This window comes from Acinetobacter populi (assembly GCF_002174125.1).
In the GTDB taxonomy this organism is placed as follows: Bacteria; Pseudomonadota; Gammaproteobacteria; order Pseudomonadales; family Moraxellaceae; genus Acinetobacter; species Acinetobacter populi.
Genome location: NZ_NEXX01000005.1, coordinates 115,343 through 230,685 on the forward strand (window position 1 = coordinate 115,343; position 115,343 = coordinate 230,685).

A 115,343-nucleotide genomic window follows, 5' to 3' on the forward strand; every position below is an offset into this window, starting at 1 on the left:
GCCCAATTCCAGTTGAAATGCCGAAAGATTTCGATTGGGGCTTTAATATTACAGCGATGTATGGTGCGGATAACTTTTTTTTTCGAACGTATGGTTTAGATGATGATTGGTCGATTAATAAATTAGGTAATTTTGACCGTACGGATTATTACACAACCTTAACACAAGCCTACTTAGACTTTTATCTGCCTTATTTCAATGGAAGTAATTTGACAATTGGTTTATTTCATTCACCGCTTGGTCATGAAATAGGTTTTGCACTACCTAGTCCTGCACCAGCTAACTTTTATACACATACCTATAGTTTTGTACATGGACCAGCAAAACATACAGGTGTGCTATGGAGTAGCCATCTCCTAAATAATCCCACTACGTCAAAACTTTCCTATGAACTGGGCTTGGTTCGTGGATATAACAATTGGCAGGACATCCATAACAATTGGAGTTTAATTGCCAACTTACGTTGGCGCAGTGCAGATTTTAAAACATGGGTAGATTTTGAGAATATTTATGGAAATAGTACAGATGATTCTGTTACCAGTTGTCTATGTGGATCACCAATCCCAACCAGTTCTGCACTTGCCAGTGATAGTTCCTTAAAACGTTTTCAATCTTATTTAACTATTTCACACGATATTGATGAGAAAAATAGTTTAGCCATGGAAGCGTCTTATGGCTACCAAGAGAAGTCGTTATTTGCAGATATACTCAATCAAATACCAAGTACTTCTCTCTCAAATGGAGGTGTAGATGCCTCATGGTCAGGCGTAAATTTAAGTTATAAGCATAAATTCAACACCCAACTTAGTACCTCTTTACGAGGAGAATATTTTGACACCGATGGCGTAAACGTAATGTTGCCTTATGCCGGCAAATACAAAGCCTTAACCAGCAATATTGCTTGGTCACCTGTTCCATATTTACGTTTACGTCCAGAAATTCGTTATGACTGGTATACAGGAAAAGCCAAACCATTTGGTGCGGATAAAGATACCCCACCTCCTTTAACTCAAGGCCAATATGACAATCAATTTAGTTATTCAGTTGATTTGACCTTCTTTTTTTAATCATGGATGAATCGGAAGAAATTAATATGAAACCACAGCAATGGGATACAAAATATGAATGGAAAGCGGTACTCCTCCTTTCATTAGGATTTGGTTTAGTCGGATTGGATCGATGGATTATTGCACCATTACTGCCATCAATTATGAGAGATCTTGACTTAAATTATACCGATATAGGTTTGATTTTTGGTGCATTAGGAATAACGTGGGGAATTTTTGCAATCCTAGCGGGAAATCTATCTGACCGTATTGGCCATCGAAAAATACTCATTCCATCTCTCATTATTTTTTCAATTGCATCTGGATTTTCCGGTACTGCGACTGGACTGATCAGCTTAATTTTTATAAGAGCCATTATGGGAGTATCTGAAGGTGCATTTTGTCCTACCAGTTTCGCCGCTACTGCAATAGCAGCAAAACCTTCACGTCGTGGGAGTCTGCAAGGCCTTCAGCAAAGTGGATTTGCCTTGTTGGGATTAGGCTTAGGTCCTATTATTGCGACACAATTACTTCTGGTTGTTCCATCATGGCGCGAAGTGTTTTGGGTGGTTGCCATTCCAGGATTAATTTTAGCAGCCTTTATGTACTTCATTATTAAAGAACCACAAGATACTCAAGGTGGGCAAGTTCTCTCAAATCATAATGAGATCAGTCATCAGAAAGAAAAGATACATTGGGGACAATTGCTTAGAACCAGAAACATATTGCTTAGCATGCTGGGTTTATTTTGTACCATGTCATGTGTTTTTGTAATTAGTGCCATGGTGCCACTTTATTTAGAAAACTATTTGAAATTAAATTCTCAAAGTATGGGAATCGTTGTATCAGCAATTGGTTTTGGTGGTTTTCTAGGTCAATTTTTACTCCCCACAATTTCTGATTGGATTGGTCGAAAAAAAGCTTCTTTTCTTGGCTTTCTAGGATCAACGATCTTTATTTATTTTTTCGCAAATTCAACTGCTGAAGTATCCACATTATTCATCTATTTATTCATTCTTTCATTCTTTAGCTTAGGATTAATAGCCTTACTGAGTGGTCCTATTGCCGCAGAATCCGCTCCGATTGGTCTAGTCGCCTCTTCTATTGGACTCGTTGTTGGAGCTGGAGAAATTTTTGGTGGAGGCGTAGCACCTTTCATATCAGGTTTAATTGCCGAAAATTACGGTATTCAAAATATTTTTTATTTAAGTCTGATTGGGACAATGACAGGGATGGTTATTAGTTTATTTATTAAAGAAACGGCGCCTCGACTAATACAAAAACATTTTTTAAACAATTCGGTACATAAAGTTAAAACTTCAGGAAGCAGCAAATGAACAGTCCAGTAACTATTCTCAAGCAAGGTCATTTTTGGACAGGTATTCAACGCCATAATACACCGCTTGGCACAATTGCATATGGTGCAATGTCTGTTCAATATCAAATACCTCAAGAATTAAAATTCCCGTATCCAATTGTCTTTATTCACGGAGGAGGCGGACAAGGCTGTGAATTTCTTTCTACGCCTGATGGACGCCCAGGATGGGCTCAATACTTTTTAAGACAAGGTTTTTCAACTTACATCATTGATCGGGCAGGTCATGGCAGATCACCATTTTCAGAAGCTCTGGGTGAACCTGTTTCTCTATTAACGTATGAATTGGTTCAAGATTTATTTACTCAACCCAAATCACATATTGGAGGTGAATGGGCAAAGCTTGCAAAAAATTGGCCTGATAATAAAGAAGCTATTGATCAATTTATGGCTGGGGCCGGTCCAGTCATTGGAGCCTTGGCCGAAACTGAAAAATTTGCTCGTTTAGGTGGTGCAGAATTGCTTGATCAAATTGGTCCTTGTATCTTAGTCACCCATTCCATGGGAGGACCATGTGGATGGGTAATTGCGGATGAACGCCCTGACTTGGTTAAAGCGATCATTAGTATCGAACCTTTAGGCCCACCATTTTCAGAACCCTTTCCTGGCTTAGGGGCACTTGAGTGGGGAATTACGGCAAGTCCTCTTCAATTTACCACATCAGCACCATCAGCTGACCAGATTTTAGACTCATTTCAAACAATTAATGCACTAGCAGAAATACCTATCGCAATTTTAACTGGGGAAGCATCTTTTATGAATGCCGCTGACCCACTTACGGTTGAATTCTTAAAACAACATGGTGCCTTAGTCGAACATGTCAAATTAGCTGAACATGGCATGTACGGAAATGGCCACTTTATGATCGGAGAAACAAACAGTGATGAAATAGCTCAATTTGTAATTGATTTAATCAAAAGCAAATTACCGAATGAATCGGAAAACTGATTTAGTTAATTTTAAAAAGGAATTTATTATGAATTATGATACAGACGTACTCGTTGTTGGTTGTGGCCCTGTTGGGATCTTATGTGCGCTTGCTCTTGCACAAGAAAATCTGAAAGTCACGATTATTGAAATGTCACCAGAAATCATACCTGCACCTCGAGCCCCAGTTTATTTTCCTTCTACTATTTATGCACTCGATAAATTAGGATTATTAACAGACTTAGAAAATATTGCATCAGTCGGCAAACAAATCTCTCAACACTTCCCGATTCTGAATAAAAAGGTAACAATAAACCTGAATATTTTAGAGGGGTTATCTTATCCTTATACCCTACATATTGGTCAAGATAAACTGGCTGAATTAGGTATCAAACATGCAAAAAAACTAGGCGTTGAAATTCAATTTGGTCAAAAATTTATTAATTTCGAGGATGTTGAAGATGGTGTAATTTCAACCGTCGAGAATGCAGAAGGTCGCTTTGATATCAGGTCTAAATGGCTTATCGGAACAGATGGTGCAAGTTCATCCGTGCGGGAAAAAATGAATATTCATTTTGATGGAATGACTTGGCCAATTCGATTTGTCGCAGCAAATATTCACGCAAAACTTTACGATCATGGTTATAGTGCAACAAATTTTATAGCACGCCCAGAACATAATGGTGTCGTCGTTATTATTGATGAAAAAACTGATTTGTGGCGTATAGCCTATTCAGAAAATGCAGATTTAGATCCAGAAAAAGTTGCAGAGCGCTTTGAAGAGAATTGTGCGCGTCCATTTATCCCCGAAGGTGCACAATATAAAATTTCTACCTTAAGACAATATAGATTACACCAACGAGCAGCTTCTACGTTTAGACAAGGTCATGTACTTTTAGCCGGTGATGCGGCGCATATTACCAGTCCAATTGGCGGCTTGGGCTTATCAGGGGGCATTTGGGATGCGATGATATTAGCAGATTTATTGGGTGCTATCTCTAGAAATGAGGAAAGTATTGATATATTAGATAAATATTCCGAAGAACGGCAACGTGTTTTTTGGGAAGTGGTTACCCCAGGAGCAAAGGAAAATTTGCGTGTAATTGGGGAAAAAAATATAGATCAACATCAACTGGATTGTGAGGCTGCTCAAGTTGCCGGAAATAATCCTGAAATAGGGGTTCGCGTATTACTTTTCTCTCATAAACTCATTGGGGATACTTTACGTAAAAATTCACGCTGGAAAGATGCTAGTAAAATCAAGGGTGTTGATATGAATAAAATTGATGCTCAAATGGGCGATATTAAAAATCGATTTGAGGAGGCAACATCTCAAATAAAATTAAAAGAAACGACCTCATAACTCCAGATATCTTTAAAAATCACTGCAATATGTCGATTGTTTAGACATATTGCGGTCCTATTAAAAATTAGATTAGGTGATGCTATCGAGTTTTTCATTCAATTTTTTCATGGCTTTTTCTGATGTAACAACCGTAAAATCGGTAAGTTTTTCTTTTAATGCAACATGATTTCCTTGTTTTAAAATATCATCGGCCTCGATATAGGTTGGACAATTGGCACCTTAAATGATTAATTTTGCCTTGATGTTTTGCGCTCTTTCAACAGTGACCCTCCCGTGCCGCAGGAATAAAAATATCCATGTCCGTGGGTCCAGAAATCATCATTACTGATGACCTGTACGCATTCAAGTCCTGCTACACCCGCAACTTGCTGTAAATAGTCCAGTAGTTTTGGAATATCAATACCTCAGGATAATCGATTTGTACCAGTATGGTCCTGAATACTCGTGATGATGGCACCGGCTTCCTGAAACAGTCGGGCAGCTTCACCGTCAACATTGCCCAAACCCTATACTGCTACTTTGGCGCCTAGAATGACAAATTGATTTGATTAAATAAATTACAGATAATGACATCTATATTTTGATATCTACCTGAATATCTCAAAATAGCCTAAATCCTGCTCAAGTTGATAATATTTTTAAAATCATCTACTTAAATGTAGTTTAGATTATAACCTAAGTTTAATTTTCAAATCCAATTCTATCTTTTTAAAGATACTGAAATATTTGCCAAACAGATTGAGCTAACCATTTTCTTGCGACAATATCATCACTGCGGTTAAACCAGTTTAGACTAACCTTAAAGGAATCCATCGTAAATGGAAGCTCAAACATTTGGACATTATTGCTATGCTTCAAATAATGCTGAGCCGCGCGTGATGGTAGTGTCACCAACATATCGGAACACTGTAAAACACCTTGCAATACACTAAAATGTGGCACCTCCAAACGGATATGACGTTTTAAGTTCATGGTTTTGAGTGTCTGCTCAACCTGTATATGACCAGTCGAAGATTTAATCGCAATATGATCTTCCTGTAGATATTGCTCTAGGCTTAGTTCTTTTTTTAATCTCGGATGATTGGCTCTGGAAATACAAACATATCGCTCCTCAAATACAGTTCGCGTTTCTATTTTTGACATCATGGTTTTACTGCTATTAAAAACCGCCAAATCCAGAAAGCCATCAATTAACCATTGTTCGACTTTAGCAGATTCAATCTCTTCAATTTCAATTTTGATATTTGGAGCTGCCTGCTGTAAAAAGGCAATTAAACTTGGTAAAAGACAAATTTCACCTACATCAGATAAACCAATTCGAAATGTTTTATGAGAAGTCTCTGGATGAAATGCCTGAACTTCAGCAATTGCCGACTCAATATTAAAAATAGCTTGATGAAATATAGGATAAAGCTCATGAGCCATTTTGGTTGGCTCAACACCACTACGTCTTCGAATAAACAGTACATCATTGAGCTGATCACGTAAACGATTCAAATTATAAGTGACCGATGGCTGGCTTAGATTTAACTTATCAGCTGCTTTACCAATATTACGAGACTCATAAATACAAACAAAAACCTTAATCAAACCTAAATCCATGGCACTGATCCTTTATATTCTCTAAACAAAGACTTCATTTTCTTTATTTAAAGTCTAGTCTGTTTTATATGAATAACAAAGGGTTATTCTATTATGTCACCTTTGAATCCAGTGCAATTCGCATAGATCGAATACAGATACTTATCGCTATCACACTCAACGTTGCAAGCAAACAAGGAATTGCAAGTGCAATAAAATTATATTCAATGGGTAGGTTCAGACTTAAAATCCAGCCACATAAAATCGGACCAAGTATTGCACCAATCCGCCCAACACCCAACGCCATACCAATGCCAGTGCTGCGGATCGGCGATGGATAAAACTGCGCCATATGCGCAAGTAATAAAATTTGTCCACCAATAGAAGCAGCCCCTGCAACGGCAACACAGAGATATAGAATTATCATCGGCAATGCATAGCTCAATAAGTAAAGTGATATTGCACCGGCCAGAAACAATACACAAATCACCTTACCCAACTGAAAGCGATCAGCGAAATAACCGCCTCCAATTGCACCAGCCATACCACCCAAATTCAGTGCCAGTAGAAATACCAAACTCGTGGATAAATCATAGCCTGCTTCAACCATAAGTTTAGGAATCCAGTTGCCTAATGCATATACCAGCAGTAATGCCATAAATACACTTAGCCAAAAAAAGATCGTCACTAACGCACGGTTTTCACTAAATAAAGCGAGCAAAGGACGAGAGGCAGCCTGTTGGTTCTCATGATTCAAGACAATTTCGGTATGGCGATCTATCGTTTGTGCAGGTGCCAGTTGTTGCAACACACGGTGAACATCTTCCCATTTCTGTTGACGCACCAGATAATCAATCGACTCAGGCAAGTATTTCCAAATAAATGGTAATGAAATAAGCGGAATACCTGCCAAAATAAACATGATTTGCCAGCCAAATTGAGGAACCAACCACATACCCAAAAGTGCTGATCCCATACCACCAATTGCATAACCGCTAAACATCAATGAAACCAAGGTGGATCTTAGTTTTTTCGGTGCATATTCTGTCATTAAGGCAATCACATTGGGCATCACACCGCCCAAGCCCAGCCCTGCAACAAAGCGATAGATCGCAAACTCTTTTGGACTATTAGCAAAACCACATAATACGGTAAAAGCACTAAAAATTAGAACGCATAACATAATCAGGCGTTTACGACTAAACCCATAAGGCTCTAATTTATCTACGAGATTGCCAAACAGCATAGCACCAAACATCATGCCAAATAATGCAACACTGCCGAGTAGGCCCGCAGTCATACTATCCAGCTGCCAATGCTGCATCAGTTGTGGTAAGGCAACACCGTAAATTACCAAGTCATATCCATCGAAAATAATAATCAGCGCACTCAACAAAATCACTCGCCAATGTAATGGCGTTAATCTTGCGTCATCAATCAGTTGATTCGCATTTAATTTTTCCATCATTGCTTTCCTTAGCAAATTGTGAATAAAACAAAAATCCTGTTAACTGTTAAATAGTCACTATCCCAAGTTGTTGTAATTGTTGTTGAGCATTGGCTAGATCTTGTTGCAGATCATGCTGCCATAACCAGTCAAAACGATGTTCAAGATGCTCACCGATTTGTGCAAAAGATGTATATTGTGATGAATAGCACTCGTAGATTTCACCAGACTCACGTGATGTTTTTTGTACAAGACAAGCCCGTTTTAAACGTGAATTTTGGTAAATTTCAGATACATCACCCAATTGGTCCACCTTTAAGTTTTTTTTAGCCAATAATCCTGCAAGAATTACTGCATCTTCCAAACCCTGCCCGGCTCCAGCCCCTTGATGAGGTAACATGGCATGTGCCGCATCTCCCATGAGAATGACACGTCCTGATACACTTTGATAAGTCGAAAGCTCTTCAATCTCATGTAAAGCCCAAATGGTTGGATGTTCAATCAAATCCAGTAACTTTTGGCAACTTTCGCTCCAATCAGAGAAATCAGCCAACATTTGTGCTTTATCAACAGGCCGTGTCCATGGGGTATCTGGCGGTAGTACGGTATCTTCTCGATTTGAGCAAAAAGCAACAATATTAATCTGTTCGCCTTTTCTGATCGGAAAAGTCAAAATATGTTTGTCTTTCCCAAGCAGCATCTGCGGAATATCAGCCAAATCAGTATCACCCTGCATTTTCTGCAAGGCATCTTTAAATGAATGATACGAAATGATTCCACGATATGCCCATGTACCTGAGAAAACTGGTTTTACTTCAGGCAAACCATGAGTCTTTAATACATATTGGCGAACAACTGAACGAATACCATCGGCACCAATCAGATAATCACATTCATGATTACTTCCATCACTAAAATGCAAAATGATATGATTGTCCCGCTCTTCAATAGATTCCAACCTTTTTGAAAAATGTACATTTTGTGCTGGCATGTGAGGAATAATCGCATCCAAGAAATCCGCACGGTGTACCGAAGACTGACCTATACCCTCAGCAATCGAGGCAGATAAATATTCGTCAGTATAGCCATTACGCCATTGAAACCAGACATCCTGAAAAGGCGCAGCAACCGTATCTGCAATGGTATGATATTCTTTTGCTAAACCCAACAACTCAATCGCTTTAACTGCATTTGCACCAAAAGAAATACCTGCTCCAATTTCCGAAAACTGAGCAGCAGCTTCAAACATTTGTATATCTAAATGGGCATGCTTACTTAAATTACTCGCAAAAGCAAGACCAGCAATACCACCACCAACCACGGCAATCCGAATACGTGTATTCATGTGTTTTATCCTTAAACATCACTGTTATTTTCACATATTCATTTTTTAGAAATTATTTATTAAAGTCCAATTAATATTTTTTCCATTAAGTTATTCAAAAATTAAATAACCCGAATTCCAATTAAAATAAAGCTTACAACAAGAGAAATTAAATAACATTCTCATTATTTAATATTCAAGACAAATTTTCTACAAAGATATCACTTATTTAAAAAAATAGTTGTCTTTTTTTATCTTTACCATACCTTTAAAATATAAAAATATACCCGTCAAGTCTTTGACTCCACCCGATAAAGAAAATAATTTAATAAAACAGTCCTTCACAAATTGGAAGTAAAGGATAAATAAGACGATGGAAGATTATTTTATGCCACATTTTAAAGTACAATATTTCGCTTTTCCCATATTATTCGTGCTGAGTAGCGCCACCAGTACCACACTCTTTGCCGCAAATGCTATAGCACCCATCGAAGATGAATGGAAATTCACCTTAAAAAATGCCTATATCAATCGTGATTATGATTATTCCAACCTCAAAGATACAGGAAGTTGGTCACAAGCTGCATCTTTATTTCATACCTCAAAAATGCATGATACTCCGCTACAAATTTTCGATAAACCAATGACCATCGGAGTGGATGCTTCGGTACAATATGCGATACGTTTAAGCTCGGATAAACATATTGCCGATACCGTTTTACCATTTGATTCTCAAACACAATCTCAAGCCTCTGACTTTTTAAAATACGGTGCAACAATAAAACTTGGCTATGATAAAACCTTGTTCAGTATCGGGGAACTGTGGCTAGATTTACCCGTCACCGCAGTTGATGCTAGTCGTCAGTTACTCACATCATATTGGGGAACCAATTTAAAGTCACAGCTTACAGATCAACTCTATGCTGAAATTGGTCGAATAGAAAAAGTTTCTCCACGAAACCAAGAAGATTTTTATAAATTTTCTTTTACCTCCAATGGAGTAACCCAATACTCCGATGGCTTAAATTATATTGATTTACGCTACCAACTTAGCCCATCACTTAAAGGTGAATATTACTTTGGCAACTTAGAAAATTTATACAACAAACATTATGTCGGGCTGGAACATGCATGGAAACAGCCCAAGTTTGTACTTAGCTCTAAATTTAAATATTTCAATGCCAAAGATGACGGCAATACCTTTGATATTAATGCTCAAAATATTGGTTTGCTGGAAACCCTAAAAATAAAAAATCACACTTTCGGTTTAGGTTACCAACAAATTATTGGAGAGTCAGCTTATCCTTTACCCGATGGTTTTTTGCCAGAGACTTATTTTATTAACTGGAATACGACCGGCTTCTTTAAAGAAGATGAAAAGTCCTACCATTTTATTTATGGGTATGATTTTAAAAACTATATATCTGGTTTAAATGCAATAGTGAAATATGTTTATGGCAATAGTTTTAAAACAGCTAGTGGAGAAAAAAACAAAGAAAGCGAGTCTAACCTAATCATTAACTATGCATTTCAACAACCCTATTTAAAAGGGCTTGCTTTGCAATATATTCGTATTGATTACAAAATAAAGCATGGCAATGATTTTGGTGAAGACCGTTTGTTTGTAAATTATACAAAGAAATTTTAATTCCTTTCTACCAATGAAATAAAGTACTATCACGAAAATATTATTCAACATGATATTCAAGTTCTTCTCTTGCTCGTGATAGTACGGTCAATATAAGAAAATGATTTTCCTAATGATAATTAAGAAAGTTATCTAAATCCATTTTTCTATAGTAAAACTGCTATAAATGGCATACTGTGACCAAATGATTTATTAAGAACATTTTAGAAAGAAAATATTGGCAAAGCTTGAGAAAGGATATTCCTTTCGGGCTGTCCCGACACAATTTAAAATTGACAAAAAATACGATTATTAAATGGGAAAAACGTATTTTTGTCAATCCCTTGACTCAAAGTTATCAAAAGCAGATCAACTATTTAAATGCGTGTTGATCAGATAAATCCATTAGCCTTTTGATGACATGACGTAGGCCCGGCAATAAAACAGAAGTGCGTGGCCATATAAGGCTCAATCGGGTTGGTTCGGGATTCAGTGCTGTTAAAATTAATTGTAGTTTTTTATTCGCAATATGTTCTTTTACCAGTGAATATGGAAATTGCATAATTCCAGCACCAAGTAAACAAGCATCGACCATGGCATCACCATCACTGATCTGATGAAATGGTTTTGGATAAAATCGAACATCATCTAAAGTTTCATTTTTGAGTAGCCATCCTAATGGTTTTGCACCACGCCAAACGACCAAACATTGATGCTGATGCAAATCTTCCAGTGTTTCAGGAATGCCATTTTTTTCTAAATATTCGGTTGATGCACATAATACCAGTTGCTGATCATTTAAATATTTTGCAACGATGTCTAAACTGTCTTTGACTTCACCAAATCTGATCGCCAAATCAAAACCAAAATCCTGGGGATCAATAACTTTATCGTTGAAGGTAATAATAAAATTTAGTTGAGGATATTCATCAGACATTTCCATTAGTATGGGAACCATCACCTTTCGTCCAAATGCAGAAGGCATATCAATCCTTACAATACCAGATGGATCTTTTAGATTGGCACGTAAAGTATTTTGTGCAGACTCCAAGGTATGTAATGCATCAAGACAACTTTTTAAATATTGCTCCCCTTCAGTGGTTAATGACATTTTTCGTGTGCTTCGATAAAAAAGTTGTACACCCAAATGCTGTTCCAATCGACTGATACTTTTTCCAACAGCTGATTTGGATATCCCAAGGTCTTCTGCGGCTTTCGTAAAACTATTGACTTCAGCAACCGTAACAAAATAAATCAAGCTTTGGAAAGAATCTAATGAAATAGTAGAAGACACCATTTTTGATTTGCGCCTCAATAAAAATTTAGCATATTAAAAATTTCCGTATGGAGCAGATTGCTAGCCTAAACTAAATCTTTATTTTAACTAACAATATTTTCTCAATTTTAATTTTCTTTTGCTTCGATAAAGTTACCAAGGTCTTTAGAAAATTTTATTGGATCTTTAAATGCGAGGAAATGATCCGCATGCTCATCATCATATATAAATAATTTTGAATGCTTAATCATGGAATTCATCCATTTTTGACTCTGCACATTGTTACTATATATACCAGTAAAAATAGCCGTTGGTACATTTATTTTATATTTAATCACATCTTCCCAGTTATTAGTTGCATGATCAAATAATACTGCCGACATTTTCTCTGGTGAATTCTGAATGACTGTTTGTGCAAATTCTTCAGAATTCTGGAAATAGAGAGAATCATTGACTTGGTATCGAACAAATACATTCATATCCACGACGAGTTGATTGGTTGGTTCATTTTTGGTAAACGCAGCAATCATGCGCTCTGGCGATGTTGTCATTGCACCGAGATTTAAACGTCGCTCCTCAGTCCAATCTGCATGAGCATATATAGACACCGGTTCATCAATAAATGCTAATTTATTGATCTTGTCCGTGCCGAAAAGATCAATATACCCCCAAATGATTGATGCGCCCATAGACCAGCCAATCAGATTTGCTTTTTCCAGTTTGTTATGATCCAGAAATTCTTTCAAATCCATACTCAATCTAGAGATTCTTGAGCCATAATCAACTTGGTCAGATAATCCCTGATTTCTAGGATCTATCACATACACATGATAATGTTTACTCAATAAATAGATAATATTAATAAATTCTGCGCCATTTGCAGACCATCCCGGTATAAAAACAAGTGGCGTACCTTTTCCTGCTTCCCAATAGGCTATATTCACCTGATCACTGGTCTTGAATTTTTTAATTTCTAATCCTTTAAAATCGGATAATTTCTCTGGAAAACCATTTATCTTATTTGGAAATGCATAATCCTGTGCCAATACATCAACAGCATTTCTGGCAAAAATAGCCGAGCTAGTGCTTGCCAAAAACATACTCAATAAAAGTATATGCACTTTATTCATCATTCCACCACTATCCAATCATTCACAGGGTAATATCATGAGTAAAAAAGTAGATGAGCTTTGCACCTACTCTTCGCAATGTTAACCTTGTTTCTTCAGGGTATCAGAGAATAATTCTCCGGATATTGCCCAATTATCTACCGAAACATCATTAAAAATCACATAAATATACTTTGGATCTATATTGGCATGTTTGGCAATCGAATCAGTCACTTCCTTGGCAATCGCAGATTTTGCTTCATCGCGACCATCAAACATTTGGATATTTACAACTGGCATAATCTTTCACCTTCTAAGTAAGTTGAAACTCAGTGTAATGAATTGTGCAGCATCAATAAATGCAGTCAAAGGCGTCAAATTGTAGAAAAAAAATCCACAATCCCAAAAATGAGGTCTGAAGGTAACCATTAAAAAAGATTTATGCAGGATTTAAACATGCTATACTCGTCCAAATCTAAAAAAGTCCTGCATTTTTTCAATAATTTGATTAACATCAAAGATTGAAGTAAATTCTCAGGCAAGTTAGTTTCAATGGTGGAATCATTTGTAAAATAAAAAACTGTTATCTGACCTATTTCATTTCATGAAAATAAAATTAAAGACTGACCATCGTTCGATCAATAGTTTTTGATTTTTTATCTTTTAGATTAATCAGAAATAGCCAATAACATAAGCCAGGAAATAAAGCCATAAGAATAGTCCATGTATTGGTATACATCTTCCACCATTCTCTCGAAATTTCGCCTGTATGGCTCCATCCAAAAAGCACAAAAAATGGTGTAGCAATAACTAGTGAGCTGATACAGATGCTTAGCAAGTTAAGAACACTATAACGATTTAAAAGAATTGAGAATATAAAACTGAAAGGTACAGTCAAAATACAATAAGCCAAGTAAACAAGACCATGCCCTACAAAAACCACGAAAATCGAATATAGGCTGTATTCACGATTTACAACGATAAAGAGTAATGCTATAAGAAACAGTAATGGTAAAGGCGCAAGTAGTAGGGCTTTTATTATATTTACTTTTGAGTATCTCATTAATTTAACTCTTTTCTTTACTCAATAAATATTAACACTGTTACGGATCCTCAGAAGATCTTTACTCCACTTGAGCCATACTATTTATTCTCCCCTACCCTTAACTCACCCGACAGCAAAAAATTTTAGTAAAAAATATTGACAATTAAAACGATACCGTTTAGTTTTGTTTTAACACAAATCAATCCAAAAAATAAACCTGAATGCAGATAGATTATTATCGATAAAAAAGCATTAGTGTTTTGATATTTATGGATTATATTTAATATTGGTAAGTATGATGGCTCGACAAAAAAGTGATGTTAAACGTGACCTTTTCCTTAAGGTGGCAAAGGAGGTTTTTCAGGAATTAAGTTTTGGTGGTGCATCAATGGATGAAATTGCCGCAAAAGCCGGTAGCTCAAAAGCAACCTTATATCGCTATTTTGAATCCAAAGATGCCCTGTATTCTGAGCTCATTTCAAAAATAGCAGCTGAACGTGAAAATCAGGTGATGACTTTCCTTTATAAAAGTATCGGTGTAAGCGTCACCAACGATTTACCCAAAGAAGTCATTGATGCAACGTTTATATTAGATCCAGATCAGGATGTTGAAATCACGCTGAGAAAATTTGGGAAATATGTTCTTAAATTTTTTCATACACCGAATCGTTTTGCTGCAACAAGAATGGTGATTGCTGCATCGGCAAATCCTGAAATCGGAAAAATGTTTTACGAACAGGGTCCTGTAAAGGCGTTAAAACTTGTAGAGCAATATTATGCCAGTGCAATTGAGGCAGGTCATTTTCGCAGGGCGAATCCCTCAATTATGGCTTTACATTTTCGAGGTTTGTTGGAATCGGAAGTACTGGAACTAGGTTTATTGAATATTAAACCTGATTTAAATGATGAGGAAATAGAGGGCATTGTTGATCGGGCAGTAGATGTGTTTTTAAGAGCATATAAAGCTCAATAGTTTTAATTATCGTAAATCATTTTACCGAGGTAATATATGAATCAAGTAAATCAAGATACCATGATTGCAAATCTCCCAATACGGGCAATCATGATCTGTAGCCTTTTCATTTTTGGCACGTCCAATGCGTACTCTGCCAGTGAAAGCTCAAATCCTGATAAAAAATCCACATTAGCTTTAGGTGTGGGTGGCGTTGTTGTACAAAAAGTATATCAGGATATGGATACCGATAATGTGTTTTTTCCAGTAGTAAATTATGACAACAAATGGATCAATGTCTCTGTACCAAAACTGGATGTCAAACTCTATACAAACGAGTCTCTTTCTCTTCGAGCACGGGCGCGCTACTCAGGAGATGGCTATGAGAGCAAGGATTCTCCATATTTGATGGGTATGGACGAACGTAAATCGAGTATATGGTTGGGTGGTGCACTTGAATGGAAAACTGATATTGCCAATGTATCAGCGGAATTATTATCAGACGCATCGGGTAATAGTAAAGGGTCTCGTGCTAAAGTTTTGGTGGATCGTCGTTTTGCCATGGGTCAGTTTGGTTTGACACCTCGATTAGGCGTTGAATTCTTTGACAAAAAATATGTTGATTATTACTACGGTGTAAAATCAACGGAAGTAACTGCAAATCGTGCAGCCTACAAAGGCGATAGTGGAAGTAGTGTAGAAGTTGGGATGCGGATGGATTATGTTATTTCGCCACATCACAGTGTTTTTCTCGATGCAGGCGCAACGCTATTTGACAAGTCAATCACAGATAGCCCCATTGTAGATGATGGGACTAGCCAATATGTCATTGGTCTGGGATATTTATATCGTTTCTAATTTTTTTAATATAAAGGACTTACGCACTATCATTTAGAAACTCTTTGAGGCAGAAGATGATCTTTATTGAAAATAAAATGATCAATAAAATTCTTAATGATAGGTCGAAATAAGTCTGAACCGTACTGGGTTTATCGGCGACAGTTTATTTAGAATGATGACAACATATAGTTTCGATCACATTTCTTGGTCAATCTGCCGATAAACCCAATTCTCGATGGATATAAGCTTAGTTATTCTTTTTCTAGGCAAGTAACCAACTAAAAAATCTAAGAAAATTTTATGTCTTGGTAAAAATAAGATTCATCAAATGCTAGATATAAATTTAAAGAAAATATCACTGTATTTGTTTAAACATTCTACTAATTTTCCTTGTTATAAATCCTCTTCAACGTCCCAACTCAGTTTAGACGCAATACAACTGTTTTATCTTCAGCCTAAACTGTTGTAATTATAATTTCCATAAAACCCATGGTCAGCAATAACCAATGCTAGATAATAGTTTTAATCTGGGGATGGGAGTTGAATAACTGCAAGTTGTATAGGTGTTGACCCTGCATTCCAGCTATTGTGTCCATTCCCATTTGTATCTGTTGTTAAAATGCAAGAACCTGCATCTAAGAAAAATTCTGTTCCATCTTCAGCTTGATAACCCATTTTACCAGAAAGACAGATAACCCATTGATTGTTAGGGCTCGGGTGCCAACCACCTTGCCAACCGACAGGCAGTTCAATAATAATAAAAGATTGAGTGTCTATTGTTTCTGACACTAGCATAGGTGGTGCTGGAGGAGCAAAATGTGTTGCATTCAATTCGTGAGTTGCGTGATGATTAACATGAGATATTCCCATTTCATCAACAAATAGGTGTAAGAATGTCCAATTTTTCATCATTTTCCTCAAATGATTAAACTATATTAGGTGAATTTATAAAATTAACCGTACTGACTTTAACTGAGACAGTTTATTTAAGTTAGGCTACCTGACCTAACGGATTTATCTTAATATAATACATCGATTCATACTGAAATGGCGACACATATCCAATCGCACTATGCAGTCGTTTTTTGTTAAACCAGTCTATATGATGGATTTCGTCATCGGAACCTTCTATCAAGAAAAGCAGAGTTAAACCGCCCAAAATATCGAATCCATTTTGCAGATGAAGAAATTAGTTGCTATAAACCAGTCCATAATGTGAATAAGTAGCCAGTTAAAGCCATTGTCATTATTAAAACTTAATGTTTTACCTAAGGTCTTTTATAACTGTAATACCTAAACACCTTAAAGCTTAGAAAATAGTCATTGCTACTTTTCGATCATTAAAATCCATCGTATATCGAGTAAATTAAAGTGATTGACATGATAAGCTTATTTGCATACCACTATAGACGACCGGTCTACTTTATTAATTATAAGGTGATAAAAGATGACAACGTTACAGGCAAAAAAAATCAGAAGAAAAAAGGCTGCATATACTCGATAGCAGTTTTGAATTGGTACTACACAAAGGTTTTGCCGGCGTGGGGTTACAGGAAATTTTGAAAAATTGTGGCGTCCCGAAAGGCTCTTTTTATCATTATTTTGAATCCAAAGAGGCTTTCGGCTGTGTATTGTTACAACATTATATTGCCAATTATCAACAGCGTTTAAATTTGCTTTGGGACAATACTGATTCAGCCCAACACAAAATTTTACGCTATTTCAACATGTGGATTGAAGATGAGGCGATTAAAGGCGGTTGGGCAGAACATTGCCTGATTGTCAAATTGGCCGCAGAAGTCGCTGATCTGTCTGAAGATATGCGCCTCATTATGGATGCGGGTGTAAAGCATTTAATTGAACAGATTGCGCTACTGATTCAGCATGGTGAACAAGATGGTTCGATTCATGTTGAGGCAGATGCCGCCGCTGTGGCACAAGTCTTATATCAAATGTGGCTTGGTGCTGCGCTGCTTTATAAATTACAAAAAGATAAAACGCCTTTGTATCAAGCGCTTCAAGCAACCGAATTTATGTTAAATCGCAAAACTGAAAACTGATTTTAAAACGCTAGGATATTGATGATGAAAATATTAATTGTACTAACCTCTCACGCTCAACTTGGTAATACAGGTTTAAAAACTGGATTTTGGCTCGAAGAATTTGCTGCGCCTTATTATGTGTTTAAAGATGCAGGCGCTGAAATTACGCTGGCTTCACCCAAAGGCGGTCAACCACCTTTAGACCCTAAAAGCAATGAACCCGACTTCCAGACTGACTCAACGCGTCGTTTTAGTCAAGATTCCGAAGCACAATATCTTTTAGCCAATACCAAACTTTTAACCCAAGTTCAAACAGATGATTTTGATGCAGTATTTTATCCTGGTGGTCACGGTCCACTATGGGATTTGGTAAATAATGAACAGTCCATTGAACTGATTCAACAATTTGACCACGAGCATAAACCGATTGCCTTGGTTTGCCATGCCCCCGCTGTACTCAAAAATGTCAAATCAGTTACTGGCGAAGCATTCGTGAAAGGTAAAAAGGTAACTGGCTTTGCTAACAGTGAAGAAGAAGCTGTACAACTCACACAGGTAGTACATTTTTTGATTGAAGATACGTTTAAAGCACAAGGTGCGGATTATGAAAAAGGCACAGACTGGCATTCTTTTGTGCTGGTTGATGGTCACCTGATTACTAATCAAAACCCTGCCAGCTCAGAGGAAGCCGCAAAACAATTATTAAAGTTACTTGAAGCTTAAGGAAACATGAACATGAATAAAACCGAATTAAACCATATTCTGCAAAGATTACGTCAGGCACAGATTGAGCAAGGTTCACCAAGCTTGACTACGTGCCACACCTAAAGACACGGTCGGATTAGGACGATTGGCAACTTTTAAATATTGCGCTTGGGCCTCTTGACGCTGTTGCTGCAATGCCAGACTTTGTTAATAAATGTTATTGGCTTGGGCATTTTGTACAAATTGTCCAGTATCCGATGGCCAACTTTTTTGTACAAAATCCAGATCAAAATTGCTTTGCGTTTCACCCCATAAATTTGCCAATTGTTTTTTAGCGATATTTAATGCCCGTTGATTTTCAATATGTATCACGAGGACACGGTCTTGGTCTAATTTTGAGATACTGCCTGCCTGATAACGTAATTTTGCCGCATCAAGTGTGGTTTGACTGGTTGTCAATTGGCTTTGACTCAGCTTCAACTCTTCTTGCTGCAATGCGACTTGTGACCATAGATATTCAACGGCAAGGGCAATTTCTGCTGCATATAAGGTCTTGGCAATCTCAATCTGAGACATTTCAACCTGTGCAAGTTGTTTTAACGCACGGCGTTGTCCAAACACATCGAGTTGCTGACTCACACGCATCTCAAGTTCACGATCCTGATTACCACCAAAACCTTGTTGTGTAACTGATACACTAGGATTTGCCCACAATTGACTTTGCTTAAGCCGAGCACTGGCAATCTCTTGTTGTGTCGCAAAACTATCAACTTGCTGTTGGTAGGCAATCACCTTTTCCAGCGTTTGTTGATAATTTAAAGATGTATTTGCCCATAACCCTGAAGAAAAGCCCAGCCCTGACATTGCAAGTATAATATTCGCTTGCAGCATGAGCGATAAACTGCGCGAACGATGCACAAAGGCATTCTTTTTAAACATTATATTCCCACCTTTTTAAAAATTAGAAAGTGGTGGGATTTTTTTGGCTACCCCACCAATAGCGGGGACAATAAAGGAGGTGGGTTTTGCCCTGTTAAATCAGGCGATTGATAAAAATTTTGCCAAAACATATTCGTTCGGCTCTGCTCTTCAAAAAAGTGCTGTATAACCAATGTTTGATCGGTTTGCATCAATAAAATATGCGTGTACGAGGGTAAATGATCGCGATGATCATTTGCGAAAAATGACTTCACATTTCCAGACATCGTATCATTGCTATTCACAGACGTTTTTTCCTGTGAACAATGTGTCATGACCTGATGGTGTCCAAAATGTTGCGTAGAGGCGATTTGAGCAGTATTTTCATGCACACAGAATGCCGCTGCAATATTCCATACACTTTGGAATAGCAGTAAGACTGTTAAAATTGTGATAAAGATAGGTTTTTTTTTCAAAAATACATCGTCAAACGTGATTCTATACTTCCATTTATAATATCATCAATATCTATTGTAAAGCCACATCATCAAAATCATTTTCATCTTTCTTATAAACTCATACGATGGCTATGATTCCTATTGCTAAGCGAAAGTGGTGGGAGTATATCAAATCTACCATTATTTCTTTTATCCAAGTTATCGAAGACAAAATTTTGACTACAATTTAATCTAAAAAATAGATTTAATTAATATGAATACGTTAATAATAGTAATTATCGTTTAATATTTAGAATTACATTTATACGCTGGGGCATTAAATTGAATCGATCTTATCATTGTCTGACTTTAGCAATTGCTGCAATTTCAATGCAAAATATATTTGCAGAAGAAACAAGCGTAAATATAACCAAAAATAATTCAACACATACTGTGGTTTTACCAACTATTGTTATTGAAGCAATGGATGATGGTGATCCAATCAAAACCTACGTAGATTATAAACAAGCAAATGTTACACGTAACGGTTTAGATAAAAAGGATATTCCTCAAACCATTGATACGATTGATGTATCAAAATATAAGATTTATGGTGCAAATGATTTAAGCGTAATGCTACAAGGTACACCCGGAATTGATACATCTTATGATACACGTGGTGATGGTATTTCAATCCGAGGGTTTAGTGCAGATACAGGTGATATTTACCGAGATGGTAACCGAGAAAGTGGACAAGTTCGCCGTAGTACTGCAAATGTTGAACGTATAGAGATTTTAAAAGGTCCAGCATCTGTATTGTATGGTCGCGGTGGAGGTGGAGGTGTAATTAATATGGTCACAAAATTTGCAAATTTTGATTCTAAAAGTTCTATTGGTGCTTATATAGGATCATATAATAACATTGGTGAAGTATTTGATTTCAATAATACAATTAATGATAATTGGGCAGTTCGCTTGACTGGAGAATATGGGGATACGAATAGTTTCCGTAAAGGAATTGGCACAAAAACTGAAATGATTTCCCCAAGTATTACGTATCGTAATGATGATCAAACCTTGACTTGGACAACACAATATACTTACGACAAAATTAATCGTGTACCCGATCGTGGCCCTTCTTTTGAAAATATGCCTGATGGTACTTCAATTAAAATGGGCTATGCACAAAAAGATGATTATATTTATGATCAATTACAAGTTTTTCGTACTGATTTAAAATATGATTTCAATGATAATTGGAAAATTCATTTTGCTGCAAGCGATCGTTCAGCATATCAAAATTTTGATCATTTTTATGGTGGAAGTTTATGTACGTCTACGGTTGAACCTAATCCTAATGGCACAACAACTGCAGCAAAGCAAGGTTGTTATGAAGGTTATATACGACAAACTTATTATTGGCAGCAAACAGAAAATAGTACTCGTGCAGGATCTTTAGAATTAGAAGGTAATTTCAATACTGGCTTTTTAAAACATCAGCTCATCACAGGTATAGATTATTCTTATGAGCAACGTGAGCCGTTATTATCGAATGTGAATGCTGATGGTTCAACTATTTATGGTTTTGTAAACCCATTAACTGGTGATCGTTTTAGTAATCGTGGTCAAGGACATGTCATCACAACACATAACTATAATGAAGCAACTTCTTATGGCATTTTTATGCAGGATTTGATCTCTATCGTGCCCGAAGTCAAAGTTATGCTCGGTGTGCGTTATGATGATATGGAGTATTCAACGACCAATAAATTATTAGATGCTTCAAATGCCAATTATAAGCGGACTGTCAAAGATGATCGTGTCAATCCGAACGCAGGTATTGTCTGGCAACCTGTTGAGGATCATAGTTTTTATGCCTCATTTAGCCGTAGTTTTGCACCATTTGGTGGAAACTCTGGTGTTAGTGTAGTCAGTGCAAGCCAAAATTTAGATATCATGAATACTGATCCGCAATATAATGATCAATATGAAATTGGGATGAAAAGTGACTGGTTTAATCAGCAATTTACTACATATTTATCATTATTTGATATTAGCAAACATAATATTCGCTATCGTCCTGATGCTGAAAATGATCCTTACAACTGGACAGTTGCAGGAAAACATCAATCTAAAGGTATAGAATTAAGCTTTACAGGTAAGGTCTTTGATGATTTTTACATTCGTGGTGGATACGGCTATAAAGATGCCAAAATTAAAGAAGATAAAGCTACGCCTGCAAATGAAGGTAAACAATTTAGTGGATCATCTAAGCATACAGGTAATCTATTCCTTCGTTATCTAGCCACAGATAAAATTTATGGTGAAATTGGTGCGACCTATGTTGGTTCTTATTATACAGATACTGCAAATACTACAAAGAGAGATGGTTGGACACGTTTAGATACCGCATTTGGTTATAAAGATGATAAGTGGGGAGCAACTTTTGCTATAAATAATTTAACGAATAAAGAATACTGGCGTTCGAGTTCTATGCCTGGCACACCTCGTAACTATTTATTCCGTGTGAATTATTATTTTTAAGTTGCCATTAAGTAAAGATTGAGATTATCTCAAAAGGTAGCCTTTTTATATAATTAAGGCTACTTTGAAAAATGAAAAAATTTGTGAAAACCCAAAAATTTATATAACATTGTAGAATCTTAATACGCACCATTGCATAAAATTCTAAATTAAAAAATAATGATTATTATTTATTTTTTAATAAGTATGACACATGTCAGAGTTGTTAACTTCATAAACAGATGATTTCTTATATTATTATGATGAACTTGTCGATCATATTTCTTCAAAACTGAAGAATCGACGTATCGCGATGGAAGTTGTACATAAAACTTATTTTCGAGTTTTACAAAAACCTGAACAATTCGGTCATTTGGTTTCACCGATTTCTTTTCTGCGTACAGTAAGTTTAAATATTGCATTAGATTAAATCAGAAAAAATGATATCTATCAAAAAATATTTTAAAGAAATTAAATTGGGATTTTGTGCTAATTCAACCATATTGGAAAGGTACTCTGAGCAAGAATTTAGAGTATTAAAAAACAATATGCTCAACTGATTCTTATCTTGGTTTGATGCTGTTCAGTCAAAAACATTTTCAGGTATTGTTGATCTAGTTGCAGAAGTTGTAGTGGATATGATCATTAATAATAAAAAATTACCTACTGCACTTTTTTCAGATAAAAAATGTATAGTGGTCGTTTTGCTGTTCGTGTTCCATCAATAATTCATCAAAAACTAGCATAGGAAGCCGCCGAACGTGGTGTAAGTATGAATCGTTTGGTATCGACGAAATTAGCTATGTGACTATTTTTGATGGTCTAAGGAATATGAATGTCTGGTTTGATACGAACAGTAATGGATAGTCATTTTACCCATTATTTTGCAATTATTGACCTTGGCAGATATTTTTTATATACCTTAAAGAAAAACTAAATTGACTAAAATCTTGAATAAAATTAATATTACCAAGCTGGCCTACATTGCCAGTCGGTTTTGACAGACCGTCGCGTATAGCGTACCAAATTCATACTTCCTCAGTGTGTATTGTGTGCGAAACCTTCTCGTCCCCCTTTGCGGTAGAACGGGAGGGGGACGCTTCGTGCGTGCTGGTTCCTATATGCCCAGTCTGTCAACCCCCTTTCGTTCTGCCACCATCATTTGACAGTGATTTGGTAGAACTTCTATTCGCATATAGGAGTTATGTTATGCACGCTATATTACGCCCAATAATTTTTCATCTCCGTTTCTTCAATATTAAATTTCTCAGCATTTTATAGATTCATAAGATTAGGAACTAATTTAGTTAATCTTTTTATATTAATTGTTGATATACCAAGTATTTGTTAGAACATACAAATAATCACTAAATCTATAAATTCAAACTACGGATAAATAGATATGTGATATATAAGGGTGAAAAATATGTCTGTAAAACTGATTGAATTAGAAATACCTAAAATAAAGACTTTTAAGTCGATGTATAAAAAAGCATTTATTGGGGTGGTGATTATTGCATTTATACTTGGAATACTTGATTCAGGGGGTAGCGGTTCGTTTTTTAAAAGTTTTTTCGCAACCCTATTTTTATTGGGAATTCCTGTTTTAGGCGCAGTCGCATTTTATCAAAAAATCTGTATCAAATTTGGGATCGGTTTTATCAAAAGTAACATGCAGCAATATGAGCAAGCACTCAAAAAACTAGGTTTTAACAATAATTATTCTGGGATTGGAATTGTAATCGATACTGAGCAAAAGAAAATTGCTTTTTTAGGTTCTACCAATTCTAAAGCACTGATTTGTGACTTTTCAGACGTTCGTTCTTGGCATCAATCTACCATGCAAGAAACTACGCAGTATAGAAATCAAGATAATAGCTATGCAGGTTCGAAAATACAAACTCTTTTTATTCATATCGTGGTTCATCTCGCTAGTCCTGAATACCCTGAAGCACGTTTTATTGTACGTGGAGATCGGGAAGCAAGTATATGGAGTGCACGATTAAATGCATTAATTAACGAATAATTAATTTGCATCACTTAGCTTTTTGAAAATTAAATTCTTTTTAAATCTAGAATTCATTCTATGGGGTAACGAATAAATGATGAATAAAATCCTTTTGCCTACAGTATTAAGTATGGTGATAAGTTCTTTAATGATAGGTTGTGGTGGTGGAGGTAGTTCTTCTACAAAAAACTCTGTTGAAACCACTCCTCTCCCAACCAATCCTACGACTCCAACCGAACCAACAACTCCAACTGAGCCAACGACTCCAACTGAAAAAGAACCTGCGGTGGTAGATAAAAATACCACTGTAAGTAAAGTTAAAATTGGTGTGATTGACAGTGGCGTTGCATCTGGTGCGGAAAACTTAACTGGAAAAGTGAGTGATGTAACAAAATTCACCTATGATGAGAAAACAGGTAAAGTGTCTGTTACCAGCCTAAATGGTCAGCCTGATAGCGTTCAAGATATTTCATCTGGCAAACATGGTACTTTTGTTGCCACAATTTTGGCAGGAAACACAACAAATGGGTCAACTGCTGGTGTAGCTAGTGATGTAGCTGACATCTATGCAGCTCAAACGACATATACTGCTGCTGGGGATAGTTATACAACCACTACTTTTGAAGCAATCAAATATTTTAACCAAAATTATGGCGTAAACTTATTTAACATTTCACAAGGTGGATACTGGGAACTTGGCAATTATGACGAAGTTTATACTTTAGCCAAAGATGTTGTGGCAAATGGCGGATTAATGGTGTTTTCGACTGGTAATTTGGTAAAATCACAACCATCTTCTGAATCGTTGATGCCTGCTATTGAAACAAGCCTAGAAAAAGGCTGGTTAGCTGTTGCGGGTTTAAATGAAGCACATACTGGTCTGTATAAAGATGCGTCTGACAGTAATGTTGGTTCTAATGCTTGTGGTAATGCTGCTCGTTGGTGCTTATCTGCCGATTATGTGAATTCTCCTTATGCCAATTCTGCTTATGATACAGGGCTATACTCATTCTATGGAACTTCTGGGGCTGCACCACAGGTAACTGGAACTGCTGCTTTAGTATGGGCCAACTATTCATGGATGACTGCTGATCAAGTTCGCCAAGCCATTTTAACCACTGCTGACTATATGGACGATGGCAGTCAAAATAATGGGCTTTACAATGAAACCTATGGTTGGGGCTATCTGAATACTGATAAGGCAGTAAATGGCGTAGGCAAATTTAGTACCGAATTTGGAAATACTTTTGATGCCAATGTTACAAGTGGTCTAGTTGGTGTGTTCTCTAATGATATTTCTGGGGATGCTGGACTGACTAAAAATGGTGATGGTCGTTTGGTTCTAACAGGTACAAATACTTATACAGGTGATACAAGTGTTAATGGTGGGGTCTTAAAAATCTCTGGCAGTACATCACAATCCAACTTTACAGTAAACAATGGTGGGACATTGCTAGGTGGTAATGGCACAGTTGGTTCTGTAACCAATAAGGGTAATGTCTCTACAGATGAAGGGACGTTGACTATTAAAGGGGATTATACGCAGTCAAGTGATGCCACTTTAACTTATAAGGTCGGCAATGGTGTTTCTGTTACAGGCAAGGCCAATATTGATGGTTCCCTAAATGTCACTGCAACTGCTGCCAAATATGTGGCAACAGGTGAGCATACGGTTTTAAATGCAGTACAAGGCTTAACAGGTACATTTGCCAATGTTTATACCAATAGTGCTTTTCTCAAAGTAAATGGTGTGAGTTATGATAGTGCCAATGTATATGCGAATGTTGACTTGGTTTCCTCTGCTACGGCTGGAACAATCCAGGGTGGTGTATCGGCTGCCTCCAGTTCCCTAACAGATCAATTGTTGGCAAAAGCAAATGAGCAATATTTATCTGGAAATACAGATTCCAGTTTGATCAACTATGCCGCATCTTTGCAAAGTATTAGTGCTGCGGATGATGTTCAAGCAGTATTGAATAGTAACTCAGGTTCAATTTTTGCGGAAACACCGTCTGTATTGTTGAAAAACCAAAGTATTTCAACAGGTGTGGTTGCTCGCCATGTTAATAATGTTTCAAGCACAGGTTCTGGTGTATGGGCCGAATATACCGCATTGAGTACAAAAAATGGGGCTGCTGGCTGGGATTCAGTTGATTCCGATGTGTATTCCGCAAGTGTTGGTGCTGACTTTGCCTTAACACCGAATACTGTAATGGGTGGGTATGTTTCCACACTTTCCGATGAGTCTAAGTACAGTTTAAACAGCAATAAAGCCACTACCGATCTTACTGGACTAGGCGTATATGCGAAATATAATCTCGGCGATTCATATTTGACGGGTCTTGCTTATTATGGTTTGGGTGATGTTGAGTTTGAGCGTAATATTTCAAATGGAGCATCTTTAACTCGCACGAATACTAAAGCGGATGCATCTGTATTTAGTTCTTATGCTGAATTCGGACATAATTTTTTAAGTGGCCGATTTGATTTAACTCCCTATGCTGCATTGTCTTATAACAAGGTAGATTTGGATTCCCTGAAAGAAAATACTGAAACTGGATTATCCGTCAGTGATTCTGATGCGGCAGAATTTAGTGCCCACGCTGGTCTACATGTATCTGGCCAAGTCTCTGACGGTCTAAACTTAGGTGGCTTCGTTGAATATTCCAAAGTCTTTGATCGTCATTTATCAAATGTAACCATTGCATCAAATCTTGATTCAACTGTTTCAGTTGCGTATGCACCGCCAAGTTTTGATAAAGATTACGTTACGTATGGTATCTCTGCCAACTATATCACTCCATCAAAAAAATGGACATTCTTTGGTAATGCTGCTGCTATTTCTGATCATGACAGCGGTTATCACGGTCAAGTAGGCGTTAAGTTTTCTTTTGATTAATGATGATTCCTCACATTTACTATATCGAATGTGAGGAATTTTATGGAGAAAATACAAGTCTATCCTAGTGCATGCATGGTTTTACAATAAACTATTCAACCAATAGGGCCTCCCTATTAATGCTATATGTAAACAAAATTTAAAAGCACCTAATGCCCGCTTATTGTTGTCTGAATAAAGTTCCAATCTAAAATTTTTCTCCATACCTTTCTCAATCGGTAGAACCTTAATAGTTTTTAAATATTTAAACTTTTCAAATTGTGCTGTCATATTTATCGCCCGAAGTCGCCAATATTTTTGTGGAAAAAAATGCATACATTGAGATAAAAATAATTCAGCTAAGGGTAGCTGTTTTTCCGAAAATATCAGACCAGTATGACTTGTATTGACACGCTCAATAAAAATTGAAAGCCATTTAAAGTCCGACAGAGGTTCATAATTTTCCGGGTTGACCTCATTTAACTTTTTAAAGAAATACTTTGCAATTTCAATATCCTCATCAGTATTAATTGGAAATGGTGCAAATAAATTCTTGGAATTATTTTGTATTAGCCGAGATCGACCTTTATTATTACAAATTGCAGCAATACTCATTGCATTTTTAATCCAGTACTTGAGTTGATCTTTCGGAATACAAAATTGCTTTGCCATTTCTTCCAATTGATCCGATTGTTCATAACAACACTCAGATTTTTTAAGTAATTTATGAAAACTTAAAAAAGGAATACCGGACGACGATGTCCCTGCAAAGAATCTCGAAGGATCAAGAGGTGGAGTATCAGACTGATTTTGTGTTTTCTCAATAAATACTGTTAAAGGATCTATATCTTCAACTGTAGCTTGAGGTGAAATTACACTGGTGAAAAATTGGCTCAGTTGCGAAAGTGAAATATGAGTTCTTTTTGTATAGTGGTTTAATGTTAAAATTCTACATTCACTTTCAGAATAACCAAGAATTTTAGCAATAACTTTTACTTCAAATTCAGGATCATATTGTAATAGTTGGTATCCTCCTAAAATATACCCAAAATGAAAATATGATTTAAATGTTTCATATGAATCTATATGTCCCATCAGATGCGAAATATATAACCAGATATCCTGACGTAAACCTGGAGGCAGCAACTGAGTACGTATTCGTTGTATGTGTTTTAAGTCATAATGTGTAAGTTTTAATACATCTGAATCTTCTGTACAATTTAAAATCAAACTTAAATTATTTACAGTACTATGCCGTAATGAATGAAACGAATAATTATGATGCGGTACAAGCATCGAAAGTACATCGAGAAATGGTCTGGTAACTTGATGATGTTTTAACTTTTTATGGGTATCTTGATCTTTAAATAAATAATTCTTTTCATCATATATTTCACGTTGTAACAGTACATATTTCTGGAAATTTTCTAGCTCATTATCATCCAACAAAATATGACATGGAATACAGCGTTCAGAACTATCTGTTTTAAGTTGATGATCTTCTTTCTTTTTAGATGAGTATGGTCTAATCCAAATTGAGCTAGCAGGATTTCCTTCAATATCTTTAATTCTTAATCCTAAAATTTCGTTGATTCGCATACCTGTACGATATGCAATCGTATATATCTGAAATAAAATATTAATTTCAACGCTTGCATAAGCATTTTCTTGTAAATAAATTTTCAAATAACGTAAAGTCAAGGCAAACAATTGGGCCGATAAATATTGTGGTCGTGGTCGAGCTGCACCTTTAATCGTTTCAACCCTAAATGGTGGCGCTTTAAAAAAAACTCGCTGAAACCAATGGAAACGCTTAAGAATTTTATATTTTTGATCTTCCGATTTTTTTGTATGATCAAGAAAAAGTTGATATACACTAAAAAGCCGGTCATTAAAATCCTGTTCTTCCTGATCTAATTCATCCGATTGAAAACTATCATATGCATGTACTAAAAATGGTTCAGCTACTTTACTATAATATGTATAAATAGAACTATGACGCAAAGTGTTTTGAGGACGAATAAATTCATCCCAACTTGATGGTTCAATATCAAATCTATTTAATAATTCCAACATTTCTCTTGCAGGTTTTTTATACAATGCAATCAACCACATCATCAGACGTATAATTGCAGTATGATATTCATTATGATTCTCTAAAAGATCAGCTATTAGCTTGTCTGGAACATCTTTTGTTTTTGTACGAATTAAATTTAATAAAAATTTATGTATATCCTTAAATTGATTATGAGATGATGAAATTACAGATGGATTACTGAATTTTTTTTCAGTAGATATATCTACCTTCTTCAGAAGTTTTTGTTCGATATCCGGATCAATTTGTGGTCGATAAAAATCATCAAAAGACTGCAATGACAAACCACAGCTGAGTATTTCTTCCTGTAATATCTGTACCATAGCAGCTGAAATTTTCACACCTTTTAATTGCTGCCAGTGGTAACTCGCTGCCCTTAATAACTGTGTATAGGTTAGAATTCCACTGTGCCTGCCATTTAACTTTATTAAGAATTTTTCAATATATTGCCAGGCTGTTTCATCCTCGTTAATATAACAAGTCATTTCCTGATTCTCTTGTTGATATAAATAAAATCTAACTAACCATAATTGTGTAATATAATCAGGCACAAAATTTCTAGATTTTTTTATATAAATTTCTTCCTTATTTTTTGTATCTATTTCTTTTTTTATATAAATATCACCATAGTGTGGAGAAACAACTTCTAAAAAAATAATATTTGTACCATCGAAAATACTTTTTGTAGGGCTTGGTTGCCTTAAATGATGGAGTAGAGCATCCAGACTATAACGTTGATTTAACCCAGAATATAAAACAGCACTGAGTAAAATGTTTGCTATGATGTCATCAAAAGTGAAAGAAGTTTCTGTTTTCCAATACTCTATTTGTAAATTGGCTAAATCACAAACTTTTTTCCCAAACTCAAACCAATCTGAATTATAAACTAAAGATGAACGTTTAATTTCAGATACGGAGCGACTCGGTAAAGGTAATTTTTTGTTATATTTTACATTAAATTGCTGAATCCTTTTAATAAAAGCTTTATACGCAATACGTAAAATTTTATTTGAGGTTGCAAGTTGATCTATTTTTTCATAAATATCTATATAAATTTGCTCCAGATCTTTATTAGACGCAATAGATTGAGCAAGAAATTCATCGCTTAAAATGTCATAAAGATATTCACGAATTAAACTGACATTTTTTTCAGTTTTTTTCTTTTGGATGTCTTGACGACGATGATAACCAAGCAATATAGATTTCTTTTTTGTATTAGGCATAAATTTTAATTCCTATAATTTCAAAATATTCCTTCATTTTTTCAAGGCTTGTCATTACGTCAGTTTTATAATCACACAGTGATAAACTAGAATACGGATGTGCGAATTCTTGCTGCGATAACTCATGTCCAAATAAAGCAAGTATCAATGTTTCATCTAATTTATTCGTCAGATAAGCACGTGTCGTATGTCTTAACCAGTTATCACCCAATTTTTTAAGAACTGGAACAAATTGATAGATATGTTTCGGACTTAGTGCTACAAATTCTTTTTCCGACCAGACTGTTAATAGTGTCATTTCATTATTCAATATTTTTTGTATATGTCGATGTAATTCGTGATTTCTCATGCCATATATTTTTTGAAAGTTTTTTAAAAAGACTAAATAATATTGAATCTGTTCTACAATAAATGGGCATAAAGGAATGATACGGCCATCACCTTGCCGACCAGCAATTTCTTTATCCGATATCCATAATAAATTATGATCTAAATCAAAATGTTTAAGAAAGCCTGGAAACTCACCGACTGGGCGTGCAGCAGTAAAAAGTAATAAAATATGCCATAGCCAAATACTATACAAATTAAAAATCTCAAGATAATCTTTATTTTCTTCACACGCTCGCATAACATCCTGTCGTAATATTGCAAAGACTTTAATAACCTGTTGTTGCACAGGTGCTTTTCTGCTTCCAAAATTCATATCCACTTCAGCTATATGTAAAATCTTGACTAATTTTGATGAAAGTGCTGATAAAGTTTCTAAGTATCGTTGATGAAGTAATGGCTTTGTATGGTGACAATAAGATAATGAAGAGGAATGATTGCTATCAATTCCCATTAAAATATCCGCAATTTGTTTATTACCTGTCTGTTGATACAACTGAAAATGTAAAAGTGATTTCAGACGTTGGAGTGATAAACGAGGGATTTTTAATTTTTTTCGATACTCAGATAATTTAGCGTATAAATCTGATTTATCAATCTGGGGTTCTTGCTCAAAAACGATGATGAAATCTTTTACCAGCGGCAAAAGAAAACGGTTTGTTTGATTGAGTAAACCCTGAGGATATTCAAAACTATCATTTTGAAAAATTTGAAATTCAGTACTTAACCAAAATCGATCCTGCTCATAAATTATTTTTTGGCGTTTATTTTTTAGTTGAATCGCACGCTTCATTCCAATTTTTGGGGTTTTACGTGCATATTGTAAATTTAACCATTCTTCTGGATCAACTTGAGTTAGCATACTCAATAATAATATCGCTACAGTTTTGCGCTGCTTTGAATCTGGTGCTGATGTACTGAAATCATTGTAGCATTCGTCAAATAAAGCTTTTAAACTGTGCTGATCGGGATATAAACGACTGCATTGATGTATATGCTGCAAACGTTGTATATGTTGAACTGCAACATTAGAAACATAATTTTGTACAGTAACAGATCCGGTTGAAAGAGCAGAAATTTTTTGACTATCAAAAGTAAAACTTTGATTTTTATTTTCATCATGAATCCGTTCGAGTTCTAGTTTTGGCTTTGCATTAGATTCATATTCTAGAACACACTGTACATCAGTTGCATAATCCAAATTATATTTTTCAAGACGATAAAGTTTTTGAGCAGTAGATCCCTTTAAAATTTTAGGCTTTAAATCTGTAAAATATTGATAACTAATGCGAATATCATCTAATAATTTTTTCTTACTAATCTCCAAATCTTCATTGTTTTGAACCTCTTTTAGCTGTTCTAAAAAAAATTCTAATGTAATATTTTCTTTGGATGTTATACTTTTGAGAGTGTTCCAAAACCATTTATAATCTTCATGGTTAGACATTTCTGGTGATTTTATCAGTTTTTGTGCAATCCTGAATCGGTTAAACAATGATTTAATTGTATTGCGATGTTCAATCAAATTTTTATCTGTTGTTTTACTTTCTTTTTTTCTAATTGAGATAAGCACTATTGCAATTTTAATATTAATAATTGCAAATATTAAAGCTAACTTAGAAATTTGATTATTATATTCTTTTTGATGAATCTGTACTACAGAATCTAAATAAGCTGTAACTGTTAGATCTGAAATTTTACAATTACTATGATTAAAATTTATGACTGGAACTTTTTGATAATTTTCTTTAATTTCATCAATATCATAGTCAATATTATTTAACTCTTGAAGATCAATATTAAAAATATCTGTCTGACTTATAAGATAATAAATGTAGTCAATATATTCTTGTCTATGTATTTCGTCTTCATTTAGAAAAAGATTTTTAACAAAATGACTTAATTTTACTTGATTATCGCTCATCATTTAACTCCAGAATTCTGTTTCAGTAATTTGAGAAAAATATTTTTCGAATAAAATATCTGATTGATTGTATTTTTTGTTAACTTGCTCTTTATTGTATTGTTTAATAAAATAATTCATCTGATTTCGTGTCAATCCGAAATCTTTAGAGAGTTGAGTAATTGTAAAAAAAGAGCTCCGGCTTCCATAATTTGAAATATTATTTTGACTTTCATTTAACAAATATAAAAGTCTTTTAAAATTAAGTTTATTAAAGTCGTACTTCCTGTAACAAATTAAATCATGTATTTCCTTTTGGCATTTTTTTATAAATTTACATTCATTATTTACATTATATTCAAATATTCTAATCTTTAACTCTCTCTTATTATGCAATACACTATTAATTATAAAAAAATCACCGCAAATATATACTGTATTTTTAAAATCTATTGATAAATCTAAATACAAACTAATTGTTTCAAAATTATTACACGTTATGTCAAATGGATTATAAACCATAGCATGTAATAATTCTTCAAAACATAAATAAAATAAATAATATGTTGGATGAACGTATATACTATACCCTTTAGGTGGATATGTACTTAAAAAGTTTTCAACTGGATGATAGTTACGCTTAGCTCGCATATTTACAATCATAGACTTATTTAATATTTATTAATATATAACAGAGCTTTTTAATATTTTCAAACTGCATTATAATTTACTCATAAAAAAAGTATAGTATATAATATATGTCTCTAAACCATATATCACATAGGCTTTTTGGGTTTTATTAAAATCTTTAAAAATTTATGATTAAAATTAAATTTACAAAAAAATACAAATAATCTATTAAATGGTTAAATTTTAATCTTTTTAAGAGGATTCCATTTCCACTTTTTGACTAGAATCATACGTCCTGTGTGGCTTACGTATAAATCAAGTGAAAAATTTCAATTAACGAAGAAAGGTGAGATTTTTAAGGGAATGGAAACATCTCAAGCAAGTCTCGGGCGTTTTATTGCTGATATTGTAGAGAACTCACTACTTCATATCTGGGAAAATCTGGGAATTAGTCAACCAGTAGCCTATCGGTTGATCAAACACCTGAATGGTTTTGGTCAATTAATGAATTCTGCTTATAACACTGTGTTGAGTTTGGGACTTTATAAGTAGAATATTCACCGCCTGTACCACTTTACATCGTCCACAATTTGGTAAGTTGCCAGAACAGGTACGCTTGGAACGAATCAAGAAATCTCCTCATTACGTTCATGAATAATTTACTTACCATGTCGCAACACCGATGCTATGTACTGGAGAAAGTACTCAAAAAATCTTTTGGGATAATTTCTGGGCAGAGAAAAAACAGGCTGTAACCACACAGGCTATTCCAACTATTAAGACAAATTTATTAGCTTTAAATCCAAAACAAGATGTGGTGACACGGGAGCTGTTTTTGGGGGGATCTTTAACTATAAAAGAACTCTAGAAATATAAAATATTTCATAAAAATATCTATATATAGTATTAAAACATTACTTTTATATTTGGAAGATAACAACATATAGATTACATTTTAAAATTAGTTATATTTTCACGAAAAAATGACAGCTAACGTTTGACATTCATCACATTTTCTTCTATCTTCTTCCTGAATCAGAAGATTTTTTGATTCATGGAGGATATATGAGTACTTTTAACCCTGACATGTTAAAAATCGCTCGTGACCTAAGAGGCATGAGTCAGACCGAACTCGTCCAAAATATGAAAAATATTACTCAAGCAGCTTTATCAAAGATTGAGAAAGGTGACTTAAAACCCTCCGAAGAAACTAAACAGCAACTTGCTAAAGCACTAAATTTTCCAGAACGTTTTTTTACTCTGCTTGATCACTTTAAAGTTTCTCCAATTAGCCTTCACGCATACAGAAAAAAAGCTACGACAACAGCTAAAGTTCTAAGCCAAATTAATGCTGAAATGACAATAAAAGCAGCTAACTTAGAAACACTAAATATTTTTTCTCAATTAGATGAAAAATTACCATTACCTAGTTATCAAATTCATATAAATGTTAGCACTGCGAGCGAAGCTGCTCAAAACTTACGTAAGAAATGGGGTCTGGGATTAAATCCTATAGAGAATTTAACAGAAATAATTGAGCAGTCTGGTGTTTATATCTTTTATTGTGACTTTGCAGAAGATCATATTGATGGTGTATCTCTACAAACTCAGAATTGCCCTCCATGTATTTTCTTAAATAAAAATCAGCCTAATGACCGAATTCGCTTCACATTAGCCCATGAATTGGGGCATCTAGTACTTCATAAATTTGCACCATCTATAGATATGGAAGATGAAGCAAATGAATTTGCAGCCGAATTCTTAGTTCCTACCGAAGCAATCAAGGGACAACTACGCACAACAAACTTAAAAACCTATGCGACAAATAAATTAGCTTGGAAAGTCTCTATGGCAGCTTTAATTGTTAAGGCTAAACATATAGGGGATATTAGTGATCGTCAGTCAGCAACACTTTGGCGTCAAATGAGTATGTATGGGTATAGAAAAGTGGAACCATATCCACTTGAACGAGAATGCCCAAATCGATTTGCTCAATTAATGTTTGAATTTTGCCAAAAAAACAAAGAACAAATTCTTAATGACTTACCATTAATGTTCAATCTATACCCTGAAGATTTTTGTCAGCTTTATAAAGCAGATATGGAAGCCTTGGAGAAAATAACGATGGTTTCTTAAATAATTTAGCCGACCCTAAGGTCGGCTACGAAAACGTGAGAAAGGCAGATTTGGGCATATGCCCCTGCAATTCTGGACCAAAGACTATAGCAAAGCTAAAGGTCTTTCACGTTAGAGTCTCAAGATGTGGTGTCTTGATTCTAACGCAAAAGCCCTCCAAATAGCAATGTTCTCTCTAGTCTACTCCTTTATTGCACTCACTTTACCGTGCCCAATAAAGGAGTAGATCTATGTCTACAAATACTTATGGTATTGAATACGCCTATACATGATTCATTATTCGAAATGGAAAACGTATTTATCATCCTAAAGGTGGTCTTTATAAATTTCCAAAACGTTTAGAAAAGACTGGTTCTTAGAATTCATGGGATTTCTCTAAAGCTCCCCTCCATTCAAGAGTCTTTTATAACGTATAAGTAATTGTTCTCTACCTAGTTTTTCAAGAAAGGCCAGGTATTTTATTGACATATTTTTTAGAGAACACATATGAGTCTTCAAAGCAAATTTAATACGTTTAATCAAAAAATCCAACTTACACGTCAAGACGATGCGTATAAGGAGGCACGAGAGAAAGATGACAGTATTACTAGTGTAATCAAAACAAAATTTAAGGAAAAAGGCTATCCTGTTATTGATGATTTTGTTCAAGGTTCATTAGCTACTTTCACCGCTATAAAGGAAAAATATAAAGATTTTGATATTGATCGTGCAATTGTCATTGATCATAATCAGGCACCCACAGATCCTGTAGAAGCAAAAAAGGTAGTTCTTGATATTCTAGAGAACCGAGGCTTCCGCAATGCAAAAATCAAAAAACCTTGTGTTACTGCGGATTACCAATCTCAAGATTTACATATCGACATCCCTATTTACAGAAAAACTTCTTGGGGAAGTTATCAATTAGCAGTGGGGAAAAAAGATTCAAATGCTGAAAATAAGGTGTGGTCTGACTCAGCTCCGAGAGAGTTAATCAATTGGGTAAATGATTCATCAGCTTTTGGAGAATATGCAACCCAAAAGCTATATCAATTCCGTAGATTGGTTAGATATCTAAAACGATGGAGAAATCTTAAGTTTAGCCACGATGTAAACCGAAAGATTTACTCAATCGGCTTGACCATCATGATTAAACAGCACTTTACACCTAGTATTGATTCAGAAGGTTGTCCAAATGACTTAATTGCCTTGAAAAATACTGTAAATTCCATTTTAAATTGGTCTGGATATTTTATTACTTATCCAGATGACCAATGGAAAGTTCAAGTTAGTCTTCCAGTTTCGCCATATCGGGACATCTTTCATGGGAGTAGTTTGAATACTGGTACAAGATTTAGAAATAGACTCTCTAATCTAAACTCATCACTTCAAACAGTTATTGATGAAACTGATGAATCTAAACAATGTTCGCTCCTTATTGGTCTATTCGGTGATGATTTCCCAGAGGGCACAAATAATGCTTCTGCTACACGTAAGGCAGTATTTGCAACTTCTGGAGCTGTAGGGACATCTCAAGGCGCATGAACTATCAACCTATTATTCAACACTTAACTACTTGCGGATACGCTGTATCCGCAATAGAGTTTTGTTTATTGCCAGCCATTAAAGTTGAATGTGAAATTTCAGGTTATGAAGTCTCCCTCATTCACATTAAAGTTGATGAACTCAAAGAAATACCGTCTTTTGTTCTCGAAAAGCCCGAAGCATTTCCACGATTGGCACATACCCTCTCATTCGATAAATGGGGGGTTGCTTCTATTTGTGTAAATGTTCCTGATTCTGTTTCTATCAATTACGAAGTACCTGAACTCGCATTTGAGGAATCATTAAACCGACATATAACACTATTAAATCAATGCCTATCTGATCAAGAGTGGAATGAAAAAGAATTATTACGTGAGTTTTTAGCAGGATGGTATCAAATTCGAGAGCAGGAATACGCCAATTTTCTTTGCCTATCCGATGCTGGTAATTTTGAGCTGATAGATGTCTTTCCACCTAAAAAGAAAAATGATAAATATGGCCTAGACTCTTATCATTTTGGAGTCCCAAAAGATTATAACCAGAATTCAAATTACTCTTTAATCAATAATCAAATCAAAGGGCGAGGTATTCCAACAGGTATAGGTTGTATAGTTCCTCTTCAAAGTTTGATTCCTGCCCCATGGAGAAAGAGTGATTTAAGTGATTGGTATATAAAAATATTAGATTTCATTGACCCATCAATACGTGACAAACTCACTCATACTTTTGGCCAATCTAGAGATCATTCTTTCTGGATTATTTTTAATGCTGTAACCGATTCAGGAAAAACATGGTTTGGTCTGCACTTCGTACTCAAAAAAGACATTAAAGGTAAAAAGAATTTTCCGCTAAATACCAAAAATTTAGAGTTTTGGGATATTAAAGCGATGGATATTCGCCTGTTTAATAAAGAACGAATTATTCCTCGTAGCGGTGCAGATATATCACTACAAAATAAGAAAGTTTTACTTGTAGGATGTGGTAGCGTTGGGAGCCAGATTGCAAATCAACTCGCTTCAACGGGTATTGGCCATTTAACGCTTGTTGATCCTGATTCACTCTCACTTGATAATTTATATCGACATAGTTTACCAACAAGCTATGTAAATTGGCCGAAAATCTTTGGCTTAATAATAGAATTACAAAATAAATATCCATGGCTTGATACAGATCAAAAATTCTGTGGATTATTAAATTTAAGAGATGAGAGTCTCCTCAATAGTTTTGATCTCGTCATTATTGCAGTTGGCTCACCTAGCCAAGAACGTATTTTTCATGATTTCTGCATCAAAAATGAAATTGAAACAGCAGTAATTAATACATGGGTTGAAGGATATGGTATCGGTGGACATGCAACCCTAGATATTCCTGACAGTTTAGGGTGTTTGAGATGTGCATATGTAAATTCTTTAGACTTTTCCAGAGGTCTGGTATCTAACCTTAACTTCTTAAAATCAGATCAAAGCTTAACAAAAAATATGGCTGGCTGTGGTAATGCTTTTCTACCCTATAGTAATCTAACAGCAATCCAAACTGCTCTAATTGCATCTGGCTTAGCCTCTAAGTTCTTATTAGGCGAAATCACCCAATCATCTAAAGTGAGTTGGAAAGGAAGCCCTACAGATGTTATCAACAATGGCTTCGAACTCACTGATCGTTATCAAGCATTCACAAAACCACTTGAAGTATTACCTCTTTTAAATTCAGGATGTGATATTTGTAATGGATGATGAATATTTTCACTTTTCTTTCAATGATTTAGATTTATCTATTTCGAAATCAGTCTATGATCTATGGCTCAAATTTCGTCAAATGAATCATAATGATAAGGAAGCTTGTGGAATACTAATTGGTACTAAAGATTTTGCTAGTAATCATTACTGCATTGAGAGTGTAACTGTACCAATGTCTAAGGACATTAGAACAAAATATAGCTTCACAATGAAAGATCCGAGACATCAACAAATAGTTGATAAAGCATATTTGGACTCCAATGGAACCTCAATTTATTTAGGAACTTGGCATAGCCATCCTCAAGCTATTCCAATTCCATCACATATAGATTATGAAGATTGGCAAAGATGTTTGAAACGTAATCCTGATAGAAATTTATTTTTTATCATCATTGGATTAGAGCAAATAAAAATTGCCATACACATGAATGATAAATTTATTGATCGTTCTCTGCTTATTGAAAATTAGGATATTTAATATGACCTCTGTAGATACAAAAATTTTTAATCAGGCAATGGATATACCATTTGAGGAATTAGAAAAAGTCCTATCATATATTTCTGATATTAAAAAGTTTATTACATGGAATAAAATTGGATTACTTAGCGATGAGAGCAGAAAAAATCTCATTATTCTCCTATTTAAAGATACTTTTCTTTGCGGAACGCTTCGCCTAAATCTAGATATAAAAGAATATGGGAAATGTATAGATACTATAAACGAAACTAATCAACCAATTGATTTACGTTTTTGGCAAGGTAATACTTTAAGCAAAGAAGATATCGAAAATATAGAAAGTTTAAAAACTATTTGGGATGCGTGTGATGCAATATCAACACATCTCAATAATAGTCAACAAGTGCTTGATTTCCTTACATCCTATTTTAGCCATACGAATAAGCTTGGTCGAGGGAAAGACTTTAACAAAGCTACGAAAGATAAAGTATGGAGTGATAGTCATGGTCGATGCATGTTTCTCGGTTGTGGTGAACCATTACAGTATGATTTCTTAACGGGAAACGGAGGAAATTTCTCTTATTTAGCACATAACGTTGCATCTGCTGAAGGTGGTGAACGAGGCATACCATATCTATCCGAAGCACTCTCCAATGAACCAAACAATGTTTTACTACTCTGCGATAAACACCATCGCCTGATTGACAAAGTTGCAGCAGCAGATTACCCAGCTACAACTCTGGCACTAATGAGAAAGGAATTCTGTGATCTAACAGAAAGCCTTCTGAATGGACTTTCTTTTGAAGCAGTTCCTGTATATACAATACTATGGCCTGTAAATGGACAGTTTGTTTCTAATCCACAATTAAAAGATATCGCATCCAGTCTATCGTTACTCAAAGCAAGAATTAAAGGTCAAGAGCGTTGTTTAACCGATAGCAACACACCCTATAGAAAAAAACCTGAAAAATTTAATGAAGATTTAATTGAACTCATCCAAGAGGAAGCTGATCAAATCCTTCAAGGAACTAAACGAGAAGGTCATAAAGCTGCACTCTTTGCATTCGGACCTATGCCAGCTCTAATAGGCTTAGGAAGTCTATTAGGCAATAAAAATGAGTTTACCCCTATGCTACGCTATCGAGATAGCAGTAGTTGGTTATGGCCACATGAAAATGTAATTGATTCATTTTATAAAATTGAAGGTCTTGGTTCTCTTACCCAAGGTGAAGATATAGTAATTTGTATCAACTTCACAGCAATAGCTGAACCAATCAAGAAACAGGCTGAGCAACTTAATAAAACTATAGGAGCTAGTATTATAGAAATAACAGCATTACCAGAATATTTAGGTAATGGAGCTATTCCTAATCCTGAAAGTGGAAAAAAATTCTGTGCCCGTTTACAACAATTATTACATGATTTAAAAGATAAGTACGGTGCTAAAAGAGTTCACTTATTAGTATGTGCTTCAAATGCAGCCTGTGTTTTCATAGGACAAGCTATAGATTTACATCATCCAGAAATCATTGCTTATGATTTTGCTAAAGAGACTATGGTGGCACGCTTGGTCATTAAGAATAATGGGAAAACCAACGTACTTGGACTCCCGTCTTAGCTTTCCTACAAATATTTTTACTCAATGAAATTAACTAATGCTCTACTAAGGTTATAAATTATGGGAATCACGGTACAATAAATTTTTGAGATGATTCAACGTAAGCATCCGCTGAATCCCACTTAAACTCAAGTAGGGTTCAGCAGATGCTTACTTTGCTGTAGGCGAACTCGGTGGTACTTTGAGATGATGTTCCTTCAGCCACTCATACAGTTGCTGCATGATCGGCTCACTGTCCTGTTGCCTTCGCTGTCGTCGTTGTTCTGCTGTACAGTCTGGAATTCCTCTTAATGGCGTTGTTTTTGAACTGTGCCTTATAACCACTGTAATCATCACAGACCAATTGACCTTGCCAGCCTTTAAGGAAATCTTGAGGATGTTGTCCTGTCTTGCGCTGCTTTAGTCGCAGCTCAGGTTGAAAGTCATACACAACTGCCTGAACCGAATTGTACTGTGTGGTGGCATATGCCCAGACATAACCTTTCTTGGGTTTCTTCTCACCAATTTGCATCACCGTCACTGGCGTTTCATCTGCATGAATGACATGTTGCTGTAATACAATCTGTTTCAGTGCTTGGGCTAAAGGTTCTAATTGCACACCACACTGACCAATCTGAGAAGCATCGCTTCGTAAGGGAGAGAGTTGAGCGAGCAAGATCAACCCCGACACGCTGATAGATTAGACGCTGACGGTATAATGGCAAATGATCCGCTATTTAGAAACCATTACATGACTTAGTAGCTCAGGGCTCGCAATGCCTTTATCAATGACATAAGCAGGCATCGGTTCCTGCTTGATGGTGTCACACTGATTACACACCCATTTGCCTCTCACATGTTGCTCTTTCATAAACTGTGCGGGTTTAAAGGTCAGTTTCTCACTGACATCTTCACCGATACGACGTAGTTGGCAACCACAAGTGCATACTATTGAGGTGGGTTCATGCTCTATACGAATGGTAGGTAGATGATCTGGCAGCGGTCGACGTTTTGGTTTATTGACTGTAGGCTTGTGTGTTGATGCATCGGATTTATCTGCATTTCGTTGCTCCAGTTCCAGATCAACTGCTGCAATATCTTCCTCAACCGCTTCATCTAATAAACTAATTTGTTTGGCAGTTAAATGCTCATTCTTCTGGGCGAATTTATGTCGCTTAAATAAATCAATCTCATGTTTATATTGTTGGTTTAAAGCATCGAGGTATTTATTTTCTTGTTCAAGTATCTGATTAGATGATTCAAGATGCCGTTTATCTTCTGTGAGTTGCTAATGCTGCATTGCCAATTGTCTGGTGAATTCCAGCAATTGTTCATGGGTCAGTTGGCTTAAATTAGGCAGTGTATTCATGACCACAGTATGCCTGAGATCAGGTTATAGATGGTATAGGCAGTTTGGAGGATGGTGGAATTCAGTTGCTTCGTTTAGAGGGTGTCGACCACCTGCTGTCGTCCGATCCGCTGCCAAGGTAAACCCTGAATCAGTGCTTGTAATTCTCCGAGCTGATGCCTATCGTATCACCCTGATGGATGTGCGCCCAGTGAAGTTTACCCTGTTCCAGCCGCCGGGCACATAGCCAGATACCCAATCTATCATGTACCAGTACTTTCATACGATGGCCACGTTTATTACAGAACAGATAAGCACAATGCGGTTTGATGTAACCAAAGGCTCTCAGCACCTGAGCCATGGTCGTATCCATACCTGCACGCATATCCATCGGCTGGGTAGCGAGCCAAATTTCATCGATACGGATCATATGGCAAGTGCCTTGAGTAATTTTGCAAGCGCAGACAATTCAGATGCTTACCATTATAGGCTGATTTCTGTATTCGAATGACCTAAACTAATTCCAATAGTGAGTTTGTCTGTAGACACAGGATCTAATGTTTCAGGATAAGGTAAGGCAATAAATGCAGGTTTGGACAATTTTAATGGCTGAACCGCTTGTTCAACCTCCATAAGGCGGATCCATTTAGATACGAGATTTGCGTTCAGGCCATACTGTAAAGCGACCGAAGCAATAGAGGTATCAGGTTATTGGCAGGCTTGAACGACACGATGTTTAAATTCAGCACTGTATATTCTTCTTTTTCTGGTGGCAGATATAGTGGATATCTGGTTATGAGTCGTCATAAATTTAGTCCCCACTTAAAAATAAGTGGGGACTAAATTAAGGCTTATAGGAGCGCTTGATAAGGTGTGTTTAGCGGATACTTACCGCTGTCTATAATTGTCTGTAAATCCATAAATAGGTGTCCACTTAGTTGTTAGTGGATACTATCGGGGCATTGAATCTTTAGCAATAGGGTAGTTCACTGGATGCTTACCGAAAAAGTATATCAAACTACAAATCTTAGAAAGCTACCATTGAAAAATAAATTTAATCCTATATTTGGTATTCTTTTGATTATAAAAATAACATTTTAGTTGATGAATAATATTAAATTCATATTTAATATTATTCACTTATCTATTTTATTAAACAAGGCTAAAATTTCATCTTGATGCATACTGTCGAAGTCTTGTGGAATATTGATTGGCATAAACCCAATACGTTGCGATGTTTTTTGGGAATAGGGTAAAACCTGTGCAACAGGCTTACCTTCTTTTATAATGATAAAAGGCTGGTTTTGATCAAGCAATTCAGACAAATGCACCGTTGCCTCATAAATATCTATTATTTTCATTTTATGCCTCAAAAACTAAAAAATAACATTTCAAATGGGGCTTGTCTGTAAAAATAAAAACTAACCATGGCTAAAATTCACATTTTAGCCATGTTATTTTTCAAATCAAATTAACTAAGTTCATAAATTGATAGCGAATAAATGCTTTCAAATCATCAATTACATATTCATGTTTATAGATATCAATCATCCTTTGACTCCATACTCTTAATACTTGATGATCATTCATAAAAGATGTGCTATCCAATAGAAATGCAAGATTATTTAAAGGGGCAATATAAAATTCAGATATAAGCTCTCTCGCCATCTGGTCAGCCAAACGACTCACAACGACATCACAATAAAAAGATTTTGCTAGAATAGAACTACTCATCACATCTCCTCCATTGTTTTTAATTTATCTAGCATTGCTTCAAAAGCACTGCCATCACGTCGAGTCATATTTGGTACATAACGACTATAAACACGAAATAACATTTCAGTTGTAGAATGACCTAATTGTCTCGCAATCCATTCAGGATTCTCTCCTGCTGATAACCATAAAGTGGCTGCTGTGTGGCGACTTTGATACGCTCTTCTAGATTCAAGTCCTAAATGTCGTAATAACGGATGCCAGACTCTACGATTAACCAGCCTATAATCTAATGCCTCACCAGTACGATTGCAGAAAACAAAATCTGAACGTTTATAAGTAAGTTGTTTCTGTGTAAGGAGAGCCTCGTAGACTTTTGGACTCATCTGAATTGTACGATTAGAACCATCGGTTTTTGTTGGTCCTAGAATCCCATTCACAAGAGCTTCTTTTATATAAATTTCACGACGTTCAAAATTCACATTTTTCCATTTTAGACCGTCTATTTCACTGGTACGCAATCCTGTAAAAAAGCGGACAGTGTAATAAGGTTTAAAATCCTCTCGAACTGTCATAAGAATTTTATGTACCTCCACTAAAGTAAATGGCATCACTTCTGCTTTAGGTTCTTTAAGGTTCTTAATATTTTTAAAGGGCGATTCAAAACTGTATCTTTCAGCAGCTTCATTGAGTATCATACGTAGTACTGTCATGATTTGATTGATCCTTGATGGTAATAGGCATTTTTGTTTTTTTCCGTGCTCAACTTTGGCGAGGGAAGCACGAAAAGCAAGAATGCTTTCTTTATTAATCTTCATTAATACAACATGACCAAATACTGGTTTCAGATATTTTGTCATAACAATATTTATTTTTTCCTTATAACTTGGACGCCATTCAACCTCTTTTTCAAGTAACCAAATTTGATAAAAGGTTTCAAAAGTAGGTGTTTTCGTTTCAACTACCAACTGCTGATTTTTTATCGACTGTATTTCTTTAAGCTGTTTACTCTTTGGAAAGTATTTTGCGTAATCAAATATGCCCAATAAAATTTCAGCTTCTATACGCTCCAAAATTTTTCCTAACTTTTTACGATTAGTTTGATTATCTTTTAAAGATGTCACCTCTCGACAACGTTTATTTAGATATCGAAAATCCACATAGAGATTGCCATATCTTGTAGTAATATTTCCCATAGCATTGCTCTCCTATTGCAAACATAAAGAACTAAGATTTGCTAACAGAGGCTTCGTCATATCTTCTTCAATACGCTCCCAAATATATAAAATTTTCCGCCCGCCAAAAGGGCGAATGTAATGCACACCTTCGATAAGAACGGAATCTTTTAACTGATTTCGAATAGTTCGCTCGTTATAATGGATTCGATCCGATAGTTCTTTGGTTGTAAGATATGTTAGACTCATAAAACTGCTTCCTTATAAAATTTATCACAATAAAGGTAAAAACTACCCTTAAGGTGATATTAGCATAATTTTATCTCAAAGCAAGTTATTTTTACCATAAAGGAGGTAATTTTGTGATTGTTTGTAATTTGCCGGTTCTTTTAGCAGAACGAAGAATGAAAGTATCGGATTTAGTCCGTGCCACGGGAATGAGTAAAACGACCTTACATAAACTTTATAATGGTCAATCAACAAGGATTGATTTTGAAACACTCGAAAAAATTTGTGCTTTATTAAAAGTCGATGTAGGTGATATTTTGATTTATAAAACAGAAACCGATTCTAATACAAAAGAATCAACAGAAAGTCCTAAATAGAATTCCTAAATAAAAAGTGCCTTGGCACTTTTAGTCTTTTTTTGGTCACTTTTGGTCACTTTTTTCCCATCAACTGGAAAGGGCTTGACTTTTCTGAAGTCTTTAAATGATTAAAACGGTTTATTTTTAACTCTTTAAGCAATTGAAAATATAATAAAAAAAGCCCCAATCATTTGATTGAGGCTTTTAAGAATTTGGAGCGGGAAACGAGACTCGAACTCGCGACCCCAACCTTGGCAAGGTTGTGCTCTACCAACTGAGCTATTCCCGCATGCCGCACATAATAACGTATTCCAAAATTAGGTCAAGAAATTTTTCTCAATTACTTGATTAATTGCCGAAATTATCAGCATATTTCAATTTTAAGCAAGATGGATATGCAATTTTTATACGGAAATTTATCTCCTAAACCCGTAGAATACATGACATCAACAATATTAAAATTTTTTAAAATGGAGTGACAATGAAATTTTTTACTGCCACGATTTTAGCTGCTGCTTTGGCATTTACAGCAGGGTGTTCCAGCACGACATTAACCAGTACAACAGGTGTGGATCGCAAACAGTTTTTGATTGTTTCAGATGCCGAAGTAAACAGCCTTTCGGCACAAAGTTATGCCCAACTTCTGACGCAAGCCAAATCGCAAGGTGCATTAAATACCAATAGCGCCCAATATGCACGGTTACAAACAATTGCCAACCGCCTGATTCCACAGGCCAAAGTTCTTCGTCCGGAAGCAGCCACATGGAAATGGGAAGTTAATTTAATTAAAAGTAATGAATTAAATGCCTTTTGTGCGCCTGGGGGCAAGATCATGTTCTATACGGGGATTATTGATCGTTTAAATTTAAGTGATGATGAAATCGCTGCAATCATGGGACATGAGATGGCACATGCATTACGTGAACATGGTCGTGAAAATGTTTCTCGTGCTTACGCTCAACAAGCAGGTTTAGGTATTCTGGCTGCGGCTACAGGAATGACGGAAGGACAGACGCAATTGGCAGGGCTGGTAAGTCAGGTTGGGGTAAGTCTACCCAACAGCAGAACTCAGGAAACCGAAGCCGATGTTTTGGGGCTAGAGCTGATGGCCCGTGCCGGCTATAACCCACAGGCAGCAGTGACTTTATGGCAAAAAATGATGGCAGCGAATCAATCCGGTTCCCCACAATTTTTAAGTACGCATCCTAATCCAGCCAATCGTATTCAGAACCTGCAATCACTGATTCCCAAAGTGATGCCGCTTTATCAGCAGGCCAAACGCTAGAAGGTTTACGAATATAAATAGTCATGTGTAGTTTGTATATCCGCAAAGTTTGACAATGCACTTAAATATGCAAGCTGCACCTGATGTGCTGCAACAGTTTGTCCATCAAACTGCAAAGTTCTGGTCGCTGTTGCATCGCTAATTAAAATAGGTTGATAACCCAATTCTTTCGCTGCCCGTGTGGTTGAATCAATACACATATGTGTCATCATGCCGACAATCACCAGTTGCTCAATCCCTTGTTCCAGAAGAATCTGTTGCAAGCGGGTTTGATAAAAACTATTTGGATATTTTTTTGCAACCAAAATGGCATCTGTTGTATATCTTAAATCCTGATGCAATTGTACACCGTTACTGTTTTCCCTAAAAAATGGCGCATCACTTGCTGCAATATGCTGGACATAAATAATCGGTAGACTTTGTTTTAAAAAATGATCTTCCAACTGGTTAATCTGCATTAAAGCCTGTTCCGGTTCTACCAATTCCATATCGCCTGCTTTAAAATAATCATTTTGTACATCAATAATTAATAATGCCTGTTTCATTGACTTATCCTACGGTTAAAATCTCGTCTATAAGGTAGACTTAAATTTCACCGCAACATACAATTTCATGAAAGCCTTGTTAAGAAATTTCTTTCACTGTGAAAATAAATGATCGTATTGACGATATTGATTTAAAAATTATCGAATTACTCCAACAGGATTGCCGACAATCCCATAAGGAAATTGGTGAAAAAGTTCATCGCACGGGTCAGGCAGTTGGCGTAAGGATCAATCATCTGATCGATCAAAATATTATTCAGAGCTACACTGTCAAAATTCAGTATCAACACAAACAATTTATACAATTATTTTTAAATGACCATTATTTTGCTGAAATAGAATCCATTGTTCAAAAATTTGATCAGATTGATGAGTTTTATAAGATTATGGGAGATGCATGCTATATGGTTGTCGCACATTTTGATCCCATGCAATTAGTAAAATTTATAGAAGGTATTTCGATATATTGTCGTTATTCAGTTAGTACTGTGCTTCGTGAGGTGAAAGCATAACTCTACTTTGCACTAGACCATAGGCTTTTGTCACTTTTTATTCCGCTATGCTACACTGCAATGAAAGCTATTTTTTAAGCAGGCCAGATGATGTCTTTACAAGCTCAACTCGAACAATTACTCCAGCCTTTATCTGCCGAATATCTGGAAATTTTAAATGAATCTTCCGGACATGGCGGATATTTCCCCGGTAAGGAAAGTCATTTTAAAGTGACTGTGGTCAGCCCAGTATTTGAAGGTTTAGGTTTGGTCAAACGCCATCAAAAAGTATATGCGCTGGTGGGCGATTTATTGGCCCCGGCAAAAATCCATGCGCTGGCAATTCATGCCTATACCCCACAAGAATGGACAGGTGAACGTCCAGACAGTCCGGCATGTGCCCATGCACCAAAAACTGAAAACTCTTAAATCTGGGATCAATGATGGATACAGACATTTTTAAATTTGTTCACATCATCGTAGCATATATGGCATTTACTCTTTTGCTGTTACGCACATTCCCGATTTTAATTCAAAGCCGCTGGCAAGAAAAACGTACTACGTCTAACAAGATTTTCGTCGCTTTACAACACTTGAGTTATAGTATTCTGGTGTTATCGGGTTTATGGTTATTATGGAAGATTAATTTTCAGGTTGAAGCATGGTTTTATGCCAAAATCATTTTGTTTATAGTGGTGTTATCCGCTTCAGCAAAAGCCTTTAAACGTCGTCCTGATATTTTATTGATACAAAGACAAGCTGGCCTAGTCATTGCCATTACTGCTTATTTTGCCATCTTTGGGCTCATTTTACTCAAGCCACAGTTTGGATAAACCCGATCATTATCACCCTATAGTCATTAAAACAAGGAGAAATCAATGATTACACGTGTGGTCTTTAATCAGAAAGGTGGTGTTGGTAAATCCAGCATCACTGTCAATCTTGCTGCCATCAGTGCAGTACAGGGTTATCGCACGCTGGTCATTGATCTGGATCCACAATCGAATTCCAGCCAGTATATTCTGGGTGGTTCAAATGAAAGTAGCCAAACCCTACCGACTTTTAATCCCAATATTTATAATTTTTTTGAAGAAGTCGTCGGTAATACACAGGCAAAAGGCCTGATTGGTTCGGCAATTGGTTCATTGCTTAGCAGTAAACCCAAAGGACTGGAAGCGGTCATTCATCAAAGTCCTTTTGCAAATCTTTCAGTCATTCCTGCCCATGCCGAATTGGGCGCATTAGAACATGTGCTGGAATCCAAACATAAAATTTATAAATTAAGAGATGCCATTAAAAAACTCGATGCTCATTTTGACCGGATTTATATTGATACCCCACCGGCATTTAACTTCTTTACATTGTCTGCGTTAATCGCTGCCGATCGGGTGTTAATTCCTTTTGACTGTGATGTATTTTCTCATCGTGCTTTACTCACTTTATTAGAAAATGTGGTAGAAACTCGTCAGGATCATAACGATCAGTTAAGTGTGGAAGGCGTTATCGTCAATCAATTTCAGTCTCAGGCAAAACTGCCACGCGAAATTGTTACGCAATTGCGTCAAGATCAACTGCCAGTTTTTGCGACCATGCTACCGCCATCGGTGATTATGAAAGAATCACATATTAAAAATTTACCCTTGATTCATTTGGCAGCAGATCACAAACTCAGCCAAACCTATCGTCAATTATTTAATGAAATTGAAGGCATCCAATGAAAACTTCTCTGATGTGTTTAATGCTTGCTACAGCAGTTGTAGCGACAGGCTGTGCAACCGGAAATATTAAACCTACTTATGTATCACCTACACAATATCAAGGCTTGGACTGCGCTCAATTACATGCTGAATATGCCAGAATCAATCAATATTTACAGCAAGGTGTAGAACCGGCAAAACGCACTGGTGTGGGCTTGGGTATTGGTTTAGGCGGTGGCTGGGGTCGTGGCGGATGGGGTTTTGGTCCAAGTGTATCGGTCAATATGGGACAATCCAGTGACAGCAAACGGACGGAAATCGGCAGATTATTCGGGCAACAGGATGCAATTGAACAAGCGGCAAACTTTAAGAATTGCCCGATTCAGCATCCTCGTCAGAAAACGTCGTAATGCAATTCAAATTAGAAAAGTTTAATTAACCTCAGTTCTGGATAAAAATCTTTGTTTTGTATACATAAAATTAATTTTAATGAAAGAATCACGACGGAGTCTTACAAAATTAGGCATATTTCAGGATCAACTCACTTCGTCTTGCACTGCGATTGAAATATATTTCAATCTTGTTCAGGTTCGACCTGAGAGGCATTGCCTCGCAAGGCTTTCGGGAAAAGTAGGCAAAACCATTTGTCCGCTGCAAACTCGGTCAAATACCACCAAAAAATAAATTAATTGGAAAAACATTATTTTGCAGATAATTTGCTGACCTCGAACAAGCAGCGGACGCTGTTACGAAACTAATTACTTCTACTCATCTTATTCCTAATTCACGTTAATTAAACAGCAATATTCATAGCAGTTCAATATTTGAGTCTAGGCTTTTTTCTTGAATAATCGTTCACGTACAAATGCAATCAAAGCCGGCAGCACACTAATCAAAATAATGGCAAAAATCACATAGGTAAAATTATCTTTAATGGCTGGAATATTGCCAAATAAATAACCAAGTAAAATAAAAGAACATACCCAGCATAGCGCGCCAATAATGTTATAGCTTAAAAAATAGCGATAATGCATATGGCTAACACCGGCAACAAAGGGTGCGAAAGTACGGGCAAAGGGAATAAAACGGGCAAAAATAATGGTCTTGCCGCCATGCTTTGCAAAGAAGGCTTGGGTTTTATACAAATATTCCTTATTGATCCAGCGTGACTCTATTTCAAATACGCGCGGTCCAACATATTTACCGATATGATAATTCAGCGTATCACCCAGTACAGCAGCCACAAACAGCAATAGAATCAATATCCAGGGATTCATTGCTCCCGTTGCTGCCAATGCACCTGCGGCAAACAAAAGGCTGTCCCCCGGTAAAAATGGCATCACCACCAGACCAGTTTCGACAAAGATCACCAGAAATAGAATGACATAAATCCAGGTGCCATAATTGGTCACAAATTCAACCAGATGTTGATCCACATGCAAAATGAAATCAATAAGATACATGATATTTATTAAATTAAAGAAAATATTGTCTCATGCTATCAGTAGTTGCCCTGAGATGCATTAAGCTTAATGCTTTTTATACAAATAATTTTCAAGCCTTCAATCCAGCAAGGTGAATTAAACTAGATTTAATGCAAAACTTCCGGAATGTCCTTCGTCGTATAATTACTTTGTTTTACTTGCTGCTTCATTCTTTGCAGCATTTGATAAGGCTGTTGCTGGACAAAATTATTGACAAAAGATAAAGGGATAGCACCAGCCGGATCAGCAAAACCCGAAGTCGTTACTTTGACCTGCTGTGCGCCTAGTTTTTGAAACACCCAATCCCCTTCATATTGTTGAATACGCACAATATTGGTGTGTATTGGCACACGCGAATCTGTAATGGATTTATTCTTAAAGACAATTTTTCCACCACTGAGTTTACTTAATTTACCCTCCACCACAAGATCACGATCACTCAATGGAAAAGGGAAATCCAGACGCATATAGACAATAAATTTTCCGGTTGTATCATTGCGTTCAATGACACTGAGATCACTGACATAAGGAATCCATTTTTTGCCCTTTTCGGTATCTAAGATTAAGCCCACTGCATTTTCCAGTGTGGTATTCACAATGGTTTCCGCCCGATATCGCATCACTGGATTATTCTCAACCTGATAGGTCCAGACCTTGATGCCGTTTTTATTGATTGATAATTTTTCCTGTGTTGCAGCATGTGCAACATTTCCCATCAACATTGTTGATGCCAACACTATCCATGTGATCTGTTTTAATCGTTTTAACATCAACATTTCCATTTGAATTGGGCAATAATACCCTGAGCGCTATCTATTACTATTTTTTCTTCAACTATAACGCACCAACGTTATAACCTGCTCTATTCTATACAATGTATTTCACAGGGTCTGTTGACAATTTATAAATACATAATGCAAATTCAACTGTCTTCAAACCCTTGTCGGCTAACACCGGATTATTTTAAATTCAACACATCCAGCATATCGTAACGACCTGATGCCTTGTCAGAAACCCATGCCGCTGCACGTACCGCACCACCAGCGAAATTCATACGACTGGTTGCAGTATGTTTAACTTCCAGACGTTCGCCTTCACCAATAAACATCACTGTATGTTCACCGACAATATCACCACCACGAATGGTTTCAAAACCAATGGTTTGACGATCACGCGGCCCTGTGATGCCTTCACGGCCATACACTGCAACTTCTTTTAAATCACGTCCCAAAGTATGTGCAACCGCCTCACCCATCATTAGCGCCGTGCCCGAAGGTGCATCGACTTTATGGCGATGATGCGCTTCTACAATTTCGATATCAACACTATCACCAAAAGCTTTTGCAGCAAGTTCGAGTAGCTTAATTGAAACATTTACGCCCACAGAATAATTGGCAGCGTAGACCACTGGAATTTCCGCGGCAGTATCTTGCAGTAATGCTTTTTGTGCATCGTTTAATCCGGTTGTGCCAATGACCATAGCAACTTTAGCCGCACAACATGCTTTTAAATGTGCTTCTGTGGCAATAGGGGCAGTAAAGTCAATCACCACATCACAGTGTGGCAAGGCTTCTTCAAGGGTGGCTACAACAGTTACCCCAAGCGTACCAATGCCTGCAAGTTCACCCGCATCTGCACCGACCAGACTACTTTCCGGACGTTCTACCGCCGCGGCCAAAGTGTATCCAGCTTGTTGAACAGCCTGAATTAAAGTGCGACCCATACGTCCGCCCGCACCCAAAATACCTATACGTGGTGAAGTTGTCATAATGACCTCAAAATAAGGTTAAATAAAATTTGCCATCTACTATAGCAAAACTCAGCGAATTCAGAAGATTTTATATAAAAAATGCCTGCATCAGGCAGGCATTCATTCAGATATAGGCTTAATCAAATAAGTCAGAGACTTTATCAAAAAAACCTTTTTTCTTTTTGGAATCACTATGTTGATTGCTTTCACCCAAAGTGGCTTGCAATTCTTTCAGCAATTCACGCTGACGCTCGGTCAGGTTGGTTGGGGTTTCCACCACAATACGACATAGTAAATCGCCCACCATGGTACTGCGCACCGGTTTTACTCCCTTACCACGTAAACGGAATAACTTACCAGTTTGAGTCCCTTCCGGAATTTTTAAACTAACTCGGCTGTCCAGTGTCGGAATTTCAATTTCCTTGCCCAGTGCAACATCGGCAATACTCACTGGCACATCCATATACAGATCAGCACCATCACGCTGGAAAATCGGATGTTCACGCACTACAACTTCGACATATAAATCGCCAGCCTGTCCGCCTGTAACAGCTTCACCTTTACCAGACAAGCGCACCCGATCGCCATTGTCCACACCTGCAGGAATAGTGACTTCCAGTGTTTGCTGACGATCTTTAATGCCGCTACCATGACAGCTATTACATGGATTCTTAATGGTTTTTCCTGTACCACGACAGGTACTACAGGTTTGCTGTACTGCAAAAAAGCCCTGTTGCATACGGATTTGACCCGTACCATGACAGGTTCTACAAGTTTCTACATCACTGGCATTTTTTGCGCCTTTACCGTCACAGACATCACAGGGTGCAGGTGCCGAAAAGGTAATGGTTTTTTTCACCCCTTTAATCGCTTCTTCCAGATCCAGTGTCATCACATAACGTAGGTCTGAACCACGACGCTGGCGTTGTCCGCCCCGACTTCCGCCACCAAAGGCACCGCCAAAAATATCGCCAAACTGACTGAAAATATCCTCTGCATTAAAGCCACCGCCACCAAAGCCGCCACCGCCGAAACCACCTTCAAAGGCGTTATGCCCCATACGGTCATACATGCTGCGTTTTTCGCTATCAGACAGGACTTCATAAGCTTCTGAAGCTTCTTTGAATTTTTCTTCTGCTTCGGCATTATCAGGGTTACGGTCTGGATGATATTTCATCGCCAATTTACGATAGGCTTTCTTAATCTCATCATCACTGGCAGTTTTAGAAACACCTAAAACCTCATAATAGTCACGCTTTGCCATGAGCAGCGGTACTCCTAACGCATATTGAATAGTAAAAAAATTTAGACTGCGGCTAATGTTGGGATGATTTTACAGATTACAAGCATAGATAACATTTATTTTAATCATTGCACAGGAATCTCCAACCATCATCGATAGCAGATATTTTTTAATACAATTAAATTGATGAAACAAATTCCTGCCAAATATCAGCTTAAAAAATATGTTTTAAATTTTTTCTAATATAATCTTGATGTTTTTATAAATGTATCCAATTAAATCCTATGTGCCTCAACTACAGCAACTCAAAGCTGAATAAAGCAGAATATTTAACCAGAACAGAAATATATTAATAAACAGGTTTATGTTTTAAATAACGGGAAATCCCTTTTAACCAAGCATTCAATAAATACAGCCAGGCAATGATGGCAAATACCACTCCTACAATCGTACATGCAGTTACCCAGATATATTGATCCCACATCAGAAAAGCCAATGGAATAAACCAAAGCGCAGCAAAAACGGCAATACAGATAAAGATAATCAGGCTACGTACAATCCAGAACGCATGTGAACTTAACCAGACTTCAAGATCGGGGATATGCGTGACACGGGCTGCAATCCAGTACGCAATAATGATCGGTATAATTGAAAAAACGGTTAACAGCATAAACAAGTAAGCCATCAAAATGCGCTTTTCCTGTTTTTTTTGTTGCTCTGACCCCATTTTAAACCCCAACCTTCATTTAATGATCGACCCGCAACTCATCAGTCACGGGTGTTCTTTATTCCACTCAGTCAAAATACTGCAATGAAACCATACAAAAATGTTGTTCTATTGTATACCGAATTTTGATAATTAGTTTACTTTTTTCACTTTGAACCAAGTTGCATAGATTGCTGGCAAGAAAAATAATGTCAGTAAGGTTGCAGCAATCAACCCTCCCATAATTGCCACTGCCATCGGGCCAAAGAAAATACTTCTCGACAAAGGAATCATCGCCAGAACTGCGGCCAAAGCAGTCAGGATAATTGGACGGAACCGCCTAATCGTTGCCTCAATCACAGCATTCCACGGATCAATGCCCGCCCGAATATCCTGTTCGATCTGATCAATCAAAATCAATGAATTACGCATAATCATGCCGGACAATGCAATGGTACCAAGCATGGCAACAAAACCAAATGGCTTACCAAATAATAATAAAAACCAAGTCACACCAATGATTCCCAGTGGCGCAGTCAGAAAGACAATGACTGCGCGTGAAAAACTTTTCAATTGCAGCATCAACAAGGTAAAGACTACGGCCAGAAATAACGGCATACCCGCATTGACAGAATCTTGTCCCTTGGCTGACTCCTCAACAGTACCGCCTACTTCCAGTAAATAACCGCTTGGCATTTGCTCTCGTAATTGCTGCATTTTCGCACTTAAATTATTTACAATCGTTGCCGGCAACTTATCACTATGTAAATCGGCACGAATAGTAATGGTTGGCAAGCGATTACGATGCCAGATCAATCCTTCTTCAAAACCGGATTCAATTTTTGCAATCTGTGATAAAGGTACACTGCTGCCAGAACTGGTGGGAACAGCCAGACTCGATAATGCACCGACATTGATACGTTCGATGGCATCGCCACGTAAACGAATTTCGATTAATTCACGTTTCTCGCGATATTGATTGATTACACTGCCTGAAATCGAACTGTTTAAAAAATTTGCCAATCCTTGACTGCTGATCCCCAGTTGACGGGCACGATCCTGATCAATATCCAGATAAATCATTTTACTGGGCTCACCCCAATCAAGATGAACGTTTGTTGCATCCGGACTTTCACTGACCACCGCTGCAACTTTTTGTGCCCATTCACGTACCAAGTTCAAATCTTCACCGGATACCCGATATTGTAATGGATAGCCAACTGGTGGCCCATTTTCCAGTAATGATACCCGTGTCCGTACCTGTGGTAACAATTGCTTTAATTGCTGATCCAGATTTTTTCGGATTTCATTACGTTCATCTAGCGAACTGGCCAATACCACAAATTGGGCAAAACTGGTTTGCGGCAATTGCTGGTCCAGTGGCAGATAAAACCGTGGTGACCCTGTCCCAACATAGGCGACATAATTATCAATGCCATGTTGGGTTTTCAAAAACTGTTCAACTTTTTTGACAGCCTGCTCAGTTGCTGTGAGGGAAGCACCTTCTTCAAGTTTAAGATCAATTAAAATTTCTGCCCGATTGGACGGTGGAAAGAATTGTTGTGGTACCAGCTTGAACATCAGCACCGACCCAACAAAAATTGCCACCGTTACCGCAATCACCGTTTTACGATAGCTTATACAGACATTCAGCAGCCTGCGAAAGGCCTGATAAAACCGGGTCTGATAAGGATCATGTTGTGTATCATGCGGCTTAGCTGTAGGCTGTGGCTGTTTACGCCATTTTGCCCAGAGTTTTTGATACCAAGGCACATGCTGTTTGAGCTTTTGATAATCGGGTAATAATTTTTCCCCCAAATAAGGCACAAACAAGACCGCAGCGACCCAGGACACCAAAAGTGCAATGGTTACCACCTGAAAAATCGAGCGAGTATATTCGCCTGTACCTGATTGTGCTGTAGCAATCGGCAAAAAACCTGCGGCCGTAATTAAGGTACCGGTCAACATGGGAAAAGCTGTACTGGTCCAAGCAAAACCTGCGGCTTTTAGCCGGCTATAGCCCTGCTCCATTTTTATTGCCATCATTTCTACTGCAATAATGGCATCATCGACCAGTAAACCCAGTGCCAGAATGAGTGCGCCAAGTGAAATTTTATGCAATCCAACATCAAAATAATGCATACCGGCAAAGGTCATGGCCAAGACCAGCGGAATAGAAAAAGCCACCACCAAACCAGTACGGAAACCCAAGGAGAAAAAACTCACCAGCAATACGATAATGACTGCTTCGGCAAGTACTTTCATAAACTCATTCACACTGCGTTTGACTGCAACAGGTTGATCCGATACTTTGTCCAGTTTCATACCCACAGGCAATGTTTTCTGTAAACGGGCAAATTCCGTTTCCAGATTTTTACCCAGTGCCAGAATATCGCCACCATTACGCATGGATACTGCAATCCCAATACCATTTTCGCCCATGAAACGCATGCGAGGTTGTGCAGGCTCACTAAAGCCACGATAAACCTCGGCAACATCTCCCAGCAAAATGGTACGATCACCAATCAGCAAAGGCATTTTTTTCAAATCTTCAACCGACTTTAAAGCCCCACTGACCCGTAATTGGATACGATCACTGGCGGTTTCAAAATAACCTGCTGGCGTAATACTATTTTGTTCTTGTAATGCCTGCTGTATGGCTGTCATCGGAATACCAAGATTAGCCACCTTGGTATTGGAAATTTCTATCCATATTTTTTCGTTTTGTAGTCCGATCAAATCGACCTTACCCACATCCTTGACCCGCTGTAACTGTAATTGCAGACGATCTGCATATTCTTTTAATACTGCATAATCAAAATCCTCACTGGTGAGCACATAGATATTGCCAAAGGTATCTCCAAATTCATCATTAAAAAAAGGCCCCTGTACGCCACTAGGCAATTCATGCTGGATATCAGCAACCTTTTTCCGTACCTGATACCAAACATCGGGGATCTCAGTAGACTGGATGGAATCCTTGGCCACAAAAGTTACCATCGACTCCCCGGGACGGGAATATGCCAGAATTTTTTCGTATTTCCCGGTTTCCATCAGTTCTTTTTCGATTTTATCGGTGACTTGTAAAGATACTTCTTTTGCCGTCGCTCCCGGCCAGTAGGTTTGTACTACCATGACTTTAAAGGTAAAAGGCGGATCTTCACTTTGCGATAGCTTGGAATAGGAAAAACAACCAATAATGGCAAGGAACACCATAAAATACAGCAATAAACCTTTATTTTTCAGTGCCCATTCAGAGAGATTAAACTGCATGATATTCTCCCTGAATCAAGACTGTGTTGCTGAATGCGTGGAATTGATCTTAATCAGCACAGGACGATTCTCTCGATCGACAGGCTTCACCTTTTGTCCTTCACGCAATAAATGCACACCACCCACTACAATCCATTGATCTGCCGTTAATCCAGACAGAATTGGTACGCCATCATGTTGATATTCACCCATTGTCACCGATACTTTGTGCAAGGTGTTATCTGGTTTCAGCACCCAGACATAAGGAGACTGATTAACTGCGGAAATACTGGCTAGCGGCAACTTCAGCAAATCTGGTTGTTCGCGATTAAAGAATACTCGTGCACTTTGCCCCAGTTGAATCGTTACATCGCTATTTTTGAATGCAACCTTGACCGCAAAGGTTCTGGTTTGGTCGGCAGCAGGCGAAATTTCCCGAATAAATCCGGCATGACGTTGATCCGGTGCAGACCAAAGGCTAATCCAGGCTGTCTGACCGACTTTCATCTGATGAATCACTTGTTCCGGTATGCCAATCACCACTTCTCGTTCGCCATCCATCGCGATTTGATAAGCGGTCTGACCTGCTGCCACGACTTGTCCGACTTCAATATTACGCGCAGTAATTACTCCATTTTTATTGGCCAGCAATTGATTGTAACGGGTCTGATTTTGTGCCACGGCATAATTTGCCTGTGCCTGTTTTAAGCTCGACAAAGCAGCTTTATATTGATTTTCAATGGCATCAAACTGTGAACGACTGACTGCATGATCCGGTAACAGCTGTTGAAAACGCTGATATTCGACCTGTGCATTTTTTTCCGCAGCCTGTGCCTGTTCCAGCTGTGCCCGAGCAGCGTTCAGTTGTAAGTCCGCATCCTTGACATCAAGTTTTGCCAAAACCTGACCAATTTTCACGCGATCACCCACATCTGCATCACGTTCGGTCACCTGCCCTCCGACCCGAAATGCCAGTGTCGTTTGCTGACGGGCAACCACTTCACCAGCATAGCTTTGTAGTTGTGTTTGCTGATTTATCGGTTGCGTCACCATAACAATTTTTTCTTGTTCTACTTCAGCTTGCGGCTTACTACATGCCTGTAAACATAGTGCCACCATACCCAGTATCAATATTTTTGCAAAATCAGACATACCCATCGCCATCTTCATCATTTCGTTGCTATCATGTCGCAGTACTGTATTGACCTTAATTATTATACCAATTAGTACAGTAATTAAGGTCAATGTATCATCAATCGATTTCATTTTCTATACTAGTAAGTATAATAAATGATTAAAATGTGAGCACAGCAAGTTTCTTCTGTCATTGAGGTCAATACACATGCAACCACGTGGTCTTGGTCGTCCCAAAGATTTAAAAAAACGTCAGGCAATTTTGGAAGCCGCAAAAAACCTTTTTTTAACATTGGGTTATGAAGGATCAAGCATGGATGCCATTGCCCAAAATGCAGGTGTATCCAAACTAACGGTCTATAATCATTTTCATGATAAAACCCAATTATTTAGCGCAGCCATTGAAATGGTTTGTGAACAAAGATTGCCTAAAAAGTATTATGAAATCGGACCGGACAGCGATATTGAAGATGTATTACATCGTTTAGGTTTTGCTTTTTTAAATATGCTGTATAGCAAAGAAGCCATGGAATTGATGCGACTGATGTCGAGTCTGGTCACCACCAATGTCGAACTGGTACATTTATTTTATCAATCCGGACCTGCCCGTACCCAACAAAATATGCAGAACTTTTTTGAACAGGTACGCATTCTACAACTACTGGAGATTGAAAATAGTCAGCAATGTGCCGAGTTATTTCTGACCTTATTAACTGATTGCAATTATGACCGCGCCATCTGGCAAATCATTGATCTACCTACCGCTGAACAACTTGAAATCACGCTACGACAACGTCTCCAGATCTTTTTAAAACTTTATCCCAAAATATAAACGTCCCTGAATGTGTTAAAAAGTCATTATTCTTTTGACTAATCTTTTGTTTTTCTCGTTTTTTTCGGTATAAACTGAATTGGTATCAACTGAAAACACCATAAACCAGGGAGAAAAAAGTAGAATGGCACTCATTGAAATTGACGCAGCCTTGCGTGAAGATGTTCGATTATTGGGTAACTTCCTTGGTGATACCTTAAAACAACAGGTCGGGCAGGAACTTTTCGACCAAGTTGAACAAATTCGTAAATATGCCAAAGGCGCACGTGATGGCGATGCACAGGCAGAACAACACCTTGCCGATATTTTACAAAAACTTCAGGATCAGGATACGTTACCACTGACCCGTGCATTTACCCATTTTCTCAATTTTGCCAATATTGCCGAGCAATATCATGGGGTAAGAATGCGGCGCCACAATCAGTTTCATCCGCAAAAGAAACTGAATCCGAGCAATTCACTCCAGCACTTATTCCAGCTATTTCAGGACAAACAGGTCGACGGTCAAACCCTCTATGATGCCGTGCGTGAACTGCATATTGAACTGGTATTAACTGCACATCCCACCGAAGTCAGCCGCCGTACTCTAATTCAAAAATATGATGACATCAGCCGCTGTCTGGCTGATCTGGATCAACGTAAACTCACACCCATTGAACATGCCAGCTTGATCGCACAATTAAAACAGGAAATCACTGCGGCATGGCAAACCGATGAAATCCGACAAAAACGCCCCACACCGATTGATGAAGCCAAATGGGGTTTTACTACCATTGAGCAAACCTTGTGGCAGGCTGTGCCACGGTTTTTACGGGAACTTGATGATCTAGTACAACAACAGTGTGGGCAGCGCTTGCCACTAAATTGTGCACCAATACGCTTTGCATCGTGGATGGGTGGCGACCGTGATGGTAACCCCAATGTCACCCATGACATTACGCAGGAAGTATTATTACTCTCGCGCTGGAAAGCCGCCGATTTATTTTTAAAAGACATTGCCAGCCTGCGTTGGGAATTGTCCATGCAACAATGTACCCCCGAACTTGCCGAGGCGGTAAATCATCATGCCGAACCCTATCGTGAACGGCTGCGTGACTTAAGAGATCGTTTACAATTGACCTTACGCTGGCTGGATAGCAAAATTCGTGGACAAAACAATCTTGATGCGACAGGTGTTATTCATTCGACACAGGAATTACTGGAACCGTTACTGGATTGTTATCACTCGCTTTCTGCCTGTAAATTACAGGACATTGCCGATGGTCACCTACTTGATGTGATTCGTCGTGCCACCTGTTTTGGCATCGAATTGGTAAAACTGGATATTCGTCAGGAATCGACCCGTCATCGTCAAGCGATCAGTGCCATTACTGCCTATCTGGGACTGGGTGAATTTTCAACCTGGAGTGAACAAAGTAAGCAAACCTGGTTGATTCAGGAACTAGCCAATAAACGTCCGTTATTGCCTTATCAGCCAGAGCTCACAGCACAAGATGCCTTATCCAATCCGGATGTGCAAGAAGTACTGGCGACCATGCGTATGATTGCAGCACAACCCAGTGACTCGCTCGGTGCTTATATCATTTCCATGGCCGAGTTTCCAAGTGATGTATTAGCTGTGATGTTATTGCAAAAAGAAGCTGGCGTTGCCAATCCGTTACGTGTAGTTCCCCTGTTTGAAACACTCGATGATCTGGATCGTGCTGCCGAAACCATTGATCAGTTACTCAATATGCCGTGGTATAAACAACACATCAATGGCAAGCATGAAGTGATGATCGGCTATTCGGATTCTGCCAAGGATGCCGGCTTTATGTCTGCCAACTGGGCACAATATCGGGCACAGGAACAACTCACTGAAGTCGCACAAAAACACCAGATCAAATTAACCCTGTTCCATGGTCGTGGCGGTTCAATCAGTCGTGGTGGTGCGCCAACTCATCAGGCTTTGTATGCTCAGCCACCCGGTTCGATTCAGGGCTCGATTCGTGTCACCGAACAGGGGGAAATGATTCGTTTTAAATTTGGCCTAGAAGATATTGCGATTCAAAATCTGGAAATTTATTGTGCTGCAACCTTACAGGCTACCCTGCTACCACCACCAAAGCCACAACAAACCTGGCGTGAGTTGATGGACAAAATGACAGCAGAATCAGTGCAGATTTATCGCCAGACGGTACGTGAGCATCCGGAATTTGTACGTTACTTACGTACTGTCACGCCGGAACTGGAATTACAGATGTTGCCCCTCGGTTCACGTCCAGCGAAACGTAAAGTCAGTGGCGGCATCGAATCTTTACGTGCCATTCCATGGGTCTTTGCCTGGACCCAAATTCGCTTGATGTTACCCGCATGGTTAGGTACCGGTGCCGCCTTGCAAAGTGCGCTTAATCATCAGCAAAAAGATACATTGATGCAAATGCTAGAGGAATGGCCTTATTTCCAAACCTTGATTGATATGTTGGAAATGGTGTTATCCAAAGCTGACCGCGGTATTGCACAATACTATGAAAGCCATTTAACCCAAGACCCTGCCCTGATTGAACTGGGAGAAAACCTACGACAACGGCTCAACAACGCCATCGAAACGCTGTTGCAACTGAAAACCCAATCGGAATTACTCAGTGAAAATGAAGTACTGGATCAATCCATGCGGGTACGTAAAACCTATCTACTGCCCTTACATCTGTTACAGGCAGAACTGATGCGTCGTCGTCGTCAATACATCGAACAGGGACAAACACAAACCCCAGTGGATCATGCCCTGATGGTAACCATTGCTGGGATTGCCGCAGGTTTGCGTAATACCGGTTAATCGCTATTCATCAATACTTGTTATCGGATTAAACGCCATTTCTTGATGAAGTGGCGTTTTTCTTGCTTGGTTGTCTGACAAATACTGCCATTGCGATGCAACAATCGCTATCATAGCCACCATCAACCGAAAGAGAAAATTTTATGTCTGCATGGTTCCCCAAATGGCGACCGTATCAGGGCAATATCGACGCACGCCCCGTTGCCACCAATGAATATTTACCCGCAGGACAAAGTATTGTGCTTGGGATTCAACATGCTTTTGCCATGTTTGGTGCCACTGTGCTCGCCCCGTTACTGATGGGATTTGATCCAAATCTGGCGATTTTACTCTCAGGGATTTGTACCATTTTATTCTTTTTGATGACGGGTGGACATGTGCCCAGTTATCTGGGTTCAAGTTTTGCCTTTATTGGTGTGGTGGCTGCGGCAACAGGTCATGTCACAGGTTCAGGTGCCAATCCGAATTTATCACTTGCCCTTGGCGGGATTGTCGCCTGTGGGGTACTGTATGCCATTATTGGCATCATTGTGATGCTGGTCGGGACACGCTGGATCGAGAAATTAATGCCGCCAGTGGTCACCGGTGCAGTGGTGATGATCATTGGCTTAAACCTTGCACCTGTGACGGTAAAAAGTGTTGCCGGCAATCCGTTTGATATGTGGATGGCCTTGCTCACGGTGTTGTGTATGGGCAGTATTGCCGTCTTTACCAAAGGTCTAATACAACGCCTGTTATTACTGGTCGGGTTAATCCTGTCCTATGTGCTGTACATCATCGTTGCCAATGGACTAGGCTTAGGCAAACCGATCGATTTTTCCGTAATTGCTCAAGCCAGTTGGTTTGGTTTACCCACCTTTCATGCGCCAACATTTGATTATAATGCCATGTTAATCATCGCCCCTGTGGCATTGATTCTGGTGGCGGAAAATCTCGGTCATATTAAAGCGGTAGGCGCCATGACTGGTGAAAACCTGACACCACAAATGGGCAAGGCTTTTTTTGCTGATGGTGTAGCAACCTCTCTATCAGGTGCAGTGGGTGGTCCGGGTATGACGACGTATGGTGAAAATATCGGGGTGATGGCGATCACCCGTGTTTATTCCACCATTATTTTTATTGTCGCTGGTGTATTTGCTATTTTTCTGGGCTTATCACCTAAATTCGGTGCCATTATCAGTACCATTCCGAGTGCCATTTTAACAGGCGCCTCAATTATTGTATTTGGTTTAATTACCATTGCCGGTGCGAAAATCTGGATTGAAAATCGGGTTGATTTTTCCAAAAATAAAAATCTGGTGGTTGCGGCAGTGACTATTATTCTTGGTGCAGGTAATTTCGAATTACTCATCGGAAGTTTTAATCTGGGCGGTATCGGTACAGCGACTTTTGCAGCAATTCTGCTGAACTGGTTGTTTAGCCTAAAAGATCCAAGCGAATCCTAAGCTCACACTACACCAACTTCGTCTTGTATTGGGTTTAAAGTGACATTCAAAACAATGCCTTGACCCGATTCAAGACGATTTTTTTATTTAGGAAACCTTATGTCTCCACGACAGCTTTATCTGGTCTTACTCGGTGGAAAGCATCCACAGGCAAATATCGAAGTGCATGACATTGTGCCTGTCATTACCGACCAACTCTGCAATGCATATACAACGCTCAAATCCAGATGGTTTGGACAACAAAAAGGTCTGCATATTGATGCATGGATGCAGATCCATGGTGTGATGTATCAGGGATTGCCTTATCAGGTCGTGATTCAGGATACCCCGCCAACACATCCAGCACTAAAACTTTATCTGATTAATCTGGGTGGCTACATTGCCACACAATTTGGTGAAGCCCATGACTATTTTGTTGTGGCAGGTAAAGATGCCGCTGATGCCAAACAACAAGGTAAATTACAACTCAACCGACATTGGCAAAAGCCGCATACCGATGCTGTAGTTGATATTGATGATTGCATCGAACTGCACCTGATTGATCAGCACTATATTCATTTGCAACAGGCAGATTATCCAGCCAATCACTTTAAAAATGATTATCTCATCATTGCCTAAAGGGCTTACATGCTATTTTAAATCGTTAATACATATAGGTGCCAAATTATAATGAATCTTGAAAATATTCTAGGTTTTTCATTTGTAGCACTCATGATGGTTTTAACGCCAAGTCCTAATATGATCTATTTAATTTCCAGATCTATATGTCAGGGTAAAAAAGCCGGTTTTATTTCGTTAATTGGTGTTGGGCTTGGGTTCTTATTCTATATGTTGCTTGCAGCACTCGGTATTACTGCAATATTATTTAATACACCTCATGTTTATGACTTGATTAGAATTCTCGGTGTATATATTTGCTTTGGTTAGCTTGGGGGGCTGTGAAACCTAGTGGTAACTCTCCATTTGAAGTCAAAAATTTACCTCATGATTCAAATTTAAAACTTTTCAGTATGGGTTTTCTAACAAATTTATTAAATCCTAAAATAGCCATAATGTACTTATCATTATTGCCGCAATTTATTGATACAACAGGCAGTATTTTTTATCAATCCATTATGTTGGGAAGTCTTCAAATTCTGATCAGTGTAATGATTAATGCGCTTATTGTTTTCTTTGCTGGCACCATTTCTATATTTTTAGCTAAAAATCAATTTTTCTCTAAAATGTAACGATATTTAATGGGAACAGTATTATTCTTATTAGCGCTTAAAATTATTCTCAATATATAAAGACAATAATTCGCCCTAAAAAAATTAATTACTAAAATCCTTGAGCTATTATTCTCTATCGAACAAAGATATTAGATCATCATTCAAAATCTTATGACTTGTACCCTAGCACTAAACTTGCTCTTTTTCGTTGACTTCAGGCTGAACAGTATTGGCGACAATATAGCGTGAACCACCATTATGCTTGGCCAGATACATGGCGGTATCGGCAAGGGCCAGTAATTCCTCAGGTGTTTCCACCCAATATTCCTGTCCTGTAGTGGCGATACCGATACTCATGGAAATATCATAATGCTGCTTTTTATCCCATGCCAAAATCCGCTTTGCCACATCTGTTGCCTGCTGACAATCCAACCCCGGCAATAGAATCACAAACTCATCACCGCCCATGCGGGCAACAGTATCATAACTGCGACACAACCCTGTCAATTCCTGCCCAAAATTACACAGCGCATCGTCTCCAGCCAAATGCCCCTGTGAATCATTGAGTTGTTTAAAACCATCAAGATCAATATATAATACACTTAAATGTAAAGATTGACGTTTGGAGCGGACAATTTCACAAAACAGTTCTTCAATAAAATGCCGACGATTCCAGAGTCCGGTCAATGCATCCTTACGTGCCAGTTCTTCGAGTTTCTGGGTACGATCAGCCACAATCGTTTCCAATTCTGCTTCATTTTTTTCGGCACGATCCCGAGCAACTTCAACTTCCAGCAACATACTCCGAAAATAGGCATCAAACACCAGTTGGGAGTCCAGCATTAATAATTTATCTAAAGATTTTTTAATACTTTCACATATTATTGTGTCCTTTACATTTTGTTCCAGCACACTAAAAATATTTTGTTTTAATGACAATAAAGCGGAAAGATAATATTTGGGTGATACGCCAATGCGCTTATGAATCAACCCAATCCGCAAGCGGCTATTGGTATATTCAAATTCATATTTACCACAAAATAATTCCCGTACATAACCCTGCATGGTATTTTTTAATCGCCCTAGCGTATCAGCATCGCCAATAATCAAGGCAACTTCATCAATTTCTATTTGTTTGTCATAAAATCTTTCGATAATTGTCTCAATATCTTCATCAATCCATGCCAATGACTTGGCCAATAAGCTTTCATCATCCGCATCAAAACCCAGCAATGCTTTACGCTGCCGTATTTCCAGATCATTAATATGTAATTGCTCACCTAATGTTTTGTACACAGAATTGATTTTCATGCTGGCTAATAACGTCGCTATTCAATTGGGAGAGAGAAGTTTGAAAATTGTAATTTCTTCATACGATGGATTACAACCCGAATTGTTGATAATTTCTGACATCATTGTAACAGCGGACCACTCTATATTTTTATTACCATGTTCAGCACAATCAACGCTGCATTGAACAAGCTCATATCGTTTTAGTGGTCATTTTCTAGGTATAGAACATAAGCACAGCATTGAGCAGCATGAGCATTTCGATCAGTTCAACACTGGCACCGATGGTATCTCCTGTCATGCCGCCAAGGCGCTGGCACATTTTATGTCGCAAATAGCATAAGGCCAGTAGAAATATCAGGATCAGCAAACCAGCGAGCGTTTGTCCAATCCAGATAAAAAACAGTAAGGAAACAATAAAAACCAGCAAACACAATTTCTTAGGCAAATATTGCATCATCTGTGTGCCTAGACCGTTATTGCGAACATAAGGCGTGGTCAAAAACAAAAATAGCGGACTTAATCGCCCTAGCATGGGTACAAAAATCAAGAACCAATACTGTTGCTGTTGTAATAGTACATACAGACTTGACCATTTCAGCATACAGAGCACAACAATACTGATCACCCCAATTGGACCACAAGCAGGGTCTTTCATGATCGCCAGTGTTCGCTCCCGATCACCAAAGCCACCTACCCAGGCATCGGCACTATCCGCCAGACCATCAAGATGTAAGCCACCAGTTAACCAGATCCATACCACCAGTATCAGACTACTCAGTAATACCAAAGGCAAATCTGAGAGATAAAACGCCATCGCATACAGAATCCCCCCGATCATGGTGCCAATCACAGGATAAAATAATATCGACCACGCATTTTGCTGTGCCGATGGTATAGTCGGTAATCGCACTGGAATCGTGGTTAAAAATTGCAGTGCGATTAGAAATGGCATAATGAGCATAGAATTTAATGACATGTCAGAACGAACTGTTGTGCTTGAAAATCTAGCCGAAAATGATGCAACGTACCTAATGATGCAGGAAGCGTTAAAATATCATCTAAACTGCGTTGTTGTGCAAGGCAATAACACAACTTAATCACCCCAGCATGGGTAATCACACACACCTTTTTATAATGATCCTGCTGGGCAAGACGATAAATATCTTGTAATGCCATCTGTATTCGCACGGCAAAATCTTGAATTTTTTCTGCATTCGGCGGGCTAAATTGGGTCGGTGTTTGCCAGAATCGGGCTAAATCATCAGGATAATACTGATATAAATCCGCAGTAGATTGCCCTTCCCAATCACCAAAATTCATCTCTTTTAAACCATCTAGTAGCAACACAGGCAAATCATGCTGCTCCGCCTGTGCCTCGGCAAATCGGGCGCAGCGTTGTAACGGAGATGAAACCAAAATTTGCCATTCTATGTTTAAAAACGCCTGATAAAAGGTCTGCTGCATATGCTGCCAGCCAGCATCAGTCAGTGCATCATCAAGCTGTCCACGTAATATCGAGGTCTGCCCTTTGCTGAGCTCAGTTTCACCATGACGCAGCAAATCCAGTTCAATCATGATTTATTGGCAACCGCAGCTTCAGCAAACGTTGCCATATTTTGATGTAATGCACATGCCAGTTGGATAATTCCAATCGCAGCACCAGCACCACTGCCCTCGCCTAAACGTAAATTCAGTTGTAACAAAGGTTTCGCCTGTAATTCCTGTAAGATGCGTTGATGCCCATATTCGGCTGACTGATGACTAAACAACATCCAGTCCTGTGCCTGTGGCAAAATCCGCACAGCACATAATGCCGCCACCGAAGAAATAAAACCATCAATTAGCATGGGTAAGCCAAGCTGTGCACAGCGAATATATGCACCGACCATCGCTGCAATTTCAAAGCCACCCACACAGCACAAAGCATGGACAGGTTGATGCTGTACTTGTGTCTGATATAAGCCTAGGGCCTCTTGAATGACCTGTTTTTTACGCTGCAAATTCGCATCATCAATGCCTGTACCGACACCTGTCAATTTTTCTGCACCTTCCTGTAACAATAAACAGGCCAGTGCTGAGGCAGAACAGGTATTGCCAATCCCCATTTCTCCTGCAATATAAAGATCTGACTGTTGGGCACGTGCTTGTTCTACGCTGTCCTTACCCAAATCCATCGCCAATTGACACTGTTCTAATGACATAGCCGGCTGTTTGAGAAAGTTTGCTGTGCCCTGAGCAATACCACGCTGTTCAACACCATTGACCTGATAGGCTGCACCCACAGTACCACAATCGATCACCTGTAAATGTGCCTGATACTGCCCGGCAATCACACTAATACATGCACCACCTGTAGCAAAATTATGCAGCATCTGCCGTGTAACCACTTGTGGATAGGCAGAAATACTCTCCTGCATAATGCCATGATCACCGGCAAAAATTGTGATCCATGGCCGATCAATCAGCGGACAAACCTTGCCTTGCATCGCAGCCAGATCAATCGCCACCTGCTCCAGTTGGCCTAAAGCTCCGGTTGGTTTAGTTAACTGTAACTGGCGTTGCTGTGCCTGATCTTTACTAGTTAGATCAAGTGTTTGTGCAGGGTCTAAATACCAAGCAGACGTCATTGTTTATCCTTTTAATGTCATGGGCAAACCTGCCACACAAAATGTCACCCGATCTGCCAGTTGTGCTAGCTTCTGATGTAATCGACCTGATTCATCAACAAATTTTCGGCTCAGTTCACCCATCGGCACCACACCCAGACCAGTTTCATTACTCACCAAAATCAGCTGTGCATCAAGTTTCGCCACCACATTTAAAAAATCATCGATTTGCTGCCGAAACAATGCCTCATTTTGTATCAATACATTACTCAACCATAGCGTCAAACAATCGACCAAAATCAGCCTTTGCGGCTGATCATGCTGTAACAAAACATCAGCCAGATCAATCGGTTCTTCAACCAGTTGCCATGTCGCAGGACGTGTCTGTTGATGGTGTCGGATACGCAACTGCATTTCAGCATCAAGTCCCTGCGCCGTTGCAACATAGAGCACAGGTAATGTACTATCTATGGCACGCTGCTCGGCAAGTTTACTTTTACCCGAACGTGCCCCGCCTAAAATCAATTCCATGCCCATCTTATTTCACCAAATCAAGCTGATACAGCGTGGATAACCGACCTTGTAATACCTGTGCATCATAAACACCAAAGCGCAATTGCTCAACACGTACAGTCTGCTGTTGCCAATCACATTGTTGCAGACGAGCCAAAACAGCTTGCCCCGAAAACGCCTGCCGATAAAATCCCAGTGTAATATGCGGACAATACGCCAGTGCCGCAATTTCTTGCTGTGTGGTCGCCAGCAATTTTCTAATCCGTGTAAGGCTATCATTTTTATCTTCGATCGCTAAAAACACACTACTGGAAAAACTGTTTATTGCACCAATGTCCAGTTCAAACGGCTGTAGATTTAATCGTTGTAATTGTTCAATCTGACTAAGCATCTGATTCAGGCTAAAATCGTCATCATCGTGTTTGAAAGGTGTTAAAAAACCATTGATAAACAGACTAATATGAAATTGACGCTGACTATCTGGCAACACAAAATCCAGCAATTGCGCCCGCATATCCTGACAATAGTCTATTAATTGTGGTACTTCAATTTCGATATACCATAAGGCAAAATACTGCCGTCCCCGATGCCATTCCGGATAATCTCTATTTTCCAGCGCCACTACGGGACGATTTGCCTGAATAAACACATGCGTACTCTTAAGGTTTTAACTAATCATGTTTTAACTAAAAATGCCAAGCAAAAATTTATGATGATATACCCATATAGACGATTTTTTACCAAAATGGCTCTGAAAACCGTGGAAATTGATGCTATGGTAAATCATAAATGATATTTAAAACTTTAGGGAAATCTATGCGTTATTCTACATTGTTGATCGCACTACCCATCTGCATTTCACAAGCACATGCGGAATTGGTCATTAATGGTCAACCCGCCAGCACTAGTACTGCTGTGACCACCTCCAATACCAGCAATCCTAGCAGCTATTCACCAAGCAATAATTTTAATCAATGTATTGCCAATCTGCGCTCAAATGCGATTGCAGCAGGGGTGTCCGCCAGCACCTATGATCGTTATACGCAAAATCTAACGCCAGATTATTCAGTTATCGAGAAACTGAACTATCAGCCTGAATTTAAAACTGATCTATGGGATTATCTATCTGGTCTGGTCGATGATGAACGGGTTCAGGAAGGACAACAAAAAATTACCCAATATCGTGATGTGCTGAACCGAGCATCAGCACAATATGGTGTTCCGGTAGAAACCATTGTTGCCGTATGGGGTGTAGAAAGTAATTTTGGTAATATTTCCGGTAAATATCCCTTATTACAGGCTTTGGGCACTTTAAGTTGTGAAGGGCGTCGTCAGTCGTATTTCCGTGGTGAATTTTTTGCCACCATGCGGATCTTGCAGCGCGGCGACCTCACAGAAGATCAATTGAAAGGTTCATGGGCAGGCGCCTTTGGTCATACCCAGTTTATGCCATCAACCTATGAGCGACTTGCGGTTGATTTTGATGGCGATGGACGTCGTGATCTGGTGTCCAGTGTATCCGATGCACTGGCTTCCACTGCCAACTTCCTAAAACGAGGAGGGTGGCAAACCGGTATGCCGTGGGGCTTTGAGGTACAAGCACCAAGTAATGTCATGGCTTCTGGTCGTACCAATAAAATTGCTTTGGGGACATGGGCGAGTCGTGGCGTTACCCGTATGGATGGATCGGCTGTGATTCAAGGTAATTTAAGCAGCAGCACACCGGCTGCATTACTTGCACCGGCGGGTGCCAATGGACCAAAATTCCTCGTATTTAAAAACTTTGATGCCATCTATGGCTACAACGCTGCCGAAAGCTATGCCTTGGCGATTGCCTTATTGTCTGATCGTTTACAAGGTAAGCCGGGGATTATTGCCAGTTGGCCAACCGATGATCCCGGAACGTCCCGTGCAGAACGCCGTGAATTACAAACGTTATTACTGCAACGTGGTCATGATATTGGCGATGTCGATGGTTTAATTGGTGATAAAAGCCGTGAAGCAATTCGGGTTGAACAGCAACGTCTCGGTTTTGCTCAAACAGGACGGGCAGGGCAACAAATTCTCAGGGCATTACGTGCCGAACAATTGATGAAATAAACTTTTTTGAACGAAAGACTTGTTCACAATTGGGCAAGTCTTTGTAATCACAGTAAAAACATTTTGTTTTTCCAAAAATGCAATTTCATAGCAGAAAAGCTGCTAGGTCTTTTTAATAAGTATTACAAATTTACTTATTTCCCATCTGCAATATCCAGCACTATAGTAGAAATACAGGAGATTGACAGGTGAGATATAAACATGACCTTCAAAAGTATTCGATATAACCGTGGTGATCTGGCATGTATGACCAGATCTACATTTGGCGGCGCATATAATAATAATTCGATGTAGTGCAATATTTATCGTGAATTAGTTTTTGATCTTCTCTGATTCACGATATTTTTTAAATATAAAAATGACTTATAACCAGAACAATACATCGCCACTTTAAAGAAAAAGACTATAACAGCTTAAAAAAATAAAACCAAAAATAACCACTGATAAGAACAACAATGCCCTGAATATTCAGGGCATTTTATTTTCTGGCATACATTACACCGAGAATGAAGAACCGCAACCACAAGTTGTTGTCGCATTTGGATTTTGTACCACAAAGCGGGAACCTTCCAGTCCTTCGAGATAATCAACGGTTGAACCCACTAGATATTGATAACTTAATGAATCTACAACCATTTTAACATCGCCATTTTCAAATTCAGCATCATCTTCATTGACACTTTCGGCAAAGTTAAAACCATAGGAAAATCCCGAACAACCGCCGCCAGTAACATAGACACGCAACATTAAATTTGGATTGCCTTCGCTGTCTCTGAGCTGACGTACTTTTTTTGCAGCATTGTCGGTCAAATTTAAGGCTTGGGCAGTCATAACGATTTCCACCAGTAAAGAATTAGACGAATAAGTGTAGCATACTCCATATGAGGTCGATATTCTAAATTACAAGTTGGCAATTACTTTTTTGAATATTGCTCATCAGGCAAAGTACATTCAAAATTCTGACGGTTTTCTGCACAGCGTGCCCGCCATAATAATTCCATCATTTTTTGATTATAAATACCTTCTTTGGTTAAATAAATGCGTGCTTCCCGCATCATTTTTTGATAGCCGACCTTATCGCCTTCGGGTACGTTCATCCAGTATTTGGCAGGGATATCCTGCTTCATTTTATCCAAAATCCCAAAGGCACGTGGCAATTGTCCCTTAATCCATGTTCTGGATTTTTGACCAAAGCCAGCAGGAAATTTGGCACTATGAATAATTAAGTTACCAGATACTTGCAAAATCGGATAATTTACAATTGCCCCCTTGCTACCCAGCCCCTTATATAATTCCAGCGGGCGAAATACCGCAGCAGGCGCACCAATAATATCGACCTGTCCATTATTAAATTTTGAGCCAAAATTGGTCACATCGGCAGATACTGCTTGCGCGCCAATCTGTTGAACCAGCTTTTTTTGCGCTGTATCATAATCCAAAATGGCAATTTTCTTTCCTGCCGCTTTCGCTACAGTATTAATATTACGATCGTTAACAAAGAGATAAGCATCACCAACTGGAACAATGCCCACAATTTCATAAGCGCCATTTTTCATGTCGCTCGCAAATCGTGGATCTGCCAATGTTTGCATCACTTTCACAGCCAGCTTTAAATCAGGCAAAGCACCAATCGCATCAATTGAACCGACAAACGAATTAAATTGTCGCCCCCGCATACCTGTGATACTGGCACCCTCACATTTTCCCGCTTTAAAATCTTCTGTTAAAACCCGTTCATCGGTATAGGCTTTCAGCTCAAGATCTGTTCCCCATTGTTTGGCGGCAAGTTGATAATCTTTCATCAGGGCATAGACATCACCCTGCGTCCCAACCAGATCAAATACACAAAATGTCTGCTTTGCCTGTACTGTGCTGCTCAATGCAGTTAATGCAAACACGGTACTGATTAACGTGTTAATTTTTTTCATTGTACTGCCTCATTATGATTATTGAAGGGCACTTATCCTTTGTGCCCAAACACCATGTATCGTGACAGTATAGAAAGAGGGAGCTCAATATAAATTGGTCATAATGACTAGTGTTATCAAAATATGACCAATCTATCTATGGCATCATTTTTTAAAATTTATTTTAATTTTTGCGCAAGCTCTACCAGTTGTGCAGCAATCGATACTAAAAGTTTTTGTTCAAACTCATTACCCACAAATTTTTGTGCTTTGGTACGGGCAAAAATATCACGAATTTCTAGGCTAAGATTGCTGTCAATTAAACCCAATTGCACCGTCACTGCACGTAAATGCTCAATCGAACGTGCACCATTGCTCGATCCATAACTTGCAAAAGCAACAGCTTTGTTTTTCCATTCTGTACCCAGATAATCCAGTGCATTTTTAAGGGCAGGTGAGTAACCATGATTATATTCCGGACTAATCAGAATATAGGCATCTGCTTCCAGAATTTTTTCTGACCATTTTTGCTGTAGGGGATCGGAATAATTTCTGTTTAACGCCAATGGCGATGCTCCGGTATAGATCGGCAAGTTCCATTGTTTTAAATCTACCAGTTCTATCTCTGCCTGATTAAAATCAGCCAAAGCCTGTTGCATCCATTCTGCCACCTGAATGGCAACCCGACCTTCACGCACGCTACCCACAATAATTTGTATTTTCATCATTGTTCCTAATTTACTATTTTAACCGTCTTTTACTATAAAGATTTACACTGCGTTATTAAGCAATTTCTTTGTAGCAAATATGTTTTTACCGCTAACTTTGATAATATTGTTCAAAGAATTACATCGAATACTGTGCATTACTTTAAAATATCTACACGATAAAATTTTAAGGTCCCATTGATATAAAATCGCCCTAACGACTAGGGAAACCATATTGATTAGAACTCAACGTAATACATCCAGCCAATATAATCAGACCAAATATTACCCATGGAAAAATATTGGCGCCTGATGTCAGCAACAATATCCCACCAATAATACCACCACCTGCAATTGCACTATTCCAAACAGTCACCAGTACCGACTGAGCAATATCGGCATGAGAATCCGCAGCATTCGCCAATGCAGTTTGTAATAAAGTTGCTGCTCCCCCAAAAGTTAAGCCCCACACTGCGATTGCAAGATATACAATGATCGGTTGCAACATTGCAACACCCAGAATAACAGCTGCCAAAGCAAAACCCATCAGACTCAGCAATACCAAATGACGGAGTCTTTGATCTATCCATACTCCCGTTATCAATATCCCTGCAAACGATGCAACACCAAAAATCAGGAGAATTAAATCGACCTGATCCACCAATCCAAGTGGCACCAAAAAAGGCATGATGTAAGTATATAAAATATTATGTGCAAGTACCCATAATCCAACCACCAGCAAGACTGGCATAATCCCCGGAATAGACATTACTCGTAGTATAGATATACGATTCTCAATCTTTTGTCCGGAAAAATCAGGAACTTTTATCCAGATCCAGATCAGCACCAACAATGCCATCAGTGAAATGATGACAAAGGTAACACGCCAGCCTAATACACCACTCAATAATGTACCTAATGGGACGCCTAATGATAATGCCAAGGGGGCTCCTATCCCAGCTATCGCTAGAGCACGACCTTTGAGTGAATCAACCACCAGACGTCTAGCATAACCGGCCAACATTCCCCAAATCAGACCTACAGCCATTCCTGCGAGAAAACGTGTAATCAAGGCGATGCTATAACTGGTGGTCAACGCCGTAATCATGTTAAAAACCAGCATCGCAGATAAAGCTGTCATTAACAATGGACGACGTCTCCAACCTTGTGTGGCAGCGGTCAATGGAATCGCTGCGACCAAAGAACCAATGGCATACAATGTCACAAACTGTCCAGCCAGAGTTTCTGATATGCCCATATCATCACTGATGTGTAACAACATACCTGCGGGTATAGTTTCAACCAGTAATGCCAAAAACCCTGTCATTGCTAAAGCAAGCAAAGCTGCGATTGGCAGCCGTTCAGCCGCTTGATCAGGACAAATCTGTGTTACAGCCATATTTTTTTCTCCTCTCATCGTATACAACACTGTCGCAAAATTAGCGGGTCGCTATAGTGTGATGAATAGAGAATCATTGAAAAATAGGCTATAGTTCTTAACATTCATGACTTTTTTGTCATCAATCAGGGCAAATATATGGATAATTTAGGCGCCTTACATGTATTTGTGAGTGCAGCAGAAAATCGTAGTTTTACTCTAGCAGGACAGCAACTTGGTATTTCATCATCTGCGGTGAGTAAGGCCATTGTACGGTTGGAAACCAGACTAAAAGTGCGACTCTTTCATCGTTCTACTCGCAGTATCAATCTAACGCCTGAAGGTTCAATTTTTTTAGCACGTTGTCGCCGTATTTTTTGTGAAATTGAAGCAGCGGAAATAGAGCTTTTACATATGCAAAGCTTACCTCAAGGAAAATTACGCATCAGTTTGCCTTCAATCGGTACATTATTTATGCCAAAGCTCGGAAATTTTAAGCGCTGTTATCCAGATATTGAATTAGATATTGATTATTCTGATCGCTTAGTTGATGTCATTGAAGAAGGATTCGATGTCGTGATTCGTACAGGTAAACCGCACGATTCACGATTGACGATGCGCCATCTTGGATCCTGCCGTAAGCTACTTGTCGGCGCTCCTGCGTATTTTGAACGAGTAGGCAAGCCCATTACACCACAAGACCTTAGGCAACATGCTTGTTTACTCTATCGTTTTCCTAGTACCGGCAAATTGGATGTTTGGTCATTTTTAAATATGCCAGATACAGCGCCTCTCGAACTTTCTGTAAGCATGGTCACCAATACCTTAGACCCTCAAGTTTGCTTTGCAGAACAGGGATTAGGTATTGCCTATGTACCAGAAATTGCTGTACAGCGACAATTACAAGAAGCTAAGCTTATCAGCATCCTTGATGACTACAACGATCAGTGTATTGATTTTCATGTGCTTTGGCCATCAAGTCGTCATTTATCACCAAAAATTCGCATATTTGTGGACTTTGTCAGTAAGCACTTATTGTCATGAGTCATCACGACCACCGCATTTTTCCACAAAGCAATACACTATGCATGATAAGGGACATACGGGTTATAACAATTTAATCCCTTGCTGACCTTTAGGCGTTACCTTAAAGATTTCCACCGCAAAGGTAATATTTTTGCCTGCCAAGGGATGATTAAAATCGATCTCGGTAATATCATCACCCACAGTTTTTACAACACCAAATAAGCTGGATTTGGCCTTGTCTTCAAACTCAATCATCTGCCCAAGCTGGGGACGTTGCTCAAATTTTACTGTATCAAACTTTTGTACATTTTCCGGATTCCACGGACCAAACGCATCTTCCGGTGGCAAATGTACAGTACGACGGTCACCTGCGCGTAAACCCATCAGAGCTTTTTCAAACCCTGGCAACAAATTACCATCACCAATCACCAGACTTACAGGTTGTTCACGACTCCGAGTATTATCAATTTCGACGCCATCTTCAATCGCAACAGAAAAATGCAGCTCAACTTTTGCGCCTTCTTCAATGCGGGTTTCGTCATTGGGATTAATGATGTCTAAGATATGTGTTTCAGTCATGCTTTGGCTCGGCTGTGATTTGGTGACGTTTCTTCTCAAGGAAAAACGTATCGATAAGCAGCAAAATCGTACCCAGCGTAATGGCACAATCCGCTAGATTAAATACAGGAAAATTCCAGGTCTGGTAATGTACATGCAGGAAATCAATGACCACACCATGTACAGGCTCACCACGATAGTTGACCAATTGTGTGGTTAAACGATCAATCAGATTGCCAACTGCACCGCCTAAAATCAACGCAATGGCCGCAGGCAACACTCTTAAACTTTTCGGCATACGCAATAGCCAAAAAATAAAAAGTAAGGACACCACACCGGCAAGTGAGGTAAAGAAATAGCGTTGCCAGCCACCCGCATCGGATAAGAAGCTAAACGCTGCACCCGGATTATAGGCCAGCGTCCAACTAAATACTGGCAATACATTGATGCTATTACCTTCAAATACCAGTTTTGCCAGTGCAATCTGTTTGGTAATTTGATCCAGCACAATGGTCAGGATTGCCAGTCCCAACCAGATAAAATTATGCGGATAAATGCGTAACCAGCCTGATGTTTGCTTAGGCATATTTTCTCACTTCACCTGTGCCAGATGGTAAGTTAATGATACAGCGTGAGCATAAACCGGGATGATCAGCATGTGTGTTGACATCTGGTAAGACATGCCAGCAACGGGCACATTTCTCACCAATCGATGCTGATACTTTGACATTTAGGCCAGCCAGATCTGTGGCTTCACCCTGTGCAGCATCAAATGCATAAACCTGAACCTGAGAAGTAATCAAAACAAAACGTAATTCATCTTCCAGACGATCCAGCAGTTGTTTCAATGCATCATCTGCCCAGATTTCAACTTTAGCCGACAAATTACTTCCCACCAGTTTGGCATTACGTGCTACTTCGATCTGCTTATTCACTGCCGATTTCACCGCAATCAGCGTTTGCCAGTCTGTTTCACTCAAGGCATTTGCTGTGGTTGCAGTCGGAATATCATACCATTCTGTGGTAAAAACATATTGCTCGCTTTGTTCCGGAATCAATGCCCATGCTTCTTGCGCAGTAAAACTTAAGATCGGACTCATCCAGCGGACAAAAGCTTGTACCAGATGATACAGTGCCGTTTGTGCCGAACGACGAGCCTGTGAATCTGCCTTGGTGGTGTATTGACGATCCTTAATAATATCCAGATAGAAACCGCCCAGATCATTAATACAGAACTGAGTGAGGGCATTCACGACCACGTGAAAACTCATGTCACTATAGGCTTGAGTAATGGTTTTTTGTACTTCTGCGGTACGCTGTAAAATATATTGATCCAGTGCAATCAATTCATTTACAGGCAGGCAATCGTGGCTCGGTTGAAAGCCATTCAGGTTTGCCAGCAGGAAGCGCAGGGTATTACGAATACGGCGATAGCTATCCGATACACGATTAAAGATTTCTTTAGATGCAGCAATTTCATAGCGATAATCGCTAGACGCGACATATAAACGCAAACCATCCGCACCCAGTTGTTTGATGATGTCATCCAGCGGAATATAGTTGCCTAAAGATTTGGATAACTTACGGCCATTTTCATCGACAGTAAAACCATGTGTCAATAAGGCTTTATATGGCGCAGCATCATTAATGGCAACACTTGCCAGTAATGAAGTCTGGAACCAGCCACGATGCTGGTCTGAACCCTCTAAATAAAGATCGGCAGGACGTTGCAATTCTTCACGCTGGTCCAGCACTGCATAATGTGTTGTTCCAGAGTCAAACCAAACATCGAGCGTATCACGGACACAATTATATTGTGCCGCTTCATCGGCTGGCAGAAAGTCTTTAGGCTCACGATTAAACCAGGCATCTATACCTTCCTGCTCAATCAGTTTGGCAACCTCTTCAATCAGTTCCTGTGTCCGTGGATGCAATTCATTGCTATCTTTATGCACAAAGAAAGTGATTGGCACGCCCCAGGTACGTTGACGGGAAATACACCAGTCCGGACGACCTTCGACCATAGATTGCATACGGTTTTTACCCCAGTCCGGGATAAATTCGATGTTGTTTTCAATTTCTTTAAGTGCAGTTTCACGTAGGCCTTTTTGTTCCATGCTGATAAACCATTGTGGCGTCGCACGGAAGATAATCGGGGTTTTATGACGCCAGCAATGCGGATAGCTATGCGTAATCTTTTTATGGGCCCATAAACGACCTGTATCACCCAATGTTGCAATGATTTTTGGATTGGCTTTATAAATATGCTCACCGGCAAATACTGGAGAAGTTGGCAGATAAACACCATTTCCGCCCACTGGATTATCGACTTTTAAACCATATTGCAAGCCGACTTTATAATCGTCCACACCATGGCCGGGTGCGGTATGCACTGCACCTGTACCACTGGTGGCAATCACATGCTCACCCAAAATAATAGGCACTTGACGCTCGGCAATTAACGGGTGTTGCAAACTTAATTTTTCGAGTTTATCACCAGTGAAATCTGCTAAAACCTGTGGATTTTCCAATTGATAACGTTCACAAGCCGAAGCCACCAGATCTTTGGCTAAAATCAGGTTTTGTAGGCCATGATCGGTATTGACCTGCACCAATTGATAGTCCAGTTCGGCATTCAACGCAACTGCCTGATTGGCAGGTAATGTCCATGGTGTCGTAGTCCAGATCACAATGTCCGTCGGCTGTGTAACTTCGACACCCAGACGTGCTGATAAATCCTTTAAATCCACCACTGCAAAACCGACATCAATCGCGTCCGATTGTTTATCTTCATATTCCACTTCGGCTTCAGCCAGCGCAGAACCACAATCCAGACACCAGTTCACAGGTTTTAATCCCGGCTGAATATGTCCATTTTTCTGGATTAAACCCAACGCACGGACAATATCGGCTTCCTGTTTAAAGTTCATGGTGAGATAAGGATTGTCCCAGTCACCAAACACGCCAAGACGTTTAAAATCTTTTTTCTGTAATTCAATCTGGGTTAATGCGTATTCACGACACGCTTTACGAAAGGTTGAAGCATCAACTTTTACCCCGACTTTGCCGACTTTTTCTTCAACTTTTAATTCAATCGGTAAACCATGACAATCCCAGCCCGGAACATAGGGTGCATCAAAACCGTCCAGTGTACGACTTTTGACAATAATGTCTTTGAGCACTTTATTCACTGCATGTCCCAAGTGAATTGAACCATTGGCATAGGGAGGGCCATCGTGCAGAATATATTTTTTCTTGCCAATTCGCGATGCACGAATCTGCTGATAAATGTTGTCGGCATACCAGTCGTCTAACCATTTTGCTTCACGTACAGCCAAATTTGCCTTCATGGCAAAGTCTGTATGGGGAAGGTTAAGCGTGGCTTTGTAATCCACTGCATTTTCAGAAGTTTGCTTATCGCTCATGCACGTTGTCTTCCAGTTAAATCAGCCTGTGCTGACGGTTGCTTTATCACTCAATGTAATCCCCGAATTCGGGGCGTTTCAAACATATCTTTAACATATGCTTGCCCAATCCATTTTTGAATCAGGCATCAATCTGGTTACAGACTTAAATTTCCAAAAGGAAATTCTACGGTATCCTGCCGATACTGGCGTAACTGTATCACATCATCCGCGATGCCTTGCTTTAAGGCTTGCAGAGAAGGGTAGTTTTTCTCGCCATGTACATACTGCAAAAAAGTCACCCGCATTAATAGGCCATACAGATTAGCAGAAACATCAGGAAAGTGTACTTCTAATCGCCATTCAGGATCATCCTGTTGAATAGCTGGTCGGGTACCGACATTGGCTGCACCAAACAAACTATAAGGTGTATAACCTGCAATGCCGGTTTGCTGCGGATTCTCTTCAGCCACTTTTCGGGATAATGGTAATTCCATACAGCGCACATCTACCGCATAAATGCCCCGTAAACAGGGTTTATGCCGATGCAGGGCCACATTAATGGTCGGAAAATCTAGTGTCCGACCAATTTTGTTCCCATGTAACACACGTCCAGTAATACTATAGGGCCTGCCCAGTAGTTTTGCAGCCAGTGTCAAATCGCCTTGCTGCAAGACTTCACGAATACGGGTTGAACTGACTCGTTGTTCATGTACGTGTATGGTATCCAAATTAAAAACATCAAAACCCTGTTGTCGCAAAAAGTCACTGTCACCACTGCGATTTTTGCCAAAATGAAAATCATCACCTAACACCAGACTTTTGGCATTGAGCTGTTTTTTTAATAATTCGGCAAAATCCAGCGCACTCATGCTGCGAAAGGCATCATCAAATTTGGCAATTGCCACATAGTCCACACCCATCTCGGCCAGAATTTCTATTTTCTCGCGCATAGAGGTAATGCGGGGCGGGGCATCATAACCCTTAAAAAACTCTAAAGGCTGTGGTTCAAAAATCATCACCAGACTTTTTAAATTTTCTGCCTGAGCAACATTTTTTAATTGTGCAATCATCGCCTGATGGCCAACATGAATACCATCAAAATTACCAATCGTCACCGCTGTCGGCGGGATCTGATGGTGTGGAGTGCGTGCGTGCAGACGTAGCAGCTTCATAGCCTAAAATAAAATCGTAAATCTAAAGTGGGATATTGTGCCATAAAATCACAAATTGTTCTTGTTGTTGTGTTTTTAAACAGCAATTAAAATTTGCTTCCTGCAACAATTTTATTTCTAATAGATTTTATTTCACCCTATTTTTCATATGAATCATTCTCTCGCCATTGTTATGGCCATTTCCGACGAATCCCATGGTCTATTTGAACATGCTGGTATTGAGGTGCATTACAGCGGTATTGGCAAAGTCAATGCTGCCTTTAAAACCTTTGAAGTGATTCAAAAAACAGGCTGTCATACTGTATTAAATCTGGGTTCCGCAGGAAGCAGCGTATTCGATGCCCATACTCTGGTAGAAGTCAATCAATTTGTACAACGTGATATGGATGTCTCACCTTTGGGCTTTGCCGTCGGCGTGACACCATTAGATAAAGAGATTCCTGCCGAGATTCAACTTGAGCCTTATTTTAAGCATTTACCGCAAGGCATTTGTGGCACGGGTGATAGTTTTGAAACAGGTCAACCTAAGGTTGCCTGTGATCTGGTCGATATGGAAGGCTATGCCATAGCAAAGGTCTGTAAAAAATTGGGGGTACGCTTGATTTCGGTAAAATACATTACCGATGGTGCCAATGACACAGCGCATCTGGATTGGCAGGATAATTTATTATTGGGCGCACAAAAATTATTGGCACTTTATCAAAGCATGTCTCATCAATAAAAAAGAGGCTGTATCATTACATAATGACACAGCTTCTTGGTTAATCAATTTCAATGATTTTACCGGTTTCATCATAATGAACCACAGTAATTTTTTGCTGACGACAGTGCTGTAAATGTTGTGTATCTAACGCAAAGTGCTGAGCATAATCCTGTGTATTTTTAGCAGCAACACGTTTAAAGGGTTTAAACGGTACAAAGTTATTCCAGAGCAGCAATAACAGGGCACAGACCACCAGCATGATCACACCTTTTTCCATTGCGGTCAAAAACAACATCAACAGATGGTGCACGATATGATGATTCTGTACCCCAATAATCCCCAGTAAAATCATCATGGGACGCCATAATAATAACCAGCTTGCCCATAAGAGTGCAGTGGTAGTATTCGACATATAACGCCGATGCCAGGGCAACTGGCGCCTGATATCGATGATTAAAGAATGATTTTTCATTGTATGATCTCTTTTTTTTGGGTAGATGGTCAATTTTCAGGATGAATACGCACACCACGATCCGGGCTAACCCAGCGTGCACGTTGACCATTGCCTCGGAGGAGAACCTTAGGAAAAGCAATGATACTGGCGGATACAGTAATGAGCCAGAAGATAAATGGATACCAGATCATCCAGTAATAGTTCCGGCCTAATGCAGGTTCATAACGACTATCCATCCATTTACTGATCACGAACTGGAATAAACAGGTCAGACCTAGAAAAATACCCGTTCCATATGGCAAAAATGGTGAATTTACAGAAGGTAGTCCCAAAGCCGGTAAAATCAGATGGATTATCCAAATAATCGCCAGAGTAAGCATCAAATATGACCAGATCAGTGTCAAAATCAGTTCCAGCATTAAAGGCCACAAATAATTCAGTCGGGGTTTAATCAAGACATCAATATTTTTGATGAGTACTTGTGCACCGCCCATGGCCCAGCGTAAACGCTGTTTCCATAGTCCGCTTAAACTTTCCGGCATTAAAATCCAGACCAGTGCATTCGGCTCAAAATCAATATCCCAGCCAGCACGTTGTAATTTCCATGTAATATCAATATCTTCAGTCAACATATTCGGAGACCAATAGCCGACCTCATGCACAGCAGACTTACGAAATGCGGTAATGACACCGGATACGGTAAATATACGTCCAAATGACTTTTGAGCACGTTTAATCATGCCGACAATAGAAGAAAACTCTCCAACCTGTACCCGCCCCAATAAAGTTGAACGGTTACGAATACGTGGATTACCTGTCACCGCTGCCACTGAAGGATTCGCAATAAAATGCCGAATCATCCACATCGCCGCATTTGGATCCAGCAGAGCATCACCATCAATACCGATCAGATACTCAGCATCGGTCAGTAAACTGCCTGCTTGCAGTGCCATGGCTTTACCCTGATTCTGGGCTAAATGTACAACACGCAGTTTTTCATACTGTTGTGACAAACGGTTTAAAACTTCGGCAGTATTGTCAGAACTCCCATCATTAATCGCAATCACTTCAAAATTGGGATAATTTAAAGCCAAAGCATGACTGATGGTTTCTTCTGCATTGTCCCCTTCATTAAAACATGGGACCAATACCGCAACTTTGGGGTAATCCGGCAAGGGTGCTGGATGTTGATAAGGTGGTTCCTGACGTTCTTTCCAGTAAAAGATCATTGCGCCCATCATCCATAAATAGGACATGAACAGGGGATAATAGAACAAAAAGTTCAGCGCAGATTGCCAAAAATGATGTAGGGTCGTCATAGTTAATTCCTTTAAGGAACAAGACGGTTAGGCTTAACTGCAAATGCGTCACGCATAATATCCGTATCTGGGTGATCCTTAATCGGATCATCCGGATAATATGCAATATGCATTGCACCTTGCTGGTACAATGATTTAATCGTATTGGAAATTTCTTCCGAAGGGACAGGCTGTTGAGTACGCCAGTTTTGTGCCTGCAACTCAAATACAGTTTTCATGATGCCGTTGGGATAAGACTTTACCCGTTTCAGAATATTATTATAAAACTGATTCGGATCTTTTGCCTGTTCCATATAAGGCATTGCCATAATGGCTGTAAAATCATAACGATTTAAAGATTGTTCCAGTGATTGTGAATACCAGTTTTCTGCATAGGGAGATAAAGCCACCTGTGCATAAAGATTACGCGCAGTCAGTAAAAAAGGCTGATAGTAACGTACCTGTTGTGCCAGCTGCATGGCAAAATCATCAATAGTCCGGGTTTTTAACGCTGTCCATTTTGATAATAATGCATCATTCTGCCGAATTTGCTCCAGATCTGTAGGCAAGCCCGCTTTGGCATATGCATTTAAAGCATCCGGACTGGCATCTTCATAATCGGAAAGCGTCGTATCATCGTGGAATAAAATCCCATCAAATGACGCTGATTTCGCCAGATCATTATAGATGCCTTCTATGGTTTTACGCGCCAAAGGAGAGTATGGACTTAGTCTTTTATAACCCATATTTAAATGGTCACTTGCCTTGGGTTGCTGAGTCACCACGAGTGCTTTGGCGGCCGGATTCTTAGCCGGCAAATCCCATGCCAATAACGGCATCCAGGCATAGACACGCTGCACCGTAGTACGGGTCTGAATTTGCCACGATACACGGTTAAATAGATCTGCCCGCATCGGCAAATAATGATTTGGGAAGTACACCATGTCCGCCGAACCATCTGCATCAGGATCAGCAAAAGCCTGTAAATAGACAGTCTTTACCCCCATCGCATTAATACGATCAAGTAAATGGCTTAAATTGCGTTCCTGCTGGGCGGGATCTTTGTCATAGATATAATCCAGATCGACATGCATGACTTTTTGAGGACGATTATTATCCGTCAAATTCATCAAACGATTTTGAATATCCTGAGCCAATGCATCAGTGGACTCATTTCGTTCCACCAAAATACGGTTTAAATGCCCCAGAGATTTACCGACATGATCAGGACCATCATCCAAGGTAATGGTAATCGGCATACCTAGCTGCTTGGCAATTTTTACCGTTTCAAGATTATAACGCCCATAAGGCCAGACCATTACACGTGGAGATTTGAGCCCATGTGCCTTTAAGACTTCATTATTCTTTTTTAAATCCTGATAAATACGGGCTGCATATTCCTGATCTGTTTCATATTTTTTGGTTTTAGCATTATAAATCCGAGTAATTGCCGCAGGTTCAGAGTTACCTTGCGGATTACCCATCACGCCATGATGTAAATTATAACTATGACTACCGATTTCAACATAGCCACTATTTTGCATTTCCTTAAGTTCTGCCCAAGACAACAATTTACTGCGATCCAGTTGATCATCACCAAACTGCACCATTCCGGACTTTGGCTCCAGCCATGAACCCACGACTGAAAGCACGACTGGAATTTTGCGGGCTTTAAAAATCGGATAAGCATATTGATAAAAAGACTGATAGCCATCATCGACTGTCAGTAAAACAGGCTTGGCAGGAAGTTTGATTTTTCCTTCGTTGGCTTTAATAAGCTGATCTACGCTAATAAAATGATAGCCATTGTGCTCCAGCCAATCCAAATGCAGCGTTAAATCCTGAGGCGTAATGGCATAACCAGGAATAATTGCATTTTTATTGGGTATAATTTCGTGATAACCAATAATTGTTAAAGCTGACACATCTATTTTGGGTTGTTCCTCTACATTCTGGACCGAACTTATATCCGGTGTAGAAGTAGCATTATTGACCGTAATCTCTTCAGCAAATCCCTTGTGGGCAGTACTGCTTAAGATTATAGATAAACATACAGATAATACATGTAGCGAACGGGCTGTGTTCATGAATGTTCAATCTCATTCATCCTTACTATCGTCCAATAAAAAAAACACATCATTTCCTCAAAAAGAAATGACATGTTTTCTACTGATAACAACAATAAATCAATATTGTGAATAGGTAATGTGTTTAAAATATCTGCCGCATCACTAATCGCAGAAATTTTGTGAATATTAACCGATTCGTCATCAAAAAATTGCTATTAATTTGCTTAATTTATTTGCTGAAAATGAAGTTTTGATTACAAAAGCCTAATTTTGGATACATTTGACTACAATTCCTGATTTTCAGCCCGATTCTCTCATGATAATGATTAAAAATTTCACGATATTTTAAACTACCCTGTCGTCTGGCATGCACTATTTTGCCTAGCTTGCCAATTGACACACTTACAGCCATGTCCTGATTATCTGGTTTCAAACACCTATAAAACAGCACTCAAAAACGCCGTAAAATTAACCATGCCATCATTTCAACACTACAATGTAACAATAACACCCAGTTTTACCTAATAAACAGCGATCAGCTTTATATATTTAACAGTGAATTTAAGCGACTGAAGATTTTACTGTTTTACTATGCAAACGTGATTCGGCAGCATCCAAACTCGGTACAGCAGCAGAAGGTAATACATCATCCTGCTCAATCTGTTTATTAATCCCCAGTTGCTGATTGGCTTGCTGGGTTTTTTCCTTCACCAATTGTGCCCGACGACCTTTGGCTGGCGCCCATTCCAGAATCGGTAGTGCACGTGCAACTGCCAGTGTAATTCGATCTTTTAATTGTTCACTCTTGATGGTATATTCCGGCGTAAAGTCTTTGTCTGTGGCATACACGCCAATCGGCAAAGTTTGCGCCTGAAAAAAGCTAAATAATGGACGTAATTGATGCTCCAGCACTAAAGCATGGCGATCACTACCACCAGAAGCAGCCAATAACACTGGTACGTCAACCAATGCCGTTTGTTCTACAAAATCAAATAAATGCTTAAACAAACCAGTAAATGATGCGCGATAAACAGGTGTGCCAACAATTAGCGCATCCGCAGCTTCAATGGCAGCCAGATCATCCTGAACTCGTTGTGGTAACTGATTGCGATAAATAGCACCACCTAGTAATGGACCTATTTCACTAAGCTTAATAAAGTGCACATTGATTGTCGTAGCCGCCGCTAATTCATCTAAAATATTTTGTACCAGACTTTCTGTTTTTGATGGGGTATTTAATCCGCCTGAAACTGCAACAATATTCAGTGGAGGAGTTTGTGTATGAGACATTGTATCAGCCTAAAAATATCAACAATACTCAACATACTAGTTTATACAAAAAAAATGTAAAATCATAAATTAAAGATTACTTATACGTTTTGAATATAATCAATGACCGCTAATATTGCATGCTTAAACTGACAGATTAATCATCTATTTTTTTATACTGAAGATCAATATGACGATCTATCCAGCAATTACCACCCTGTTTCTTTGCCTGCTGCATTAAATTCTGTAATCTCACCAGAAAAAAATCAATATCAAAATGTGCTCCAGATTGATATTTTTCAATAGCCAGCGATACTGTTAAGCGATTATCTACTCCTGAACTAAAATAGATATTTAAATTATGAATTTCAACTTTTAACTGTTCTGCAAAGGTATATAAATTCCAGTCTTGCATATTAAGTAAAATAAAAATAAATTCATCACGGCCTAAATGAAAAAGTAACTGTTCAACCGAATCACTAAACCGATCCAGACATGTGCTAATTTTTTTAATCGCAATATCCCCACAATCAAAACCAGTTTCCTGATTAAACTGTTTAAAACCATCAATATCTACCAATATCATCCCTATACTTTGTGGAAGTTGATGCTGTTGAATTTCCTGAATTTTATGTTCAAATGCCGTAAAATTATTTAATCCAGTCATGCGATCCAACAAGCGGATTTGTTGGAGTTGTTGGTTATTTTTTTCAAGAACCAGTTCAATCCGTTTATAAGATGTGATATCTACTAGTGTAACAACAAGAATCTGTTGATGATTTTTATATTTTTCCTGAATTTTATACAAATAATATGAACCATGTGCATACATTTCCTGTGTGGCAACATGCTGCTCACGCTCAAGTTGTGTTAAAAATGTATTAAAATGATGGGCTGTATAATGACAAATGTCATGGATTCTTTTTTCATATATGTTTTGTGCAGACACCTGATAAATTGATGCAAATTTTTCATTGGCATAAATTATTTTACCATTAGCAAAAAATAAACAAACTCCGATATGAGGATTATCCAATATCGCAACTGGATTTTCATCATAATATGATTTTAATGACATTACATTTTTATCAACCGCTATATTTTTCATATCATTACTCTTGCTTTTTTTCAATTATGTATAGATTCCGGGTTTTCAAAATATATTGTGCAATGATTACGACCATGTTTTTTATTTAACCGCAACTGGTCACTTAATCTATTAATAAATTGATTGATGGTCGGTAATTGTGAAATCGGCAAACTATATATAATAATGGAGATGGTTAAATGATGATGAATACCTGCTTCATGTCTTAAATCAAGTTGATAAATACTGTTTCTGAATCTTTCTGCAATGGTTAAAGCGGTAAAATGACTCACCGCAGGAAATAATGCAATAAATCGATCACTATTTAATTTTGCCAAAAAATCTTTTTCATCTCTTAATTCCTGTTTTAAAGTCTGTGCAATATTATGCAAAGTTGCATTCGATTTAATAAAACCATGTTCTTTATTAAATTCAGAAAATCGATCAATATCAATTAGTAATATTGCAACTTCCGAATATATCACTTGTTTTTTAAGCGTTGAAAAATATTCCTGCAAGGCATAATCATTTGCAAGTCCTGTCAATTGATCAAGTTGTAATTGTGCTTTATAGCGTTTGTTATTTTGATTAAACATTTGCTGTAATCGTTTGGTTCTGGAAATATTCCACTGTAAGAAAAATAGTGCTTCCAGTTGATTGTTTTTATTATAAATCGGGAAAATTAAAATCTGAAAGTAAATACCATAGACATATACTTCCTGTGAAGTCAATTGTTCGCCATTTTGGTATGCAGCAAAATACGCCTTTACAGCTTGTCCCGCACTTTCGGAAAAACTTGACAAATGCCGTCCCTGCATCTGTTCTATGGTACTGCCATGTAAATCGGCAAAGCGTTTATTGGCATATAAAATAGTATGACAATGATGAATCATCACAGCAGGAATCGGAAACAGATCTATCATGTCTTGTGGGGTTTGATAGAATGTCTCTATACGCTGTTTTGGCATAACTTTTCCCCTTTTAGCAGCATGTATATCGCTGTTTTTATTTTTATTTGAGAAAAGTTTAGCCTAATTCCTATACACTTGAAATGTTTTTTTTAAAATTTCCCTTATATCACAAGATATTAAAACTCAGGTTGCTAAAACTGCATTCAATACCTGCTGTTCCAGTTCGGCAAATTTCACCCCTTTTTGTCGTGGCCGTGGTAAATCGACATTAAAACTTTGTGCAATATGGCCACGATCCAGCAAAATAATACGGTCAGCCAACTGTACAGCTTCCGATACATCATGCGTCACCAAAATTGTGGTAAAGCCATGTTCCAACCATAGTTTCTCAATCAGGTTCTGCATATCCAGACGGGTAAGCGCATCCAGCGCACCAAGCGGTTCATCCAGCAATAAAATTCTAGGCTGATGAGAAAGTGCCCGTGCCAATGCTACCCGTTGTCGTTGACCACCGGAAAGTTGGGTCGGCCACTGTTTGGATTTTTCCGATAAACCCACTTTTTCAAGCAATTCTGTTGCTTTTGATTTTTGCGTCTCCGGTAAACCTAATTGTGCATTTTGCAATACACTGCGCCATGGCAGAAGGCGAGGGTCCTGAAACATCACTCGGACATCATCGGTTGTAACACCTTCACGTACACCACGTTTAGACTGAAACTGAATTACACCCTGACTGGCTTGTTCAAGCCCGGCAATCAAACGCAATAATGTCGATTTACCGCAACCACTACGTCCGACAATCGCCAGAAATTCACCAGAATGGATATGTAGATTAAGATTATCCAATACGGTGACATCACCATATAATTTGGACAATGCTTCAATCAGGATTTCTGCACCTTGTTGTTTACGCTCGGTTTCTTGCAAGGTATCCAGATTTTCCTTAAAGGTATTTTCGGCATACACATTCGCATTTAAATTACTCATTTAATGTCTCCTTATGCCTGATAACCAGCGTGCCAACGTAATAGATATCGCTCCAGTGCTTGTGCCAGCACATCTGCCAGCTTACCTAACAGGGCATAGAGCAAGATTCCCACCAGAACAATATCAGTTTGTAAAAACTCACGTGCATTCATGGTCATATAACCGATACCAGACTGTGCCGATATGGTTTCTGCAACGATCAATAATACCCAGACCAGACCCAGCGCAAAACGCAATCCAACCAGAATAGAGGGCATAGCACCCGGTAAAATGATTTCCTTGTATAGTTGCCAACGGGTTAAACCATAACTTTTACCCATTTCAATCAACTGTGGATCAACCGAACGAATACCATGATAGGTATTAATATAAATCGGGAAAAATACACCTATAGCTACCAGAAACAATTTTGCCGACTCATCGATACCGAACCATAAAATCACCAGTGGAATCAGGGCAAGGGCAGGGATGTTACGAATCATCTGTAAGGTGGTATCCAGTAACGTTGATGCTGTTCTGGAAGAACCATTTAATAAACCCAATATCAGTCCTAATCCACCACCAATCAACAAACCTGATAGCGCACGACCTGCACTGACTTTAACATGTTGCCAAAGTTCACCACTGATCAACAAATGCCAGAAAGCCACTACTACAGCAGAGGGTGCAGGTAAAATTCTGCTCTCTAGCCAACCGGTTTGTGAAGCAATTTGCCAAAACGCAATCAGTGCAATTGGCACCAACCACGGCAACAGGCTTTTACCCACTTGCCGTGTTCCACGTGAAACATAATTATTTGCCATTATGTATTCTCCACAGTTTTCGCTTTGTGATCGCCTTGCTGCTGTACCTTACTTTGTTCTGGAACATAGTGATTGGCAATGATTTCACCAAACGGACCTGTTAAATTTGGCTGTACCAATTTATTACGTGTTTCCAACGGTAATAATGGGAAAACCAGTTCTGCAAAACGAATGGATTCTTCCAAATGCGGATAGCCCGAGAAAATAAAGGTATCGATACCAAGATCAGCATATTCCTGAATCCGCGCAGCAACAGTTTCTGCATCGCCCACCAGTGCTGTTCCTGCACCGCCACGAACCAAACCAATCCCGGCCCATAAATTTGGTGAAACTTCCAGCTTGTCACGATTGCCACCATGCAGCGCTGCCATACGTTTTTGACCAATAGAATCCATTTGTGCAAACTTTTTCTGTGCTGCGGCAATGGTTGCTTCATCAAGATATTGAATCAGCTCATTGGCTGCTGCCCATGCTTCTTCATTGGTTTCACGCACGATGACATGCAGTCGAATACCATAATTTAATGTTCTACCTTTTGCCGCTGCTTTGGCTTTCATATTGTCAATTTTTTCTTTTACTGCTGCTGGCGGTTCACCCCAGGTCAAATAGGTATCCACTTGTTCTGCGGCTAGTTCTTGTGCTGCATCAGAAGATCCACCAAACCATAACGGCGGATAAGGCTGTTGAATCGGTGGATAAAGCAATTTTGCATCATCGACACTTAAATGTTGACCATGAAAAGTGAAGGCCTCGCCGCTATGAGAACGACTTAAGATTTCACGCCAGATGGTAGTATATTCAGTCGCAGTCTGATAACGGGTTGCATGATCTTCATATAATCCATCACCTCTTAATTCTTCTTCATCACCACCTGTCACCAAATTTAAAAGCACACGTCCATTGGATAAACGGTCAAACGTAGCCGCCATACGTGCTGCAAGAGAAGGGGTGGTCACACCAGGACGTAATGCCACCAAAAACTTCAAATTGCGCGTCGCATCAATCAAACTTGCTGCTGTAATCCATGGATCTTCACAAGAGCGACCTGTCGGAATCAATACACCTTCATACCCCAGATTATCCGCTGCAACTGCAATTTGCTTCATATAGGCATGATCGACTTGTCGGGCACCTTTGCTTGTACCTAAATAGCGACTATCACCATGAGTAGGAATAAACCAGAAAATTTTCATATCAATAACCTATATCATCAAATCATTAATTTTTATTCCAAACCGCCTCGGCAATGCTGATGCGTTTTGGAATAATATTCAGTTGAGAGAAGCGATCTGCAAGCAATTGCTGTTCTTTAATCACTTTTGCATTAAGCGGTGAAGCACCGGATGGTTTTGGACGTCGATCCACAAAAACCCGACTTACCTCAGGTCTTAAGCCAGTATTTTTGGCAATTAAATCTGCGGTTTGCTGTGGATTTTTTTGTACCCATTTATCTGCCTGATTAATTTGTCCAATTAAACCGGTCACTGCTTTTGGATGGGACTGCACAAATTTTGGGGCTGCCAGATAAAATGTATAATTTGGACTTAAGCCCTTACCTGTGGTGAGAACTTTTGCCCCATCTTCTAATTGTGCTGAAGCATAATAAGGATCCCAGATTGCCCAGGCATCTACTGCACCTTTCTGGAAAGCAGCGCGGGCATCAGCAGGTGTCAACCAGATCGGTTGAACATCAGACCATGTCAGACCCGCTTTTTGTACGGCCTGTACCAGTAAAAAATGTGAACTTGAACCTTTCTGTAATGCGATCCGTTTACCTTTTAAATCTTTCAATTGCTTTATGGAAGAATTTTTAGGTATCAAAATTGCCGAAGCCAACGGTTTTGCCGCTTCATAAGCCACATAATATAAAGGCTTGCCTGCGGCTTGTGCATAAACAGGAGGCGTATCACCTGTCACACCCACATCGATTGATCCTACTGCCAAGGCTTCCAGAATTTGAGGACCAGCCGGAAACTCATTCCATGAAATTTTGGCATTGGGAAATTCCTGTTCCAGATATTTATTTTGTTTGGCAACCGCAAAGTTAATCGCACTTTTTTGATAGCCAATGCGTAACTCCTTCACACTTGTATCCACTGCCCATACCGAAAATGACATCGCACAACCAGCAGACATGAGCAGTACAGATGCTAAGGTTGTTTTCAACCACGTTTGTGAATTTTTTTTGTCTATCTCTATAATAGTAGTATCGTGCATCGTATTTTCCTTATACATATCAACCAATATGTGTCAGGCAAAAAACTTAAAAAAAGTCATGCCTGATGATATTAATGTGTATTGTCTAAAATCGCGTCTTGAACCTTGATCGGATGAGGAATGAGCTTTTGCTGATAAAATGCATCTGCAACCTGTTGCTGTTCGATAATCACTTTTTGGCTAATTGGCGTTACGCCCAATCCCATGCGTTTAATGGAAGTTTCCAAAATCGGAATACTTAAGCCCGTAGGTTTTTCCAGAAGCTGAGCAGCTTCTGTCGGATGCTGAGAAGCCCATTGTGTGGATTTATCCAATTCATTAATAATTGTTTGCAGAACTTTGGGCTGAGTTTGTGCAAATTGACGATCTGCCAGATAAAACTGATAGTTATTAACCGTATCTTCACCATCAGCAATCACTTTGGCACCAATTTGCTGTTCTGCCGCTGCAAAGAACGGATCCCAAATCACCCAGGCATCTACCGAACCTTTTTCAAACGCAGCGCGGGCATCGGCAGGTGGTAAATAAATAGGCTGGATATCACTGAGTTTTAGACCATTTTTTTCCAGCGCTTTTAATAATAGATAATGCACATTTGAGCCTTTATTTAAGGCCACACGTTTACCTTTTAATTCAGCTACAGTTTTAATGGTTGAATCTTTAGGCACAATAATCGCTTCTGCCTTGGGTGCTGCTGGTTGATTGGCAACATAGACCAGCTTGGCATCGGCTGCTTGTGCAAAAATAGGGGGTGCTTCACCAGTTTCGCCAAACACCACACTGCCAACATTTAAGCCTTCAAGCAATTGTGGGCCTGCCGGAAACTCGACCCAACGTACATTAACCCCTTCACTTTTTAATGCCTGTTCCAATGTGCCACGTGCTTTAAGCACAGGCAGCGTGCCATATTTCTGAAAACCGATATTTAAAGTCGTTGCTGGTTTTGTTGTGGTTTGGTCTTGTTGTGTTGTTGTTGCTTGGTCGGATTTTGAACATGCGCTCATTGCCATCACAACACCCAATAAACTGGCCGTTAAAGTGATTTTCTTGGATGAGAAAGTGCTCAGGCTACTCATTTTTATTTTTCCTATGACAAAATATGTTCAAACTGAAGGTCATAGCCTAGGCAAATTTTTTTATGAAAAAAAATAACAAATATGCACATCTATTTGAAAAAAAATGCTTAGATTAAAAAATGCTGAGTAATTCTTTTTTTGTGCAAGACATTTAAGATTCGTTATTTTTATATTATTGTTTTTACTAAATTAATTATATTTATAATTTTTATAAAAATTCTATTTCCTCCTTAATAGCATTAATCCTAAAGTATTTAGCATAAATTTAGCTAAATAAAATTTATACACGACGTTGCACGCCGCGTTATTTTATTCTTCCTATTATCCTAAGATAGAAAAGTCGCTGCACCAATGCTTGTTGAGATTCAGTCTTTGCATACATTAAACATGTGATGAATGCTCAACATGCGCTAACACCTTAAATCATTTTTTGATAAACATGCGAATTGCGCTGAAAGTTATAAAAAGCCTGACGTGCCGCGGGCAATTGTTCAATACCCACTTTGCTAAAGCCCTGTTCCATAAACCAGTGCCCTGTATGTGTGGTTAATAGATACAAGACCTTGATATTTTGTCGCTGGGCCCGTTGCTGTAAAAAAGCCAAGACTTGTGCGCCCCGATTGGATTTGCGATATTCAGGGTGAACGGCTACACAGGCAATTTCGGCAGATTTTAATTCATTGCCTGACGTGGGGATCGGATAAAGTGCCGCACAGGCGAGAATTGTGCCATCTCGTTCAATTACGGCAAAATGCTCAATTTCATTTTCCAGACGCTCACGGGAACGATATACCAAAATGCCTTGTTCTTCTAAAGGACGCAATAAACGCAGCAAACCGCCGACATCATGAATATTGGCCTGACGAACCTCTTCAAACCGCAAATCACTGACCAGTGTGCCCGTACCATCACGGGTAAATAACTCACCAAGCAAGGCACCATCAAGATGATAAGAAATTAAATGGCAACGACTAACCCCATTTTGACATGCCTGCACTGCACCTGACAGATGTAAATAATTTTCGCTGCTTTGATCAACCATATGTTGTAAAAATTGCTGAGCATCTTTTGCCATCAATTCGCGAATAAAATGCCCCTGATGATCAATCACACCTTTTTGCTCACCCAGAAAAATCAGTTTGTCTGCATGTAAATCACTGGCAACTCGGGTTGCAACTTCTTCGGCACGTAAATTAAAAACTTCACCTGTGGTGGAATATCCGGTTGGCCCCAGCACAATAATATTTTCATTGGCCAAATTGCGCTGCATTGCTTCTACATCTATCGAACGCACTTCGCCAGTTAACTGAAAATCCACACCATCACGAATACCATATGGTTTGGCTGTGACAAAATTCCCTGAAACCACATCAATACGCGCCCCAAACATCGGAGAATTGGCAACGCCCATAGACAATAAAGCTTCAATCTGTAAGCGAATTGAACCTACAGCATTCAATACCGCTGGTAAAGCCTGCCGTGTGGTAATGCGACGATGCTGTAAAAAAGGCGTCTCAATCTGGAGTTGTTGTAGATTTTCATTAATTTGTGGACGGGCGCCATGTACCAAGACCAGTCGAATCCCCAGTGCATGTAGCAAGGCAATATCATGAATAATATGCTGAAAATTTTCTGTTAATAAGGCTTCCCCGCCAAACATCAGCACAAAGGTCTTACCACGATGCAGATTAATATAGGGCGCAGCCTGTCGAAACCAACGCACATAATCCGGGGTAGTCTGTGGTTGGGAAGAGATCGGGGCATCAGAAGGCTGCTGTGTCACAAAACACCTAAAAAATTCGTGAATTTGTTCAAGCATAACAAAAACTGTTTAGAATGAAATCCTTTCGTTATAGATAATTTGCACATGAATGTTTTAATTTTGGGCTGTGGGCAAACCGGACAAGCATTGGCACAACAGTTAAACCAGCAAGGACATGCGGTAACCTGTGTTAGTCGACATGATAAAACGTTTGCAGCAATTACGCATATCACTCAAGATATTCATCATTTAACACTCGATTCAGCACCACTATTTGACTGGGTCTATGTGATTTTATCGCCCAGTCAACGGAATGTTGAACATTATCAACACACCTTTATCGATACTGCACAACCTGTTTTTCAAGCATTGCAATCGCATCCCATACAACGGGTGATTTTTATTTCTTCAACCCGCGTCTATGGAGAAAATTCTGGGCAATGGATTGATGATGACACTAGACCTTATACCCATGATCCGATTGGACAATGTTTAATTGCCGCAGAACAATTGTGGTCAGCCTACTGGCAAGAAAAACTGACCATCATTCGACCCAGTGGCTTATATCAAGCCAATAGTACTTATCTACATCGTCTTGCCCATGACACCCAACAAATCACGGTACGGCACTGGACAAATCGTATTCATCGACAGGATCTGGTCGGCTTTTTAACCTTTTTAAGCACATTAAAACAGCCCAAAACAAGTTACTTACTGTCCGATCAACAGCCCATGTTGCAATCTCAAATCATTAATATACTGCGCGAACAAGACAATCTAACTCCATTCATCATTGCAGCAGATTTGCCGGAAACTGGAAAGCGTATTAATGCCATACATCTTTTGCAGTCAGGCTATAGCCTAAAATATCCCTGTTTTATGGATACATATAAAAAAGCCTAGAGGGTGGACTCTAGGCTCTTTTGTAAAAGTTTTGTGATTGGTGCGAACTTCCTTTCGCTTTGTGCTTCTCAGCAATCCATTTAGTAGAAACTTCCTGTTTCCACTTAAGCTTTATGTTGGTGTGAAATCCTTTCACTTTTATGCTTCTCAGCAAGCTTTTTTTATCAGGGATTTCCATGTCCCTTGATGTAAGTACTATAGCTTTCACTGCAAATATATAAAATAGGTCATTTCCATCAAACTATGTACGTTTTTGCTTACATAAACAATGCGATCAACTCCTTCGAAATGATTGTTTTATCAAATACATCTTCTGAACCCGATCATGCTTCGCTAAAATTGACACAGATTTTTAGATAATTCGCTTAAAAATCATTAGGCCTAAACTATTCCGCTATCTCCCAATATTTTGATAAGTAAATATTATTCCTGCTATTCGAGGGTCATGTGTCAAAGCATTTGCTGTTTTCCGTTTTAGGCCCTTTACTTGGCTTATTTATTATCAGTCTGGGTAATGGTTTTATTTCTTCCATCACCTCACTCAAATTAGATGCTGAGGGTACGTCAGATGTAATGATCGGATTTGTTTCTTCCTGTTATTTCATCGGTCTTGCACTTGGTGCAATCTTTAGTGATCGTCTTATTCTTCGGATAGGTCATATTCGGGCGTATAGTGGTTTTGCCTCACTCACTGCGATTACTTTTTTATTGCAAGGATTGTATTTCGATCCATGGTTCTGGGCATGTTTACGTCTGGTCAATGGATGGGCAATTATTGGTATTTTTCTGATTGTAGAAAGTTGGTTATTGCTATCTAGTGATCAGAAAATGCGTGGACGACTGTTGGCAATTTACATGATTGCATTTTATGGTTCCGGTATGTTTGGGCAGATCAGTCTTGGGATCATGAGTGAATGGGATGAAATGATTCCTTTTGTACTGGCCGGAATTTTGGGTTCACTGTCGGTATTACCAATGGTGATTCTTCCTAGAATATCACCTGAAATCAAAGAAGTACGACCATTGGGTATTAAGGCATTATTTGATATGTCACCCACTGGGGTAATGGCCTGTTTTGTTTCAGGTATTACCATTGCTGCTGTCTATGCACTTTTTCCCATTTACTTTCAACGTATGGGCTTGAATATTCATCAAGTCGGTCAACTGATGGCATGTGTTATTTTAGGTGCAATGGTTTTACAGTATCCAATTGGTCGCTGGTCAGACCATCAGGATAGACAAGTGGTACTGATCAGCTTAAGTATTTTTTGTGCAGTACTGACACTGGGTATTCTTTTTTTTCCTGCCACACATCTTTTATTAATGGTCCTATTCTTTTTGATTGGTGGGGGAATTTTTGCAGTCTATCCTGTTGCTGTAAGTCATGCCACCGATCGTGCGACGATAGAACAACTTATTCCGTCCATACAGGGATTATTACTGATTAATTCCATTGGTTCGGTATTTAGTCCTTTTGCCATCTCCGCATTAATGTCAGTGATGGGAAATAAAGGGCTATTCTGGGTATTTTTTGTCATCAATATTGCACTTGCGATCTTCCTCATGAATCGACGTCAAATTCGCCCAGCACCCGAACCTGTTGCGCCGTTTGTAACGGCAACTCAAATGTCGCCTATTGGTGCAGAAATCAGGATTACTGAACAATTAGAACAGGCAACCATTCAACAAAGGGAAGCCAATACGGATGAATCGAATACAAAATCATAAAGTCAACATATAAAAGACCTCTTTCGAATATATCTTAGCCCCCTTAATTTTCTCCCTTCACAGTGGGAATCTAAGGACTTTTGCAAGAACGCTAAAGATAAGCTTAGATCCTTTGCTTTATGAGAGATGTTATTTAGGGATACACTATATTTAATATATTTTGGATAAATGATATGAAACCTGTCGATTTTTCAAGTCTATCACCACAACCGGTCTGGCAACATTTTCATACGCTATGCAATATTCCCCGTCCATCAAAACATGAACAGCAACTACGTGAACATCTAAAACATTGGGCAGAACAACGTGGTCTGGACACTTATATTGATAAGATTGGTAATCTGATTATCCGTAAACCAGCCAGTAGAGGGATGGAACAGGTAACAGGTGTGATCTTACAAGGTCATCTGGATATGGTGACACAAGCCAATAGTGGCACGGTGCATGATTTTAGCAAAGATCCAATTCAGCCGGTGATTGAAGAAGGCTGGCTGATTGCAAAGGATACGACCTTGGGTGCCGATAACGGTATTGGCGTGGCATTAGCCTTGGCTGTGCTTGAATCTAAAGATCTGGATCATGGTCCAATTGAAGCGTTATTCACCATTGATGAAGAAGCAGGCATGAGTGGCGCACGTCACTTAGAAGCTGGTATTTTACAAGGACAATGGTTATTTAATATTGATACCGAAGAATGGGGGGAACTGTATCTGGGCTGTGCAGGCAGTCTGGATGTCGAGGTTTCAGAGCCCATTGATTATATTGCTGCGCCAGAAAATTTATCTGCATTTGAAATTAACTTGTCAGGCTTAAAAGGCGGGCATTCCGGTGTACAAATCCATCTGGGGCGGGGGAATGCCAATGTTATTCTGGCGCAATTCCTGCAACAACATTTATCGGATCTCGATGGATATTTAGTAGAGTTTCATGGTGGCACTGCGCGTAATGCCATCCCGCGTGAAGCCTTTGCCACGATTGCTATTGCAGCGGATCAAATTGAAGCGTTACAGCAACGCCTGAATCAATATTTACAGCATTGTCAAAGCCAGCTTAAAGGCATTGATGACGGTTTAAATATCAATATTAATGCCTCTACTGCACCGATCGAACAGGTGATGGAGCCTCGCCAGCAACAGCTTTGGCTTGATGCACTGGCCAGTTGTCCATATGGAGTGGCCAGTATGAGTCAGGTATTGGACAATGTGGTGGAAATTTCTAACAATATCGGAGTGGTACGTATAGGTCCTGAAGGTGGTCAAATCCTGATCATGGTTCGTGCCATGGATAATCATGAAGTTCAGGATTTTTCCCAAAAGATTCAACAACATTTTGCCCAATACGGGTTACAGGCAAAACTTGCCCATCTGGTATCGGGCTGGACCCCGGATCCGGAATCGGCAGCCCTAAAATGTCTGCAACAAGCGTATCAACAGGCATTCCATATTGAACCACAATTGAAAGTGATTCATGCCGGTCTGGAATGCGGCATCATTGCCCGGCATTATCCGCATTTACAAATGGTGTCTTTTGGACCGGATATTCAGGGCGCACATGCCCCGGGTGAACGGGTGAATATCAAGAGTGTCGAAAATTGCTGGACATTGTTAACCGCAGCACTGGCTCTGGTGAAATAAACCTTATCCGACAAATTCAAGATGTAATAATGGGTAAGGTCTGCCTTGCCCATCCTGTTCCGAACGTCCGGCAATCTGGAAACCATGTGCCAGATAAAATCCAACTGCTTGCGGATTCTGTTCATTAACATCAACGGCTGTGATGGTCAATTGTTGTATGGCATAGTCCAGCAATTGTGTACCGAATCCTTGTCCTCGTGCATGAGCATCAATAAATAACATTTCCAGTTTCTGCTGATCCACACCGATAAAACCACAGATTTTGTCATGTAATATAATGCTATAAACCTGTAAATGAGGCAGATACTGTTGCAGAATTAAAGGTCTTAACTGATCAATATCCTGTTCTTGCAAAAAATGATGGGTTGCGCGAACCGAACGTTCCCAAATTTCAACAAGACGAGGAAAATCTGCTGCTTGAGCAATGTGTATTTCGCCAATTTCTTGCATGATTAAAAAAACCTTGAATTCTTTGATTGATAAAAATTAGACATCAAATGTTTTACGCAAGCTTTCAAATGTTTGCATATGAGTAAATTGACCCGCTTGTCTTTGGTAGGGCGCTATTTGAGGCACCAGTCGCTGAAAATGTTCCGATTGAACATGGGCATCTAAGGCAGCACGATCAATCCATTCTTCTACAAAAATAAAATGACCTGTATCACGCACATCATGATAAAGATCGTAAGCAAGACATCCCGTTTCCAATCGGGTTTTATCAATCAATTCCTGATACAAAGGTAACACCTGTGCAATTTTATCAACCTGAATAAAATCTTCAGCAATGAGTTTTAAGATCATTTTAAGTTCTATTAAATCATGTAAGTAATTAAATCATATCAAAAATAGAAAGATATCACGATTATTTTCAAGTAAATACATATCCATTCTATGATGACATTTATTTTTATAGGGATAAAAATACCCAAAATAAAAAACAGCCTGCTTTGAATGGGCAAAGCAGGCTGTTTAAACTGATCTGGTGAGGTATCGCAATAAATCTATAGCAAATAAATTTAGACCGATAAATCAACGCAGAGATATTTCATTTCCAGATATTCATCAATGCCGAATTTAGAACCTTCACGTCCTAAACCAGATTGTTTGACCCCACCGAATGGCGCAACTTCATTGGAAATGGCACCGGTGTTAATGCCGACCATACCGTATTCCAGTGCTTCACCGACACGCCATTGCCGTGCTGTATTCTGGGTAAACAGATAAGCAGCCAGACCAAATTCGGTATCGTTCGCCATAGCCACCACCTGATCTTCATCTTCAAAACGAAATAATGGCGCCAGTGGACCAAAGGTTTCTTCTTTGGAGACTTTCATCTCTTGAGTGACGTCAGTTAATATTGTTGGCTCGAAGAATGTTGCGTCAATATCTGCTCGCTTACCACCAATTTTGACTGTGGCACCTTTGCTGATGGCATCTGCAATATGTGATTGCACTTTGGCAACTGCATCTTCATCAATTAGAGGCCCTTGCGTTGATGCTGCATCACGCCCATCACCAACCTGTAATTTCGCCACAGCTTCCACCAGTTTTTCAACCAGCGTGTCATAGATCCCGTTTTGTACATAAATACGGTTGGCACAGACACAGGTTTGTCCACTGTTACGAAATTTACTGGCCATGATGCCTTGTACCGCTTGATCAAGATTGGCATCATCAAACACGATAACAGGCGCATTACCCCCTAATTCCAGTGATAATTTCTTAATGCTTGGTGCACATTGCTGCATTAAGATACGACCTACCTGCGTTGAACCAGTAAAGCTGAGTTTACGTACAGTATCGCTTTCACACAGGGTTTTACCCACTTCAATGGCATCACCACTGATATTCAGGTAAAGATCAACTGGCAAGCCTGCTTGTAAAGCCAGTACTTCCAATGCATAGGCTGTAAGTGGGGTTTGTTCGGCAGGTTTAACCAGCATCGAACAGCCCGCTGCCAGCGCAGGCGCAGCTTTACGGGTAATCATCGCCGCAGGAAAGTTCCACGGGGTAATCGCTGCGGTGACGCCAATGGCTTGCTTGATCACCAGCAAGCGTTGATTGGCAAGTGTTGGACTGAGCACTTCACCATCAACACGACGGGCTTGTTCGGCAAACCAGCGTACAAAAGAAGCAGCATAACCAATTTCCCCACGTGCTTCGGCAAGTGGCTTGCCTTGTTCCGCAGTTAAAATCTGGGCCAAATTTTCCTTGTTCTCAAGGATTAAATTGAACCATGTCCATAACACATCGGCACGTGTCAAAGCAGTTTGTTTTTTCCATGCTGCCTGTGCAATCGCAGAACGTGCAATTGCAGATTCAACCGCAGCACGGTCATGGCTTTTCACCCATGCCAGTGCTTCACCAGTTGCCGCATCATTTACCTGAATATAGTCACCTGAAGCAGGTGCTTCAAATGCAATATCAGCATGCTGTAATAAATATTTCAAATGATCCTGAATCATGCTGATGCTCCAAAATTAAGGTAGTTTGGCAAAACCCTGTTTTAAAATATCCAGACCTTCACGGAATTGTTCTACCGGAATGGTCAATGGATACAAGAAACGAATCACATTGCCATATTTACCACAGGTAAGAATCAACAAACCATTTTGCATGGCATAGTTTTGTACTGCTTTGGCTTGTTCTGCGGTGTTAAATTCTACAGCAACCATTGAACCCAGCGCACGAATATCAGTGATTACATTGACAGTTTTTTGTTGAATATGTTCCAAAACTGAAACCAGTTCGGCGCCCAATATATTGGCACGGTCACACAGCTTTTCACCTTCGATCACATCAATCACTGCATGTGCAGCCGCCACTGCAACCGGATTACCTGCATAGGTACCCCCCAAACCACCCGGATTTGGCGCATCCATCACTTCGGCACGACCAACCACCCCAGAAATCGGGAAACCACCACCTAGGCTTTTTGCCATGGTAATCAGGTCAGCTTTGGTTTCATAATAATTCATGGCAAATAATTGACCAGTACGGGCAAAACCGGATTGCACTTCATCAGCAACGATTAAAATACCATGTTGATCACACAGTTCACGCAGACGTTTTAAAAATTCTGCTGGCACCACATTAAAACCACCTTCACCCTGAACAGGTTCTAGTACAATCGCTGCCACATCATGTGCCGCCACATCTTCTGCAAAAATATTTTCGATACTTTCAATTGCATCATCAACACTGATGCCTTTTGATGGGACTGGATAACGGGCATGGAACACGCCTGCCGGCATCACACCAAAATCACGTTTGTAAGGTGCTGTTTTACCTGTCATTGCCATGGTCATAAATGAACGACCGTGGAATCCATTACCAAAAGTAATAATACCGTGACGACCTGTATAAGCACGGGCAATTTTTACTGCATTTTCGACAGCTTCTGCACCGGTAGAGAAGAATGTAGTTTTGGCTGGACCTGCAATCGGCGCACGTTCATTAATACGTTCTGCCAATGCAACATAGCTTTCATACGGTACAACCTGATAGGCAGTGTGAGTAAATTTGGTTAATTGCTCAGTCACCGCAGCAATGATTTTTGGATGGCGGTGCCCTGTATTTAATACGGCAATTCCCCCTGCAAAATCGATAAATTTATTGCCTTCAGCATCCCAGATTGTCGCATTTTCAGCTTTCTCTGCATACCATTGGCACATCACGCCAACGCCTTTTGGAGTTGCTTGTTGTTTACGTGCATTAAGTGCAGAGTGTTTACTGTCCATTTTATGTCCTCATTCTTGATTAAAGCGTACAGCTTTGATGGGTGTAACCAGCATGTTTTTTTGACTGCTTACAGGGCTGTTTATGTTTTTTATTTTGCGCTTTTTGCCATGACTGACGAGAGCCACTTTGACATAGAAGGAGAGAGCCAATTCAAAGTAAATCGCTCACCGTAATTTCACTGCACAAAAAAGGCATATCCGAAGATATGCCCCTTAAAATATACAAAATCATTTTAGAAGTTATACATCAACAAAAGATTGAGTAAACGGCTATGACCATTGCCATCACCATTCACCAGCGAATTTTCATTGCCGCCAATAAATACATCATTTTTACCAATAATATATTCCGCTGCAAATGACAGTTGTTTTACATCCAGCTGTGCACCCCAGATTTGACGACGTGAGGTAGCAAAACCACTTTTGTCCTTGTCATAAATAGCATAAGTTACATAAGGTGTCAGATGATAACCATCAATAATATTTTTAAATTGGTAATTTAGATCAGCCACATAAAAATTACCTTTATTGGCTACATTATATACCGAATCAAAAGAACCCACGGTTGAATAATCAGGTGTAATTAAAGATTTGTTATCAACATTATTCTGTCCAATGCTAAAGGTTGCATTTGCATTCTGATAACCTAACTGTCCAAAAACCGTCCAAGCCTTACGATGCCCAGTTTCGCCATTATCTTTATTGTCCAGATCAGAATACCAATACGACCCGCCAACACCCAGTTTTAAATCGGGAACAGCAGTAACTGCAATATCCTGTTTAATACGGGCAAGCCACATATTTTTTTCTTTTAAAGTGGGTGCATCGGTCTCATCCGTGCGGACAAAATTGGCAGAATAACGTGCGCTATCACCGCCACTGCCTGCATAGTGACCACCATCACGAACAAAATAGGCCAAATCTATATGGGTGTTATCAAACAATTGATGCTGATAATTGATCCCCAGATTATGCACATCTTCTAGACCTGCATTATCCAGCGAACTACCATACCAACTGCTGCCCCAGCTACGACCTACACCAAACGGCATATTTTGTAAGCCAACAGTTACACGATCATGTGCATTGATTTTATATCCCAGATTTGCATTGACCAATGTCGATAAATCACACAAGGTATCAGATTGATAACAGCGATATTCAAGTTCACCAAACAGATGCTTTGCATCATATTTGATGGTGAGTTTTGCCGCGTCAAATTTCAGTTGTTGATCACTATCAGAATAATCCTTATCTTGATATTTGGCTCGTAACCAGCCAGACAATTCAATCTGTCCAAGATTAGATGTTGCGTCACCCAAACTTAAATCACTGGCAAATACAGCAGGGGAAAGCCCCGTGCATAGTCCGATTGCCAGACCTACCACCATATTCCGATACACATATTTCGACATATTCAAACCCCAAAAAATAATAAATCCATATTGAAACGCTGCTGTCCGATCAGACTCCATAAACCAACCGGACCAAGACGACTTAGATCAAAATTAACTGGACCGAAACTAACCTGGATAGGTCCCGCGTTCCTTACGAGCAATCAGAATACGTTCACAGGCCAGAATATAGGCCGCAGTACGTAATGAACAATTGACATGAATGGCCTTGTACCAGACGTCATACACTGCCTTTTTCATGATATTGTCCATACGTTGATTGATTTCTTCTTCCGTCCAGAAATAACTGGCTATATCCTGTACCCATTCAAAATAGCTGACCGTTACACCACCGGCATTACAAATCACATCCGGCACGACAGTAATCTGACGCTGGCTTAAAATTTCATCTGCACCGCTTAAGGTAGGGCCATTGGCACCTTCCAGAATCAATCTAGTTTGAATGGTTTGTGCGATATGCTCATCAATTACCCCTTCAAGCGCAGCAGGAATAAAAATATCAGCAGGAATTTTCCAGAATTGATCGGCATCAATTTCATTTTCCGGCGCATAACCCTGAATTTTGTGATGACGTTTCTGATACTCCATCAGTTGGACAATATCAATGCCATCGGCCTGAAAAAGCGTGGCAGAATGATCCTGAATACAAATCACTTTGGCAGCATGTTCATGGAATAATAATGCCGCTTCACTACCCACATTACCAAAGCCCTGCACACAAACCCGTGCCTCTGGAATATTCAATCCGATCTGACCAGCAACTTCACGCCCAGTGACAAAAACTCCGCGACCTGTGGCTTTAACCCGTCCCAGTGATCCCCCCAAATGGATTGGTTTACCTGTGACTACGCCTGTAACCGTTGAGCCGGCATTCATGGAATAGGTATCCATCATCCACGCCATAATTTGCTGGTTGGTGCCAACATCAGGTGCAGGGATATCTTTTTGTGGTCCGATAATCAGATTAATTTCCGAGGTATAACGACGTGTTAAACGTTCCAATTCACGTTTGGACAACTGAGTAGGGTCAACACGTACACCACCTTTGGCACCGCCAAAAGGTAAATTTAATGCAGCGCATTTGATGGTCATCCAGGCAGAAAGTGCCATAACTTCATTTAAATTGACCTCTGGATGAAAACGTACACCACCTTTTCCGGGTCCCCGGGTTAAATTATGCTGAACCCGATACCCTTCAAAATGCTGAATGCTGCCATCATCCATTTCTACCGGAATATCCACAATTAAACTACGTTTTGGACGACGTAAAATATCCAATCGATCTTTTAATTCACCCAGGAATGGTGCAACTTTATCCAGCTGATTAAGATAGTTACTCCATGCGGTGGTGTGCTGATCTGCATAGGTCAGGCTTTTAATCATCATATTCATGGCATTGGTCTACATTGATGTATTGATATGGAAAATACGTTCATAGCGTTGAGACATACATATCGTCATGATGATGAGTTACAGCACATGCCGTTATCGATGCGCTGGTTAAGGCTCACGTAGGAATTATGGAAACCTGCTTGTTGTTTAACAAAATTAGGTGCAGAATATTCTTGCCTGATGTTCTGCATTTAACTGCGACAACGCCCAAACCACACTTCCTCTTCTCAACATCAAAATACTTTATAATCACGCTATATCGACTTAATTTTGCACCTCTCGGTCCATATCTCACGAGAGCCACTTTTATATTGTAGGAGAGAGCCAATTGCGTAGTTTACTTGGAGATTATTTGTTGCAGCGTTTACAACAAGATATCGAGGGGACACTACATCAACGCCTTTTTCGATGCTTGCGCTATGCCATTGTAGAAGGGGTACTGGCACCTAAAACCCGATTACCAGCTTCACGGGATCTGGCCAAAGAAATTGGTGTTTCCCGTAATACCGTTCTAAGTACCTACGAACAATTACAAGCCGAAGGTTATGTAGAAGCACGTACCGGACATGGCACCTGGGTCGTTGAAAAACTACCCGAATCTTTTTTAACGACATTAGCAAATCGGGGCAAGCATCAAGAGACTCAAAGCTTATCCAAAAATTATGTACTGTCACAACGTGGCTCAAGCATCGTTGGCTATGCTGCGGCATCACCAAATCAATGGGGTGCCTTTGTTCCAGGTGCGCCTGACGTTACCGAATTTCCGCATCATGTTTTTAGTCGTATTCAGGCAAAACTAAGCCGTGAACCTGATGTTAATCGTCTGATTTATAGCAATGCAGGAGGCTGTGTCGAATTACGACATGCCTTGGCAGACTATTTAAAAATCGCCCGTTCGGTACAATGTGATGCCGATCAAATTATTATTACCGAAGGTACCCATCAGGCTATTGATCTAGTGTCCCGTGCCTTGAGTGATATTGGCGATCAGGTCTGGATTGAAGATCCCGCCTATTGGGGTATGCGTAATATTCTGCGTATCAATGGCGTCAATATTCGTGCTCTGGCAATTGATGAAGAAGGTATCATTCCCGAATTACATCCCAAAACGCCGCCCAAATTAATCTTTGTTACCCCTTCTCATCAATATCCTTTAGGTTCACATTTAAGCCCGGCACGTCGCAAACAATTACTACAAATTGCCCGACAACATGGGAGCTGGATCATTGAAGATGATTATGACAGTGAGTTTAGATTTTCTGGACAACCATATCCTTCTCTACAGGGTCTGGAACCTGATGCACCAGTCATTTACATGGGCACCTTTAGTAAAACCATCTATCCAGCCTTACGACTAGGCTATCTGGTAGTACCGAAACAATTATTCTCGCCACTGCGTATTGTGGCAGCAGAGCTATATCGGGGTGGACATTTATTAGTTCAAAAAGCACTGGCTGAATTTATTCGCGAAGGACATTACGAAGCACATATCCGTCGTATGCGATTGCTCTATGCAAAACGCTATCACTTCCTGATGCAATTGATTCAGCGTTATCTGGGACCCGATTTTATTCACGAATACAACAGTGCAGCCGGACTACATCTAATTTTAAAATTACCCACCCACTGCGATGATGTTGCCATCGCTACCAATGCATTACAACGAGGTGTCACTGTCAGAGCACTTTCACAATATTATATGCATTCTCATGCCCGTGCCCAACGTGGACTGTTGCTGGGCTTTGCCTGTGTTGATGAAAAAGACATGATGATGGCTTTTGGCGTGTTATTACAATGTCTAAGAGAAGCAGGGGTACTCACACTGTAGACTTGATATTCACAATCACAAGTCATTATTATTCGATCAATACTCATTCAATGAACTAAAAAATAAGGCTGACATTCGAGCCAACCTTATTTTAAATTTAGTGACCAAGGTTATTGAAAATTACCAGCCTCTGTCTTGACCACGCCCGCCACCTTGACCACGATCATCATCGTAACCACGATTATTGCGATCGCCACCTGGGCCGCGATCACCGCCTTGATTATCATAACCACCACGATCGCCGCCTTGACCACCATGACCACCACCATGCGCAGGGTCTATCCACAGACATCCAGAAAAACTAAGGATAGATAAAATTGCTACGCCTGCTAGACATAATTTCACTTTGGTCATCTCTATTCTCCTTACTGTAAAACGGATAATACTAAAGAAATGGTAAGGTTTAATGATGAGAATTATGCAGATTTTTGTTAAATTATATACTCAACTTAGACTGTTTCTGAGCTTTGCCTGTGTTGATGAAAAAGTCATGATAATGGCATTTGGCGTACTATTATAATGCTTCAGACAAGCGGAAATCAGCACATTACCTGTGTAATGGCTTAAACAATTTTTTAATCCACAAAAAACAAGAACCTCACAAAGAGGTTCCTGTCTCAACAATTTGAATCCTGACTTTAAATAATCTTAACTTTGCTTTTCCGGCAAAATTTGACTTGTTGTTTCTTTTTTACCCCAGTCAAATTTCTGTGCACAGATTCCCAGAATAACAATGAAAATTGCCAAAATGGAGGTATAAGTCACTTCCTTAAAATAAGTGCCTTCAATCAACATAGTAATGATTGAGCCAATAATCATGATAATCACGGCATAAGTTAACCATGGGAATAACCACATTTTAAAATCAATTTTTTTGCCTTCAGCTTCGAGTTTTTTACGCATACGCAACTGGGAAAATGCAATCGCCAGATAAACATATAAAGCCACTGTTCCAGTTGCCAACATCAATACATCATAGACATTCATACTTTCGGTGGCAGTCAAATAAACAGCAACTAGAGAGAAAACACTGGATACCAGTACCCCAACCCATGGACTACTGTTACGGTTCATAAATGCAAAACTTTTCGGCGCATCACCACGATTCGACAATGAATACATCATACGTGAGCAAGTATATAACGCCGAGTTAAAACAGCTACATACCGAAGTTAACACCACAAAATTAACGATATGACGTGCTTCCGGGATACCCAGCATGCTTAAGGTAACGCTATAAGTTCCCCAAGTTGGATCTTTTAATAAAGGATTGTTATGTGGAATCAAACACACAGTAATAAACATTGAACCAACATAAAACAGGATAATACGCCAGACAATCGAATTAGATGCTTTACGAATTTCCTTAGCCGGATTTTTAGATTCAGCCGCTGCCACCGTCACAATCTCGGCCCCCATATAGGCAAACATCACCCCAAGCAACGCCGTCACCACTGATGAGAAGCCATTGGGCATAAACCCCTGTGCAGTCAGATTAGCAACACCACCTACCATATCCGGATCACCCCATGGCCATAAGTGCATAATTGCTAAACTACCCACCACCAGAAACAGGACAATGGCAATTACTTTAATCAGGGCAAACCAGAACTCAAATTCACCATAATTTTTCACATCCTGTAGGTTGACCCAGACTAGTCCGATAATCACCAACAGCATATAACCCCAGATCGGGATAAAGGGAAACCAGTTATGTAAAATTTTCCCTGCGACATAGGCTTCCCACCCCATTAAAAGTGTCCAGAAACACCAATATAACCATCCAATTGAAAAACCGGCCCAACGACCAATCGCACGATCTGCATAAGTGGAAAATGAACCGCTATCCGGATTAAGTACTGCCATTTCTCCAAGCATACGCATAATCAGCAAGACCAAAAGGCCACCTATTGCGTAAGCCAAAATAGCAGCAGGACCGGTTGCATAAATCACACTACCTGAACCAACAAATAAAGCCCCTCCAATCACTCCGGCAATGGAGATCATGGTCAAATGGCGTGATTTCAATCCATGCTTTAAACCCTGAGAGGACTCGGATGCACTTTGATGAGCTGCCATATCATTTCCCTTAATCAATCAAGGAGAGAAGCTACCCAGGACACATGTCTGGCACCTCTATACTCCTCTTAAACTTGAACTGACTTGCCCATTGTTTCATCAAACCAGAAGCAATGGACAAATCGGATATTTCTGTATGCATACTTCTGAATGAATCTAATGTGTCGTTTTGGCAGCAAAGAAACGAGAGCCATTTTTTGAATAAAAGAAAGAGCCAATTACAGGAATAAAACCAAATTCTTCTCCTCATGTCATCTCAATGACGTAATTCATTGTTCAGCTTGGATAAATGTAAATACAGTATCGCAAGTTCTCCGGCCTATGTTGTATGATGAACAGACAATATTTAAAATCATTAAATGTGCGAGCTAAACATTGAAAATCATCTCAAATAAAATCGCCTTGTCGCTGCTATTTACTTTCTGTGTTTTAGCATTGGGATGCCAAAGTTTACCCACCACACTGGTGGCAAAAATGATGGATAATCAGCAAACACAAGAAACCGTTGCTTATCTCAATCAATATGCACAAAACCATGTTCAGCAAAAACTCCAAGTAGAGGGAAATCTTGCCTATGGCAGCATGTCACGACAAGATCTGGATATCATCTATCCGCAAAAATTGTCTACATCCAAATTACCAGTGGTCTTTATGGTGCATGGCGGTGCGTGGGTAGCTGGCAATAAAGAAGGCACCTTGCCTTATGCCAAATTAATTGCCGATCAAGGTTTCGTGGTCGTTAATGTGGAATACACACTGGTACCACAAGCAGCCTATCCACAGCAAATTCTTGAACTGAATCAAGCTGTGCAGTTTGTTTTACAACAGCAAAAACAATATCCAATTGATCCTGATAAAATATTTTTTAGTGGTGATTCAGCAGGAGCCAATATTGTCAGTACTTATGTGGCTGCCTTAAATTCAGAATCATTACGACAAAAGATCCAGTTTAACCCTGCGCTACAAGCGGAACAGGTCAGGGGATTAATCCTGCATAGTGGCGTTTATGATATTAAAAGCTTGTATCATCATAGTGGGAAGGCTGGCAGAATTATAAGCTGGGGTACACAAAGTGTACTCGCCCAATACAGTGGAGAAAAACAGCCCAGCGACGCGCGTTTAGATGAGATGTCTGCTTATCCATGGCTCAATCAAAATTATCCGCCTGTTTATCTGAGTGCTACAAAAGTTGATCTGCTTACCATCAGCCAATCCTTACCCTTTATTGCGAAATTAAAGGCATTACATGTGCCCGTGGTCAGTCAAATCTATGACAAAAATTATAGTGAACAGATCAATCATGATTTTAATTTTGATATGCGCTTTAATGCGAGTAAGACAGTGCTGGATCAGTCCATCGAGTTTTTAAAAACTTACTCAAAATAAGACCGGTTCATCCAGTAAATTTAAAATTGTAGTGGGAGAAAAATCTATCTTTAAAATCCACTGCGCCATGTTAAACTGCAACGAAATAAACAAATATGAATCATGGTCACTGTCATTTTTTTTAAACAGCATTTCATAATTTTTATTTCATCTTCGTGCAATTGATTTACATCAGAAAGTTGTGTTTTTGATGCTGTAGAAATGGGCGTATGAGCATGCTAAAAGGAATCCTGTTTTCTGTCATTGCTTCTGCAACATTTGGCTTGTTGTATTTTTATACCCAGTTTCTTGCGGTATTTAACAGTGAACAAACTTTTGGCTGGCGTATTGTGGCAACCCTGCCTTTTGTCACGCTCTTGATGTACCTGCTGGGTGATCTAGTCCAGATTAAACAGATTTATCAGCGAATAGTGCAAAAACCCAGTTTTTTACTGATGTTAATACTGTGTGCTGCCTTATGTGGCTTTCAACTCTGGCTATTCTTGTGGGGACCTATTCATGGCCGCGGCTTACAGGTTTCTTTAGGCTATTTTTTATTGCCATTGATTCTAGTACTGTGCGGTTGGCTACTTTACGGTGAGAAATTATCAAAATTTCAAATTGGGGCTATTTTTTTAGCCATTATCGGTATTAGCCATGAAATCTGGCGAGTCGGTTCAATTGCATGGGAAACCTTGTGTGTTGCTATCGGTTATTCGGTTTATTTTGTTCTGAGAAAAAAATTACAGACCGATCATCTGGGCGGCTTTTGGTGGGAATTACTGCTGATGAGTCCTGTTGCACTGTATTTTATACTCAATAGCAAAACGCTAACGATCATGGCTTTGCAACCAAGTTTATGGCTGGTCGTCATGGGTCTAGGTGTATTAAGTGCGATTGGTCTAGGCAGTTATCTACTTGCCAGCCGTCTTTTGCCACTGGTGCTGTTCGGTTTGTTAAGTTATCTGGAACCGGTACTTTTGGCTTTGGTCTCTCTTTTTCTTGGAGAGAGCATTCAGCCGGATGAATGGCTCAGTTATGTGCCGATCTGGTGTGCAGTTGGATTACTGGTCATTGAAGGCAGTATGTATTTGTACCGACAAAAACAAAAACGGATATCTCTGCAACGCAAGACTGCCACATTAGAAAGTTTAAAACAGCAGCATGGAGCAGATGAAAATCATGGATAAATTTCAATTGCTAAAATACGCACTTGGTTAAAATGTTATATTGTCATTTCGATTTAGGACAATGTTTCACTTATTTTTTTTATTTATAAGCTATAAAACAACCAAACTTCAGAAAAAAACAAGAAAAACTTTTAAAAATCTAATTATTTTTATTACATTGTGATTACACAATTTTATGAATTTTGTGTGTTTAAATCGCAGACTTTCTCGCATTCAATCAGCATGTCATAAATTTAATCTGAATTTTGCTTGAGTCTCATAAGGAATTGCCAATACGATGAATCATTTTAATCCAACTTCCATCACGTTTATCTTGTATATCGTGCTCATGGTTTGTATAGGGATATACGCATACCGAGCAACCAAAAATTTTTCGGATTATATTCTTGGGGGAAGAAGTTTAGGTAGTGTGGTCACTGCTTTATCGGCAGGGGCTTCCGATATGAGCGGCTGGTTATTGATGGGATTGCCCGGCGCAATCTATTTATCAGGTTTATCAGAAGCCTGGATTGCCATCGGATTAATCATTGGTGCATGGCTGAACTGGTATTATGTTGCCGGTCGTTTACGCATCCACACCGAAGTTCAGCATAACGCGCTGACTTTGCCCGACTTCTTTACCAACCGCTTTGATGACCGCAAACGTATTTTACGGGTGACATCAGCACTAATTATTTTGATTTTTTTCTCAATTTATTGTGCTTCAGGCATGGTTGCAGGCGCACGTTTATTTGAAACGATTTTTGCCATGGATTACAGCACGGCATTGTGGATCAGTGCAATTGCGACCATCAGTTATGTATGTATTGGGGGATTCCTTGCCATTAGCTGGACGGATACGTTTCAGGCTGCAATGATGCTTTTTGCCTTATTACTAACGCCAATATTTACCTATCTGGCACTGGGCGATAGTCAGGTGCAATTTACCCAGCTGGTTGAAACTGC

99 protein-coding genes, 1 tRNA gene and 4 pseudogenes (2 of these 104 running past the window's edge) are annotated in these 115,343 nt (G+C 39.1%); 40 read left to right on the forward strand and 64 right to left on the reverse strand.

Going from position 1 to position 115,343, the window contains the following annotated elements; genetic code table 11:
* The 4 genes in view from CAP51_RS13310 to CAP51_RS13325 are tightly spaced (at most 28 nt apart) and all read left to right on the forward strand, a layout consistent with a single transcriptional unit that may run on beyond the window.
* Positions 1-1,067: the 3' portion of an outer membrane beta-barrel protein gene (locus CAP51_RS13310; RefSeq protein WP_087621250.1), read on the forward strand. It extends 289 nt beyond the left edge of the window; only the last 1,067 of its 1,356 coding nucleotides appear in the window; its start codon lies off the left edge, out of view; its stop codon occupies positions 1,065-1,067.
* A 26-nt stretch (positions 1,068-1,093) separates the two neighbouring features.
* Complete coding sequence (locus tag CAP51_RS13315; RefSeq protein WP_087621398.1) at positions 1,094-2,383, forward strand: MFS transporter; 1,290 nt, start codon at positions 1,094-1,096, stop codon at positions 2,381-2,383.
* Entirely contained in the window at positions 2,380-3,369 is a 990-nt protein-coding gene (locus CAP51_RS13320; RefSeq protein WP_087621251.1) for an alpha/beta hydrolase, read from the forward strand. The genes CAP51_RS13315 and CAP51_RS13320 overlap by 4 nt, the downstream gene beginning before the upstream one ends.
* A 28-nt stretch (positions 3,370-3,397) precedes the next feature.
* The gene (locus CAP51_RS13325) at positions 3,398-4,711 is read left to right on the forward strand and encodes an FAD-dependent oxidoreductase (RefSeq protein ID WP_171294792.1); all 1,314 of its coding nucleotides are present in this window, start codon (positions 3,398-3,400) and stop codon (positions 4,709-4,711) included.
* Between the two features lie 711 nt (positions 4,712-5,422).
* Here the strand turns inward: CAP51_RS13325 and CAP51_RS13330 are convergent.
* The 3 genes from CAP51_RS13330 to salA all read right to left on the reverse strand — a co-directional run bounded on the left by CAP51_RS13330 (position 5,423) and on the right by salA (position 9,087).
* On the reverse strand, positions 5,423-6,316 hold the full coding sequence (locus CAP51_RS13330; protein ID WP_087621253.1) for a LysR family transcriptional regulator: 894 nt from the start codon (positions 6,314-6,316) through the stop codon (positions 5,423-5,425).
* A gap of 91 nt (positions 6,317-6,407) precedes the next feature.
* Positions 6,408-7,760, reverse strand: a complete 1,353-nt coding sequence (locus CAP51_RS13335) for an MFS transporter (protein ID WP_087621254.1) — start codon at positions 7,758-7,760, stop codon at positions 6,408-6,410.
* 49 nt (positions 7,761-7,809) lie between these two features.
* Positions 7,810-9,087 carry a salicylate 1-monooxygenase gene (gene salA, locus CAP51_RS13340; protein WP_087621255.1) on the reverse strand — a complete coding sequence of 426 codons (1,278 nt, stop codon included), beginning with the start codon at positions 9,085-9,087 and terminating at the stop codon, positions 7,810-7,812.
* A 367-nt stretch (positions 9,088-9,454) separates the two neighbouring features.
* Between salA and CAP51_RS13345 the strand changes: the two genes are divergently transcribed.
* Positions 9,455-10,714 carry an OprD family outer membrane porin gene (locus tag CAP51_RS13345; RefSeq protein ID WP_087621399.1) on the forward strand — a complete coding sequence of 420 codons (1,260 nt, stop codon included), beginning with the start codon at positions 9,455-9,457 and terminating at the stop codon, positions 10,712-10,714.
* A 352-nt stretch (positions 10,715-11,066) separates the two neighbouring features.
* On the opposite strand, the gene CAP51_RS13355 is transcribed toward CAP51_RS13345, so the two are convergent.
* The 4 genes from CAP51_RS13355 to CAP51_RS17545 form a co-directional block, all read right to left on the reverse strand.
* The gene (locus CAP51_RS13355; RefSeq protein WP_213062697.1) at positions 11,067-11,990 is read right to left on the reverse strand and encodes a LysR family transcriptional regulator; all 924 of its coding nucleotides are present in this window, start codon (positions 11,988-11,990) and stop codon (positions 11,067-11,069) included.
* A gap of 107 nt (positions 11,991-12,097) precedes the next feature.
* Entirely contained in the window at positions 12,098-13,015 is a 918-nt protein-coding gene (locus CAP51_RS13360; RefSeq protein ID WP_245809168.1) for an alpha/beta fold hydrolase, read from the reverse strand.
* 165 nt (positions 13,016-13,180) lie between these two features.
* Positions 13,181-13,378 (reverse strand): tautomerase family protein, encoded by a 198-nt coding sequence (locus tag CAP51_RS13365; RefSeq protein WP_087621257.1) that lies wholly within the window; start codon positions 13,376-13,378, stop codon positions 13,181-13,183.
* A 316-nt stretch (positions 13,379-13,694) separates the two neighbouring features.
* Positions 13,695-14,141, reverse strand: a complete 447-nt coding sequence (locus CAP51_RS17545; protein WP_087621258.1) for a hypothetical protein — start codon at positions 14,139-14,141, stop codon at positions 13,695-13,697.
* A gap of 280 nt (positions 14,142-14,421) precedes the next feature.
* Here CAP51_RS17545 and CAP51_RS13375 point away from each other — a divergent pair, with 280 nt between their 5' ends.
* A complete protein-coding gene (locus CAP51_RS13375) occupies positions 14,422-15,096 on the forward strand; it encodes a TetR/AcrR family transcriptional regulator (protein ID WP_087621259.1) in 675 nt (224 codons plus the stop codon).
* A gap of 36 nt (positions 15,097-15,132) precedes the next feature.
* Positions 15,133-15,933 carry a MipA/OmpV family protein gene (locus tag CAP51_RS13380; protein WP_228150491.1) on the forward strand — a complete coding sequence of 267 codons (801 nt, stop codon included), beginning with the start codon at positions 15,133-15,135 and terminating at the stop codon, positions 15,931-15,933.
* 504 nt (positions 15,934-16,437) lie between these two features.
* Here CAP51_RS13380 and CAP51_RS13385 read toward each other — a convergent pair.
* Together CAP51_RS13385 and CAP51_RS17730 are read right to left on the reverse strand one after the other, a co-directional pair.
* Positions 16,438-16,824, reverse strand: coding sequence for a cupin domain-containing protein (locus CAP51_RS13385; RefSeq protein WP_171294793.1), 387 nt, complete (start codon positions 16,822-16,824; stop codon positions 16,438-16,440).
* Positions 16,825-16,906: 82 nt separating this feature from the next.
* A pseudogene (locus CAP51_RS17730) lies at positions 16,907-17,026 on the reverse strand (IS3 family transposase); the annotation flags it as partial.
* Positions 17,027-17,402: 376 nt separating this feature from the next.
* Between CAP51_RS17730 and CAP51_RS13390 the strand changes: the two are divergent.
* Together CAP51_RS13390 and CAP51_RS13395 are read left to right on the forward strand one after the other, a co-directional pair.
* A complete protein-coding gene (locus tag CAP51_RS13390) occupies positions 17,403-17,975 on the forward strand; it encodes a TetR/AcrR family transcriptional regulator (protein WP_087621261.1) in 573 nt (190 codons plus the stop codon).
* A gap of 24 nt (positions 17,976-17,999) precedes the next feature.
* Positions 18,000-18,680: a type 1 glutamine amidotransferase domain-containing protein gene (locus tag CAP51_RS13395; protein ID WP_087621262.1), complete on the forward strand. Its 681-nt coding sequence runs from the start codon at positions 18,000-18,002 to the stop codon at positions 18,678-18,680.
* Between the two features lie 189 nt (positions 18,681-18,869).
* Here CAP51_RS13395 and CAP51_RS13400 read toward each other — a convergent pair whose 3' ends face one another.
* Positions 18,870-19,601 carry a TolC family protein gene (locus CAP51_RS13400; RefSeq protein ID WP_087621263.1) on the reverse strand — a complete coding sequence of 244 codons (732 nt, stop codon included), beginning with the start codon at positions 19,599-19,601 and terminating at the stop codon, positions 18,870-18,872.
* Between the two features lie 47 nt (positions 19,602-19,648).
* Positions 19,649-20,056: a cation efflux protein, CzcI-like gene (locus CAP51_RS13405; RefSeq protein WP_087621264.1), complete on the reverse strand. Its 408-nt coding sequence runs from the start codon at positions 20,054-20,056 to the stop codon at positions 19,649-19,651.
* Positions 20,057-20,407: 351 nt separating this feature from the next.
* Here CAP51_RS13405 and CAP51_RS13410 point away from each other — a divergent pair, with 351 nt between their 5' ends.
* The 3 genes from CAP51_RS13410 (at position 20,408) to CAP51_RS13420 (ending at position 27,447) form a co-directional block, all read left to right on the forward strand.
* Positions 20,408-22,561 (forward strand): TonB-dependent receptor, encoded by a 2,154-nt coding sequence (locus tag CAP51_RS13410; protein WP_087621402.1) that lies wholly within the window; start codon positions 20,408-20,410, stop codon positions 22,559-22,561.
* Between the two features lie 1,405 nt (positions 22,562-23,966).
* On the forward strand, positions 23,967-24,566 hold the full coding sequence (locus tag CAP51_RS13415) for a hypothetical protein (protein ID WP_087621265.1): 600 nt from the start codon (positions 23,967-23,969) through the stop codon (positions 24,564-24,566).
* Positions 24,567-24,642: 76 nt separating this feature from the next.
* Positions 24,643-27,447 (forward strand): autotransporter domain-containing protein, encoded by a 2,805-nt coding sequence (locus CAP51_RS13420; RefSeq protein WP_087621266.1) that lies wholly within the window; start codon positions 24,643-24,645, stop codon positions 27,445-27,447.
* Positions 27,448-27,528: 81 nt separating this feature from the next.
* Here the strand turns inward: CAP51_RS13420 and CAP51_RS13425 are convergent, their stop codons facing one another.
* Genes CAP51_RS13425 through CAP51_RS13435 form a run of 3 tightly spaced genes read right to left on the reverse strand, consistent with a single transcriptional unit; the run spans position 27,529 to position 33,685 of the window.
* Positions 27,529-30,744, reverse strand: coding sequence for a tyrosine-type recombinase/integrase (locus CAP51_RS13425; RefSeq protein WP_087621267.1), 3,216 nt, complete (start codon positions 30,742-30,744; stop codon positions 27,529-27,531).
* Positions 30,737-33,055 (reverse strand): hypothetical protein, encoded by a 2,319-nt coding sequence (locus CAP51_RS13430; RefSeq protein ID WP_140404444.1) that lies wholly within the window; start codon positions 33,053-33,055, stop codon positions 30,737-30,739. Before CAP51_RS13430 ends, CAP51_RS13425 begins: the two co-directional genes overlap by 8 nt.
* A gap of 3 nt (positions 33,056-33,058) precedes the next feature.
* Complete coding sequence (locus CAP51_RS13435; protein ID WP_087621269.1) at positions 33,059-33,685, reverse strand: hypothetical protein; 627 nt, start codon at positions 33,683-33,685, stop codon at positions 33,059-33,061.
* Positions 33,686-34,027: 342 nt separating this feature from the next.
* Between CAP51_RS13435 and CAP51_RS17550 the strand changes: the two genes are divergently transcribed.
* From CAP51_RS17550 to CAP51_RS13470, 6 genes are all read left to right on the forward strand, one after another.
* Positions 34,028-34,216 carry a hypothetical protein gene (locus CAP51_RS17550; RefSeq protein WP_245809169.1) on the forward strand — a complete coding sequence of 63 codons (189 nt, stop codon included), beginning with the start codon at positions 34,028-34,030 and terminating at the stop codon, positions 34,214-34,216.
* Between the two features lie 513 nt (positions 34,217-34,729).
* Positions 34,730-35,800 carry an ImmA/IrrE family metallo-endopeptidase gene (locus tag CAP51_RS13450; RefSeq protein WP_087621270.1) on the forward strand — a complete coding sequence of 357 codons (1,071 nt, stop codon included), beginning with the start codon at positions 34,730-34,732 and terminating at the stop codon, positions 35,798-35,800.
* 486 nt (positions 35,801-36,286) lie between these two features.
* Complete coding sequence (locus CAP51_RS13455) at positions 36,287-37,321, forward strand: nucleotidyltransferase domain-containing protein (RefSeq protein WP_087621271.1); 1,035 nt, start codon at positions 36,287-36,289, stop codon at positions 37,319-37,321.
* On the forward strand, positions 37,318-39,051 hold the full coding sequence (locus CAP51_RS13460) for a ThiF family adenylyltransferase (protein WP_087621272.1): 1,734 nt from the start codon (positions 37,318-37,320) through the stop codon (positions 39,049-39,051). Before CAP51_RS13455 ends, CAP51_RS13460 begins: the two co-directional genes overlap by 4 nt.
* Positions 39,044-39,523 (forward strand): Mov34/MPN/PAD-1 family protein, encoded by a 480-nt coding sequence (locus tag CAP51_RS13465; protein WP_087621273.1) that lies wholly within the window; start codon positions 39,044-39,046, stop codon positions 39,521-39,523. The genes CAP51_RS13460 and CAP51_RS13465 overlap by 8 nt, the downstream gene beginning before the upstream one ends.
* 10 nt (positions 39,524-39,533) lie before the next feature.
* Positions 39,534-41,129: an SAVED domain-containing protein gene (locus CAP51_RS13470; protein ID WP_087621274.1), complete on the forward strand. Its 1,596-nt coding sequence runs from the start codon at positions 39,534-39,536 to the stop codon at positions 41,127-41,129.
* Between the two features lie 153 nt (positions 41,130-41,282).
* On the opposite strand, the pseudogene tnpC reads toward CAP51_RS13470, so the two are convergent.
* The 7 genes and pseudogenes from tnpC to CAP51_RS13505 all read right to left on the reverse strand — a co-directional run.
* Positions 41,283-42,477 (reverse strand): annotated as a pseudogene (gene tnpC, locus CAP51_RS13475) (IS66 family transposase); the annotation flags it as partial.
* A 130-nt stretch (positions 42,478-42,607) separates the two neighbouring features.
* On the reverse strand, positions 42,608-42,886 hold the full coding sequence (gene tnpB, locus CAP51_RS13480) for an IS66 family insertion sequence element accessory protein TnpB (RefSeq protein WP_087621275.1): 279 nt from the start codon (positions 42,884-42,886) through the stop codon (positions 42,608-42,610).
* Positions 42,887-42,939: 53 nt separating this feature from the next.
* Positions 42,940-43,089 (reverse strand): hypothetical protein, encoded by a 150-nt coding sequence (locus CAP51_RS17735; RefSeq protein ID WP_245809170.1) that lies wholly within the window; start codon positions 43,087-43,089, stop codon positions 42,940-42,942.
* A 503-nt stretch (positions 43,090-43,592) separates the two neighbouring features.
* Positions 43,593-43,817: a type II toxin-antitoxin system Phd/YefM family antitoxin gene (locus CAP51_RS13490; protein ID WP_087621276.1), complete on the reverse strand. Its 225-nt coding sequence runs from the start codon at positions 43,815-43,817 to the stop codon at positions 43,593-43,595.
* Positions 43,818-43,917: 100 nt separating this feature from the next.
* Positions 43,918-44,190 (reverse strand): hypothetical protein, encoded by a 273-nt coding sequence (locus CAP51_RS13495; RefSeq protein ID WP_087621277.1) that lies wholly within the window; start codon positions 44,188-44,190, stop codon positions 43,918-43,920.
* Entirely contained in the window at positions 44,190-45,365 is a 1,176-nt protein-coding gene (locus CAP51_RS13500) for a site-specific integrase (protein WP_087621278.1), read from the reverse strand. The genes CAP51_RS13495 and CAP51_RS13500 overlap by 1 nt, the downstream gene beginning before the upstream one ends.
* A gap of 12 nt (positions 45,366-45,377) precedes the next feature.
* Positions 45,378-45,593 (reverse strand): hypothetical protein, encoded by a 216-nt coding sequence (locus tag CAP51_RS13505; protein WP_087621279.1) that lies wholly within the window; start codon positions 45,591-45,593, stop codon positions 45,378-45,380.
* Between the two features lie 113 nt (positions 45,594-45,706).
* Between CAP51_RS13505 and CAP51_RS13510 the strand changes: the two genes are divergently transcribed.
* A complete protein-coding gene (locus CAP51_RS13510) occupies positions 45,707-45,949 on the forward strand; it encodes a helix-turn-helix domain-containing protein (protein WP_087621280.1) in 243 nt (80 codons plus the stop codon).
* A gap of 195 nt (positions 45,950-46,144) precedes the next feature.
* Here the strand turns inward: CAP51_RS13510 and CAP51_RS13515 are convergent.
* A tRNA-Gly gene (locus tag CAP51_RS13515) sits at positions 46,145-46,220 on the reverse strand.
* Positions 46,221-46,412: 192 nt separating this feature from the next.
* Between CAP51_RS13515 and CAP51_RS13520 the strand changes: the two genes are divergently transcribed.
* A complete protein-coding gene (locus CAP51_RS13520) occupies positions 46,413-47,216 on the forward strand; it encodes a M48 family metallopeptidase (RefSeq protein WP_087621281.1) in 804 nt (267 codons plus the stop codon).
* Between the two features lie 5 nt (positions 47,217-47,221).
* On the opposite strand, the gene CAP51_RS13525 is transcribed toward CAP51_RS13520, so the two are convergent.
* Positions 47,222-47,761, reverse strand: coding sequence for a cysteine hydrolase family protein (locus CAP51_RS13525; RefSeq protein ID WP_087621282.1), 540 nt, complete (start codon positions 47,759-47,761; stop codon positions 47,222-47,224).
* A 104-nt stretch (positions 47,762-47,865) separates the two neighbouring features.
* Between CAP51_RS13525 and CAP51_RS13530 the strand changes: the two genes are divergently transcribed.
* The 5 genes from CAP51_RS13530 to CAP51_RS13550 all read left to right on the forward strand — a co-directional run bounded on the left by CAP51_RS13530 (position 47,866) and on the right by CAP51_RS13550 (position 50,359).
* A complete protein-coding gene (locus tag CAP51_RS13530; protein ID WP_087621403.1) occupies positions 47,866-48,273 on the forward strand; it encodes an Lrp/AsnC family transcriptional regulator in 408 nt (135 codons plus the stop codon).
* 90 nt (positions 48,274-48,363) lie between these two features.
* A complete protein-coding gene (locus CAP51_RS13535) occupies positions 48,364-48,681 on the forward strand; it encodes a BolA family protein (RefSeq protein WP_087621283.1) in 318 nt (105 codons plus the stop codon).
* A gap of 14 nt (positions 48,682-48,695) precedes the next feature.
* Positions 48,696-49,085, forward strand: coding sequence for a SirB2 family protein (locus CAP51_RS13540; RefSeq protein WP_281249283.1), 390 nt, complete (start codon positions 48,696-48,698; stop codon positions 49,083-49,085).
* A gap of 45 nt (positions 49,086-49,130) precedes the next feature.
* Positions 49,131-49,970, forward strand: coding sequence for a ParA family protein (locus CAP51_RS13545; protein WP_087621285.1), 840 nt, complete (start codon positions 49,131-49,133; stop codon positions 49,968-49,970).
* Entirely contained in the window at positions 49,967-50,359 is a 393-nt protein-coding gene (locus CAP51_RS13550; protein ID WP_087621286.1) for a hypothetical protein, read from the forward strand. Before CAP51_RS13545 ends, CAP51_RS13550 begins: the two co-directional genes overlap by 4 nt.
* A gap of 420 nt (positions 50,360-50,779) precedes the next feature.
* Here the strand turns inward: CAP51_RS13550 and CAP51_RS13555 are convergent, their stop codons facing one another.
* The 7 genes from CAP51_RS13555 to CAP51_RS13585 all read right to left on the reverse strand — a co-directional run bounded on the left by CAP51_RS13555 (position 50,780) and on the right by CAP51_RS13585 (position 59,542).
* Positions 50,780-51,412 (reverse strand): DedA family protein, encoded by a 633-nt coding sequence (locus CAP51_RS13555; protein ID WP_087621287.1) that lies wholly within the window; start codon positions 51,410-51,412, stop codon positions 50,780-50,782.
* Between the two features lie 128 nt (positions 51,413-51,540).
* A complete protein-coding gene (locus tag CAP51_RS13560; protein WP_087621288.1) occupies positions 51,541-52,203 on the reverse strand; it encodes an START domain-containing protein in 663 nt (220 codons plus the stop codon).
* Positions 52,204-52,391: 188 nt separating this feature from the next.
* A complete protein-coding gene (dapB, locus tag CAP51_RS13565) occupies positions 52,392-53,201 on the reverse strand; it encodes a 4-hydroxy-tetrahydrodipicolinate reductase (RefSeq protein ID WP_087621289.1) in 810 nt (269 codons plus the stop codon).
* A 118-nt stretch (positions 53,202-53,319) separates the two neighbouring features.
* A complete protein-coding gene (gene dnaJ / locus CAP51_RS13570; RefSeq protein WP_087621290.1) occupies positions 53,320-54,447 on the reverse strand; it encodes a molecular chaperone DnaJ in 1,128 nt (375 codons plus the stop codon).
* A gap of 328 nt (positions 54,448-54,775) precedes the next feature.
* Positions 54,776-55,153 (reverse strand): hypothetical protein, encoded by a 378-nt coding sequence (locus CAP51_RS13575; RefSeq protein WP_087621291.1) that lies wholly within the window; start codon positions 55,151-55,153, stop codon positions 54,776-54,778.
* A 132-nt stretch (positions 55,154-55,285) separates the two neighbouring features.
* Complete coding sequence (locus CAP51_RS13580) at positions 55,286-58,405, reverse strand: efflux RND transporter permease subunit (RefSeq protein ID WP_087621292.1); 3,120 nt, start codon at positions 58,403-58,405, stop codon at positions 55,286-55,288.
* A 15-nt stretch (positions 58,406-58,420) separates the two neighbouring features.
* Positions 58,421-59,542: an efflux RND transporter periplasmic adaptor subunit gene (locus tag CAP51_RS13585; RefSeq protein WP_087621404.1), complete on the reverse strand. Its 1,122-nt coding sequence runs from the start codon at positions 59,540-59,542 to the stop codon at positions 58,421-58,423.
* A 184-nt stretch (positions 59,543-59,726) separates the two neighbouring features.
* Between CAP51_RS13585 and CAP51_RS13590 the strand changes: the two genes are divergently transcribed.
* The 5 genes and pseudogenes from CAP51_RS13590 to CAP51_RS13610 form a co-directional block, all read left to right on the forward strand.
* A complete protein-coding gene (locus tag CAP51_RS13590; protein WP_087621293.1) occupies positions 59,727-60,350 on the forward strand; it encodes a TetR/AcrR family transcriptional regulator in 624 nt (207 codons plus the stop codon).
* Positions 60,351-60,474: 124 nt separating this feature from the next.
* A complete protein-coding gene (gene ppc / locus CAP51_RS13595; RefSeq protein ID WP_087621294.1) occupies positions 60,475-63,165 on the forward strand; it encodes a phosphoenolpyruvate carboxylase in 2,691 nt (896 codons plus the stop codon).
* Positions 63,166-63,308: 143 nt separating this feature from the next.
* Complete coding sequence (locus CAP51_RS13600; protein WP_087621295.1) at positions 63,309-64,610, forward strand: solute carrier family 23 protein; 1,302 nt, start codon at positions 63,309-63,311, stop codon at positions 64,608-64,610.
* Positions 64,611-64,709: 99 nt separating this feature from the next.
* Positions 64,710-65,228, forward strand: coding sequence for a DUF1543 domain-containing protein (locus CAP51_RS13605; RefSeq protein ID WP_087621296.1), 519 nt, complete (start codon positions 64,710-64,712; stop codon positions 65,226-65,228).
* A 48-nt stretch (positions 65,229-65,276) separates the two neighbouring features.
* Positions 65,277-65,836, forward strand: a pseudogene (locus CAP51_RS13610) (LysE family translocator); the annotation flags it as partial.
* 174 nt (positions 65,837-66,010) lie between these two features.
* Here CAP51_RS13610 and CAP51_RS13615 read toward each other — a convergent pair.
* The 6 genes from CAP51_RS13615 to CAP51_RS13640 all read right to left on the reverse strand — a co-directional run bounded on the left by CAP51_RS13615 (position 66,011) and on the right by CAP51_RS13640 (position 70,882).
* On the reverse strand, positions 66,011-67,132 hold the full coding sequence (locus CAP51_RS13615; RefSeq protein ID WP_087621297.1) for a GGDEF domain-containing protein: 1,122 nt from the start codon (positions 67,130-67,132) through the stop codon (positions 66,011-66,013).
* 196 nt (positions 67,133-67,328) lie between these two features.
* Positions 67,329-68,069, reverse strand: coding sequence for an adenosylcobinamide-GDP ribazoletransferase (locus CAP51_RS13620; RefSeq protein ID WP_087621405.1), 741 nt, complete (start codon positions 68,067-68,069; stop codon positions 67,329-67,331).
* 11 nt (positions 68,070-68,080) lie between these two features.
* Positions 68,081-68,689 (reverse strand): histidine phosphatase family protein, encoded by a 609-nt coding sequence (locus CAP51_RS13625; RefSeq protein ID WP_342744255.1) that lies wholly within the window; start codon positions 68,687-68,689, stop codon positions 68,081-68,083.
* The gene (cobT, locus tag CAP51_RS13630; protein ID WP_087621298.1) at positions 68,686-69,741 is read right to left on the reverse strand and encodes a nicotinate-nucleotide--dimethylbenzimidazole phosphoribosyltransferase; all 1,056 of its coding nucleotides are present in this window, start codon (positions 69,739-69,741) and stop codon (positions 68,686-68,688) included. Before cobT ends, CAP51_RS13625 begins: the two co-directional genes overlap by 4 nt.
* Before the next feature lie 3 nt (positions 69,742-69,744).
* Positions 69,745-70,257 (reverse strand): bifunctional adenosylcobinamide kinase/adenosylcobinamide-phosphate guanylyltransferase, encoded by a 513-nt coding sequence (gene cobU, locus CAP51_RS13635; protein ID WP_245809172.1) that lies wholly within the window; start codon positions 70,255-70,257, stop codon positions 69,745-69,747.
* 1 nt (position 70,258) lies between these two features.
* A complete protein-coding gene (locus CAP51_RS13640) occupies positions 70,259-70,882 on the reverse strand; it encodes a 2'-5' RNA ligase family protein (RefSeq protein WP_087621299.1) in 624 nt (207 codons plus the stop codon).
* A 167-nt stretch (positions 70,883-71,049) separates the two neighbouring features.
* On the opposite strand from CAP51_RS13640, the gene CAP51_RS13645 reads away from it, so the two are divergent.
* Positions 71,050-72,333, forward strand: coding sequence for a lytic murein transglycosylase (locus CAP51_RS13645; protein WP_087621300.1), 1,284 nt, complete (start codon positions 71,050-71,052; stop codon positions 72,331-72,333).
* A 495-nt stretch (positions 72,334-72,828) separates the two neighbouring features.
* Here the strand turns inward: CAP51_RS13645 and erpA are convergent, their stop codons facing one another.
* The 4 genes from erpA to CAP51_RS13665 all read right to left on the reverse strand — a co-directional run bounded on the left by erpA (position 72,829) and on the right by CAP51_RS13665 (position 76,346).
* Entirely contained in the window at positions 72,829-73,164 is a 336-nt protein-coding gene (erpA, locus tag CAP51_RS13650; RefSeq protein WP_087621301.1) for an iron-sulfur cluster insertion protein ErpA, read from the reverse strand.
* 83 nt (positions 73,165-73,247) lie between these two features.
* Positions 73,248-74,261: a putative solute-binding protein gene (locus CAP51_RS13655; RefSeq protein WP_087621302.1), complete on the reverse strand. Its 1,014-nt coding sequence runs from the start codon at positions 74,259-74,261 to the stop codon at positions 73,248-73,250.
* 158 nt (positions 74,262-74,419) lie between these two features.
* The gene (locus CAP51_RS13660; protein ID WP_087621303.1) at positions 74,420-74,965 is read right to left on the reverse strand and encodes an NADPH-dependent FMN reductase; all 546 of its coding nucleotides are present in this window, start codon (positions 74,963-74,965) and stop codon (positions 74,420-74,422) included.
* Between the two features lie 196 nt (positions 74,966-75,161).
* Complete coding sequence (locus CAP51_RS13665; protein WP_087621304.1) at positions 75,162-76,346, reverse strand: MFS transporter; 1,185 nt, start codon at positions 76,344-76,346, stop codon at positions 75,162-75,164.
* 138 nt (positions 76,347-76,484) lie between these two features.
* Here CAP51_RS13665 and CAP51_RS13670 point away from each other — a divergent pair, with 138 nt between their 5' ends.
* Complete coding sequence (locus CAP51_RS13670; protein ID WP_087621305.1) at positions 76,485-77,369, forward strand: LysR family transcriptional regulator; 885 nt, start codon at positions 76,485-76,487, stop codon at positions 77,367-77,369.
* A 63-nt stretch (positions 77,370-77,432) separates the two neighbouring features.
* Here the strand turns inward: CAP51_RS13670 and CAP51_RS13675 are convergent, their stop codons facing one another.
* The 4 genes from CAP51_RS13675 to ribF form a co-directional block, all read right to left on the reverse strand.
* Positions 77,433-77,915 (reverse strand): FKBP-type peptidyl-prolyl cis-trans isomerase, encoded by a 483-nt coding sequence (locus CAP51_RS13675; RefSeq protein WP_087621408.1) that lies wholly within the window; start codon positions 77,913-77,915, stop codon positions 77,433-77,435.
* Positions 77,916-77,922: 7 nt separating this feature from the next.
* On the reverse strand, positions 77,923-78,495 hold the full coding sequence (gene lspA, locus CAP51_RS13680) for a signal peptidase II (RefSeq protein ID WP_087621306.1): 573 nt from the start codon (positions 78,493-78,495) through the stop codon (positions 77,923-77,925).
* Positions 78,488-81,334, reverse strand: a complete 2,847-nt coding sequence (gene ileS, locus CAP51_RS13685) for an isoleucine--tRNA ligase (RefSeq protein WP_087621307.1) — start codon at positions 81,332-81,334, stop codon at positions 78,488-78,490. Before ileS ends, lspA begins: the two co-directional genes overlap by 8 nt.
* A 137-nt stretch (positions 81,335-81,471) precedes the next feature.
* Complete coding sequence (gene ribF / locus CAP51_RS13690) at positions 81,472-82,488, reverse strand: bifunctional riboflavin kinase/FAD synthetase (protein ID WP_087621308.1); 1,017 nt, start codon at positions 82,486-82,488, stop codon at positions 81,472-81,474.
* A gap of 148 nt (positions 82,489-82,636) precedes the next feature.
* Between ribF and CAP51_RS13695 the strand changes: the two genes are divergently transcribed.
* Entirely contained in the window at positions 82,637-83,209 is a 573-nt protein-coding gene (locus CAP51_RS13695) for a phosphorylase family protein (protein ID WP_087621309.1), read from the forward strand.
* A gap of 40 nt (positions 83,210-83,249) precedes the next feature.
* On the opposite strand, the gene pgaD is transcribed toward CAP51_RS13695, so the two are convergent.
* From pgaD to argA, 12 genes and pseudogenes are all read right to left on the reverse strand, one after another.
* Positions 83,250-83,663 (reverse strand): poly-beta-1,6-N-acetyl-D-glucosamine biosynthesis protein PgaD, encoded by a 414-nt coding sequence (gene pgaD, locus CAP51_RS13700; RefSeq protein WP_087621310.1) that lies wholly within the window; start codon positions 83,661-83,663, stop codon positions 83,250-83,252.
* A gap of 29 nt (positions 83,664-83,692) precedes the next feature.
* Positions 83,693-84,964 (reverse strand): poly-beta-1,6-N-acetyl-D-glucosamine synthase, encoded by a 1,272-nt coding sequence (gene pgaC / locus CAP51_RS13705; protein ID WP_087621311.1) that lies wholly within the window; start codon positions 84,962-84,964, stop codon positions 83,693-83,695.
* Positions 84,965-84,975: 11 nt separating this feature from the next.
* Positions 84,976-87,030 (reverse strand): poly-beta-1,6-N-acetyl-D-glucosamine N-deacetylase PgaB, encoded by a 2,055-nt coding sequence (gene pgaB, locus CAP51_RS13710; RefSeq protein ID WP_087621312.1) that lies wholly within the window; start codon positions 87,028-87,030, stop codon positions 84,976-84,978.
* 543 nt (positions 87,031-87,573) lie between these two features.
* A complete protein-coding gene (gene msuE / locus CAP51_RS13715) occupies positions 87,574-88,302 on the reverse strand; it encodes an FMN reductase (protein ID WP_087621313.1) in 729 nt (242 codons plus the stop codon).
* A 136-nt stretch (positions 88,303-88,438) separates the two neighbouring features.
* Positions 88,439-89,389 (reverse strand): sensor domain-containing diguanylate cyclase, encoded by a 951-nt coding sequence (locus CAP51_RS13720; protein WP_087621314.1) that lies wholly within the window; start codon positions 89,387-89,389, stop codon positions 88,439-88,441.
* Between the two features lie 20 nt (positions 89,390-89,409).
* Positions 89,410-90,336 carry a GGDEF domain-containing protein gene (locus CAP51_RS13725; RefSeq protein WP_087621315.1) on the reverse strand — a complete coding sequence of 309 codons (927 nt, stop codon included), beginning with the start codon at positions 90,334-90,336 and terminating at the stop codon, positions 89,410-89,412.
* Between the two features lie 126 nt (positions 90,337-90,462).
* The gene (locus CAP51_RS13730) at positions 90,463-91,266 is read right to left on the reverse strand and encodes an ATP-binding cassette domain-containing protein (RefSeq protein ID WP_087621316.1); all 804 of its coding nucleotides are present in this window, start codon (positions 91,264-91,266) and stop codon (positions 90,463-90,465) included.
* An 11-nt stretch (positions 91,267-91,277) separates the two neighbouring features.
* Complete coding sequence (gene ssuC, locus CAP51_RS13735; RefSeq protein ID WP_087621317.1) at positions 91,278-92,069, reverse strand: aliphatic sulfonate ABC transporter permease SsuC; 792 nt, start codon at positions 92,067-92,069, stop codon at positions 91,278-91,280.
* Positions 92,069-93,262: an FMNH2-dependent alkanesulfonate monooxygenase gene (gene ssuD / locus CAP51_RS13740; protein ID WP_087621318.1), complete on the reverse strand. Its 1,194-nt coding sequence runs from the start codon at positions 93,260-93,262 to the stop codon at positions 92,069-92,071. The genes ssuC and ssuD overlap by 1 nt, the downstream gene beginning before the upstream one ends.
* A gap of 25 nt (positions 93,263-93,287) precedes the next feature.
* A pseudogene (locus CAP51_RS13745) lies at positions 93,288-94,190 on the reverse strand (sulfonate ABC transporter substrate-binding protein); the annotation flags it as partial.
* A 167-nt stretch (positions 94,191-94,357) separates the two neighbouring features.
* Entirely contained in the window at positions 94,358-95,362 is a 1,005-nt protein-coding gene (locus CAP51_RS13750) for a sulfonate ABC transporter substrate-binding protein (RefSeq protein ID WP_087621319.1), read from the reverse strand.
* 418 nt (positions 95,363-95,780) lie between these two features.
* On the reverse strand, positions 95,781-97,145 hold the full coding sequence (argA, locus tag CAP51_RS13755) for an amino-acid N-acetyltransferase (protein WP_245809173.1): 1,365 nt from the start codon (positions 97,143-97,145) through the stop codon (positions 95,781-95,783).
* Between the two features lie 84 nt (positions 97,146-97,229).
* Between argA and CAP51_RS13760 the strand changes: the two genes are divergently transcribed.
* The 3 genes from CAP51_RS13760 to CAP51_RS13770 all read left to right on the forward strand — a co-directional run bounded on the left by CAP51_RS13760 (position 97,230) and on the right by CAP51_RS13770 (position 101,389).
* Positions 97,230-98,027 carry an NAD-dependent epimerase/dehydratase family protein gene (locus CAP51_RS13760; RefSeq protein WP_087621321.1) on the forward strand — a complete coding sequence of 266 codons (798 nt, stop codon included), beginning with the start codon at positions 97,230-97,232 and terminating at the stop codon, positions 98,025-98,027.
* Between the two features lie 447 nt (positions 98,028-98,474).
* Complete coding sequence (locus CAP51_RS13765) at positions 98,475-99,755, forward strand: MFS transporter (RefSeq protein WP_087621322.1); 1,281 nt, start codon at positions 98,475-98,477, stop codon at positions 99,753-99,755.
* A gap of 173 nt (positions 99,756-99,928) precedes the next feature.
* Positions 99,929-101,389, forward strand: a complete 1,461-nt coding sequence (locus CAP51_RS13770) for an aminoacyl-histidine dipeptidase (protein ID WP_087621323.1) — start codon at positions 99,929-99,931, stop codon at positions 101,387-101,389.
* A gap of 3 nt (positions 101,390-101,392) precedes the next feature.
* Here the strand turns inward: CAP51_RS13770 and CAP51_RS13775 are convergent, their stop codons facing one another.
* The 6 genes from CAP51_RS13775 to CAP51_RS13800 form a co-directional block, all read right to left on the reverse strand.
* Positions 101,393-101,839 carry an acetyltransferase gene (locus tag CAP51_RS13775; RefSeq protein ID WP_087621324.1) on the reverse strand — a complete coding sequence of 149 codons (447 nt, stop codon included), beginning with the start codon at positions 101,837-101,839 and terminating at the stop codon, positions 101,393-101,395.
* Positions 101,840-101,875: 36 nt separating this feature from the next.
* Positions 101,876-102,187: a putative quinol monooxygenase gene (locus tag CAP51_RS13780; protein ID WP_087621410.1), complete on the reverse strand. Its 312-nt coding sequence runs from the start codon at positions 102,185-102,187 to the stop codon at positions 101,876-101,878.
* A gap of 218 nt (positions 102,188-102,405) precedes the next feature.
* Positions 102,406-103,854: an NAD-dependent succinate-semialdehyde dehydrogenase gene (locus tag CAP51_RS13785; protein WP_087621325.1), complete on the reverse strand. Its 1,449-nt coding sequence runs from the start codon at positions 103,852-103,854 to the stop codon at positions 102,406-102,408.
* A gap of 15 nt (positions 103,855-103,869) precedes the next feature.
* Positions 103,870-105,129 carry a 4-aminobutyrate--2-oxoglutarate transaminase gene (gene gabT / locus CAP51_RS13790; RefSeq protein ID WP_087621326.1) on the reverse strand — a complete coding sequence of 420 codons (1,260 nt, stop codon included), beginning with the start codon at positions 105,127-105,129 and terminating at the stop codon, positions 103,870-103,872.
* Between the two features lie 233 nt (positions 105,130-105,362).
* Entirely contained in the window at positions 105,363-106,544 is a 1,182-nt protein-coding gene (locus tag CAP51_RS13795; protein WP_087621411.1) for a hypothetical protein, read from the reverse strand.
* A 108-nt stretch (positions 106,545-106,652) separates the two neighbouring features.
* The gene (locus CAP51_RS13800) at positions 106,653-107,924 is read right to left on the reverse strand and encodes a Glu/Leu/Phe/Val family dehydrogenase (RefSeq protein WP_171294800.1); all 1,272 of its coding nucleotides are present in this window, start codon (positions 107,922-107,924) and stop codon (positions 106,653-106,655) included.
* A 340-nt stretch (positions 107,925-108,264) separates the two neighbouring features.
* Here CAP51_RS13800 and pdxR point away from each other — a divergent pair, with 340 nt between their 5' ends.
* The gene (gene pdxR, locus CAP51_RS13805) at positions 108,265-109,764 is read left to right on the forward strand and encodes a MocR-like pyridoxine biosynthesis transcription factor PdxR (protein WP_087621328.1); all 1,500 of its coding nucleotides are present in this window, start codon (positions 108,265-108,267) and stop codon (positions 109,762-109,764) included.
* Positions 109,765-109,884: 120 nt separating this feature from the next.
* Here the strand turns inward: pdxR and CAP51_RS13810 are convergent, their stop codons facing one another.
* On the reverse strand, positions 109,885-110,118 hold the full coding sequence (locus tag CAP51_RS13810) for a hypothetical protein (protein ID WP_087621329.1): 234 nt from the start codon (positions 110,116-110,118) through the stop codon (positions 109,885-109,887).
* A gap of 294 nt (positions 110,119-110,412) precedes the next feature.
* A complete protein-coding gene (locus CAP51_RS13815; protein WP_087621330.1) occupies positions 110,413-111,843 on the reverse strand; it encodes an amino acid permease in 1,431 nt (476 codons plus the stop codon).
* 375 nt (positions 111,844-112,218) lie between these two features.
* Between CAP51_RS13815 and CAP51_RS13820 the strand changes: the two genes are divergently transcribed.
* The 3 genes from CAP51_RS13820 to putP all read left to right on the forward strand — a co-directional run.
* Positions 112,219-113,229 (forward strand): alpha/beta hydrolase, encoded by a 1,011-nt coding sequence (locus CAP51_RS13820; protein WP_245809174.1) that lies wholly within the window; start codon positions 112,219-112,221, stop codon positions 113,227-113,229.
* A 215-nt stretch (positions 113,230-113,444) separates the two neighbouring features.
* Positions 113,445-114,398: an EamA family transporter RarD gene (gene rarD / locus CAP51_RS13825; RefSeq protein ID WP_087621332.1), complete on the forward strand. Its 954-nt coding sequence runs from the start codon at positions 113,445-113,447 to the stop codon at positions 114,396-114,398.
* A gap of 277 nt (positions 114,399-114,675) precedes the next feature.
* Positions 114,676-115,343, forward strand: partial view of a sodium/proline symporter PutP gene (gene putP, locus CAP51_RS13830; protein ID WP_087621333.1) — the 5' end (the start) only. Its footprint extends 826 nt past the window's final position; only the first 668 of its 1,494 coding nucleotides appear in the window; its start codon is at positions 114,676-114,678; its stop codon lies beyond the right edge, outside the window.

Excerpts from the sequence above, each read along its gene's own strand:
- CAP51_RS13345 (WP_087621399.1), top strand. The coding sequence starts at position 9,455 with ATGCCACATTTTAAAGTACAATATTTCGCTTTTCCCATATTATTCGTG.
- CAP51_RS13330 (WP_087621253.1), bottom strand. The coding sequence starts at position 6,316 with ATGGATTTAGGTTTGATTAAGGTTTTTGTTTGTATTTATGAGTCTCGT.
- gabT (WP_087621326.1), bottom strand. The coding sequence starts at position 105,129 with ATGGACAGTAAACACTCTGCACTTAATGCACGTAAACAACAAGCAACT.
- CAP51_RS17550 (WP_245809169.1), top strand. The coding sequence starts at position 34,028 with ATGGAAACATCTCAAGCAAGTCTCGGGCGTTTTATTGCTGATATTGTA.
- ppc (WP_087621294.1), top strand. The coding sequence starts at position 60,475 with ATGGCACTCATTGAAATTGACGCAGCCTTGCGTGAAGATGTTCGATTA.
- CAP51_RS13575 (WP_087621291.1), bottom strand. The coding sequence starts at position 55,153 with ATGGGGTCAGAGCAACAAAAAAAACAGGAAAAGCGCATTTTGATGGCT.
- CAP51_RS13815 (WP_087621330.1), bottom strand. The coding sequence starts at position 111,843 with ATGGCAGCTCATCAAAGTGCATCCGAGTCCTCTCAGGGTTTAAAGCAT.
- CAP51_RS13770 (WP_087621323.1), top strand. The coding sequence starts at position 99,929 with ATGAAACCTGTCGATTTTTCAAGTCTATCACCACAACCGGTCTGGCAA.
- lspA (WP_087621306.1), bottom strand. The coding sequence starts at position 78,495 with ATGCCTAAGCAAACATCAGGCTGGTTACGCATTTATCCGCATAATTTT.
- CAP51_RS13750 (WP_087621319.1), bottom strand. The coding sequence starts at position 95,362 with ATGAGTAGCCTGAGCACTTTCTCATCCAAGAAAATCACTTTAACGGCC.
- CAP51_RS17735 (WP_245809170.1), bottom strand. The coding sequence starts at position 43,089 with ATGGAGGTTGAACAAGCGGTTCAGCCATTAAAATTGTCCAAACCTGCA.
- CAP51_RS13600 (WP_087621295.1), top strand. The coding sequence starts at position 63,309 with ATGTCTGCATGGTTCCCCAAATGGCGACCGTATCAGGGCAATATCGAC.
- CAP51_RS13410 (WP_087621402.1), top strand. The coding sequence starts at position 20,408 with ATGCAAAATATATTTGCAGAAGAAACAAGCGTAAATATAACCAAAAAT.
- ileS (WP_087621307.1), bottom strand. The coding sequence starts at position 81,334 with ATGAGCGATAAGCAAACTTCTGAAAATGCAGTGGATTACAAAGCCACG.
- CAP51_RS13535 (WP_087621283.1), top strand. The coding sequence starts at position 48,364 with ATGTCTTTACAAGCTCAACTCGAACAATTACTCCAGCCTTTATCTGCC.
- CAP51_RS13505 (WP_087621279.1), bottom strand. The coding sequence starts at position 45,593 with ATGAGTCTAACATATCTTACAACCAAAGAACTATCGGATCGAATCCAT.
- CAP51_RS13470 (WP_087621274.1), top strand. The coding sequence starts at position 39,534 with ATGACCTCTGTAGATACAAAAATTTTTAATCAGGCAATGGATATACCA.
- CAP51_RS13385 (WP_171294793.1), bottom strand. The coding sequence starts at position 16,824 with ATGAAAAATTGGACATTCTTACACCTATTTGTTGATGAAATGGGAATA.
- CAP51_RS13585 (WP_087621404.1), bottom strand. The coding sequence starts at position 59,542 with ATGGGTATGTCTGATTTTGCAAAAATATTGATACTGGGTATGGTGGCA.
- pgaC (WP_087621311.1), bottom strand. The coding sequence starts at position 84,964 with ATGACGACCCTACATCATTTTTGGCAATCTGCGCTGAACTTTTTGTTC.
- CAP51_RS13645 (WP_087621300.1), top strand. The coding sequence starts at position 71,050 with ATGCGTTATTCTACATTGTTGATCGCACTACCCATCTGCATTTCACAA.
- CAP51_RS13730 (WP_087621316.1), bottom strand. The coding sequence starts at position 91,266 with ATGAGTAATTTAAATGCGAATGTGTATGCCGAAAATACCTTTAAGGAA.
- CAP51_RS13450 (WP_087621270.1), top strand. The coding sequence starts at position 34,730 with ATGAGTACTTTTAACCCTGACATGTTAAAAATCGCTCGTGACCTAAGA.
- CAP51_RS13420 (WP_087621266.1), top strand. The coding sequence starts at position 24,643 with ATGATGAATAAAATCCTTTTGCCTACAGTATTAAGTATGGTGATAAGT.
- CAP51_RS13660 (WP_087621303.1), bottom strand. The coding sequence starts at position 74,965 with ATGAAAATACAAATTATTGTGGGTAGCGTGCGTGAAGGTCGGGTTGCC.
- CAP51_RS13625 (WP_342744255.1), bottom strand. The coding sequence starts at position 68,689 with ATGATTGAACTGGATTTGCTGCGTCATGGTGAAACTGAGCTCAGCAAA.
- CAP51_RS13605 (WP_087621296.1), top strand. The coding sequence starts at position 64,710 with ATGTCTCCACGACAGCTTTATCTGGTCTTACTCGGTGGAAAGCATCCA.
- erpA (WP_087621301.1), bottom strand. The coding sequence starts at position 73,164 with ATGACTGCCCAAGCCTTAAATTTGACCGACAATGCTGCAAAAAAAGTA.
- CAP51_RS13760 (WP_087621321.1), top strand. The coding sequence starts at position 97,230 with ATGAATGTTTTAATTTTGGGCTGTGGGCAAACCGGACAAGCATTGGCA.
- dnaJ (WP_087621290.1), bottom strand. The coding sequence starts at position 54,447 with ATGGCAAAGCGTGACTATTATGAGGTTTTAGGTGTTTCTAAAACTGCC.
- CAP51_RS13560 (WP_087621288.1), bottom strand. The coding sequence starts at position 52,203 with ATGTTAAAACGATTAAAACAGATCACATGGATAGTGTTGGCATCAACA.
- salA (WP_087621255.1), bottom strand. The coding sequence starts at position 9,087 with ATGAATACACGTATTCGGATTGCCGTGGTTGGTGGTGGTATTGCTGGT.
- CAP51_RS13665 (WP_087621304.1), bottom strand. The coding sequence starts at position 76,346 with ATGGCTGTAACACAGATTTGTCCTGATCAAGCGGCTGAACGGCTGCCA.
- CAP51_RS13580 (WP_087621292.1), bottom strand. The coding sequence starts at position 58,405 with ATGCAGTTTAATCTCTCTGAATGGGCACTGAAAAATAAAGGTTTATTG.
- CAP51_RS13795 (WP_087621411.1), bottom strand. The coding sequence starts at position 106,544 with ATGTCGAAATATGTGTATCGGAATATGGTGGTAGGTCTGGCAATCGGA.
- CAP51_RS13785 (WP_087621325.1), bottom strand. The coding sequence starts at position 103,854 with ATGATTCAGGATCATTTGAAATATTTATTACAGCATGCTGATATTGCA.
- cobU (WP_245809172.1), bottom strand. The coding sequence starts at position 70,257 with ATGGGCATGGAATTGATTTTAGGCGGGGCACGTTCGGGTAAAAGTAAA.
- CAP51_RS13495 (WP_087621277.1), bottom strand. The coding sequence starts at position 44,190 with ATGAGTAGTTCTATTCTAGCAAAATCTTTTTATTGTGATGTCGTTGTG.
- CAP51_RS13365 (WP_087621257.1), bottom strand. The coding sequence starts at position 13,378 with ATGCCAGTTGTAAATATCCAAATGTTTGATGGTCGCGATGAAGCAAAA.
- ribF (WP_087621308.1), bottom strand. The coding sequence starts at position 82,488 with ATGAAGCTGCTACGTCTGCACGCACGCACTCCACACCATCAGATCCCG.
- CAP51_RS13455 (WP_087621271.1), top strand. The coding sequence starts at position 36,287 with ATGAGTCTTCAAAGCAAATTTAATACGTTTAATCAAAAAATCCAACTT.
- CAP51_RS13415 (WP_087621265.1), top strand. The coding sequence starts at position 23,967 with ATGTCTGTAAAACTGATTGAATTAGAAATACCTAAAATAAAGACTTTT.
- CAP51_RS13490 (WP_087621276.1), bottom strand. The coding sequence starts at position 43,817 with ATGAAAATAATAGATATTTATGAGGCAACGGTGCATTTGTCTGAATTG.
- CAP51_RS13395 (WP_087621262.1), top strand. The coding sequence starts at position 18,000 with ATGAAAATATTAATTGTACTAACCTCTCACGCTCAACTTGGTAATACA.
- CAP51_RS13335 (WP_087621254.1), bottom strand. The coding sequence starts at position 7,760 with ATGGAAAAATTAAATGCGAATCAACTGATTGATGACGCAAGATTAACG.
- CAP51_RS13670 (WP_087621305.1), top strand. The coding sequence starts at position 76,485 with ATGGATAATTTAGGCGCCTTACATGTATTTGTGAGTGCAGCAGAAAAT.
- CAP51_RS13655 (WP_087621302.1), bottom strand. The coding sequence starts at position 74,261 with ATGAAAAAAATTAACACGTTAATCAGTACCGTGTTTGCATTAACTGCA.
- CAP51_RS13500 (WP_087621278.1), bottom strand. The coding sequence starts at position 45,365 with ATGGGAAATATTACTACAAGATATGGCAATCTCTATGTGGATTTTCGA.
- CAP51_RS13550 (WP_087621286.1), top strand. The coding sequence starts at position 49,967 with ATGAAAACTTCTCTGATGTGTTTAATGCTTGCTACAGCAGTTGTAGCG.
- rarD (WP_087621332.1), top strand. The coding sequence starts at position 113,445 with ATGCTAAAAGGAATCCTGTTTTCTGTCATTGCTTCTGCAACATTTGGC.
- CAP51_RS13430 (WP_140404444.1), bottom strand. The coding sequence starts at position 33,055 with ATGAGCGATAATCAAGTAAAATTAAGTCATTTTGTTAAAAATCTTTTT.
- CAP51_RS17545 (WP_087621258.1), bottom strand. The coding sequence starts at position 14,141 with ATGAGATACTCAAAAGTAAATATAATAAAAGCCCTACTACTTGCGCCT.
- CAP51_RS13525 (WP_087621282.1), bottom strand. The coding sequence starts at position 47,761 with ATGAAACAGGCATTATTAATTATTGATGTACAAAATGATTATTTTAAA.
- CAP51_RS13695 (WP_087621309.1), top strand. The coding sequence starts at position 82,637 with ATGAATCATTCTCTCGCCATTGTTATGGCCATTTCCGACGAATCCCAT.
- CAP51_RS13720 (WP_087621314.1), bottom strand. The coding sequence starts at position 89,389 with ATGAAAAATATAGCGGTTGATAAAAATGTAATGTCATTAAAATCATAT.
- cobT (WP_087621298.1), bottom strand. The coding sequence starts at position 69,741 with ATGACGTCTGCTTGGTATTTAGACCCTGCACAAACACTTGATCTAACT.
- CAP51_RS13400 (WP_087621263.1), bottom strand. The coding sequence starts at position 19,601 with ATGTTTAAAAAGAATGCCTTTGTGCATCGTTCGCGCAGTTTATCGCTC.
- CAP51_RS13435 (WP_087621269.1), bottom strand. The coding sequence starts at position 33,685 with ATGCGAGCTAAGCGTAACTATCATCCAGTTGAAAACTTTTTAAGTACA.
- ssuD (WP_087621318.1), bottom strand. The coding sequence starts at position 93,262 with ATGAAAATTTTCTGGTTTATTCCTACTCATGGTGATAGTCGCTATTTA.
- dapB (WP_087621289.1), bottom strand. The coding sequence starts at position 53,201 with ATGACAACTTCACCACGTATAGGTATTTTGGGTGCGGGCGGACGTATG.
- tnpB (WP_087621275.1), bottom strand. The coding sequence starts at position 42,886 with ATGATCCGTATCGATGAAATTTGGCTCGCTACCCAGCCGATGGATATG.
- CAP51_RS13725 (WP_087621315.1), bottom strand. The coding sequence starts at position 90,336 with ATGCCAAAACAGCGTATAGAGACATTCTATCAAACCCCACAAGACATG.
- CAP51_RS13590 (WP_087621293.1), top strand. The coding sequence starts at position 59,727 with ATGCAACCACGTGGTCTTGGTCGTCCCAAAGATTTAAAAAAACGTCAG.
- pgaD (WP_087621310.1), bottom strand. The coding sequence starts at position 83,663 with ATGAAAAATCATTCTTTAATCATCGATATCAGGCGCCAGTTGCCCTGG.
- CAP51_RS13555 (WP_087621287.1), bottom strand. The coding sequence starts at position 51,412 with ATGTATCTTATTGATTTCATTTTGCATGTGGATCAACATCTGGTTGAA.
- CAP51_RS13810 (WP_087621329.1), bottom strand. The coding sequence starts at position 110,118 with ATGACCAAAGTGAAATTATGTCTAGCAGGCGTAGCAATTTTATCTATC.
- CAP51_RS13615 (WP_087621297.1), bottom strand. The coding sequence starts at position 67,132 with ATGAAAATCAATTCTGTGTACAAAACATTAGGTGAGCAATTACATATT.
- CAP51_RS13315 (WP_087621398.1), top strand. The coding sequence starts at position 1,094 with ATGAAACCACAGCAATGGGATACAAAATATGAATGGAAAGCGGTACTC.
- CAP51_RS13320 (WP_087621251.1), top strand. The coding sequence starts at position 2,380 with ATGAACAGTCCAGTAACTATTCTCAAGCAAGGTCATTTTTGGACAGGT.
- msuE (WP_087621313.1), bottom strand. The coding sequence starts at position 88,302 with ATGTCTCATACACAAACTCCTCCACTGAATATTGTTGCAGTTTCAGGC.
- pgaB (WP_087621312.1), bottom strand. The coding sequence starts at position 87,030 with ATGAACACAGCCCGTTCGCTACATGTATTATCTGTATGTTTATCTATA.
- CAP51_RS13775 (WP_087621324.1), bottom strand. The coding sequence starts at position 101,839 with ATGCAAGAAATTGGCGAAATACACATTGCTCAAGCAGCAGATTTTCCT.
- ssuC (WP_087621317.1), bottom strand. The coding sequence starts at position 92,069 with ATGGCAAATAATTATGTTTCACGTGGAACACGGCAAGTGGGTAAAAGC.
- CAP51_RS13540 (WP_281249283.1), top strand. The coding sequence starts at position 48,696 with ATGGATACAGACATTTTTAAATTTGTTCACATCATCGTAGCATATATG.
- CAP51_RS13465 (WP_087621273.1), top strand. The coding sequence starts at position 39,044 with ATGGATGATGAATATTTTCACTTTTCTTTCAATGATTTAGATTTATCT.
- CAP51_RS13375 (WP_087621259.1), top strand. The coding sequence starts at position 14,422 with ATGGCTCGACAAAAAAGTGATGTTAAACGTGACCTTTTCCTTAAGGTG.
- CAP51_RS13355 (WP_213062697.1), bottom strand. The coding sequence starts at position 11,990 with ATGGTGTCTTCTACTATTTCATTAGATTCTTTCCAAAGCTTGATTTAT.
- CAP51_RS13520 (WP_087621281.1), top strand. The coding sequence starts at position 46,413 with ATGAAATTTTTTACTGCCACGATTTTAGCTGCTGCTTTGGCATTTACA.
- CAP51_RS13460 (WP_087621272.1), top strand. The coding sequence starts at position 37,318 with ATGAACTATCAACCTATTATTCAACACTTAACTACTTGCGGATACGCT.
- CAP51_RS13545 (WP_087621285.1), top strand. The coding sequence starts at position 49,131 with ATGATTACACGTGTGGTCTTTAATCAGAAAGGTGGTGTTGGTAAATCC.
- CAP51_RS13325 (WP_171294792.1), top strand. The coding sequence starts at position 3,398 with ATGAATTATGATACAGACGTACTCGTTGTTGGTTGTGGCCCTGTTGGG.
- CAP51_RS13425 (WP_087621267.1), bottom strand. The coding sequence starts at position 30,744 with ATGCCTAATACAAAAAAGAAATCTATATTGCTTGGTTATCATCGTCGT.
- CAP51_RS13380 (WP_228150491.1), top strand. The coding sequence starts at position 15,133 with ATGAATCAAGTAAATCAAGATACCATGATTGCAAATCTCCCAATACGG.